Source organism: Nocardia nova, assembly GCF_002933465.1.
In the GTDB taxonomy this organism is placed as follows: domain Bacteria; phylum Actinomycetota; class Actinomycetes; order Mycobacteriales; family Mycobacteriaceae; genus Nocardia; species Nocardia nova_B.
In genome coordinates, this window is sequence record NZ_PSZE01000011.1 from 115,344 (window position 1) to 208,160 (window position 92,817).

At 68.3% G+C, this 92,817-nt stretch carries 89 protein-coding genes and 2 pseudogenes (1 of these 91 cut by a window edge); 56 read left to right on the forward strand and 35 right to left on the reverse strand.

Going from position 1 to position 92,817, the window contains the following annotated elements; all coding sequences use genetic code 11:
- From C5E41_RS15770 to C5E41_RS34480, 12 genes are all read left to right on the forward strand, one after another.
- Positions 1–523: the 3' end of a dihydroorotase gene (locus tag C5E41_RS15770; protein WP_104376586.1), read on the forward strand. Its footprint begins 818 nt before the window's first position; the window shows 523 of its 1,341 coding nt (coding positions 819–1,341); its start codon lies off the left edge, out of view; the stop codon is at positions 521–523.
- The gene (locus tag C5E41_RS15775; protein ID WP_104376587.1) at positions 523–1,044 is read left to right on the forward strand and encodes a PH-like domain-containing protein; all 522 of its coding nucleotides are present in this window, start codon (positions 523–525) and stop codon (positions 1,042–1,044) included. The genes C5E41_RS15770 and C5E41_RS15775 overlap by 1 nt, the downstream gene beginning before the upstream one ends.
- A gap of 106 nt (positions 1,045–1,150) precedes the next feature.
- On the forward strand, positions 1,151–2,269 hold the full coding sequence (carA, locus tag C5E41_RS15780) for a glutamine-hydrolyzing carbamoyl-phosphate synthase small subunit (protein WP_104376588.1): 1,119 nt from the start codon (positions 1,151–1,153) through the stop codon (positions 2,267–2,269).
- Positions 2,269–5,595, forward strand: a complete 3,327-nt coding sequence (gene carB / locus C5E41_RS15785; protein WP_104376589.1) for a carbamoyl-phosphate synthase large subunit — start codon at positions 2,269–2,271, stop codon at positions 5,593–5,595. Before carA ends, carB begins: the two co-directional genes overlap by 1 nt.
- 14 nt (positions 5,596–5,609) lie before the next feature.
- Positions 5,610–5,999, forward strand: a complete 390-nt coding sequence (locus C5E41_RS15790) for a hypothetical protein (RefSeq protein ID WP_104376590.1) — start codon at positions 5,610–5,612, stop codon at positions 5,997–5,999.
- Positions 5,996–6,820, forward strand: coding sequence for an orotidine-5'-phosphate decarboxylase (gene pyrF / locus C5E41_RS15795; protein WP_104376591.1), 825 nt, complete (start codon positions 5,996–5,998; stop codon positions 6,818–6,820). Before C5E41_RS15790 ends, pyrF begins: the two co-directional genes overlap by 4 nt.
- Positions 6,821–7,441: 621 nt before the next feature.
- Entirely contained in the window at positions 7,442–7,762 is a 321-nt protein-coding gene (mihF, locus tag C5E41_RS15800; RefSeq protein WP_030513994.1) for an integration host factor, actinobacterial type, read from the forward strand.
- A gap of 7 nt (positions 7,763–7,769) precedes the next feature.
- Positions 7,770–8,351, forward strand: coding sequence for a guanylate kinase (gene gmk, locus C5E41_RS15805; protein WP_063013381.1), 582 nt, complete (start codon positions 7,770–7,772; stop codon positions 8,349–8,351).
- Positions 8,352–8,415: 64 nt separating this feature from the next.
- Positions 8,416–8,691 carry a DNA-directed RNA polymerase subunit omega gene (rpoZ, locus tag C5E41_RS15810; RefSeq protein ID WP_025350704.1) on the forward strand — a complete coding sequence of 92 codons (276 nt, stop codon included), beginning with the start codon at positions 8,416–8,418 and terminating at the stop codon, positions 8,689–8,691.
- A 53-nt stretch (positions 8,692–8,744) separates the two neighbouring features.
- Positions 8,745–9,962, forward strand: a complete 1,218-nt coding sequence (coaBC, locus tag C5E41_RS15815; RefSeq protein ID WP_104376592.1) for a bifunctional phosphopantothenoylcysteine decarboxylase/phosphopantothenate--cysteine ligase CoaBC — start codon at positions 8,745–8,747, stop codon at positions 9,960–9,962.
- A gap of 200 nt (positions 9,963–10,162) precedes the next feature.
- Positions 10,163–11,377, forward strand: coding sequence for a methionine adenosyltransferase (gene metK / locus C5E41_RS15820; protein ID WP_064902668.1), 1,215 nt, complete (start codon positions 10,163–10,165; stop codon positions 11,375–11,377).
- Between the two features lie 260 nt (positions 11,378–11,637).
- On the forward strand, positions 11,638–13,824 hold the full coding sequence (locus tag C5E41_RS34480) for a primosomal protein N' (protein WP_258081014.1): 2,187 nt from the start codon (positions 11,638–11,640) through the stop codon (positions 13,822–13,824).
- A gap of 49 nt (positions 13,825–13,873) precedes the next feature.
- On the opposite strand, the gene C5E41_RS15835 is transcribed toward C5E41_RS34480, so the two are convergent.
- Positions 13,874–14,713, reverse strand: coding sequence for an NAD(P)H-binding protein (locus C5E41_RS15835; protein ID WP_104376593.1), 840 nt, complete (start codon positions 14,711–14,713; stop codon positions 13,874–13,876).
- 73 nt (positions 14,714–14,786) lie between these two features.
- Between C5E41_RS15835 and C5E41_RS15840 the strand changes: the two genes are divergently transcribed.
- The 6 genes from C5E41_RS15840 to C5E41_RS15860 all read left to right on the forward strand — a co-directional run bounded on the left by C5E41_RS15840 (position 14,787) and on the right by C5E41_RS15860 (position 19,625).
- On the forward strand, positions 14,787–15,368 hold the full coding sequence (locus C5E41_RS15840; RefSeq protein WP_104376594.1) for a TetR/AcrR family transcriptional regulator: 582 nt from the start codon (positions 14,787–14,789) through the stop codon (positions 15,366–15,368).
- A gap of 99 nt (positions 15,369–15,467) precedes the next feature.
- Complete coding sequence (locus C5E41_RS15845; protein ID WP_439956404.1) at positions 15,468–16,124, forward strand: PadR family transcriptional regulator; 657 nt, start codon at positions 15,468–15,470, stop codon at positions 16,122–16,124.
- Positions 16,125–16,178: 54 nt separating this feature from the next.
- Positions 16,179–16,379, forward strand: coding sequence for a hypothetical protein (locus C5E41_RS33315; protein ID WP_146097571.1), 201 nt, complete (start codon positions 16,179–16,181; stop codon positions 16,377–16,379).
- 67 nt (positions 16,380–16,446) lie between these two features.
- Positions 16,447–17,007, forward strand: a complete 561-nt coding sequence (gene def, locus C5E41_RS15850; RefSeq protein ID WP_104376595.1) for a peptide deformylase — start codon at positions 16,447–16,449, stop codon at positions 17,005–17,007.
- Positions 17,008–17,931, forward strand: a complete 924-nt coding sequence (gene fmt / locus C5E41_RS15855) for a methionyl-tRNA formyltransferase (protein WP_104376596.1) — start codon at positions 17,008–17,010, stop codon at positions 17,929–17,931.
- A 362-nt stretch (positions 17,932–18,293) separates the two neighbouring features.
- Entirely contained in the window at positions 18,294–19,625 is a 1,332-nt protein-coding gene (locus tag C5E41_RS15860; protein WP_308706128.1) for an RsmB/NOP family class I SAM-dependent RNA methyltransferase, read from the forward strand.
- A gap of 13 nt (positions 19,626–19,638) precedes the next feature.
- Here C5E41_RS15860 and C5E41_RS15865 read toward each other — a convergent pair whose 3' ends face one another.
- Positions 19,639–20,844, reverse strand: coding sequence for a YeiH family protein (locus C5E41_RS15865; RefSeq protein WP_104376598.1), 1,206 nt, complete (start codon positions 20,842–20,844; stop codon positions 19,639–19,641).
- Positions 20,845–20,947: 103 nt separating this feature from the next.
- On the opposite strand from C5E41_RS15865, the gene C5E41_RS15870 reads away from it, so the two are divergent.
- Positions 20,948–21,877: a LysR family transcriptional regulator gene (locus C5E41_RS15870; RefSeq protein ID WP_104376599.1), complete on the forward strand. Its 930-nt coding sequence runs from the start codon at positions 20,948–20,950 to the stop codon at positions 21,875–21,877.
- A 9-nt stretch (positions 21,878–21,886) separates the two neighbouring features.
- Here C5E41_RS15870 and C5E41_RS15875 read toward each other — a convergent pair whose 3' ends face one another.
- Positions 21,887–22,618: an RNA polymerase sigma factor SigF gene (locus C5E41_RS15875; RefSeq protein WP_258081015.1), complete on the reverse strand. Its 732-nt coding sequence runs from the start codon at positions 22,616–22,618 to the stop codon at positions 21,887–21,889.
- 194 nt (positions 22,619–22,812) lie between these two features.
- Positions 22,813–23,226: an ATP-binding protein gene (locus C5E41_RS15880; RefSeq protein WP_227462764.1), complete on the reverse strand. Its 414-nt coding sequence runs from the start codon at positions 23,224–23,226 to the stop codon at positions 22,813–22,815.
- A 132-nt stretch (positions 23,227–23,358) separates the two neighbouring features.
- Here C5E41_RS15880 and rpe point away from each other — a divergent pair, with 132 nt between their 5' ends.
- Positions 23,359–24,024, forward strand: coding sequence for a ribulose-phosphate 3-epimerase (gene rpe / locus C5E41_RS15885; protein ID WP_104376671.1), 666 nt, complete (start codon positions 23,359–23,361; stop codon positions 24,022–24,024).
- Here rpe and C5E41_RS15890 read toward each other — a convergent pair.
- On the reverse strand, positions 23,993–24,463 hold the full coding sequence (locus tag C5E41_RS15890) for a hypothetical protein (protein WP_258081008.1): 471 nt from the start codon (positions 24,461–24,463) through the stop codon (positions 23,993–23,995). The two genes, rpe and C5E41_RS15890, sit on opposite strands and share 32 nt — an antisense overlap.
- Before the next feature lie 489 nt (positions 24,464–24,952).
- On the opposite strand from C5E41_RS15890, the gene C5E41_RS15895 reads away from it, so the two are divergent.
- The 4 genes from C5E41_RS15895 to C5E41_RS15910 all read left to right on the forward strand — a co-directional run bounded on the left by C5E41_RS15895 (position 24,953) and on the right by C5E41_RS15910 (position 27,922).
- Positions 24,953–25,573, forward strand: coding sequence for a riboflavin synthase (locus tag C5E41_RS15895; protein ID WP_104376601.1), 621 nt, complete (start codon positions 24,953–24,955; stop codon positions 25,571–25,573).
- A gap of 81 nt (positions 25,574–25,654) precedes the next feature.
- Positions 25,655–26,905 (forward strand): bifunctional 3,4-dihydroxy-2-butanone-4-phosphate synthase/GTP cyclohydrolase II, encoded by a 1,251-nt coding sequence (locus C5E41_RS15900; protein WP_104376602.1) that lies wholly within the window; start codon positions 25,655–25,657, stop codon positions 26,903–26,905.
- Between the two features lie 29 nt (positions 26,906–26,934).
- Positions 26,935–27,414: a 6,7-dimethyl-8-ribityllumazine synthase gene (gene ribH, locus C5E41_RS15905; protein ID WP_104376603.1), complete on the forward strand. Its 480-nt coding sequence runs from the start codon at positions 26,935–26,937 to the stop codon at positions 27,412–27,414.
- 4 nt (positions 27,415–27,418) lie between these two features.
- On the forward strand, positions 27,419–27,922 hold the full coding sequence (locus C5E41_RS15910; RefSeq protein ID WP_181063265.1) for a PH domain-containing protein: 504 nt from the start codon (positions 27,419–27,421) through the stop codon (positions 27,920–27,922).
- A gap of 4 nt (positions 27,923–27,926) precedes the next feature.
- Here C5E41_RS15910 and ggt read toward each other — a convergent pair whose 3' ends face one another.
- Positions 27,927–29,867: a gamma-glutamyltransferase gene (gene ggt / locus C5E41_RS15915; RefSeq protein ID WP_104376604.1), complete on the reverse strand. Its 1,941-nt coding sequence runs from the start codon at positions 29,865–29,867 to the stop codon at positions 27,927–27,929.
- A 100-nt stretch (positions 29,868–29,967) separates the two neighbouring features.
- Here ggt and C5E41_RS15920 point away from each other — a divergent pair, with 100 nt between their 5' ends.
- Positions 29,968–31,437 (forward strand): amino acid permease, encoded by a 1,470-nt coding sequence (locus C5E41_RS15920; RefSeq protein ID WP_104376605.1) that lies wholly within the window; start codon positions 29,968–29,970, stop codon positions 31,435–31,437.
- A 40-nt stretch (positions 31,438–31,477) separates the two neighbouring features.
- Here C5E41_RS15920 and C5E41_RS15925 read toward each other — a convergent pair whose 3' ends face one another.
- Both C5E41_RS15925 and C5E41_RS15930 read right to left on the reverse strand, forming a co-directional pair.
- Complete coding sequence (locus C5E41_RS15925; protein ID WP_104376606.1) at positions 31,478–31,891, reverse strand: DUF3291 domain-containing protein; 414 nt, start codon at positions 31,889–31,891, stop codon at positions 31,478–31,480.
- Positions 31,892–31,990: 99 nt separating this feature from the next.
- Positions 31,991–32,794, reverse strand: coding sequence for an ABC transporter ATP-binding protein (locus C5E41_RS15930; RefSeq protein ID WP_064902662.1), 804 nt, complete (start codon positions 32,792–32,794; stop codon positions 31,991–31,993).
- A gap of 608 nt (positions 32,795–33,402) precedes the next feature.
- Between C5E41_RS15930 and C5E41_RS15935 the strand changes: the two genes are divergently transcribed.
- Entirely contained in the window at positions 33,403–33,993 is a 591-nt protein-coding gene (locus tag C5E41_RS15935; RefSeq protein WP_104376607.1) for a DUF6069 family protein, read from the forward strand.
- Here the strand turns inward: C5E41_RS15935 and C5E41_RS15940 are convergent.
- Positions 33,990–35,660, reverse strand: a complete 1,671-nt coding sequence (locus C5E41_RS15940) for an FAD-binding dehydrogenase (protein WP_258081009.1) — start codon at positions 35,658–35,660, stop codon at positions 33,990–33,992. The two genes, C5E41_RS15935 and C5E41_RS15940, sit on opposite strands and share 4 nt — an antisense overlap.
- Positions 35,661–35,786: 126 nt before the next feature.
- Here C5E41_RS15940 and C5E41_RS15945 point away from each other — a divergent pair, with 126 nt between their 5' ends.
- Complete coding sequence (locus C5E41_RS15945; RefSeq protein WP_104376609.1) at positions 35,787–37,073, forward strand: winged helix-turn-helix domain-containing protein; 1,287 nt, start codon at positions 35,787–35,789, stop codon at positions 37,071–37,073.
- On the opposite strand, the gene C5E41_RS15950 is transcribed toward C5E41_RS15945, so the two are convergent.
- On the reverse strand, positions 37,051–38,091 hold the full coding sequence (locus C5E41_RS15950) for a bile acid:sodium symporter family protein (RefSeq protein WP_104376610.1): 1,041 nt from the start codon (positions 38,089–38,091) through the stop codon (positions 37,051–37,053). The two genes, C5E41_RS15945 and C5E41_RS15950, sit on opposite strands and share 23 nt — an antisense overlap.
- A gap of 71 nt (positions 38,092–38,162) precedes the next feature.
- Between C5E41_RS15950 and C5E41_RS15955 the strand changes: the two genes are divergently transcribed.
- The 8 genes from C5E41_RS15955 to tpiA all read left to right on the forward strand — a co-directional run bounded on the left by C5E41_RS15955 (position 38,163) and on the right by tpiA (position 47,824).
- A complete protein-coding gene (locus C5E41_RS15955) occupies positions 38,163–39,017 on the forward strand; it encodes a LysR family transcriptional regulator (RefSeq protein ID WP_181063266.1) in 855 nt (284 codons plus the stop codon).
- Between the two features lie 86 nt (positions 39,018–39,103).
- On the forward strand, positions 39,104–41,221 hold the full coding sequence (gene uvrC / locus C5E41_RS15960; protein ID WP_104376611.1) for an excinuclease ABC subunit UvrC: 2,118 nt from the start codon (positions 39,104–39,106) through the stop codon (positions 41,219–41,221).
- A gap of 104 nt (positions 41,222–41,325) precedes the next feature.
- Positions 41,326–42,267 (forward strand): RNase adapter RapZ, encoded by a 942-nt coding sequence (rapZ, locus tag C5E41_RS15965; protein WP_030514029.1) that lies wholly within the window; start codon positions 41,326–41,328, stop codon positions 42,265–42,267.
- On the forward strand, positions 42,264–43,352 hold the full coding sequence (locus C5E41_RS15970; protein ID WP_104376612.1) for a gluconeogenesis factor YvcK family protein: 1,089 nt from the start codon (positions 42,264–42,266) through the stop codon (positions 43,350–43,352). The genes rapZ and C5E41_RS15970 overlap by 4 nt, the downstream gene beginning before the upstream one ends.
- Positions 43,343–44,326, forward strand: coding sequence for a DNA-binding protein WhiA (whiA, locus tag C5E41_RS15975; protein WP_030514031.1), 984 nt, complete (start codon positions 43,343–43,345; stop codon positions 44,324–44,326). The genes C5E41_RS15970 and whiA overlap by 10 nt, the downstream gene beginning before the upstream one ends.
- A 465-nt stretch (positions 44,327–44,791) precedes the next feature.
- Positions 44,792–45,811, forward strand: a complete 1,020-nt coding sequence (gap, locus tag C5E41_RS15980) for a type I glyceraldehyde-3-phosphate dehydrogenase (protein WP_104376613.1) — start codon at positions 44,792–44,794, stop codon at positions 45,809–45,811.
- Between the two features lie 4 nt (positions 45,812–45,815).
- Positions 45,816–47,036 (forward strand): phosphoglycerate kinase, encoded by a 1,221-nt coding sequence (locus C5E41_RS15985; protein WP_104376614.1) that lies wholly within the window; start codon positions 45,816–45,818, stop codon positions 47,034–47,036.
- Positions 47,037–47,038: 2 nt separating this feature from the next.
- Positions 47,039–47,824 carry a triose-phosphate isomerase gene (tpiA, locus tag C5E41_RS15990; protein ID WP_063009029.1) on the forward strand — a complete coding sequence of 262 codons (786 nt, stop codon included), beginning with the start codon at positions 47,039–47,041 and terminating at the stop codon, positions 47,822–47,824.
- A 94-nt stretch (positions 47,825–47,918) separates the two neighbouring features.
- On the opposite strand, the gene C5E41_RS15995 is transcribed toward tpiA, so the two are convergent.
- Positions 47,919–48,761 (reverse strand): SAM-dependent methyltransferase, encoded by an 843-nt coding sequence (locus C5E41_RS15995; protein WP_104376615.1) that lies wholly within the window; start codon positions 48,759–48,761, stop codon positions 47,919–47,921.
- Positions 48,762–48,871: 110 nt separating this feature from the next.
- Between C5E41_RS15995 and C5E41_RS16000 the strand changes: the two genes are divergently transcribed.
- The gene (locus tag C5E41_RS16000; RefSeq protein ID WP_104376616.1) at positions 48,872–50,047 is read left to right on the forward strand and encodes a cytochrome P450; all 1,176 of its coding nucleotides are present in this window, start codon (positions 48,872–48,874) and stop codon (positions 50,045–50,047) included.
- 13 nt (positions 50,048–50,060) lie between these two features.
- Here C5E41_RS16000 and C5E41_RS16005 read toward each other — a convergent pair whose 3' ends face one another.
- The 3 genes from C5E41_RS16005 to C5E41_RS16015 form a co-directional block, all read right to left on the reverse strand.
- Positions 50,061–52,409, reverse strand: coding sequence for a thiamine pyrophosphate-dependent enzyme (locus C5E41_RS16005; RefSeq protein ID WP_104376617.1), 2,349 nt, complete (start codon positions 52,407–52,409; stop codon positions 50,061–50,063).
- Positions 52,410–52,608: 199 nt separating this feature from the next.
- Positions 52,609–53,289, reverse strand: a complete 681-nt coding sequence (locus C5E41_RS16010; protein ID WP_104376618.1) for an FMN reductase — start codon at positions 53,287–53,289, stop codon at positions 52,609–52,611.
- Between the two features lie 51 nt (positions 53,290–53,340).
- Entirely contained in the window at positions 53,341–54,480 is a 1,140-nt protein-coding gene (locus tag C5E41_RS16015) for an LLM class flavin-dependent oxidoreductase (protein WP_104376619.1), read from the reverse strand.
- Between the two features lie 166 nt (positions 54,481–54,646).
- On the opposite strand from C5E41_RS16015, the gene C5E41_RS16020 reads away from it, so the two are divergent.
- The 4 genes and pseudogenes from C5E41_RS16020 (at position 54,647) to secG (ending at position 57,491) form a co-directional block, all read left to right on the forward strand.
- The gene (locus C5E41_RS16020; protein WP_104376620.1) at positions 54,647–55,276 is read left to right on the forward strand and encodes a TetR/AcrR family transcriptional regulator; all 630 of its coding nucleotides are present in this window, start codon (positions 54,647–54,649) and stop codon (positions 55,274–55,276) included.
- A gap of 2 nt (positions 55,277–55,278) precedes the next feature.
- Positions 55,279–56,496 carry an NADH:flavin oxidoreductase gene (locus tag C5E41_RS16025; protein WP_104376621.1) on the forward strand — a complete coding sequence of 406 codons (1,218 nt, stop codon included), beginning with the start codon at positions 55,279–55,281 and terminating at the stop codon, positions 56,494–56,496.
- Positions 56,493–57,237: pseudogene (locus tag C5E41_RS16030) on the forward strand (SDR family oxidoreductase). The gene C5E41_RS16025 and the pseudogene C5E41_RS16030 overlap by 4 nt, the downstream one beginning before the upstream one ends.
- Before the next feature lie 20 nt (positions 57,238–57,257).
- Complete coding sequence (gene secG / locus C5E41_RS16035) at positions 57,258–57,491, forward strand: preprotein translocase subunit SecG (protein ID WP_030518417.1); 234 nt, start codon at positions 57,258–57,260, stop codon at positions 57,489–57,491.
- Between the two features lie 39 nt (positions 57,492–57,530).
- Here the strand turns inward: secG and C5E41_RS16040 are convergent.
- Positions 57,531–58,535 (reverse strand): annotated as a pseudogene (locus C5E41_RS16040) (YbfB/YjiJ family MFS transporter); the annotation flags it as partial.
- Between the two features lie 142 nt (positions 58,536–58,677).
- On the opposite strand from C5E41_RS16040, the gene C5E41_RS16045 reads away from it, so the two are divergent.
- Positions 58,678–59,520, forward strand: coding sequence for a LysR family transcriptional regulator (locus C5E41_RS16045; protein ID WP_104376622.1), 843 nt, complete (start codon positions 58,678–58,680; stop codon positions 59,518–59,520).
- Positions 59,521–59,593: 73 nt separating this feature from the next.
- Here C5E41_RS16045 and C5E41_RS16050 read toward each other — a convergent pair whose 3' ends face one another.
- Together C5E41_RS16050 and C5E41_RS16055 are read right to left on the reverse strand one after the other, a co-directional pair.
- Positions 59,594–60,085: a flavin reductase family protein gene (locus C5E41_RS16050; RefSeq protein ID WP_181063267.1), complete on the reverse strand. Its 492-nt coding sequence runs from the start codon at positions 60,083–60,085 to the stop codon at positions 59,594–59,596.
- Between the two features lie 65 nt (positions 60,086–60,150).
- On the reverse strand, positions 60,151–60,987 hold the full coding sequence (locus tag C5E41_RS16055; protein ID WP_104376623.1) for an SDR family NAD(P)-dependent oxidoreductase: 837 nt from the start codon (positions 60,985–60,987) through the stop codon (positions 60,151–60,153).
- A gap of 75 nt (positions 60,988–61,062) precedes the next feature.
- Here C5E41_RS16055 and C5E41_RS16060 point away from each other — a divergent pair, with 75 nt between their 5' ends.
- Entirely contained in the window at positions 61,063–62,034 is a 972-nt protein-coding gene (locus C5E41_RS16060; protein ID WP_258081010.1) for an alpha/beta fold hydrolase, read from the forward strand.
- Between the two features lie 78 nt (positions 62,035–62,112).
- Entirely contained in the window at positions 62,113–62,472 is a 360-nt protein-coding gene (locus C5E41_RS16065; RefSeq protein WP_104376625.1) for a hypothetical protein, read from the forward strand.
- 18 nt (positions 62,473–62,490) lie between these two features.
- Here C5E41_RS16065 and pgl read toward each other — a convergent pair whose 3' ends face one another.
- Genes pgl through tkt form a run of 5 tightly spaced genes read right to left on the reverse strand, consistent with a single transcriptional unit; the run spans position 62,491 to position 68,966 of the window.
- Complete coding sequence (gene pgl, locus C5E41_RS16070; protein ID WP_104376626.1) at positions 62,491–63,222, reverse strand: 6-phosphogluconolactonase; 732 nt, start codon at positions 63,220–63,222, stop codon at positions 62,491–62,493.
- Positions 63,215–64,123: a glucose-6-phosphate dehydrogenase assembly protein OpcA gene (opcA, locus tag C5E41_RS16075; protein ID WP_181063268.1), complete on the reverse strand. Its 909-nt coding sequence runs from the start codon at positions 64,121–64,123 to the stop codon at positions 63,215–63,217. The genes pgl and opcA overlap by 8 nt, the downstream gene beginning before the upstream one ends.
- The gene (gene zwf, locus C5E41_RS16080) at positions 64,120–65,682 is read right to left on the reverse strand and encodes a glucose-6-phosphate dehydrogenase (protein WP_104376628.1); all 1,563 of its coding nucleotides are present in this window, start codon (positions 65,680–65,682) and stop codon (positions 64,120–64,122) included. The genes opcA and zwf overlap by 4 nt, the downstream gene beginning before the upstream one ends.
- Before the next feature lie 5 nt (positions 65,683–65,687).
- Positions 65,688–66,818 carry a transaldolase gene (tal, locus tag C5E41_RS16085; protein ID WP_104376629.1) on the reverse strand — a complete coding sequence of 377 codons (1,131 nt, stop codon included), beginning with the start codon at positions 66,816–66,818 and terminating at the stop codon, positions 65,688–65,690.
- A 3-nt stretch (positions 66,819–66,821) separates the two neighbouring features.
- A complete protein-coding gene (gene tkt / locus C5E41_RS16090) occupies positions 66,822–68,966 on the reverse strand; it encodes a transketolase (RefSeq protein WP_104376630.1) in 2,145 nt (714 codons plus the stop codon).
- Between the two features lie 438 nt (positions 68,967–69,404).
- Here tkt and C5E41_RS16095 point away from each other — a divergent pair, with 438 nt between their 5' ends.
- Positions 69,405–70,391 (forward strand): heme o synthase, encoded by a 987-nt coding sequence (locus C5E41_RS16095; RefSeq protein WP_030518428.1) that lies wholly within the window; start codon positions 69,405–69,407, stop codon positions 70,389–70,391.
- A 174-nt stretch (positions 70,392–70,565) separates the two neighbouring features.
- Here C5E41_RS16095 and C5E41_RS16100 read toward each other — a convergent pair whose 3' ends face one another.
- The 4 genes from C5E41_RS16100 to C5E41_RS16115 all read right to left on the reverse strand — a co-directional run bounded on the left by C5E41_RS16100 (position 70,566) and on the right by C5E41_RS16115 (position 73,975).
- Positions 70,566–71,720, reverse strand: coding sequence for a hypothetical protein (locus C5E41_RS16100; protein WP_104376631.1), 1,155 nt, complete (start codon positions 71,718–71,720; stop codon positions 70,566–70,568).
- Between the two features lie 145 nt (positions 71,721–71,865).
- Positions 71,866–72,450, reverse strand: a complete 585-nt coding sequence (locus C5E41_RS16105; protein ID WP_104376632.1) for an FAD-dependent monooxygenase — start codon at positions 72,448–72,450, stop codon at positions 71,866–71,868.
- A 97-nt stretch (positions 72,451–72,547) separates the two neighbouring features.
- Positions 72,548–72,817 carry a hypothetical protein gene (locus C5E41_RS35745; protein WP_308706052.1) on the reverse strand — a complete coding sequence of 90 codons (270 nt, stop codon included), beginning with the start codon at positions 72,815–72,817 and terminating at the stop codon, positions 72,548–72,550.
- Positions 72,818–73,009: 192 nt separating this feature from the next.
- On the reverse strand, positions 73,010–73,975 hold the full coding sequence (locus tag C5E41_RS16115) for a quinone oxidoreductase family protein (RefSeq protein ID WP_104376633.1): 966 nt from the start codon (positions 73,973–73,975) through the stop codon (positions 73,010–73,012).
- Positions 73,976–74,057: 82 nt separating this feature from the next.
- On the opposite strand from C5E41_RS16115, the gene C5E41_RS16120 reads away from it, so the two are divergent.
- From C5E41_RS16120 to C5E41_RS16130, 3 genes are read left to right on the forward strand one after another with little or no spacing between them, the layout of a single operon-like run.
- Positions 74,058–74,408, forward strand: coding sequence for a hypothetical protein (locus C5E41_RS16120; RefSeq protein WP_104376634.1), 351 nt, complete (start codon positions 74,058–74,060; stop codon positions 74,406–74,408).
- A gap of 1 nt (position 74,409) precedes the next feature.
- Positions 74,410–75,189, forward strand: a complete 780-nt coding sequence (locus C5E41_RS16125; RefSeq protein WP_104376635.1) for a transporter substrate-binding domain-containing protein — start codon at positions 74,410–74,412, stop codon at positions 75,187–75,189.
- A 25-nt stretch (positions 75,190–75,214) separates the two neighbouring features.
- Positions 75,215–76,087, forward strand: a complete 873-nt coding sequence (locus tag C5E41_RS16130; RefSeq protein ID WP_219823174.1) for a class I SAM-dependent methyltransferase — start codon at positions 75,215–75,217, stop codon at positions 76,085–76,087.
- Between the two features lie 7 nt (positions 76,088–76,094).
- Here the strand turns inward: C5E41_RS16130 and C5E41_RS16135 are convergent, their stop codons facing one another.
- The 5 genes from C5E41_RS16135 to mptB form a co-directional block, all read right to left on the reverse strand.
- Positions 76,095–76,313 (reverse strand): FmdB family zinc ribbon protein, encoded by a 219-nt coding sequence (locus C5E41_RS16135; protein WP_104376636.1) that lies wholly within the window; start codon positions 76,311–76,313, stop codon positions 76,095–76,097.
- Between the two features lie 281 nt (positions 76,314–76,594).
- Positions 76,595–77,569: a COX15/CtaA family protein gene (locus C5E41_RS16145; RefSeq protein ID WP_104376638.1), complete on the reverse strand. Its 975-nt coding sequence runs from the start codon at positions 77,567–77,569 to the stop codon at positions 76,595–76,597.
- 89 nt (positions 77,570–77,658) lie between these two features.
- Complete coding sequence (locus C5E41_RS16150) at positions 77,659–78,447, reverse strand: ABC transporter permease (protein ID WP_104376639.1); 789 nt, start codon at positions 78,445–78,447, stop codon at positions 77,659–77,661.
- Positions 78,444–79,376: an ABC transporter ATP-binding protein gene (locus C5E41_RS16155; protein ID WP_063013291.1), complete on the reverse strand. Its 933-nt coding sequence runs from the start codon at positions 79,374–79,376 to the stop codon at positions 78,444–78,446. The genes C5E41_RS16150 and C5E41_RS16155 overlap by 4 nt, the downstream gene beginning before the upstream one ends.
- On the reverse strand, positions 79,373–81,070 hold the full coding sequence (gene mptB / locus C5E41_RS16160) for a polyprenol phosphomannose-dependent alpha 1,6 mannosyltransferase MptB (RefSeq protein ID WP_104376640.1): 1,698 nt from the start codon (positions 81,068–81,070) through the stop codon (positions 79,373–79,375). Before mptB ends, C5E41_RS16155 begins: the two co-directional genes overlap by 4 nt.
- A gap of 193 nt (positions 81,071–81,263) precedes the next feature.
- Here mptB and C5E41_RS16165 point away from each other — a divergent pair, with 193 nt between their 5' ends.
- The 9 genes from C5E41_RS16165 to C5E41_RS16205 all read left to right on the forward strand — a co-directional run bounded on the left by C5E41_RS16165 (position 81,264) and on the right by C5E41_RS16205 (position 89,668).
- Complete coding sequence (locus C5E41_RS16165; protein ID WP_258081016.1) at positions 81,264–82,058, forward strand: helix-turn-helix transcriptional regulator; 795 nt, start codon at positions 81,264–81,266, stop codon at positions 82,056–82,058.
- Positions 82,055–83,515: a Fe-S cluster assembly protein SufB gene (sufB, locus tag C5E41_RS16170; protein WP_104376642.1), complete on the forward strand. Its 1,461-nt coding sequence runs from the start codon at positions 82,055–82,057 to the stop codon at positions 83,513–83,515. The genes C5E41_RS16165 and sufB overlap by 4 nt, the downstream gene beginning before the upstream one ends.
- A gap of 44 nt (positions 83,516–83,559) precedes the next feature.
- Positions 83,560–84,747 (forward strand): Fe-S cluster assembly protein SufD, encoded by a 1,188-nt coding sequence (gene sufD, locus C5E41_RS16175; RefSeq protein ID WP_104376676.1) that lies wholly within the window; start codon positions 83,560–83,562, stop codon positions 84,745–84,747.
- A 51-nt stretch (positions 84,748–84,798) separates the two neighbouring features.
- Positions 84,799–85,575 (forward strand): Fe-S cluster assembly ATPase SufC, encoded by a 777-nt coding sequence (sufC, locus tag C5E41_RS16180; RefSeq protein WP_062963710.1) that lies wholly within the window; start codon positions 84,799–84,801, stop codon positions 85,573–85,575.
- Position 85,576: 1 nt separating this feature from the next.
- Positions 85,577–86,836 carry a cysteine desulfurase gene (locus C5E41_RS16185; RefSeq protein ID WP_104376643.1) on the forward strand — a complete coding sequence of 420 codons (1,260 nt, stop codon included), beginning with the start codon at positions 85,577–85,579 and terminating at the stop codon, positions 86,834–86,836.
- Positions 86,837–86,883: 47 nt separating this feature from the next.
- Positions 86,884–87,381, forward strand: a complete 498-nt coding sequence (sufU, locus tag C5E41_RS16190; protein WP_104376644.1) for a Fe-S cluster assembly sulfur transfer protein SufU — start codon at positions 86,884–86,886, stop codon at positions 87,379–87,381.
- Entirely contained in the window at positions 87,374–87,745 is a 372-nt protein-coding gene (locus C5E41_RS16195) for a metal-sulfur cluster assembly factor (protein ID WP_104376645.1), read from the forward strand. The genes sufU and C5E41_RS16195 overlap by 8 nt, the downstream gene beginning before the upstream one ends.
- 98 nt (positions 87,746–87,843) lie before the next feature.
- Positions 87,844–88,281, forward strand: coding sequence for a DUF4189 domain-containing protein (locus tag C5E41_RS16200; RefSeq protein ID WP_104376646.1), 438 nt, complete (start codon positions 87,844–87,846; stop codon positions 88,279–88,281).
- 124 nt (positions 88,282–88,405) lie between these two features.
- A complete protein-coding gene (locus C5E41_RS16205; protein ID WP_104376647.1) occupies positions 88,406–89,668 on the forward strand; it encodes an acyl-CoA dehydrogenase family protein in 1,263 nt (420 codons plus the stop codon).
- Positions 89,669–89,778: 110 nt separating this feature from the next.
- Here the strand turns inward: C5E41_RS16205 and C5E41_RS16210 are convergent, their stop codons facing one another.
- From C5E41_RS16210 to C5E41_RS33320, 4 genes are all read right to left on the reverse strand, one after another.
- On the reverse strand, positions 89,779–90,564 hold the full coding sequence (locus C5E41_RS16210) for an RDD family protein (RefSeq protein WP_104376648.1): 786 nt from the start codon (positions 90,562–90,564) through the stop codon (positions 89,779–89,781).
- A gap of 194 nt (positions 90,565–90,758) precedes the next feature.
- Positions 90,759–91,718, reverse strand: a complete 960-nt coding sequence (gene ku / locus C5E41_RS16215) for a non-homologous end joining protein Ku (RefSeq protein WP_104376649.1) — start codon at positions 91,716–91,718, stop codon at positions 90,759–90,761.
- Positions 91,676–92,434, reverse strand: a complete 759-nt coding sequence (locus C5E41_RS16220) for an IS3 family transposase (RefSeq protein ID WP_104376650.1) — start codon at positions 92,432–92,434, stop codon at positions 91,676–91,678. The genes ku and C5E41_RS16220 overlap by 43 nt, the downstream gene beginning before the upstream one ends.
- The gene (locus C5E41_RS33320; RefSeq protein ID WP_146097572.1) at positions 92,434–92,700 is read right to left on the reverse strand and encodes a transposase; all 267 of its coding nucleotides are present in this window, start codon (positions 92,698–92,700) and stop codon (positions 92,434–92,436) included. The genes C5E41_RS16220 and C5E41_RS33320 overlap by 1 nt, the downstream gene beginning before the upstream one ends.
- Positions 92,701–92,817: the final 117 nt, after the last annotated feature.

Below are 92,817 nucleotides of genomic sequence, written 5' to 3' on the forward strand. Positions count from 1 at the left end.
GCGGCTGGAGACCTACGACGCGGTGAACAAGGTCAATCCACCGCTGCGTGAGGCCTCCGACGCCCAGGCGCTGCGCAAGGCCCTGGCCGACGGTGTGATCGACTGTGTGGCCACCGACCACGCCCCCCACGCCGAACAGGAGAAGTGCTGCGAATTCGCCGCCGCCCGTCCCGGCATGTTGGGGCTGGAGACCGCGCTGTCGATCATCGTCGAGACCCTGGTGGCTCCGGGCCTGCTCGACTGGCGTGGCGTGGCGAAGGTGATGAGCGAGAATGCGGCCCGCATCGCCGGACTCGACGATCAGGGCCGCCCGATCGCGGTCGGTGAACCGGCCAACCTGACCCTGATCGACCCGGACGCGTCGTGGACCGTGCGGGCGCGGGAGCTGGCGAGCATTTCCGCCAACACGCCGTACGAGGCGATGACGCTGCCCGCCAAGGTCGCCGCCACCATGCTGCGCGGGCGGATCACCGCCCGCGACGGAGTGGTGACGACCGCCCTGGCGGGGAGAGTGGGGCAATAATGGAGCGAACACTGTGGGTGATCGGGCTGGCCGCCCTTTTCGTCCTGTTCCTGTGGTTGATGTATCGCTCCTGGCTCGTGCGGGCCCGGAAGCAAGCCTCCTCGGTCGGGGAGCTGCCCACGGTGCCGGCGGATCTGGGCGCGCAGGTGCTCGAGCCGACGACCGGGCTGTACACGGGGACCACGCTGGCTCCGAGCTGGCAGAACCGCATCGTGGTCGGAGATCTGGGTTTCCGGGCCACGGCAGAGCTGACCCGCTTCGAACGCGGGATCCTGCTGGAACGCGACGGCGCGGAGGTGATCTGGATTCCGCAGGAGTCCATCACCGCGGTCCGCACCGAACGCGGCCACGCGGGCAAGGTGATGACCGACAATGGTGTGCTGGTTATTCGCTGGAAACTGCCGACGGGAACCGAAGTCGATACCGGGTTCCGCGGCGACGACAAGACGGTGTATCCGGCCTGGACGGCCATATCCGCGACGGGACAGACCGGCGCGGCGACGGGAGACGAGACGCCATGAGCGGACGAGGGCCGGAGGCGGCAGCTTGCGTAACCACGCAGGCCCCCGCTCATGGCGTGAGAAGGCAGAGCGTGAAGGCTGGATTTTTCGTGAACGAGGTGAGCGAATGAGCGACCGCGCCGCGGTGATGGTGCTCGAGGACGGACGGGTATTCCGGGGCCGGCGGTTCGGCGCCGAGGGCGAGACGCTGGGCGAAGCGGTGTTTTGCACCGCGATGACCGGCTATCAGGAGACCCTGACCGACCCCAGCTACCACCGCCAGATCGTGGTGGCCACCGCCCCGCAGATCGGCAACACCGGCTGGAACGACGAGGACGACGAGTCGAATCGGATCTGGGTGGCCGGATACGCGGTGCGCGACCCCGCGAAGCGGGCCTCGAACTGGCGCGCCACCACCACTCTGCAGGAGGAGCTGGAACGCCAGCACATCGTCGGGATCGCGGGCATCGACACCCGCGCACTGGTGCGTCACCTGCGCACCCGCGGGTCGATGAAGGCGGGCATTTTCAGCGGCGACGCCGCCGCGGCCTCGACCGAGGAGTTGCTGAGCCGGGTCACCGGTCAGGCCTCGATGCTCGGCGCCGATCTGGCCGGTGAGGTCTCCACGGACGGCGTGTACACCATCGAGCCCGCCGGTGAGCATCGGTTCACCGTGGTCGCCGTCGACCTCGGTATCAAGACCAACACTCCGCGCATGTTCGCCGAGCGCGGCATCCGGGTGCACGTGGTGCCCTCCGGCGTCACGCTGGACCAGATCGAGGAGCTGAAGCCGGACGGCGTCTTCCTGTCCAACGGTCCCGGCGATCCGGCGACCCAGGACGACGCCGTCGAGCTGACCAAAGCCGTTCTGGGCGAAGGGCTTCCGCTGTTCGGAATCTGCTTCGGCAACCAGATCCTGGGCCGTGCGCTGGGCTTGGGCACGTACAAGATGAAGTTCGGCCACCGCGGCATCAATGTGCCGGTGATCGATCACGCCACCGGCGCGGTCTCGATCACCGCGCAGAACCACGGTTTTGCGCTCGAAGGAGAGGCCGGGCAGCGCTTCGACACCCCGTTCGGGACCGCCGAGGTCAGCCACACCTGCGCCAACGACGGCACCGTCGAAGGAGTGCGCCTGGTGGACGGTCGCGCGTTCTCGGTGCAATACCACCCGGAGGCCGCCGCGGGGCCGCACGATGCCGCCTACCTGTTCGACCGCTTCGCGGGTTTGATGGAGGAAGCCTGATGCCACGTCGTAACGACCTGCACCACATCCTGGTCATCGGCTCCGGGCCGATCGTCATCGGCCAGGCCTGCGAATTCGACTACTCCGGCACCCAGGCGTGCCGGGTGCTGCGGTCCGAGGGCCTGCGGGTGTCGCTGGTGAACTCCAACCCGGCCACGATCATGACCGACCCGGAATTCGCCGACTCCACCTACGTCGAGCCGATCACCCCGGAATTCGTCGAGAAGGTCATCGCCAAGGAGCGCCCCGATGCCATCCTCGCTACCCTGGGCGGCCAGACCGCGCTCAACACCGCGGTGGCGCTGCACGAGAACGGGGTGCTGGAGAAGTACAACGTCGAATTGATCGGCGCCGACTTCGAAGCCATCCAGCGCGGTGAGGACCGGCAGAAGTTCAAGGACATCGTCGCCAAGGTCGGCGGCGAGTCGGCCCGGTCCAAGGTCTGCTACACCATGGACGAGGTGCGCGAAACCGTTGCCGAGCTGGGCTTCCCGGTGGTCGTGCGGCCGTCGTTCACCATGGGCGGTCTGGGCTCGGGCATGGCCTACAACGACGAGGATCTCGACCGCATCGCCGGCGGCGGCCTGGCCGCCTCGCCCACCGCCAATGTCCTCATCGAGGAATCGATCCTCGGCTGGAAGGAATACGAACTCGAGCTGATGCGCGACGGCCGCGACAACGTGGTCATCGTCTGCTCGATCGAGAACGTGGACCCGATGGGCGTCCACACCGGCGATTCGGTGACCGTCGCCCCGGCCATGACCCTCACCGACCGCGAATATCAGAAGATGCGCGATCTGGGTATCGCGATTCTGCGCGAGGTCGGCGTCGACACCGGCGGCTGCAACATCCAGTTCGCGGTGGATCCGCGCGACGGACGCCTGATCGTCATCGAGATGAATCCGCGCGTCTCGCGCTCGTCCGCACTGGCCTCCAAGGCCACGGGTTTCCCGATCGCCAAGATCGCGGCGAAACTGGCCATCGGCTACACGCTCGACGAGATCGTCAACGACATCACCAAGGAAACCCCGGCCTGTTTCGAGCCCACGCTCGACTACGTGGTCGTCAAGGCGCCGCGGTTCGCGTTCGAGAAGTTCCCGGGCGCCGACCCGACACTCACCACCACCATGAAATCGGTCGGTGAGGCGATGAGCCTGGGCCGCAACTTCTCCGAGGCGCTCGGTAAGGTGCTGCGCTCGCTGGAGACCAAGGCGGCCGGGTTCTGGACCCAGCCCGACGGCCGCTGGACCGACGCCGCCGAGATCCTCGACGATCTGCGCGTGCCGACCGAGGGCCGGTTGTACCAGGTGGAGCGGGCGCTGCGGCTGGGCGCGAGCATCGAGGACGTCGCGCAGGCCTCGGGGATCGACCCGTGGTTCGTCGCCGAGATCGCCGGACTCGTCGAGCTGCGCGCCGAGATCGCGCAGGCGCCAGTGCTGGACGAGCCGCTGCTGCGCTACGCCAAGCACAACGGCCTGTCCGATCGCCAGATCTCGATGCTGCGACCGGAACTGGCCGGCGAGAACGGGGTGCGCGAACTGCGTCACCGCCTCGGCATCCGGCCGGTGTACAAGACGGTCGACACCTGTGCGGCCGAATTCGAGGCCAAGACGCCGTATCACTACTCGAGCTACGAACTCGATCCGGCCGCCGAGTCGGAGGTGGCGCCGCAGCCCGAGCGGGAGAAGGTGATCATCCTCGGTTCCGGGCCCAACCGCATCGGCCAGGGCATCGAATTCGACTACTCCTGCGTGCACGCCGCGCAGACCCTGTCGCAAGCCGGGTATGAGACCGTCATGGTCAACTGCAACCCCGAGACCGTCTCGACCGACTACGACACCGCCGACCGACTGTACTTCGAGCCGCTGACCTTCGAGGACGTGCTCGAGGTGTACCACGCCGAATCGGAATCGGGCCGGGTGGCCGGAGTGATCGTGCAGCTCGGCGGCCAGACCCCGCTGGGTCTGGCACAGCGGCTCACCGATGCCGGGGTGCCCGTGGTCGGCACCTCCGCGGCGGCGATCGACCTGGCCGAGGACCGCGGCGAATTCGGTCACGTGCTGGTCGCGGCCGGACTGCCGGCGCCGAAGTACGGCACGGCCACCACGTTCGAGCAGGCCAAGGAGATCGCGGCCGGAATCGGCTATCCGGTGCTGGTCCGCCCGTCCTATGTGCTGGGCGGGCGCGGAATGGAAATCGTCTACGACGAGAACTCACTCGAGGGCTATATTTCCCGCGCCACCGAACTCAGCCCGGAACATCCGGTGCTGGTCGACCGCTTCCTGGAAGACGCCATCGAGATCGATGTCGACGCGCTGTGCGACGGCGAGGAGGTCTACCTCGGCGGCGTGATGGAGCACATCGAGGAGGCCGGTATCCACTCCGGCGACTCGGCGTGCGCGCTGCCGCCGATCACCCTGGGCCGCAGCGATATCGAGGCGGTGCGCCGCTCGACCACCGCACTGGCCAAGGGCATCGGGGTCAAGGGCCTGCTCAATGTGCAGTACGCGCTCAAGGACGACGTGCTGTATGTGCTCGAGGCCAATCCGCGCGCCAGCCGGACCGTGCCGTTCGTCTCCAAGGCGACCGGCGTGCAGTTGGCCAAGGCCGCAGCGCGGGTGATGCTGGGCACGAGCATCGCCGAATTGCGCAAGGAGGGCATCCTGCCCGCCGAGGGCGACGGCGGTCACGCGCCGATGGACGCGCCGGTCGCGGTGAAGGAGGCGGTGCTGCCCTTCCACAGGTTCCGCCGTCCGGATGGCACCGGCATCGATTCGCTGCTGTCGCCGGAGATGAAGTCCACCGGTGAGGTGATGGGTATCGACGCCGATTTCGGTACCGCCTTCGCCAAGAGCCAGTCCGCGGCCTACGGTTCGCTGCCTGTCGCGGGCACGGTGTTCGTCTCGATCGCCAATCGTGACAAGCGGGCCATGGTGTTCCCGGTCAAGCGGCTGCATGATCTGGGCTTCCGGATCCTCGCCACCGACGGCACCGCGGAGATGTTGCGGCGCAACGGGATTCCGTGCGAACGGGTGCGCAAACAGTCCGATCCGGTACCCGCGTCCGTCAACGGCGATCCGATCGAACCCTCGATCGTCGATCAGATCAAGGACGGCGAGATCGACATCGTCTTCAACACGCCTTACGGTAACTCCGGGCCCCGCGTGGACGGTTACGAGATTCGTACCGCCGCGGTGGGCGCCAACATTCCGTGCATCACGACGGTTCAGGGTGCGGCTGCAGCCGTACAGGGCATCGAAGCAACCATCAACGGCGGTATCGGGGTGCGCTCGCTGCAGGAGTTGCACGCCGTATTGCGCGGCTAAGAGGAGAGATAACGGTGGGAGCCATCGGTTTCGGCGCGGGAGTCCGGCCCCCGGGGGCCGGGCGGGCGACGACTCGGCGGATTCGGGGATTCGGTGCGGCGGAGGCCGCGCCGCCCGGAGGCGGTGACATTCGCCGGATGCGCAACGTCGGCGGCTACAGCACGGTCGGCTTCCGGGCAATCCCGCCGATGGGCCGCAAGCCGGCGCCCGACGCCGAGGCCGAGGCCGAGGCGGATGCGCTCACCGACGCGGTGCTCGCCCGTGCGGACGAGGTGCTCGCCCAGGCCGACGAACTACTCGCTTACAGCGGCGAGGACGCCTACGCCGAATCCGGGACCGCCGGTGCGCAGACGCCGCCCGCGCATGCCGGGGACGAACTGGCGGGCGCCGGGGCGAGCCGGTGACGCCGTTCGGCCTGCGATTGGCCGACGCGATGGGCCGGCTGGGCCCGCTGTGCGCCGGCATCGACCCCCATCCGCAGCTGCTGCGTGCCTGGGGGCTCAGTGAGGACGTCGAGGGCTTGAAACGGTTCTCCGACATCTGCGTCGAGGTGTTCGCGGGCCGGGTGGCGCTGGTGAAACCCCAGGTAGCGTTCTTCGAGGAGTACGGCTCCGGCGGCATCGTGGTGCTCGAGGACACCATCGCGGCGCTGCGCGCGGCCGGCACGCTGGTGCTGGCCGACGCCAAGCGCGGCGACATCGGCTCCACGATGGCCGCCTACGCGCGGGCCTGGCTCGGCGACGGTCCGCTGGCCAGTGATGCGGTGACGGTATCGCCGTATCTCGGCTTCGGCGCGCTGTCACCCGCCCTGGACGCCGCGCGCTCGGCCGGTCGCGGGGTCTTCGTGCTGGCAGCCACCTCGAATCCGGAGGCCGCCCAGGTGCAACGCATCACCGCGGTCGACGGTCGCAGTGTCGCGCAGATCATGATCGACGAGGCCGCCGGCTGCAACGCCGGGGCGGAATTCGGATCGGTCGGCGTCGTAGTCGGCGCGACCCTCACCGAGCCCGTCGACGTGAGCAAACTCAACGGTCCCGTCCTGATGCCCGGCGTCGGCGCACAGGGCGGGAGAGCGGAGTCGATCCGCGCGCTGATCCCGTCCGACCGGTTCGCGGCGGTGGTACCCAACGTCTCCCGGGAGCTGCTCGACACCGGGCCTTCGGTGGCGGCGATGCGCACCAAGATGCACAAGCTCGCCGACGAATTCGCCTTCCTGCAGGGATGATCTCTTCCGCTCGGGTTCGGTGCGAGCCGTCGCACGCACGGGCGGATTCGCTCGTGTGTCCACCACGCGTCGTCGGGCCGGGGGCCGACCACCTGCTGGAAAAACGACCGGTCTGTTTGGATTTGCGGCCCGTTCGCGCGCATACGTGCTCGCTCCCGAGTGGAAGTTACACGCGCGTGTTTTTCCGGCTCAGCGGCCCTTCCCGGGTGCCTTACGGCCCCGTCTCGCGCGTCGCCGACCGATGCCGAGAGCGCTCGCCACGCCACGCCGCCCCACGACACGCTGGGGTAAAAATCGGCGACACGCGCAGAATTTTCAGAAAGTTCCAGGTCGCGCGATTACGGGTCGGTTACGGTCCGATCCGGCCGGAGGTGAATCCGGCGGGGAAGCCGTCGGAATCGGGATCTGCCCAGGTCACCGGCTTGTTGAAGAAATCCCCCGGGCCGGTGCCAGGACTGGGCGTAATCGGCCGCGCGACCTGCCTGGTAACGGGCTCGCATGCCCGAATCGGGCGCTGACCTGGGGGGTGGGTTCGCAATCGGCGCGCCGCGTGGGTACGGTCGCTGAGACCACCGGGTTACCGGAGGTAGATCTAGCAATGAACGATGAGACGGAGGAACCGTGGCCCTTCCCCAGCTGACTGACGAGCAGCGCGCCGCTGCTTTGGAGAAGGCGGCTGCCGCTCGCCGCGCTCGGGCAGAGCTCAAGGAGCGCTTGAAGCGTGGCGGCACTGACCTGAAGACGGTCCTGAAGGACGCCGAGACCGACGAGGTCCTCGGCAAGATGAAGGTATCCGCGCTGCTGGAGGCCCTGCCCAAGGTCGGCAAGGTCAAGGCGGCCGAGATCATGAGCGAGCTGGAGATCGCGCCGACCCGCCGCCTGCGGGGCCTGGGCGACCGGCAGCGCAAGGCGCTGCTGGCGAAGTTCGACTTCGAAGCCTAATCCGAGGGTGGTCGAACACACACAGAAGGGTCGGCTGGTGGTACTGGTCGGCCCCTCGGCCGTCGGCAAGTCCACCGTGGTCCGTTGCGTCCGGGAACGGCTGCCGGAACTGGTGTTCAGTGTGTCGGCCACCACCCGGGCCCCGCGGCCCGGGGAGGTCGACGGCCGCGACTACCGGTTCGTGACCCGCGCCGACTTCGACGCCATGATCGAAGAAGGCGAACTACTCGAATGGGCCGACATCCACGGCGGCCTGCAACGGTCGGGAACACCGGCCGCTCCGGTGAAGGCGGCACTGGCCGCCGGGAAACCGGTCCTGGTGGAGGTGGACCTCGCCGGCGCCCGCTCGGTCCGAGCGGCGATGCCCGAGGCGCTGCTGGTCTTTCTGGCCCCGCCCAGCTGGGAGGAACTCGTGGCCCGGCTGACCGGCCGCGGCACCGAATCACCCGAGGTGATCGAGCGCCGGCTCGCCACCGCGAAGACCGAACTCGCCGCCTGTGACGAGTTCGACATCGTGATCGTGAACGACGACGTGACCACTGCCTGTGAGCAGTTGGTATCGTTGTTCGTTAGCACAAATTCGAGATGACGGCGGGCGATCCGCGAACTCCTCTCGAACAGCAACTCCCCATCGACCCGCAGGAGCCTCCCTAGTGAGCGACACCAAGACCGTGCCCGCCTACGACACCCCGGTCGGCCTCACCAACCCGCCGATCGACGAGTTGCTCGAGCGCACGTCGTCCAAGTACGCGCTGGTCATCTACGCCGCCAAGCGGGCGCGTCAGATCAATGATTACTACAACCAGCTCGGTGACGGCATCCTCGAGTACGTGGGTCCGCTGGTCGAGCCGGGCCTGCAGGAGAAGCCGCTCTCGGTCGCCATGCGCGAGATCCACTCCGACCTGCTCGAACACACCGAAGGCGAGTGACCCTGCGGTCGTAACCCGCTGTCTCTCCACCGGACCGAAGAGGCTTGATTCAGATGCGAATCGTTGTCGGCGTGGGCGGCGGGATCGCCGCCTACAAGGCGTGCTCGCTGGTGCGCAAGTTCACCGAGACCGGGCACGACGTCCGAGTCATTCCCACCGAGTCCGCACTGCAGTTCGTCGGTAAGGCCACCTTCGAGGCACTGTCGGGCAATCCGGTGCAGACCGGGGTTTTCGCCGACGTGCCCGAGGTGCCGCATGTGCGCATCGGCCAGGAGGCCGATCTGGTGGTCATCGCCCCGGCCACCGCCGATCTGATGGCGCGTGCCGCCTCCGGCCGCGCCGACGATCTGCTCACCGCCACATTGCTCACCGCCCGATGTCCGGTGCTGTTCGCTCCCGCCATGCATACCGAGATGTGGGAGCATCCGGCCACGATCGCGAATGTCGCCGCGCTGCGCGCCCACGGCTCGACCGTGATGGAACCGGCTTCCGGGCGGCTCACCGGCGCCGACACCGGTCCGGGTCGGCTGCCCGAGCCGGAGGAGATCTTCGCGCTGGCCTCGCTGCTGCTCGAGCGCTCCGACGCGCTGCCGCGCGATCTGGAGGGCCGCCGCGTCGTCGTCTCCGCGGGTGGCACTCGCGAACCGATGGATCCGGTCCGATTCCTCGGCAACCGTAGTTCCGGCAAACAGGGCTATGCGATGGCCCGGGTGGCCGCTCAGCGCGGCGCCCAGGTCACCCTGATCGCCGGCAACACCATCGGCCTGGAGCCGCCCGCCGCGGTCGAGGTCGTGCACGTGACGACCGCCGAGCAGATGGGTACCGCCGTCGACAAGCACTCCGTGGGCGCCGACGCGGTCATCATGGCCGCTGCGGTCGCCGATTTCCGGCCGGTGAATGTCGCTGCCGCGAAAATCAAAAAGGGTGCGCACGAGCCGAATTCGATCGAACTGACCAAGAATCGCGACATCCTGGCCGGGCTGGTGCAGGCGCGCCGCGACGGGCAGCTCGGCGGCCTGACGATCGTCGGTTTCGCCGCCGAAACCGGCGACGAACACGGCGACGTCCTGACTCACGCGCGGGCGAAACTGGCCCGCAAGGGCTGTGACTTGTTGGTGGTCAATGCCGTCGGCGAGGGTAAGGCGTTCGAGGTCGACAACAACGACGGCTGGCTGCTCGGCGCCGATGGCACCGAACAGTCGCTGGACCACGGTTCCAAGGCGCTGCTCGCCAGCCGGGTACTCGATGCGCTGGGCCCGCTGTTGCGTTGAGCCCCAAGTGATTCGGCCGTGCCGCCGTCGTGGCGACGCGGTCCGCACAGCGGTGGCGGCCGCCGCGCAGGCCCGAACGCCGGTGCTCCGCCCGGCCGTGGCAAGTTTGGAATAGTCTGAGGTAAAGGGTTGTGCGGTGACGCGATGCCGCTACTGTCGCATCCCGACATGAGAAACCCGTTGAGGGAGAGGGAACAACTGTGCGCACGTCCGGTAGCCGGCTATTCACGAGTGAGTCCGTCACAGAGGGTCACCCGGACAAGATCTGTGACGCGATCAGCGATTCCATCCTCGACGCGCTGCTCACCGAGGACCCGCACAGCCGGGTGGCGGTCGAGACCCTGGTAACCACCGGTCAGGTGCACGTCGCCGGTGAGGTCACCACCGAGGCCTACGCCGATATTCCGACCATCGTGCGCGAGAAGGTGCTCGAGATCGGCTACGACTCCTCGGCGAAGGGCTTCGACGGCGCCTCCTGCGGCGTGAACGTCGCCATCGGCGCGCAGTCGCCCGATATCGCCCAGGGTGTCGACCACTCGCACGAGGCGCGTGTCGGCGGCTCCGACGACGAGATCGAACGCCAAGGCGCCGGTGACCAGGGCCTGATGTTCGGGTACGCCACCAAGGAAACCCCCGAGTTGATGCCGCTGCCGATCGCGCTGGCGCACCGGCTCTCGCGGCGGCTGACCGAGGTCCGCAAGTCCGGTGTGCTGCCCTACCTGCGCCCGGACGGCAAGACCCAGGTCACCATCGAATACGAGGGCGACCGTCCGGTCCGGCTGGACACGGTCGTGCTCTCGACCCAGCATGCGGCCGATATCGACCTGGACAACCTGCTGGCGCCCGATATTCGCGAGAAGGTCGTCGACGCGGTCCTGGCCGATCTGGAACTGCCCAACCCGCTCGACACCTCCGATATCCGGCTGCTGGTCAACCCCACAGGCAAGTTCGTCCTCGGCGGACCGATGGGCGATGCCGGCCTGACCGGCCGCAAGATCATCGTCGACACCTACGGCGGTATGGCCCGTCACGGTGGTGGCGCCTTCTCCGGTAAGGACCCGTCGAAGGTGGACCGCTCGGCGGCCTACGCCATGCGCTGGGTGGCCAAGAACGTCGTCGCCGCCGGACTGTCCGACCGGGTCGAGGTCCAGGTGGCCTACGCGATCGGCAAGGCCGCCCCGGTGGGCCTGTTCGTCGAGACCTTCGGCACCGAGCAGGTCGACCCGGCGCAGATCTCGAAGGCGATCAGCGAGGTCTTCGACCTGCGTCCGGGTGCGATCATCCGTGATCTGGATCTGCTGCGGCCGATCTACGCGCCGACCGCCGCCTACGGCCACTTCGGCCGCACCGACATCGACCTGCCATGGGAGCGCACCGACCGCGCCGACAAGCTGCGCGCGGCCGCCGGTCTCTGATCGGGTCCGCGCCTGCCGTGGCGGAAGCGGTAGAACCGACGGCGCCCTCCGTTCCGACGGAGGGCGCCGTTTGCGTGCCCGGCTCATCGTCCGTGGCGCCGAAACCCGTTGCGGCAAAGGAGATAGCGCCGCATTCCGAACACAACACATCGGACCCCGCGCCGCTCGAAGAACACGACTCGGATGCGGTGGACCACGCGGATCCGCGGAACCCGGCGAAGGGGGCCGGTGAAACCCGGCTCGACAAACCGATCGCCCGGGTGCTGCCGTTGCTCGAACCCGCCCACCTGGACCGCGATTTCGACTACTCGGTACCGCCGGAGATGGATGAGCTAGCCCAGCCCGGCGTACGCGTGCGGGTGCGATTCTCCGGCCGCCTGGTCGACGGATACATCCTCGAAAGGCTCACGCGCACCGAACATTCCGGAAAGATCCAGCCGTTGCAGCGGGTGGTGTCCGGCGAGCGCGTCCTCACACCGGAGATCCTTCGCCTGGTATCGGCCGTGGCCGCCCGTTACGCGGGAACACGGGCCGATGTGCTGCGGCTGGCGATTCCGCCGCGGCATGCGCGCACCGAGGCGGCCGAACCGAAACCCGTGGAGCTGCCGGAGATTCCGCCCGATTTCCCGGCCTGGTCGCACTACGTGCACGGTGGTTCGTTCCTGTCCGCGCTGCGTCGGGGCAGCGGCCCGCGTGCGGCCTGGCAGGCGATGTCCGGGGAGCAGTGGCCGCGCCGGCTCGCGGAATTGGCGGCCACCGCGGTCGCGAGCGGGCGCAGTGCGATCGTGATGGTGCCGGATCAGCGCGATCTGGACCGGGTCGTCACGGAATGTGTTGCCCTGGTGGGCGATTCGGTGGTCGGACTGTCGGCCGGGCTGGGGCCGGCCGCCCGGTACCGGCGCTGGCTCGCGGTGTTGCGTGGCACGGCACGGGTCGTGGTCGGAACGCGCAGCGCGGTTTTCGCGCCGGCGCAGAAACTGGGCTTGATCGTGGTGTGGGACGACGGCGACGACACTTATGCCGAACCGCGTGCGCCCTATCCGCACACCCGCGAGGTCGCGATGCTGCGCGCCCACGAAACCGGCGCGGCCTTCATGGTAGCCGGGTTCGCGCGGACCGCGGAGGCGCAGGCCATCGTCGAATCCGGATGGGCGCACGACCTGATCGCCGACCGGAAGACACTGCGCGCCAACACTCCTCGCATCTACGCGCCTGGGGACAGTGATATCGCCCTGGAGCGGGACCCGATGGCGCGCGCGATCCGCATCCCCGGCACCGCCTTCGCCGCGGCGCGCCGAGCACTCGCCGCGGGCGACCCGGTGCTGGTACAGGTGCCGCGGCGCGGGTACGTCCCCGCCCTGGCCTGCGCGAAATGTCGCACCCCGGCCCGCTGCCGCCACTGCAACGGGCCGCTGTCGCTGCCGGAGAGTGGTACCTGGGGCGGGCGAGACGCCCGGCCGGCCGCCGATTCCCGGGGCGGGGCACCGTCCCGGAACGGGTCGGTGCGATCGGCAGGTGATGCGACGGCCGCAAGCCGAGCCGGCGAACCATCCGCCGGGGATCACCGAGCGGGACATGCCGGCCCGCGGCATCCGGATCCCGCACGTTTGGACACGGCCCCGGACGAACGCCGTCCGGCGGCAGTTCCCCTGGGCAGCAAGGGGTCCGGGGATATCGCCCAGAGCCCGAGCTGTCGCTGGTGCGGCAAGGCGGAACCGGCCTTCCGGTGCGGTGCGTGCGGTTCGCGGGTGCTGCGGGCGGTGGTGATCGGTGCCCAGCGCACCGCGGAGGAACTGGGCCGTGCCTTTCCCGGTGTGCCGATCCGGGGTTCGGGCGGGGCCGCCGTGCTGGATTCGGTGCCCGACGGCCCGCAGGTGGTGGTCGCGACCATCGGCGCTGAACCCGCCGTGCCGGGTGGGTACGCGGTCGCGCTGCTGCTCGACGGCTGGGCGCTGCTCGGCCGCGCGGACCTGCGTGCCGCCGAGGACGCACTGCGGCGCTGGATGTCGGCGGCCGCCCTGGTCCGCCCCGCGGGTGAGGTGCTCGTGATGGCCGAACCGTCGCTGCCGACCGTGCAGGCGCTGGTGCGCTGGGATCCGGTCGGCCACGCCCGTCACGAACTCGCCGCTCGCACCGAGGTCCGCTTCCCGCCCGCGGTGCGCCTGGCCGCTGTCGACGGCACGACCACCACTATCGGCGAACTCCTCGGTGGGACGGCACTACCGGATGGCGTCGAGGTCCTGGGCCCGGTGCCGCTGCCGCCCGGTGCCCGCATACCGTTCTCCGGCGACGCCGCGCCCGCCGAGGTCGAACGGATGATTCTCCGGGTCGACCGGCGAGCGGGCTCGGCGCTGTCGCGCTCGCTGGCCGCCGCCCTCGCAGTGCGCAGCAGTCATCGCTCGGACGGTCCGTTGCGCGTGCAGATCGATCCGGTCGACATCGGCTGACGCACAAGCGAATTCGGCGTGCCGGAGCAGGGGCGGCGCGGGGCGATGTTCAGCGGAACATGTCGATATTGCGTCGTGCCCACGCCGAGAAGGGGCGCGGTGCACGGCCGAGGACCGCCTCGACATCGCCGCTGACCCGCAGTTCCTCGGCAGTCGGCGCACCGATGATCGCCAGGGTCGTGTCGGCGGTGTCGGCGGGCATCACGGTGAGCAGTTCCGCGCGCGCCCGCTCGGCTGTCTGCTCGACGAAACGCACCGGCTCGCCGAGCGTTTCGGCCAGGTCCCGCACCCGATCACGCGGCGATTCGGGTGCGGGACCGGTCAGCACGTAGGTCCGGCCGGCGTGACCGGGCTCGCGCAGAGCGGTGGCGGCCACGGCGGCGATATCGTCGGGGTCCACGAAGGGGATCGCGACATCACCGAACGGCGCGGTGACCGTTCGCTGCGTGCGCACCGCGTCCGCCCACATCGCTACGTTCGATTGAAAACCGCTCGGCCGCAATATGGTCCATTCCAGTCCCGAGTTCTGGACGACAACTTCGACCTGCTTTCCGAACTGTCCGTGCGAGGCGCTGTCGGGCCGGGTTCCGACGCCCTGTGACGACAAGAGGACGACTCGCCGCACTCCCGCATCGCGTGCCGCGGCCAGCACTCCCGGCACATCTGCGGCCAGCGATCCCGGCGCGAGCAGCAGAAACAGCTGTTCCGCACCATCGAGGGCCGCCGTGACGTCACGCGTATTCGTCAGATCGGCCGCAACGTGCCGCACGCCGTGGGGGAGGTCGTCGGGACGGCGGCGGGATACGGCGGTCACCTTCTCGCCGGCGTCGGCGAGCATCCGCACCAACGGTCGTCCGACGTTGCCGGTCGCTCCGGTTACCACGATCATTTTCACTCCTAAGTTAGTTAACTGACTCACCGCACCGTACGGCATCGTCTCCGATGTGTCTATAGTCAGTTGTATGACTAACTCAGTCGACAGCAAGCGGGCCGGTGGTAAGCGGGAACGGCTCGCCGCCGCGGCCGCCGAGGTCTTCCATCGACAGGGGGTGGAGAAGACGACGATCGCCGACATCGCCCGGACTGCCGAGGTGCCGGTCGGCAACGTGTACTACTACTTCAAGACCAAGGATCAGCTGATCCAGGCCGCGATCGGGGCTCACGCCCACAGCCTGGAGGGCTTCCTCGCCGAACTCGACCGGGAACCTCGGCCGGTCGATCGGCTGCGGGCGTTGATCCGGTCCTGGGTCGACCAGCGTGATCTCGCGGCCCGATACGGATGCCCGTCCGGCACCCTGGCCACCGAACTCGACAAACGCTCCGACGGAATGGAGCGGGAGCTGGCCGAGGTGATGGGCGTCCTGCTGGACTGGGTGCAGCGGCAATTCGAGCAGATGGGCCGCGCCGACGCGCGTGAACTGGCCGTCGCGCTCATCGCCTCCTATCAAGGAATCTCTCTGCTCACCAACACTTTTCGAGATCCAGAACTGATGCGGACGGAGGGCGACCGGCTGGAGCGCTGGATCTGTTCGCTCGCCGCCTGAGTCACTGCGCCCGCTGTGGCGCGCTCCATACTTGTCAAAGATGCATTGCCGATATATCGTTGATCGGGTCAACGTAAGACGATGCCCGAGGAGGCAATCATGGAACGCATGGAGAACATGGACGGGTTCGGTCGCGGCCGTCGTCGCGGCCCCCGGCCGGACCCGCAGGAACACGGCGGACACGAACAGTTCCGTCGCCACCCGCGCGGACACGGCTTCGGGCCCTTCGGCCCGGATTTCGGACCCGGATTCGGTCCGGGCGGCCATGTCGGTCGCGGCCGCGGCCGCGGTGGACGCGGACGGCGCGGAGATGTCCGCGCGGCGATTCTGCTGCTCGTGCAGGAACGTCCGATGCACGGCTACGAGCTGATTCAGCAGATCCGCGAGCGAAGCGACGACATCTGGCGGCCCAGTCCCGGCTCGATCTACCCGGCACTGTCCCAGCTCGAGGACGAGGGCCTGGTGATCATCGAGAAGGTGGCCGGTCGCAAAACCGCCAAACTCACCGACGCGGGCGCCGAGTACGTCACCGAACACCGCGACGAACTGGGTGATCCCTGGCAGGACGTCCGCGAGGGCGTCGGGGACCAGGCACTGGACCTGCGCGAACTGGTCGGCCAGCTGATGGGTGCGGTCGGGCAGGTCGCCCGCGCCGGCACTCCCGAACAGGCCGGTAAGGCGGCCGAGGTCCTCACCGAGGCCCGGCGCTCGATCTACCGGATCCTCGCCGACGACGACACCACCGCGGCCGAGTGAGACGAATGCCGTGGCCCGTCACACGTACCGGTCCGCGCGGCGCGCACTCGGAATATGCGACGAAGTCGGGAACGCCGCGACGGGGGCCTCGCCTGGTGTGGGGACCTGACCGGGCATTTCCACATGGTGTACGACCCGTTCGTGCAGCAGTTCCCGCTCACCCTGCTCGTCCCCGAGCACGCGCCGCTGCCGCAGTGCGCCTACGTCCCGCTGGGCACCGGAATCGGTGGGGTGATCGTGGGCGCGCATTCCTGACGAAGCGGATTTCCGGCCGCCCGTAAAATGGGGCGACCGCAATGTCGTCTCGCCCGGGAGTGTGCCTGTGACAATCCAGCCCGTTCGCCTGTTCGGCGATCCCGTCCTGCGTGCCCGCGCGGACGAGGTGGACGCCTTCGACAGGGAACTCGAGCAGCTGGTCACCGACCTCACCGACACCATGCACGCCAGTGGCGGCGTCGGTATGGCCGCGCCGCAGATCGGGGTCGGCCTGCGGGTGTTCGTCTACGACACCGGCGATGCCGCCGGACACGTGGTGAATCCGGTCTTCGAGGTTCTCGGGACGGACGAGCAGACCGGCCCGGAGGGCTGCCTGTCGATTCCGGGGCTGCGCTACGACGTGACCCGTGCCCACCGCGTGGTGGCGCGGGGGGTCGACAGGCACGGTGAGCCGGTGAAATTCGAGGCGGAGGGGCTGCTCGCCCGCTGCGTGCAGCACGAAACCGATCATCTCGACGGTGTGCTGTATCTGCAGCGGCTGGAACCGGCCACCCGCAAACAGGCCATGCGCGCGGTGCGGGAATCGGAGTGGTTCGCCGCCGGCAAGACGGTGATGTCGGCGGCCGAGGTCGCCGGCAGCCGTCCCGCGTCCGGGCGGGTCGAGTAGATGCGCGTGGTGTTCGCGGGGACTCCCGAACCGGCCGTTCCGTCGCTGCGGCGGCTCATCGAATCCGAGCGCCACGAGGTGGTGGCGGTGGTGACGAGGCCGGACGCGGTGGCCGGGCGCGGTCGCAAGGTGACGCGCTCGCCGATCGGGCGGCTGGCCGACGAATTCGGCATTCCGGTGCTGACCCCGCGCAAACCCTCGGAGCCGGAATTCGTTGCGGCACTGACTGATCTGTCGCCCGACTGCTGTCCGGTGGTGGCCTACGGCGCGCTGCTGCCGCCGGTGGTTCTCGACATCCCGCGGCACGGCTGGGTCAATCTGCATTTCTCGCTGCTGCCCGCGTGGCGTGGCGCGGCGCCGGTGCAGGCGGCGGTCCTGGCCGGCGACGAAATCACCGGCGCCTCGACCTTCCGTATCGAGGAGGGCTTGGACACGGGGCCGGTCTACGGCGTGGTCACCGAACGCATCGGCATCACCGATACCGCCGGCTCCCTGTTGGAGCGATTGTCGATCTCCGGTGCGCAGCTGCTCGAATCGACCCTCGACGGAATCGAGGACGGCACCGTACAGGCCGTACCGCAGCCCAGTGAGGGCATCTCCTATGCGCCCAAGGTAGAGGCCGACGAAGGCCACATCCGCTGGGATCAACCGGCGCTGGCGGTCGGCCGCCGGATTCGCGCCGTCACGCCGGCGCCGGGCGCGTGGACCGAGATCGATGGTAAGCGACTGAAACTCGGGCCGGTCGAGTTGGTCGAGGATCAGCTGCCCGAGCGGGTGATCGAGGTGCGCAAATCCGGTGTCTACATCGGCACCGCCACCACCGCCGTGCGCTTGGATCAGGTCCAACCGCAGGGCAAACGGATGATGCCTGCCCTGGACTGGGCCCGCGGCGCCCGCCTGCAGCCCGGTGCGGTGGTCGAGTGAGCGGCCCACGTCGAGGAGGCGAACGACCCGACCACGACGGCCGGAGAACCGGCGCTGCGAGCCGAGGAAAAGGACGGGCGGACAACGACTCTCGGCATCACGGCGACGCGGGGAGAGGTTCGGGCAGCGGCGGCGGTGATGCTGGTCGGGCCCGTCGGGGAGAGGGGCGTGATTCGTCGGACGACCGCGGTCGGCGCTCCGGCGCGAGTGGTGCTCGCGGTGCCGGGCGCGTCGATCGCGGATCGGGGCGAGCCTACGATGCCGCACCCGGAAGGGCCGGCGGTGAGGTGTCGAAACGGGCCTCCGGTGACGGGCGGCGGACCGGTCGTTCCGCAGCCCGGCCACAGGGACGCCGTGGTGTGGTGGGTGACGCTCCCAGGCTCGTCGCGCGCGACGTGCTCCGGGCGGTTCGTGAGCGGGACGCGTACGCGAATCTCGTGTTACCCGTCTTGCTGCGGGAATACGGATTGTCCGGGCGCGATGCGGCTTTCGCGACCGAGCTCGCCTACGGCTCCTGCCGCGCGATGGGGGTCCTCGACGCCGTGATCGCCGACTGCGCGGGACGTCCGGTCATGGAGATCGACGGCCCGCTGCTCGACGTCCTGCGCTTGGGCGTCTATCAACTGCTGCGGACCCGAGTGGGATCGCACGCCGCGGTGGATACGTCGGTCGATCTCGTGCGCACCGAATCCGGCAGCGGCAAAGCCGGTTTCGTGAACGCGGTGCTGCGGCGAGCCGCGGCGCGGACACCGGAGCAGTGGGTCGAGGAGCTGGCGCCCGAGGATCCGATCGGCCGCATGGCATTCGAATTCGGGCATCCGGTCTGGATCGCGCAGGCCTTCGCCGACGCACTCGGTGCGCGGGCAGGGGAGCTGCGCGATCTGCTCGCCGCCGACGACCAACGGCCGATCGTGCACCTGGTGGCCCGGCCCGGCGATATCACCGCCGAGGAATTGGCGCTGGTCAGTGGCGGTGAGGAGGGGCGTTGGTCACCGTATGCGGTGTACCTGGACAGTGGCGATCCGGGGCAGCTGGAAGCCGTGCGTGAGGGAATGGCCGCGGTGCAGGACGAGGGCAGCCAGCTGGTCGCGTTGTCGCTGACCCGGGCGCCGCTGCTGGGCGAGGACGGTGGACGCTGGCTCGATCTGTGCGCCGGCCCGGGCGGTAAGACCGCGCTGCTCGGTGCCCTGGCCGATATCGATCGGTATCGGGTGGATGCTGTCGAACCCGCCGAACACCGAGCCGACCTGGTGCGCAAGGCGACTCGTGGCCTTCCGGTCACCGTGCATGTGGTCGACGGGCGCGACTCCGGGCTGGAACCCGGCTACGACCGCATCCTGGTCGACGCACCGTGCACCGGACTGGGCGCGCTGCGCAGGCGGCCGGAGGCGAGGTGGCGGCGCACCCCGGCCGATGTGCGCGACCTGACCACCCTACAGAGCCAATTGCTCACCGCCGCATGGGATCTGCTGCGACCGGGCGGTGTGGTGGTGTATTCCACATGTTCACCGCACCTGCCCGAAACCGTCTCCGTCGTTTCCGATTTCGTCCGTCGCTCGGACGCCGAACAACTCGACACCCGAACGCTGCTGCCGGGCGTCGCAGATATCGGCGACGGTCCCGCCGCCCAGCTCTGGCCGCACCGCCACGGCACCGATGCCATGTTCATGGCCGCGCTGCGCAAACCGTCCTGACACCGCGGGCCGCTCAGCCGGCGACAACCGCACCGGCGAGGGCGATGCCGGCCACCCAGGCGGTCGACAGCAGCGCCAGGATCAGCGGGCGCGGCCCGACTCGGCGCAGGGCGGCCAGGCGTACGCCCGCGCCCAGGGCGAACATGGCGGCGGTGAGCAGAGCGGTCTGGAGCAGTTTGGCCGTCGCGAGTGCCGATTCCGGCAGCAGCCCGGTGGTGCGCAGTGCGGCGCAGCCCAGGAAGGCGACGACGAACAGCGGAATCAGGGGCGGCCTGCGGGTTCCGGGCGCGGTGTCCTCGCGCAGCCGGACCTGCCAGCCGATCACCGCCAGTACCGGTGCCAGCAGTACCACGCGCGCGAGTTTGACCACGACCGCGACGGTCAGTGCGGCACCGCCGATGGCGCCTCCGGTCGCGACGACCTGGGCCACCTCGTGCACGGCGCCTCCGGCCCAGATTCCGGCGGTGCGATCGTCGAGGCCCAGCACGCTCGACAGCAGGGGCAGCGCGCCGATCATGATCGTGCCGAACACGACCACGAGTGCGATCGCGGTCAGCACTTCCTCGTCTTCGGCGTCGACCACGCCGTCCACCGCGGCGGCCGCGGCCGCACCGCAGATGGAGAATCCGCACGCGATCAGCAGTCGCTGCGTCCAGCTCAACCCCAGCAGCCGGCCCATGAACATCGTGCCGCCGATTCCGAGGGCGACGATCGCGACGACCACCGCGATCACCGTGGGCCCGAGCCCGAGGATGTCGGCGAATGTCAGCTGCAGGCCGAGCAGTGCGACGCCGATGCGCAGCAGCCGTTTCGCCGAGAACTGCAGCCCCGGCTGCACCCGCTGCGGCAACGGGACGCAATTGGCGAGTGCCGCCCCGACGACGATGGCGAGCAGGAGCGGACTGACCGTCGGCGTGAATGGGGCGATGCCCAGCACGAGAGCCGTGATCGCGACTGTCAGGGCCAGTCCGGGGACGATGTCGGCCCCGACCGCTGCACCCGACTGCCCGGCTCGCGCGGCGAATCCGCTTCGTCCGAGCCGCGCTCGCAAGCGGCGTCGGGGCGTGCGGGCCGAGGTCTGCGTGCCGGAGGATCCGATATCGCGCTGCGGGGCGGCCGCGCTGTCGGCATCACCGGTTCGGTCCGGCGTGCCCGGCTCGGTGGTATCAGGCGCTTCGTCGGCGGCCCCGGCCGCCCGCGAGGAATCCAGACTTGTCATGAAGACAACGGTCTCGTGAATCGGTGGGGTCCGGTAGCGGCCGAAACCGCATCAGACTCATATCATGCTGATATGAGTTGTGCTCGATGCATATGATTGCGGTATGGCCGATGCCCGTCCCGACCTGGGTTTCCTGGAGCTGCTGGTCGCCATCGACGACCACGGCAGTCTCGGTGCGGCCGCACGTTCGATCGGCATGGCACAGCCGAACGCCAGCCGTGCGGTGCGGCAATGGGAGCATCGGCTGGGCCTCGCGCTGCTGCGCCGCTCACCGCGCGGCTCCACGCTCACCCCGGCGGGCACCGTCGTCGTGCACTGGGCGCGAGAGGTGCTGGCGGATGTGGACCGGCTACTCGATGCCGCCGCCGCGCTGCGCACCGATCAGGAGGCCGAACTCACCGTCGCCGCCAGCATGACGGTCGCGGAATGTCTGCTGCCGGGGTGGCTCGGCGCGTTCCGCCGCGGCCGTCCGGATGTGAAAGTCCATCTGCAGGTGCATAATTCGCGCCACGTGTGCGATCGGCTGGTGGCGGGGGAATGCGATCTGGGATTCGTCGAATCGCCCGCCGTGCCCGAGGGATTGCCGCATGTGACTGTCGCGCACGATCGCCTGCTCGTCGTGGTCGATCCCGGGCATCCGTGGGCGCGGCGCCGCACCCCGCTCACGGTCGCCGAATTGGCCGCGACACCGCTGGTAGCACGCGAACCGGGTTCCGGTACCCGGAGCACCCTCGATGTCGCGTTGGCCGAATATCCGCGTGCCGAACCGCTTCTGGAGCTCGGTAGCGCCGCGGCCATTCGCACCAGTGTGCTCGGCGGTGTGGGGCCCGCGGTCCTCAGCACACTCGCGGTCGGCGACCAGCTCGAGCGCGGCGAACTGCGCGCGGTTGCCGTCGAGGGCCTGGACCTGCGGCGCACCCTGCGCGCGGTGTGGCGTCCACCGCGCAAACTCGGCGGCCCGGCCGGGCAATTGGTGTCGGCCATCGTGCACGCCCAACGCGCCGCGACACCGCGAACGCCCGCTCCGGCGTAACCGCCGGCCTCATTCGCGGGCGCTCTGTTCCCGCAGCCGCGCAAGGGTTTTCGCGAGAATCCGGGATACATGCATCTGCGATATCCCCATCCGCTGCGCGATCTGGGTCTGGGTCATCGATTCGAAGAACCGCATGGTGAGAATGCGTCGTTCCCGTTCGGGCAGCCCGGCGAGCAGTGGCCGGATCGCCACATATTCCTCGACCCGGTCGAACTGCGACTCCTCCTCGCCGAGGGTGTCCAGCAGCGAGGCCTCGGTATCGCGGCCCACCGATACCGCGTCGATGGAACTGGGCTGATACGCGTTGCCCGCGATGACGGCCTGGGTCACCTCGTCGGGATGGATGTCGAGTTCGGCGGCGATTTCCTTGGCGGTCGGAGAGCGGCCCAGCGACTGCGAGAGCGAATCGATCGCCGAGCCGATGCGCAGATGGGTCTCCTTGACTCGCCGCGGGACTCGCATCGCCCAGGTGTTGTCGCGGAAGTAGCGCCGCACCTCGCCCATGATGGTGGGTACCGCGAAGGACAGGAAGTTCGAGCCGCGCGAGACGTCGAACCGATCGACCGCGTGGACCAGCCCGACGCGGGCCACCTGCGTCAGATCGTCGAACGGTTCGCCGCGGCCACTGAATTTGCGGGCGATATGGTCCGCCAACGGAATACAGCGGTTGATCAACTCGTCGCGCAATTCGGCGCGTCGGTCCTCACCGGCCCCCGACAGTGCCTGGAACAGCAGGTTCACATCGTCGTATCCGGAGACCGAACCGGTGACCTCGGCGACCTCGTCGCCGTCCTCGTCATCGTCCGGCGTGGTCTCACCGCCGTCCGCGCGGCTGGCGCCGTTTTCGGCGCCGGTGTCGTCAGGGGATCCGCTCGCGGCCGTACCCGCGGTGTCCTCGGCGTCGTCGGCCTCGAACACGCTCTCGTGCTCGGCCACTACGCTTTCCCCCGGACCCGGCGAAATTCCACCACCGTCGGGTATCCGGAAATCGCCGAATCGAAGGGCTCCTGCGCGACCTCGATCCCGTCGGTGAGGGTCCGCAGCACATGCCAGCCGAAGCTGCGCTGGTCGGGCAGTTTCGAGGTGGCCGCGATTCCGGCCACCCGGACGAGGAGATCGGTGTCGCCGACGGTAAAGCGGCACTGCAGGGTGCTGCCGGGGACGGCGAGTTCGATCAGCGTCGAGCACGCCTCGTCGACGGCCAGCCGGATGTCGGCGACCTCGTCGAGTGTGAAATCGCTCAGCAGGACCAGTGTTTCGGCCAATCCGCGCACGATGGGCAATTGCGACACGGTGGCCGCCACTCCGATTTCGACGGGTGTGCTGCGCAGTCCCTCTTCAGCCGACATGTTGATCACCCTACGAAGGCTACCCAACTTCGCGTCGCGCAATCGTCGACAGTGCCGAAAACCGGTGTGATCGACCCAGTACACTCACGCGCTGTGTCCACCTCGAATTCCCACTTTCATCGGCCGTCGCCGATGATCGCACCGTCCATCCTGTCCGCTGATTTCGCTCGTCTGGCGGAGGAGGTACGCGCCGTCGAGGGAGCGGACTGGCTGCACGTCGATGTGATGGACAATCACTTCGTACCGAACCTGACCCTGGGTCTGCCCGTGGTGCAGAGTCTTTTGAAGACCACTGACATCCCGCTGGACTGCCATCTGATGATCGAGGATCCGGCTCGCTGGGCGCCCCCGTACGCGGAGGCCGGTGCCTACAACGTGACCTTTCACGCCGAGGCGACCGACGATCCGGTCGCGGTGGCCCGGGATATTCACGCCGCCGGCGCCAAGGCCGGATTGTCGGTGAAACCGAATACGCCCATCGAGCCGTATCTGGAAATCCTGCGCAACTTCGACACCCTGCTGGTGATGAGCGTCGAGCCCGGCTTCGGTGGACAGTCGTTCATTCCGCACGTGTTGGAGAAGGCGCGCGCGGTCCGCCGGCTCGTCGACAGCGGTGAATTGCGTCTGGTCGTCGAAATCGACGGCGGCATCAATATGGACACCATCGAAGCCGCCGCCGAGGCCGGGGTGGACTGCTTCGTCGCCGGTTCCGCGGTCTACGGCACGGACGATCCGGCCGCGACCGTGGAAGCCTTGCGCGAGAAGGTCATCGCGACGGAGCGGGCGGCACGGCGCTGAGCCGCGCGGCCTCCACGACCGCGGCCATGGGGACGACCGCGTCGAGATGGTCGGGCGTCTGCACCCAGATCCGATAGCCGGTCCGTTCGTCCTCGGCCGAGGGCAGCACGACGTGACTGCCCGTGCACGCGACCGTCGTGTACAGCCGGAACAGTTCCGCCGCAACGGATGTGCTGACGCCGGCGGAGCACGACGGGCCGGTGATGAAGGTCCAGCGCCGCGCGCGCGGATGGTGGACCACGGGAGTGACGAGTCCGGACTGGGTGAGCTGGCGCAGAACCCGCTCGCCCAGCTCGGCCGGCATGGTGACCGCGCCGAATTGCTGCCCGACTTCGAGCACGATGTGCCGGGCCGCGTCGTCCACCGTCGCGGGGAGATGAAAGATGCGGCGATACCGCTCGCAACGATCCGTGAGAGACGTATCGATCACTGTGGTCACGCCGCACCCCCATGAGGTTGTTGTCCAATGAACTGTTGGAATCAACTGCATAACAATATTGCTACCGAATTCGCCCTGGTGCAAGCGCTGGGGTTGAATTCGCGGTCACGTGGGTAACAAATCGAATTCAGTCGCGATCGGGGCCGGTAGAAGCCGGATATTCGACCGGTGAAAACGTGAATTGAATTCCCTTCTCTCAGAAATTGCCGACTATTCCTTTTCGGTATCCGGAGTACGACCGAATCGCGGGGGCGCCGATCGGGCTGCTCGGCGCGCCGCCGAAGTGGCGCCCGGTTCAGTGGATATTTCCGGTCCGAAAGTCTCGAATGCCCGGTCGCGACCGGTCGGTGGGACAGCCGGATGTGTGCTGCTACAGCGCGTCGTTACTCTGAAGACACTGCGGCCCACGGGGGAATACCCCGGGCCGCCGGCACCGTTTGCGCTAGCGACGCCCCGACGCGGTGGGCGCCGGGCTGACAGGAGATACGGATGTTCACAGGCATCGTCGAGGAGTTGGGTGAGATCGTCGCAGCCGAGCGGTCCGCGGACGCGGCCAGGCTCACCATTCGCGGCGCGACCGTCACCTCCGATGCCCGCCACGGTGACTCCATCGCGGTCAACGGCGTCTGCCTGACCGTGGTCGACGTGGTCGACGGTGACAGCTTCACCACCGATGTGATGGGGGAGACGCTCAACCGCTCCGGCATCGGCAAACTCGACATCGGCTCGAAGGTGAACCTGGAGCGTGCCGCGGCGGTGAACAGCCGGCTGGGTGGCCACATCGTGCAGGGTCACGTCGACGGCACCGGGGTCATCCTGTCGCGCACCCCCTGCGACAACTGGGAGGTGGTGCGAATCTCGTTGCCCGACAACCTCGCTCGCTATGTGGTCGAGAAGGGGTCCATCACCGTCGACGGCATCTCGCTGACCGTCTCGGGACTCGGCGTGGACGACGCCGGCGAGCCCGGCCACCGCGACTGGTTCGAGGTCTCGCTGATTCCCACCACCCGCGAACTCACCACCCTCGGGTCGGCGCCCGCCGGCACCACCGTGAATCTGGAGGTCGACGTCATCGCCAAATATGTCGAGCGACTCCAGCAGCGTGGCTAGCCGGAGCAACCGCGACGTCGTATCGGCGACCCGACCCAGTAGGCTCGAGTCGCACCTATTCCGAAGTGGAGCACAGCAGACGTGACCAGGTTCGACACCATCGAGCGCGCAGTCGCCGATATCGCCGCCGGTAAGGCGGTAGTCGTCGTCGACGACGAGGGCCGGGAGAACGAGGGCGACCTCATCTTCGCCGCGGAGAAGGCGACCCCCGAGCTGGTGGCTTTCATGATCCGATACACCTCCGGCTACATCTGTGTGCCGTTGACCGGTGCGGACTGCGATCGGCTGGGCCTGCCGCCCATGTACTCGATGAACCAGGACAAGCACGGCACCGCGTACACGGTCTCGGTGGACGCGCGAGAAGGCATCAGCACCGGAATCTCCGCCGCCGACCGTGCGACGACCATGCGCCTGCTGGCCGATCCGGCCTCCCGCGCCGACGAGTTCACCCGGCCGGGCCACGTCGTGCCGCTGCGCGCCAAGGACGGCGGAGTGTTGCGCCGCCCGGGCCACACCGAGGCGGCCGTGGATCTGGCCCGGATGGCCGGTCTGAGCCCGGCGGGTGTGATCTGCGAGATCGTCAGCCAGAAGAACGAGGGCGATATGGCCCGCACCGAAGAGTTGCGGATCTTCGCCGACGAGCACGAGCTCGCGCTGATCTCGATCGCCGACATGATCGCGTGGCGCCGCAAGCACGAGAAGCAGGTGGAGCGGATCGCCGAGGCACGCATCCCCACCAAGTACGGCGAATTCAAGGCCGTCGGCTACAAGAGCATCTACGACAATGTCGAACATGTGGCGCTGGTCCACGGCGATCTGAGCGTCGACGCCGGTGACGACGTCCTGGTGCGCGTGCACTCGGAATGCCTGACCGGTGACGTGTTCGGCTCGCTGCGCTGTGACTGCGGCCCGCAGCTGGATGCGGCGATGCAGATGGTCGCCGCCGAGGGGCGCGGTGTGGTGCTCTACATGCGCGGGCACGAGGGCCGCGGCATCGGCCTGATGCACAAGCTGCAGGCCTATCAGCTGCAGGATTCCGGCCACGACACCGTGGACGCGAATATCGAACTCGGCCTGCCCGCCGATGCCCGCGACTACGGCACGGGCGCGCAGATCCTGGTCGATCTCGGGATCAAGTCGATGCGGCTGCTCACCAACAATCCGGCCAAGCGGGTCGGTCTGGACGGCTACGGCCTGAGCATCACCGAGCGGGTGCCGATGCCGGTGCGCGCCAATGCCGAGAATCTGCGGTATCTGCGTACCAAGCGCGACCGGATGGGCCACGACCTGGTCGGCTTGGACGACCTGGATCTCGGCGAGACCGCGCAGTAGTCGGAATTCATGAGAAGGGGTATCGGTCGATGAGCGGTACGGGCGTACCGGAGTTCGCGCTGTCGGACGCGAAGGAGCTGACGGTCGGCATCGTCGCCTCGCGCTGGCACACCACCATCTGCGATACGTTGCTCGCCAACGCCGAGCGGGTGGCCCGGGAAGCGGGCGTCGAGCAGATCACGGTCGTGCGCTGTGCCGGGGCGATGGAGTTGCCGGTGGTCGCGCAGGCGCTGGCCCGCACGCACGACGCGGTCGTGGCGCTGGGTGTCGTGATCCGCGGGGAGACACCGCATTTCGAATACGTCTGCGACGCGGTCACTGCCGGTTTGACGCGAGTGTCCCTGGACGAGGGCACACCGGTCACCAACGGAGTGCTCACGGTGAACACCGAGGAGCAGGCCCTCGACCGCGCGGGCCTGCCGGATTCGGCCGAGAACAAGGGTGAGCAGGCGGGCGCGGCGGCCCTGGACGCCGCGCTGACCCTGCGTGCACTGCGCCGAGAAGTCTGAGCCGATGCCGCCGGTCGTTCGTCTGTTCAAACGCGGTCCGCAGCCCCCGGCCGAGGACGCGCCGCAGTGGGATCTCGAGGTGCGCCCGCGCCGGGCGATGCGCACCGCGCGCATCGTGGCGGCCGTGATCGCTGTTCTGTTCATCCTGGCCGGGGTGTTGTCGAGTAATTCGGCGACCGGGGTGAACTTCCGCGGGGCCGACCAGGTCGCCATTATCTGCTTCGGATTGCTGCTGGCCGGTGCCGTGCTGCTGCTGACCCGTCCGCGGGTGCGCGTCGGGCCGCAAGGCGTGGTGGTTCGCAACATCCTGGGTGACAACGAATTCCGCTGGTCCGATATTCGCGGCGTCGCGATACCGGACAAGAAGGCCTGGGCGCGATTGGAGTTGGCCGGCGACGAATACGTCCCGATGCTGGCGATCCGCGTCAACGACAAGGATCACGCCGCCCGCGCGATGGACCGATTCCGCGAACTCGGCGCGAAATACACCGCCGCACAGCGGGACTGAGCCGTCAGCGGGTGTCGCCCAGGACGATGCCCTCCCGCCGCGGATCCGCCCCGCCGATCCAGCCGCCATTCTCGCGCTGCAGCGCGCTGAGTCCGCTGGACTGTGGGTCGACCGAGACCTGATGACCCATCTCGCGCAGCTTCTGCACAAGCGGATCGTGGGCGCCGTTGTCGGTGGCGTCGATCGCGGGATGTTCCCCGCCGACGCCGGTCACCGGTGCGTTCGCCGCGCCGAAGGCCACCTGGGATACCGCCTGCTGCGGGTCGAGATGCCAATCCAGCAGGCCCACCAGCGCTTTCACCACGAACTGGATGATCACCGCACCGCCGGGCGAACCGGTGACGCCCACCAGCTGTCCGCGTGACCTGTCCGGCGCCCGATCGAACACCAGCGTGGGGCTCATCGAACTGCGCGGTCGTTTCCCCGGCTGCACCCGGTTGGCCAGCGGTGTACCGGTCGCATCGTCCGGTTCGGCGCTGAAGTCGGTGAGCTGGTTGTTCAGGACGAATCCGTCGACCAGATGGAACGATCCGAACGCCGATTCGACGGTGGTGGTCATGGTCGCGGCGTTGCCGTACCGGTCTACGACGGAGATGTGGCTGGTGCCGTGTTCGGGTTGCTGCACGTCGGTGCCGAGTGGGACCGGACCGAAGTCACCCGGCTGCGCGGTGCCCACGGAATGGTTCGGATCGATGAGGGCGGCCCGCTGCTTCAGATAATCCTTGTTCACCAGCGCGGCGGGTGAGCCGCCGGGCAGCGGAACGAAATCGGGGTCGGCGACGTACTTGTCGCGGTCGGCGTAGGCCAGCCGCTCGGCCTCCGAGATCAGATGCACCGCTGCGGCTTTCGGAGTGCCGCCGTTGCGGTCGAGACGGTCCGGGGGCAGGCTGCCGAGATCGAAGTTCTCCAGAATCCCGAGGGTCGCGGCGACGGTGATACCGCCCGAGGACGGATTGGGCATCCCGCAGATCCGGTGGGTGCGGTAGTCGGTGCACAGGGCGGTGCGCTTCTTCGCCTGATACCGCGCGAGATCATCGAGCGAGATCTGCCCCGGGGTACGGCCACCGCTGGTGGTCGCGGTGGCGTCGACGATGTCGCGGGCAACCGCGCCGGTGTAGAAGGCATCGGGACCGTCGGACGCGATGGCGCTCAACGTCTTCGCCATGGCCGGATTCGCGAGGTGGAAGCCTCGCGGTTTGGGGGAGCCGTCGGGCTGCAGGAAGTACTGCCTGGAATTCGCGTCCCGGGCGAGGTCCGGCGCCGACTGCGCGATCTGGCTCGCCATCCGGGCGCTGATGTCGAAACCGTTGTCCGCCAACGAGATCGCTGGATCGAACAGGTCGCGCCAGGACTGCTTGCCGTGGTCGCGATGGGCCGCCTCGAGCAGTCGCAGCACGCCCGGCACGCCGATCGATCGTCCGCTGGCGCGCGTGTTCGGTTGCGGCACCGAGTGATCGGTGTCGCTGATCCAGCGCAGATAATTCTCGGTCGCGGCGGCCGGTGCGACCTCGCGCCCGTCGTAGGCGTCGACCGATCCGGACGCGGCGTCGTAATAGAGCAGGAATGCGCCGCCGCCGATGCCGGAGGCCTGGGGTTCGACCAATCCCAGTACCGCCTGCGCGGTGATCAGCGCATCGGCCGCGGTGCCGCCGTCGGCCAGGACCTCGCAGGCGGCGTGAGTGGCCAGCGGGTTCGCGGTGGAGACCGCGAAGGTGTGGGTGCGCACCGGGGTCATACCGCTGCGATAGCCGGTGGCGATCTCGGGATTGGTGGCCAGATTCGTCGCACCCGCCGGTCCCGCCGCCGCAGAGATCAGGGTGCCGTCCGGACCTTCGACGCAGCTCCGGCCGGCCCCGGAGGTGGTGGCCGAACAGCCCGTGAGCAGTCCGGTGATCAGCAGCAGGACGGCGCTCGCGCCGCCCAGAATCGCTCGCGTGCGCCTCATGCAGGCACTTTAGCGCGCACCGGCCCCACGACGCCGGGCATCATCCCCACACCGGGTAACGTCGAGCCGCCCCGACCTCGACCAAGGGATCACCCGACCGATGAGCGAGATACCAGCACAGACGCACCTGTCCGCGGAGGACAGCGGCTACCACAAGAGCCTCGAGCCGCGACAGTTGCAGATGATCGCCATCGGTGGCGCCATCGGCACCGGTCTGTTCCTCGGCGCCGGCGGGCGGCTGGCCCACGCGGGGCCGGGACTGTTTCTCGTGTACGCGGTATGTGGTGTCTTCGTCTTCTTCATCCTGCGGGCGCTGGGCGAATTGGTCCTGCACCGGCCCTCGTCGGGGTCGTTCGTCTCCTACGCGCGCGAGTTCTACGGGGAGAAGGCGGCTTTCGTCGCCGGCTGGACCTATTTCCTGAACTGGTCGATGACCGGCATCGTCGACACCACCGCGATCGCTACGTATCTGCATTACTGGGGTGCGTTCGGCGCGATCCCGCAGTGGGTGCTGGCGCTGATCGCCTTGTGCCTGGTGCTGAGCGTGAATCTGATCTCGGTCAAATGGTTCGGCGAATTCGAGTTCTGGGCGGCGCTGATCAAGGTTGTCGCCCTGGTGTCGTTCCTGATCATCGGCATCGTCTTCCTCGGCGGGCGATTCCGGGTCGACGGAGCCGAGACGGGGCTCGGGTTGGTCGCGCACTCCGGCGGCTGGTTCCCGACCGGGGTGCTGCCGCTGGTGACGGTCGCCTCGGGTGTGGTGTTCGCCTATGCCGCGGTGGAGATGGTCGGCACCGCGGCGGGGGAGACCGAGAATCCGCAACAGATCATGCCGCGCGCCATCAACTCGGTGATCCTGCGTATCGCGGTGTTCTATGTCGGCTCGCTGATCCTGCTGGCGCTGCTGCTGCCTTACACCGCCTATCACGCCGACGAGAGCCCGTTCGTCACCTTCTTCGCCAAACTGGGTGTCCCGCATGCCGGTTCGGTGATGAACCTGGTCGTGCTCACCGCGGCGTTCTCCAGTCTCAACGCCGGTCTGTACTCGACCGGCCGCATTCTGCGCTCGATGGCGGTCAACGGCAGCGCCCCGCGATTCACCGCGCGGATGAACAGTCGCGGTGTGCCCTACGGGGGCATCGTGCTGACCAGTCTGATCGCCCTGGTCGGCATCTGGCTCAACTACATCGTGCCGGCGCGCGCCTTCGAGATCGTGCTCAACATCGCGTCGCTGGGCATCCTGTCCTCCTGGGCGACGATCGTGCTGTGCCAGCTGGCGCTGTGGCGGCGCTGGCGGCGTGGCGAGCTGGAACGGCCCGCGTTCCGTATGTTCGGCGCCCCCTATACCGGCATCGCGACCCTGGCGTTCCTGGCCGCGATGCTGGTGCTGATGGCCTTCGACCACCCCGTCGGCACCTGGACGGTGGCGAGTCTGGTGATCCTGATCCCGGCGCTGATCATCGGCTGGTTCGCCGCCCGCTCGCGGGTACTGGAGGTGGCGCGGCTGCGGGAACCGCCCGAGGACGAGCAGCCTGCCAGGCGCTCGGAATCGGTCCCGGGCGACGACTGACCGGCCTCTCGGGCCGTGCCGCCGGCCGAGGCCCGGAAGGTCACAACGAGGTTGTGCTGCTTCGCTTTTCGCGTTCCTCGGCGATGCGGCGCTGCGCCTCGGTCCATTCGATCGGCAGGTCGGTGGCCGGGGCGGACCAGAAAACGAACGTCGATTCGCGCATCACCTCGCGGGCGCGCACGATGGCCGAGGCGTGCGGATCGGTTTGGGCGTAGGCCCTGATCGCCGCCTGGTCCGTCCAGGCCGACAGGGTCCAGAACGTGCGGCGGGTGAGATCGGCCTTCAGGGCGATGCCGAGTGCGCCGGGGGAGCGGCGGGCCTGGCGTCGCAGCACGATCGAGGTCGCGAGGAATCCGGGGACGTGCCGCAGTGACCGGACTTCGAGCCGCGAGGCCATGATCTGGACGGTATCGGTGGTGGGCCGATCGACGGTGACCCAGGGCAGTGTGGGCATGGTGGTGGACTTTCGGCGAGTCGAGTGTGGTGCTGTCGCCTGCCCAACATCGCACGCCCTCGCAATCTTGTCAATGACAAGATTGCGAGGTGGGCCGAATCAGGCGCGCACGCTGCGCTCCGCGCGCACGTGCCAGCGTCCGTCCTCGGTGCGGGTCAGCCGGATGGGATGGTCGAAACACGTGCTGATATTGCTGCTGGTCAGCACCTCGTCCACCGGTCCGCTCGCGACGCAGCGTCCCGCGCGCAGCAACAGCACGTGGGTGGTGGCCGGGGGCAACTCCTCGAGGTGATGGGTGACCAGAACCGAGGCCAGCTCGGGATGGGTGGCCTGCAGCAGATCGATGCGGTCGATGAGCTGTTCCCTGCCGCCGACGTCGAGTCCGGTGGCGGGTTCGTCGAGCAGGAGCAGTCGCGGTTCGGCGATCAGTGCCCGGGCGATGAGCGCGCGGCCGCGCTCGCCTTGGGAGAGGGTGGGCCAGCGGGCGTCGCGGCGGTGGGTCAGTCCCATCAGTTCGATGAGCCGATCCGCCTCGGCCTCCTGTTCCGGCGTCGGTGACCAGCGCTGCTTGATGTCGGCGGTATTGGTCAGGCCGGTTACGACCACCTCGTGCGCGGTGAGCGGGTAAGGCGGATTGTGCCGGGGGTCGACATGGCCGATGGCGGTACGCAATTCGCGCATATCCACCCGTCCCAGCCGATGACCGAGGACGTGCACACTCCCGTGGGTGGGATGTTCGAACGCGCCCAGCATCTTCAGCAGTGTGGTCTTACCGGCGCCATTGGGGCCCAGCAGTGCCCAATGCTCGCCGGCGCGCACGGTCAGTGACACCGCGGACAGGATCGGATTGCGGTTACGCACGAAATCTACGGCGTCCACCTGCAGGATGGGGGAGTCGACCATGTGCTCCACGATAGCAAACTCCTCAGACAAGCTGATAGGTCGCGGAGCGGGCACACGGCTCTGCGAATATCGGGCAACCGTCGACCGGTCGGTTTGTGCCCACAATCGGAACGGTCGGTTCGATCAAGTTGTCGGAGAAGTGATGTGGATCACGATCGGCCGCTACCCTTTTCCCGCCCGGTGCTCGTAAGGAATCAGAAGAGATCGTCCCGCGACGAGATGCCGTGGCCAGAAAGGCATTCGGCGCGGCCTTCGGCGTCGCGGCCTCGGTGGCGGCGGGCCTGCTCGACCGCTGGGGACGAGCCATCGCGCCGGCGGAAACCGAGGCCGGGAAGGAGACCTCGGGATCGGATTCGGCAGAGCCGGTGGCGGCGCCGAAAGCGCTTGCGGTGCAATCCAATCGCCGGGGACGGCGCCGCGGCCTTGCGGGCATTGGCCGCGGACTACGAGAGACGCTTGCTTCCAGCATGATAGGTGCCACGCCGGGTCGGGGCGACCCGAGGCCGCGGCCGGGTGTACGCGGTCGCGACATCGGGTATGCCGAAGGCGCGCCGAGCGGCGGGTGTGGCCCTAGACTCGGCACACACACTCGACGGAGGTGATCGGCGGTGCATCCCCAGGATCCGCGTGAGCAGCACACCATGCGGTACGAAAGCGGTTATCAGCCGGGCGGCTATCAGGACCCCGCCTACCGGCAGGATCCCGCTTACTACCAGCAGGATCCCGCGTATCAGCCCTATCGGGCGCCGGGCGGACAGCAGCCCGCGCCGCGGCGGCGGCCCGAAGTCAACGTGGGCATGTTCGCGGGCGGGGTGCTCGCCACCGCGGTCGTCACCGCGCTGGCGGCGTGGCTGTGCGCGTGGATCATCGACGTCATCGCCACCCGCGCGACCGAGAGCGGCAAGTTCGGGGTTTGGAACCCGATGGCCGAGCAGGGCTACTGGTTCGCGGTGGTCGCCTTCTTCTGCGCCCTGCTCGCCGGCGTGCTCTGGTATCTGCTGCATCTGGGCACGCCGTCGCCGGACATGTTCTTCGCCTGGATCGTCGGGATTCTCATCGCCGCGGCGGTGGTCATCCCGCTGACGCTGTCCAGCGACATCTGGGTGGGAGTGACCACCGCCATCGAACACCTGGTGATCGGCCTGCCGATCTTCAGCCTGACCCGCACAGTCGGCGCGAAGAGCCTGGAACGGCCCTAACGGGGCAGCCGGGCCATCGCGAGCCCGGCCGCGCGGCCGGAGAAGATGCACCCGCCGAGGAAGGTGCCTTCCAGGGCGTTGTAGCCGTGAACGCCACCGCCGCCGAAGCCGGCGACCTCACCCGCGGCGTACAAGCCGGGGAAGGGGGAGCCGTCGGAGCGGATCACCTGCGCGTCCAGATTGGTCTGCACACCGCCCAGCGTCTTGCGGGTCAGCACGTTCAGCCGTACCGCGATCAGCGGACCGTGTGCGGGATCGAGAATCCGATGCGGCGACGCGACCCGGCCGAGTTTGTCGCCGAGTGAGCGCCGCGCGTTGGCGATCGCCATCAGTTGCGCGTCCTTGCTGTATTTGTTGTCCAGTTCGCGGTCGCGGGCGACGATCTGGTGTTCGAGCACGGCGACGTCCAATTGCGGGCCGCGCGCGATCTCGTTCATGCCGCGCACGAGTTCGGGCAGGGTGTCGGCGACGACGAAGTCCACGCCATGCCGCTTGAACGCCTCGACCGGGCCGGGCGCGCCCTTGGCGGCGCGGCTCTTGAGTGTGAGTTTGAGGTCCTTACCGGTGATGTCGGGATTCTGCTCGGAGCCGGAGAGCGCGAATTCCTTCTCGATGATCGACTGGGTGAGCACGAACCACGAGTAGTCGTAGCCGGTGTCCAGGATCGCCTTCATCGTGGCATTGGTGTCGAAGCCGGGGAAACACGGTGCGGGTAAACGCTTTCCGTTCGCGTCGAACCACAGCGACGACGGGCCCGGAATGATCCGGATGGCGTGATCGGGCCAGATCGGATCCCAGTTGTGAATGCCCTCGGTGTAATGCCACATCCGGTCGCGGTTCACGATCCGGGCGCCGGCCGATTCGGAGATCGCGAGCATGCGGCCGTCGACATGGGCGGGCACGCCGGAGATCATGGTTTGCGGGCAGGGGCCGAGCCGTTCGGTGGGCCAGTTCTTCCGGATCAGGTCGTGGTTGTGGCCGATGCCGCCGGAGGACACCAGTACTGCCGGTGCGCGGAATTCGAACTCGCCCACCGTCGTTCGCGACGAGGCCATGCCGCGATCGAGGTCGCTCGGTTCCAGGACGCTACCTCGAACGCCCACGACCGCGTCGTCCTCCACGATCAGATCGTCGACCCGGTGCCGGAACGCGAATTCGACCAGCCCGCGCTGCTCGGCGGCCAGTACCGGCTCCAGGAAGACGCGCAGCACCTCCGGGCCGGTACCCCAGGTGAGGTGGAAGCGCGGCACCGAGTTGCCGTGCCCGTCGGCGGTGGCGCCGCCGCGCTCGGCCCAGCCGACCAGGGGAGTGATCCGCAACCCCAGATCGTGCAGGTACTGACGCTTGTCTCCGGCGGCGAACTCGACGTAGGCGCGCGCCCACTGGCGCGCCCAGTGGTCTTCGTCGTCGCGATCGAATCCGGCCGAACCCAGCCAGTCCTGCCAGGCCAGCGCGAAGGAATCCTTGATGCCGAGGCGCCGCTGTTCGGGGCTGTCGACGAGGAACAGTCCACCCAGCGACCAGAAGGCCTGCCCGCCGAGGTTGTTGCGATTCTCCTGGTCGAGAACCAGTACCCGCCGTCCCGCCCGGGTCAGTTCGTAGGTGGCCACCAGTCCGGCCAGCCCGGCTCCGACGACGATGACATCCGGCTGTTGTGACGGCGCCACGGGCACTCCTCCGCGTTCGGGCGATTTGGATACATTCATGTATCGAACGTGTTCAAGGTAGCAGATTCGAACCGTCGCGAGCCCGGCTCCGGCATATCTGTCGGTGGGACATGGCAGATTCGGTGCGTGCGCACCATCACCTCCGCCGCGGCCCGCCGGGCCGCACTCGCCGCCCAGGGATTCGCCACCACCGCTCGCGATCGGACGGACGGCTCGGGTTCGTCGACGCGCCGCGCGGTCCTCGGAGTCGTCCGCAATACCAAACTGCTGCAACTGGATTCGGTCGCCGCGGTGGTCCGCGCGCACTACGCGCCGGTGTTCGCCCGGATCGGCGCCTACGATCGTTCGCTGCTCGACGAGGCGATATGGGATCACAGTGCGCGGCGGCCGCGGCGGCTCGTGGAGTACTGGGCACACGAGGCGGCGCTGATTCCGGTGGAGGATTGGCCGCTGCTGCGATGGCGGATGGCCGGTTACGCCCACGGCCGTTGGGGTGGGGCGCGCCGGGTGCTCGACGAGAATCCCGACCTGCCCGGGCGGGTGCTGAGCGTGATCGACCAGGTCGGCGCGTGCACCGCGGCGGAGGTGGAACGCCAGCTCGAGCTGAATCGCCCTCGGCGCAAGGATCATTGGGGCTGGAACCACAGCGACACCAAGGTGGTGTGCGAGATGTTGTTCGCCACCGGGGAGCTCTCGGTGGACAAGCGCGTGGGCTTTCAGCGGCACTACGACCTCACCGAGCGGGTGCTGCCGCCCGAGGTCGCCGGCCGCCGCGTCGACGAACCGGATGCGGTGCGCGAACTGGTCCTACGGGCCGCCGACGCCTTGGGGGTGGCCACCGAGACCGATCTGCGCGACTACTACCGGCTGCATCGGCGGCAGTGTGAACCCGCGTTGGGCGAGCTGGTCGATGCGGGAGAGCTCGAACCGGTGCGGGTGGAGGGCTGGGACAAGCCGGCCTATCTGCGTGCCGGGGTACGGATCCCGCGGCGGGTCGAGGGCGCCGCGCTGCTGTGCCCGTTCGACCCGCTGATCTTCTTCCGGCCGCGCACCGAGCGACTGTTCGATTTCCACTACCGGATCGAGATCTACACCCCGGAACACAAGCGCGTGCACGGCTATTACGTGTTCCCGTTCCTGCTCGACGGCGAGCTGGTCGCCCGGGTGGATCTGCGCGCGGACCGTGCTACCGGCGGGCTGCACGTGCTCGGGGCCTTCGCCGAACCCGGTCTCCCCCAGGCACGCGTCGCGCATGAACTGGCAAGGCAGCTGCAGGCGATGGCCCGGTGGCTCGAGCTCGAGACCGTGGTGGTCGGCGAGCGCGGCGATCTGGCTGCGGCGCTGGCCGTCGAGGTGGCTGCCCGCGAACGGGTTTCGGTGCCGGCCGGGGTCAGGTTCGCGGAGCCGGGGTGATGCCGGGGACCGCCGCATCGGGGGAGATGGTCGCGGTCCGAGCCGCCTCGGCCTCGTCCGCCGCGCGCCCCCACCGCCCGGCCAGCGCGGCACAGGTGATCAGCTGAATCTGGTGGAAGATCATGAGCGGCAACACGATCAGGCCCACGGGATGTCCCGCGAACAGCACCGTCGCCATCGGCAGGCCGGTGGCCAGACTCTTCTTGGACCCGCAGAAGATCACCACGATGCGATCGGCCCGGTCGAATCCGAACAGCCGCGCCACTCCCGCCGTCACGCCCAGCACCACAGCCAGCAGGACGATCGCCACACCTACGACCGCCAGCAGACGGCCGACGGCCAGCCCCTGCCACACGTGTTCGACCATGCCGGCGCTGAAGGCCGCGTAGACCACCAGATACACCGAACCGCGGTCGACGATCTTGGTGAGGGTGGTGTGCGCCAGTAAGCGATGCAGCTTCGGCCGGAGCAGCTGACCGGCGAGGAACGGCAGCAGCAACTGCACCACGATCTGCACGATCGACATCGGTGAGACGGTGGCGTCGCCGGTGGTCTGCATCAGCAGCATCACCAGCAGCGGTGTCAGGAACACGCCCAGCAGGTTCGACACCGACGCGCTGACCACCGCGGCCGCGACGTTGCCCCGCGCGATGGCGGTGAACGCGATCGAGGACTGCACGGTCGAGGGCAGCAGGCACAAATAGAGCATTCCCGTGTAGAGCTCGTCGCTGAGCACCGACGGGACCAGCAGCCGCATCGCCAGGCCGAGCAGCGGGAACAGGATGTAGGTCGCGCTGAGCACCGTCGTGTGCAGCCGCCAGTGCCGCAGGCCCGCGAGCGCCTCGCGCGGTTCGAGCCGGGTGCCGTACAGCAGGAACAACACCGCGATCGCTATCTTGGTGCCCCACTCCAGAACCTCGGCCGCGCCGCCTCGGGCGGGCAGGATCAGGCCGATCGCCATCGCCGCGAACAAGCCCAGCAGGAAGCCGTCGATACGGAGTTTGGCCAGCAACGTCACCTCGTCACGGTACGGCGCACACCACTGATCGCCAAAGTCGATCGAAGCGATATCTATGAACGAGTAATGTGATGAGTGTGTTCGATCCGGACTTGTTGCGCACCTTCCTGGCGGTCGAACGCGCCGGCGGGTTCACCGCGGCGGGCCGCATCCTCGGCCTGCGCCAGTCCACGGTCAGCGGGCATATCGCCCGGCTCGAGCAGGCCGCGGGCCGCGAACTGATCCGCCGCGACACCCGCAATCTGGCGTTGACCGCCGACGGTGCCGCGATGGTCGGTTTCGCCCGCAACATCCTCGACGCACAGGCCCAGGCCGACCGCTACTTCTCCGATTCCCGGCTCACGGGACTGATCCGGCTGGGCGCCTCCGACGATCTGGTCGCGCGGGAACTGCCCGACGTCCTGCTGGAATTCCAGCGGTCGCATCCGGGCGTGGATCTGGAACTGATCGTCGGGCTCAGCGAGAACCTCAAGACGCGGATGGCGGCGGGCGAACTGGACCTGATGGTGGCCAAGCGGCTGCCGGGGGAGCGGCACGGAGAACTGCTGTGGCGCGACCGGCTGGTGTGGGCCGGGAGCTCGGGCGTCGGCGACATCGTCGATCCGGTGCCCGTGGTGACCTATCCGCCGCCGAGCCTGACCCGGCACGTGGCACTGCGCGCACTCGAGCGGGAGGGCCGGACCTGGCGGATCGCCTGCGTCAGCGACAGCCAGCTGGGCCTGCGGGCCGCGGTGCTGGCCGGACTGGGGGTCGTGGCGCACGCCGAAACCCTGCTTCCACCAGGGCTTTTCGCGGTCGACGACGAGAAGCTGCCGGAATTGGGCGAGCTGGAGTTCGTGCTGCTGCGCCGGCACAGCCGGCTCTCCGAACCCGAACAGGCGCTCTGCGACGCGATCATCGCCGGCGCCCACCGGATGCACCGATGACCACGGCGTGCCGTATGTCACCCGCCGCACACGGTTCCCGGTCACGGCGCGTATCCGCTGTCGGTGCCGGTCGTTAACCTGGTCCCGTGGCAGATCCCGCGACCTATCGGCCCGCACCGGGCACCATTCCCGTCGAACCCGGCGTCTACAAATTCCGGGATTCCTACGGGCAGGTGATCTATGTCGGCAAGGCCAAGAGTCTGCGCAGCCGCCTGAATTCCTACTTCGCCGATGTGTCCTCGCTGCATCCGCGCACCCGGCAGATGGTGACCACTGCCGCGAGCGTCGAGTGGACGGTGGTATCGACCGAGGTCGAGGCGTTGCAGCTGGAGTACAACTGGATCAAGGAATTCGATCCGCGCTTCAACGTGCGCTACCGCGACGACAAGACCTACCCCATGCTCGCGGTGAGTATGAACGAGGAATATCCGCGGGTGTTCGTCTATCGGGGCGCTCGCAAGAAAGGCGTGCGGTATTTCGGGCCGTACGCCCACGCCTGGGCCATCCGCGAGACGGTGGATCTGCTGCTGCGCGTGTTCCCCGTGCGGACGTGTTCGACCGGAGTGTTCAAGCGCCACAGGCAGATCGGGCGTCCCTGCCTGCTCGGTTACATCGACAAATGTTCGGCGCCCTGTATCGGCCGGGTCGACGCCGACGAGCACCGCCGCATCGTCGAGGACTTCTGCGACTTCCTGTCCGGCCGCACCGATCGCATGGTGCGGGAGCTGGAACGCCGAATGCAGTCCGCCGCAGCGGATCTGGACTTCGAGACCGCAGCGCGGCTGCGCGACGACGTCGCCGCGCTCAAACGCGCACTGGAAAAGCAGGCGGTCGTGCTGGGCACCGGCACCGACGCGGACGTGATCGCCTTCGCCGCCGACGAACTCGAGGTCGCGGTGCAGATCTTCCACGTGCGCGACGGGCGGGTGCGCGGCCAGCGCGGCTGGGTCGTCGACAAATCGGGCGACGCCGTCGACCTGAACTGGGCCGGTACCGAAGACGCCGTGGGCGCCGCGCCGATCGACCAGGGTGCCCAGGGGTCGAGTGAACTGGCCGCGCTGGTGGAACAGTTCGTCACCCAGTTCTACGGCGAACAGGCCGCCTTCGCCGAGCACACCGATACCGAAACCCCCGCCACCGCCGTGCCGCGCGAGGTTCTGGTGCCGGAATTGCCCGGTGATCCGGAGCAGGTGCAGGGCTGGCTGTCGGGACTGCGCGGCTCGGCCGTGGCGCTGCGGGTGCCGCAGCGCGGCGACAAGAAGGCGCTGATGGAGACCGTGCAGCGCAATGCGCAGGAGGCGCTGGCCCAGCACAAACTCAAGCGCGCCGGCGATCTGACCGCGAGATCGGCCGCGCTGCAAGGTATTCAGGACGCTCTCGATCTCGACAGCGCTCCGCTGCGCATCGAATGTGTCGACATCAGCCACGTGCAGGGCACCGATGTCGTGGCCTCGCTGGTGGTGTTCGAGGACGGGCTGCCGCGCAAATCGGAATACCGGCACTACACGATCAAGGAGGCCGCGGGCGAGGGCCGCTCCGACGACGTGGCCAGCATCGCCGAGGTTACTCGGCGCCGGTTCTATCGGTTGCGCAAGGAACTCGACGACATGAGTGCGGCGGCGAGGGCGGAGGCCGGTTCGGCGGGGCACGCGGACGGAACCGGGGTTCCGCATCCGCAGGGGGCCGCGGCGATCGCCACCGCCGAGGCCGAGCCCGCGGATCTGCCGCCCCGCATCGATCCGGCCACCGGGCGACCCCGCAAATTCTCCTATCCGCCGAACCTGTACGTCGTCGACGGCGGCGCCCCGCAGGTGGCGGCCGCGGCCGAGGTGCTCGACGAACTCGGCATCACCGACGTTGCCGTGATCGGGCTGGCCAAACGCCTGGAGGAGGTCTGGGTGCCGGGCGAGTCCGACCCGGTGATCATGCCGCGAACCAGCGAATCGCTGTTCCTGCTGCAGCGCGTGCGTGACGAGGCGCACCGATTCGCCATCACCTTCCATCGCAGTAAACGTTCGCGCCGGATGACCGCCTCGGCCCTGGATTCGGTGCGGGGGCTGGGCGAGGCCCGCCGCACCGCATTGGTGACCCACTTCGGATCGGTAGCCAAACTCAAGCAGGCTACGGTGGAGGAAATCACGGAGGTGCCCGGTATCGGGGTGGCGACGGCCAAGGCCGTGCTCGCGGCCCTCAACTCCGAATGACGTCTCGGTCACGGCTCGGTTTCGCCGGCGGTGCGCGCTCCGCCGCGGCCGGTCGGGGCGGGCAGGATGATCGAATGGCAGCCACGGACGGAACCCGATAGGACATGACGAGCGTCGAATCGAACCCCAACGCGAGTACCGGCATCCGGCCGCGGCCCGATGCGCATCCGGTCGAGGTCGTCATCGTCACCGGCCTGTCCGGTGCCGGGCGAGGCACCGCCGCCCGAGTCCTCGAAGACCTCGGCTGGTACGTCGCGGACAATCTGCCGCCGGAACTGATCGGCCGGCTGATCGAACTCGGTGCCGCCGCCGATCCGCCGATCACCAAACTCGCGCTGGTCATGGACGTGCGCAGCCGCTTCTTCACCGGCGACCTGTCCGGGGTGACCGATCAGCTGCGGGCCAACGGGGTCGGCACCCGCCTGTTGTTCCTCGAGGCCTCCGACGATGTACTGATCCGGCGCTTCGGCTTCGCCCGCCGCCGCCACCCGCTGCAGAGCGAGAGTGCCGACGGCACCCTCTCGGCCGGGATCGCCGCGGAACGCCGGGCCCTGTCGAAGGTCAAGACCGCCGCCGACCTGGTGATCGACACGACCGCGCTGTCGGTCCACCAGTTGCACCGCAAATTGGAGGAGGCCTACGGCGGCGGCGCACCCGCGGCCCTGCAGGTGACGATTCAATCGTTCGGATTCAAATACGGTGTCCCGCTGGACGCGGACATGGTTTTCGACGTCCGATTTCTGCCGAACCCGCATTGGATTCCGGAATTGCGGGAACATACCGGGCAGGACGCCGTGGTCAGCGAGTACGTATTGTCACGGCCCGGCGCCGACGACTATGTGAATACGTGCCGCCATCTGGTCGACCTGACCACCAGCGGCTACCGCCAGGAGGGGAAGCGATATATGACCGTGGCAGTGGGGTGTACCGGTGGTAAGCACCGCAGCGTGGCGATCGCCGAGGAGCTGGGTGAACTGCTGGGCCGGCCCGACAGTGCCTCGACCGATGTCGTCCGCGTGGTCCACCGGGATCTGGGGCGCGAATGAGCGACGCGGACCATAGCGGCGACACCTCCGCGTCGGGAAAATCCGGCGATTCTCCCGACCCCACTCTGGTGGCGCTGGGCGGCGGGCACGGTCTCTACGCCACCCTGACCGCCGCTCGCCGGCTCACCGAGCGCATCACCGCGGTCGTGACCGTCGCCGACGACGGCGGATCGTCCGGGCGGCTGCGTGCCGAACTGGGCATGCTGCCGCCGGGTGATCTGCGCATGGCGCTGGCTGCCCTGGCCGAGGATCCCGACGGGGTCTGGGCGCGCACGGCGCAGCACCGCTTCGGCGGCACCGGTGCGCTGGCCGGGCATTCGGTCGGCAACCTCGTGCTGGCCGGGCTGGCCGAAATGCTCGGCGATCCGGTCGCGGCGCTCGACGAGATGGCCGCGATCCTGCGCTGTGTAGGCCGGGTGCTGCCGATGTCGCCGACCGCGCTGACCATCGAAGCCGACGTCTCCGGCCTCGAGGTCGACCCGCGGGTCAGCCGGTGTATCCGTGGCCAGGTCGCGGTGGCCACCACGCCGGGCAAGGTACGCCGGGTCCGGCTGATCCCGTCCGACCCGCCGGCCAGCCCCGAGGCCACCTCGGCGATCGAGCACGCCGACGTGGTGGTGCTGGGTCCCGGATCGTGGTTCACCAGCGTCATTCCGCACATGCTCGTGCCGGATCTGCGGGAGGCGCTGATGCATACCCGCGCGGTGAAAGTGCTGGTCCTGAACCTGGCGGCGGAGCCCGGAGAGACCACGGGATTCTCCGCCGAACGGCACCTGCATGTATTGTCCCAGCACGCACCGGATTTCGCTGTCGACCATGTGCTCGTGGACTCCGGCTCCGTACCCGAGGGTAGGGAGCGCGAACATGTGGCAAGAGCTGCCGAACAGCTGCGTGCACGAGTAACCTTCGCTGATGTCGCCGAGGCGGGGACGGACCGGCACCACCCTGGAAAGCTAGCCGCCGCACTGGATCAGGTGATCCGCCAACCTCGGCCGGAATTGGCAGGGCTTCGAGTCGAAGGACGGCATCCGGTCCAGCAGGTGCGGTCCGTGTTGGGTGGAAAGGAGCGGGTCTCGTGGCGATGACAGCCGAGGTGAAAGACGAGTTGAGCCGTCTGTCCGTCTCGCAGGTGAGTGCACGCAAGGCGGAACTGTCGGCCCTACTCCGGTTCGCCGGTGGCCTGCACATCGTCGGCGGTCGGGTGATCGTCGAGGCCGAGGTCGATATGGGCTCGATCGCGCGGCGACTGCGGCGCGAGATCTTCGAGCTCTACGGCTACGGATCGGATGTGCACGTGCTGGGCGCGGGTGGTTTGCGCAAGACCTCCCGATATGTCGTGCGCGTGTCCAAGGAGGGCGAGGCGCTGGCCCGCCAGACCGGATTGCTCGATGTGCGCGGCCGCCCGGTGCGTGGACTGCCGGCGCAGGTCGTCGGCGGCAGCATCGGCGATTCGGAAGCGGCCTGGCGCGGTGCCTTCCTGGCCCACGGTTCGCTCACCGAGCCCGGGCGTTCCTCGGCGCTCGAGGTGAGCTGCCCCGGCCCCGAGGCGGCACTGGCCCTGGTTGGCGCGGCCCGCCGGATGGGCATCTCGGCCAAGGCTCGCGAGGTGCGTGGTACCGATCGCGTCGTGGTGCGCGACGGGGAGGCCATCGGCGCCCTGCTGACCCGGATGGGCGCTCAGGACACGCGGCTGACCTGGGAGGAACGCCGGATGCGGCGGGAGGTCCGCGCGACCGCGAACCGCCTGGCCAACTTCGACGACGCCAACCTGCGCCGCTCGGCCCGGGCCGCCGTTGCCGCCGCGGCCCGCGTGGAGCGCGCCCTCGAGATCCTCGGCGAGGACGTGCCCGATCATCTGGCCGCCGCGGGCCGGTTGCGCGTGCAGCACCGCCAGGCGTCGCTGGAAGAACTCGGACAGCTGGCCGACCCGCCGATGACCAAGGACGCCGTCGCCGGGCGTATTCGCCGCCTGTTGTCCATGGCCGACCGCCGCGCCAAGGAATTGGGCATTCCCGATACCGAATCGGCCGTCACCGCCGAACTGCTCGAAGACGCGTGAGCGGACCGGTCCCGAATTGTCGGCATCGGCCCGGGACCGTCCTCGCGGTAGCTGTCCATCGGCCGGTTGCGCGACCCGAGGCTGAATCGAGCGGAGTTGTGGCCGCGAATCCCCTTGCGCCGCACGAGCGATGGTTTGTCCACAGGTTCGTGGTTGTCCACAACCTGCGTTCGTGGCGCCTTTTCGGTGAGCACGGTGCGATAGGCTCTTGCTACCGAACCCACCGGCACCGAAATAGAGGAGCCGGGACAGGTCAAAACCCTGGCAGAGGGGTATCCCCGCCGCGAATGGGCAGGGCCGGTAGCCGCGGCCGCGACGGTTCGGTGCGAGAGGCGTGAACTCACGCTCACCGGCGCAGCGTCGGGTCGGTGAGGTCGCGGCAGGGGTGTGTCCGTGATGTTATGGCCGGGCATTAGGGTGGTCTGGCATCGGAATGAATCCGCTTGAAAGCTGAGGAGCGATAACGTGACTGTCCGGGTAGGCATCAACGGCTTCGGTCGTATCGGACGTAACTTCTTCCGGGCGGTGGAGGCGCAGAAAGCGCTCGGCACCACCGATATCGAGATCGTCGCGGTCAACGACCTCACCGACAACGCGACCCTGGCCACGCTGCTGAAGTACGACTCGATCCTCGGCCGGCTGCCGCAGGACGTCTCGCTCGACGGCGACGACACCATCGTGGTCGGCGACCAGCGGATCAAGGCACTGGCCATCAAGGAGGGCCCGTCCGCGCTGCCGTGGGGCGATCTGGGTGTCGACGTGGTCGTCGAGTCGACCGGCATCTTCACCGACGCCACCAAGGCCAAGGGACATCTGGCCGCCGGCGCCAAGAAGGTCATCATCTCCGCGCCCGCCAAGGGTGAGGACCTGACCGTGGTCATGGGTGTCAACGACAGCCAGTACGACGGCAGCCAGAACATCATCTCCAACGCGTCGTGCACTACCAACTGCCTCGGCCCGCTGGCCAAGGTTCTCAACGACGAATTCGGCATCGAGCGTGGCCTGATGACCACGATTCACGCCTACACGCAGGACCAGAACCTGCAGGACGGCCCGCACAGCGACCTGCGTCGCGCCCGCGCCGCCGCCCTGAACATCGTCCCCACCGGCACCGGCGCCGCCAAGGCCATCGGCCTGGTGCTTCCGGAGCTGCAGGGCAAGCTGGACGGCTACGCGCTGCGTGTGCCGGTGCCGACCGGTTCGGTCACCGACCTGACGGCGACGCTGCGCAAGTCGGCGACCATCGACGAGATCAACGCCGCCTACAAGGCCGCCGCCGAAGGGCCGCTGAAGGGCATCCTGAAGTACAACGTCGCCCCGATCGTCTCCAGCGACATCGTGACCGACCCGCACTCCTCGATCTACGACGCGCCGCTGACCAAGGTCATCGACGACCAGGTCAAGGTCGTGTCGTGGTACGACAACGAGTGGGGTTACTCCAACCGTCTCGCCGACCTGATCGGCCTCGTCGGCAAGTCGCTGTAAACCCATGGCAGTCAAGACTCTTCAGGATCTCCTTGCCGAGGGCGTGGAGGGGCGGGGCGTACTCGTGCGCTCCGACCTGAACGTTCCCCTCGACAACGGCGTGATCACCGATCCGGGCCGGATCATCGCCTCGGTGCCCACGATCAAGACGCTGGCCGAGGCCGGCGCCAAGGTCATCGTCACCGCCCACCTGGGCCGCCCCAAGGGCGAACCCGATCCGAAGCTGTCGCTGGCGCCCGTCGCCGCGAAGCTGGGCGAGGAGCTGGGCCGCAACGTGCAGCTCGCCGGTGATGTGGTGGGCCAGGACGCGCTCGCGCGGTCCGAGGGCCTCACCGACGGTGATGTGTTGCTGCTCGAGAACATCCGCTTCGATCCGCGCGAAACCAGCAAGGACGACGCCCAGCGCCGGAAGCTGGCCCAGGCGCTGGTGGAATTGGTCGGCGACGACGGCGCGTTCGTCTCCGACGGCTTCGGGGTGGTGCACCGCAAGCAGGCCTCGGTCTACGATGTGGCGCAACTGCTGCCGCACTACGCGGGCACCCTGGTGGCCGCGGAGGTCGACGTGCTGCGCAAGCTCACCACCGACACCGAGCGCCCGTACGCGGTCGTGCTCGGCGGTTCCAAGGTGTCGGACAAGCTCGCCGTGATCGAGGCGCTGGCCCCCAAGGTCGACACCCTCGTCATCGGTGGCGGAATGTGCTTCACTTTCCTTGCCGCTCAAGGTCTTTCGGTCGGCTCCTCGTTGCTGCAGGAGGAGATGGTCGATACCTGCAAGGATCTGCTGGAACGTTTCGCCGACGTTATCCACCTGCCGGTGGACATCGTGGTCGCGGACACGTTCGCCGCGGACGCGGAGTCGAAGACGGTGGCCGCCAACGAAATTCCCGCGGGCTGGATGGGCCTGGACATCGGGCCCGAGTCGGCCAAGCGCTTCGCTGCGCTTCTGACCGAGGCCCGGACGGTGTTCTGGAACGGTCCGATGGGTGTGTTCGAATTCGAGGCCTTTGCCGCGGGGACGCGCGCGGTGGCCGAGGCGCTGGTGAGCGCGACCGGTAAGGGCGCGTTCACCGTGGTCGGCGGAGGCGATTCGGCCGCCGCCGTGCGCACGCTCGGCCTGCCGGAGGACGGGTTCTCCCACATCTCCACCGGCGGCGGCGCCTCGCTGGAATACCTGGAGGGCAAACAGCTTCCGGGTATCAGCGTGCTCGAGGACGGGGAGGGCTGACAATGGCACGCAAACCGTTGATCGCCGGCAACTGGAAGATGAACCTCAATCACCTCGAGGCCATCGCCCTGGTGCAGAAGATCGCGTTCGCCCTGCCGGACAAGTACTTCGACAAGGTCGACGTCACGGTCATCCCGCCGTTCACCGACATCCGCAGCATCCAGACCCTCATCGAGGGCGACCGGCTGCGGCTCACCTTCGGTGCCCAGGATGTGTCGGTGCACGAATCCGGTGCCTACACCGGTGAGATCAGTGCGGCGATGCTGGCGAAGCTGTCGTGCAGCTACGTGGTGGTCGGCCACTCGGAGCGGCGGCAGTACCACAACGAGGACGACGCCACGGTGCTGGCGAAGGCCAAGAAGGTGCTGCAGTACGACATGACGCCGATCGTCTGCATCGGCGAGGGACTGGGCGTGCGCGAGGCGCAGACCCACGTCCAGTACAACCTCGAGCAGTTGCGGGGTTCGCTCAAGGGGCTGACGCCGGAGCAGATCGCGAAGGTCGTCATCGCCTACGAGCCGGTCTGGGCGATCGGCACCGGCCGCGTCGCCACCCCGGCCGACGCGCAGGAGGTGTGCGGTGCGTTGCGCGCCGAACTGGCGGAGCTGGCCGGCCAGGAGGTCGCTGCGGGCGTGCGCATCCTCTACGGCGGGTCGGTGAACGCCAAGAACGTCGGTGAGCTCATCGCGGCCGCCGATATCGACGGCGCGCTCGTCGGCGGCGCCTCGCTCAAGGGCGACGAATTCGCGACCCTGTCGGCGATCGCCGCGGGCGGTCCGCTGCCCTGATTGCGACGGGCGAGTAATCGCCTGCGGCACAGAACGATTCGGCCCCGGCTTCCGCGTACTGCGGAAGCGGGGCCGATGTCGTGGTGTAACCGGATCAGGGTTTGCGCGCCACCGCACCGAGCATCGACACCGCCTCCGGCCGGGGATGGGCACGCCGGGATTCGGTGGGCCAGTGGATGATCGATCCGATCCCGGGTTCGACGAGGTCGAGCCCGGCGAAGAATCGGCTGAACTCGGCGGTCGAGCGCAGCCGGAACGGGATACCGCTGCGCTTGTTGGCCTGTTCGCTGTCGGCGAGGTCCTCCTCGGACAGGTGATCGCTGGTGGCATGCGACATCACCAGATAGCTGCCGGGCGGCAGCGCGTCGACCCACTGCCGCACCATGTCGTACGGACGGTCCTCGTCGGTGAAGAAATGCACCACCGCGAGCATCATCAGAGCCACGGGTTGCGACAGATCCAAGGTGGCGAGCAGGTCCGGATGAGTGAGGATGCGGTCGCGGTCGCGCGCGTCGGCTTCCAAATACGCGATCGCCCCCTCGGGGGCGCTGTCGAGCAGGCTGCGGGCGTGCAGGGCGACGATCGGATCGTTGTCGACGTAGACGATGCGGGATTCGGGCGCGGCGGCCTGTGCGATCTCGTGCACGTTTCCGGCGGTCGGCAGGCCGGCGCCGAGGTCCAGGAATTGCCGGATGCCGACCTGGGCCGACAGATAGCTGACCACTCGATGCAGGAATGCCCGATTCTCCAACGCGGAGATCTGCACGCTGGGAAAAGCCTCGGCGACCGCTTCCGCGGAGGCGCGGTCGGCCTCGAAGTTGTCCTTGCCGCCGAGCCAGTAGTCGTAACGCCGGGCCGGATGCGGGGTGGTGACATCGATGCCGGGCGGCGCCACAGGATCCCCATGCGGGCCGTGTGATCCGGTCACTGGTTCCATGACACCTCTTCCTTCTGGCGACGGCGACGAACCATTATCGACTACTGTCATCCTGTCAGCTCGGATGGTGAACCGGCGCGGCCCCTGCCGTGCGGTCGGGGAGGTCGAAGATGTCAGTGCAATTCAGTCCGTACGATTTCGGCATTCACGACGATCCGTATCCGGTCTACGCGCAGTTGCGGGAGCGGGCGCCGGTGTTCCGCAACCCCGGCGACGACTTCTGGGCCCTCTCGCGCTACGCCGATGTGCTTGCCGCACTGCGTGATTCGGATCGATTCTCGAGCGCCAACGGGCTGCGGATGGAACCGGCCTTCTGGGGCCCGCAGGCCGAGCAGTTCTTCTCCTTCGTGGCGATGGACCCGCCGAAACACACTCGTATGCGTGGCCTGGTCACGCGCGCGTTCACTGCGCGCCGGGTGCAGGCGCTGGCGCCGCGGCTGCGCGAGATCGCCACCGGCCTGCTGGAGCCGCTGCTCGAACGCGGCAGTTTCGACCTGATGACCGACTTCGCGGGTCCGTATCCGACCGAGGTCATCTCCGAACTGGTCGGCGTGCCGCGCGCTGATCGAGATCTGGTGCGCAAACTCGGCATGGAGATCATGTACACCGAGGAGGAGTCGACCGATCTGCGGCCGGAGGCCATGCAGGCGATCGGCGCCCTGGTCGGCTACTACACCGAACTGACCATCGAACGCAGCAAGCACCGCACCGACGATCTGCTGTCCGGTCTGCTCGATGCCGCCGACGGGGACGACCGGCTCACCCCGGAGGAAATCGTGGGCGTGTTGATCCTGCTGGTCGGTGCAGGGATCGAGACGACCATGCTCACGCTGGGCAATATCTGGTACGCCGGGTGGGCGCATCCGGACCAGCGGGCCGCGGCGCTCGGGCGCGTCGACGACTGGATCGCCGAGGGCATGCGCTACGACCCGGCGACCCAGTCGCAGTTGCGCACCACCACCGAGGCCGTCGAACTGCACGGCGTCACGATTCCGGCGGGTGCGCGGATGCTGCTGCTGACCGGTTCGGCGAACCGCGATCCCGAGGTCTTCGACCGGCCCGACGTCTTCGATCTCGACCGCGACACCTCTGATGCGCTGGTCTTCGGCAGCGGGCGCCACCACTGCCTCGGGTCGAATCTCGGCCTGCTGGAGTTGCGGACCGCGCTCGGGGAGATCACCGCCCGCATCGCCGACTACGACATCGACCCGTCCGGGCTGCGTCGCATCCACTCCTCCAACAATCGCGGTTTCGCCGCGCTGCCGACAACGGTCATTCCGCGCTGATCGTCCGCGGGCGTCAAACCCGGTGGCGCGAGCCGGATTTCAGTAACCGATGCGCCGCGGCCTCGATCGCCGCCTCGCTCAGCAGCACCAGTTCGGCGGCGGGCCCGAGTGGGACGAAGCTGTCGGCGCTGGTGACGCGGGCGAGGTGGCCGTCGAAACCGCCGTCGAGCAGCGCGGTGCACACCGATTCCGAGACCCCGCCGCTGCGGCGGGTCTCATCGGCGACGAGAACGGCGCCGGTGGCGCGGGCGTGGTGCAGCAGATCGCCGACGGGAAGCGGTGTGAGCCAGCGCAGGTCGAGTACGCGCGCATGAATGCCGTTGTCCGCCAGGCGCTGTGCGACGCGCAGGCTCATCGGCACGCCGTTGGCGAAGGTGACGATCGTGAGATCCGTGCCGTCACCGTGGATTCGGGCCCGCCCGAGCGATGCCGGATCGTCGGCGGGGATGGCGAGCCAGCCCCCGTCGCCGGGGCGGTGCAGGTCGCGGGTGTGGTACAGGGCGATCGGTTCGAGGTAGAGACACACCCGGCCCTCGCTGCGAGCGGCCTCGACGCACCGGCGCAGCATCGCGGCGGCGTCGTCGGCCCGGGACGGCGCCGCGACTACCACGCCGGGGATATCACGCAGCGCCGCAACGGAATTGTCGTTGTGGAAATGCCCGCCGAAGCCGCGCTGATAGGCGAACGAGGCGATCCGTGCCACCATGGGGTTGTGGTACTGCCCCGCGGAGAAGTACGACAGGGTCGCCGCCTCCCCTCGGATCTGGTCCAGCGCATTGTGCACGTAGGCCAGATACTGGATCTCCGGAATCGGTACGAATCCGGCGAGTCCGGCGCCCAGCGCGGTGCCGAGCACGCTCTGCTCGTCCAGCAGGCTGTCGAACACCCGCCGCGCCCCGAACTCCCGCTGCAGCCCCTTGGTCACGCCGTAGACGCCACCCTTGCGCCCGACGTCCTCGCCGAAGACCAGCACATCGGGGTCATGGCCGAGCAACGATGCCAGCGTGTGGTTGATCGCCTGCGCCAGCGTCATCGGCCCGGTGCGATCGGCGGTGTGCTGTGAGGCCCCGGCATTCGACCGCTCCGCCGGACTCGTCTCGCCGTCCGTCGAGGTGTCGGTGGAATCCGCGGGCACCGCGGCCGGGGAGGCACCAGGATCGGTGCGGTCTCCTGGTTCGGCGGCCGCCGCGGACCCGGTTCCCGACCCCGGATGCTCCACAGTGTCTGTCCGCAGCGGACTCTCGGGCGGCATGCGGTCTCCGGCGCGAGGGCCGGGCGTCGGGGCCGGCGAAGGCTGTCCGGCCCGTCCGAACTCCAAGGGCGCCCGGATCGCTTCGGCCGAGTCGAGGTGCGGTTCCCCGGCCACCTGTGCCGCCATCGCCGCCACGCGGGCGCCGATCGCGTCGTAGCGGGCGATAACCTCCGCGGCGGTCGCGGCGCCGATCTCGACGAGCAGCCGGGCCGTCGCGGCCACCGGATCGCGGCGGCGGTCGGCCTCGATGTCCTCGGGCCGCCGGTATGCCGACTCCACGTCGGACCCGGCGTGCCCGAGCAGCCGCACCGTGCGCAGTCGCAACAGTGCGGGACGCCGCCGGACACGCACGGATTCCGCGGCCGCGGACGCCACCGACAGAGCCTGCCGGAGGTCGGATCCGTCGGCGTCGAAATACCGCAGCCCCGGCCGCGATCCGAAGGCCGCTTCGATCCAGCCCGGGGGAGTGGGCACGCTGATGCCGAGCCCGTTGTCCTCGCAGACGAACAGCAGCGGCATCGGAATACCTTGGTGTGCGGTATGGATCGCGGCGTTGATCGCACCGGTCGCGGTGGAGTGATTGGCCGAGGCATCGCCGAATGTGCACAGCACCACCGCATCTCGTGGCCACGGCGTGTCCCGGCCCAGCCGGCGGGCCCGATCGAGCGCGAAGGCGAGCCCCATCGCGCGAGGGAGATGGGAGGCGATGGTCGAGGTCTGCGGTATCACCGACGCGGGCGCACTGCCGAACACCTTGTGTCGCCCGCCGGAGATCGGATCAGCGGCCGCCGCGACGACACCCAGCAGCACGTCACGGATCGGGTCCAGCCCCGGGATCTGCCGGCAGCGGTGCACGAAGAACGCACCGGACCGGTAGTGCAGCAGCGCCGGATCGGTGCTGCGCAACGCCTGCGCCAGCACCACATTGCCCTCGTGCCCGCTGGAACCGATGCTGTAGTACCCGCGCTTGCCCGCACCGAGCCGCCGCGCCGCGAAATCCAGATGCCGGCTCGTGGCCTGAGCGTCGAACAAGTCCAGACACGTCCCGACGGTGATCGGACTCCCGCTGCCGATCGGATCGGTGGCGGCGCGCCGCGGTCCCGGCCGCATCTCTCGCAGGGATACACGCAACCAGTCGTCGAGAAGCTCTTCCGGGCCCGCAGTCACCCCTCCATCATGTCGCGCGCGACCGCCCGCACACCGGATTGGTGCGCGGGCGGTCGAAGCCAACCTGCCGACCTGCTCGCCGGCCTGCCCGAGCGGGTCGATCAGAGCGGGGACTGACTTGGCAGGGCAGAAGCGCGGAGTCCTACCGCTGTTCGGCCGGGCGGTGGGGATGTTCGGTATGGCCCGTGTGGCCCGCGAGCAGCTTGGCGAACGGCGTCACCTCACCGACATGGTTGCCCGACTGCCGGGTCCGAGCCGGTTCGGGGAGGAACCCGTCCACGCCGGTCGGTACCGCGACCACCAGGGTGGCGAGTTCGGCCGCGGCGCGGTGGATCCGCTCGCCCAGTCCGGCCGAGCCGAAATCCTCGGTCGCGGCGAACACGCCGGTCGGAACGACGACGGCGCGCAGGTAGGTGAACAACGGCCGCATCGCATGCTCGAGCACCAGCGCGTGCCGGGCGGTTCCGGCCGTGGCGGCGATGAGCACCGGCATGGCGTTGAGCGCCTCGGTGTCGAGCACGTCGACGAACATCTTGAACAACCCGGAGTAGCTCGCGGCGAACACCGGGGTGACGGCGATGAGACCGTCCGCCGCGGACACCTTCTCGCGCGCCGCCGCCACCGCGGGCGTCGGCAGGCCGCCGGAGACCGTTGTGGCGGCGAGTTCGCTTGCCAGATCCCGCAATTCGATGACCTCGATGGTCACGGCCTCACCGCGGGCGCCGACGGCCGAGGCCACCGCATCGGCGAGTTGATCGGCGAGCAGGCGGGTGCTCGACGGTTGCGACAACCCGGCGGTGAGTACGACAACGGTGTGCGACATGGGTTTTCGTCCCTCGTTCGATGCGGTCGGATGACTGCGCGGTTGGATGAATCAGGCCTGCTCGGCGGCGGTCAGCAGCCGCTCGCGGGCCGGCTCGACCAGATGATGCGGCGCGTCGGGCCCGGCCGCCACCAGCGACGCGTGGGTCGGCGGATCGCTGGGAACGTGTGCGGGACGGCGCAATTCGAATTCCTTGCGCAGCACCGGCACCACCTCGCGGCCCAGGATCTCGACCTGTTCCAGGGCGACGTCGATCGGCAGGCCGGCATGGTCGATCAGGAACAGCTGGCGCTGATAGTCACCGGCGTAGTCGGCGAAGCCGAGGGTGCGCTCGATGACCTGCTCGGGAGTACCGACGGTCAGCGGCGTCATCTCGGTGAAATCCTCCAGCGACGGACCGTGCCCGTAGACGGGCGCGTTGTCGAAGTACGGCCGGAAGAACTTCTTGGCCTCCGCCTCGGTCTCGGCCATGAAGACCTGCCCGCCCAGACCGACGATCGCCTGGTCGGCCGAACCGTGACCGTAGTGCTCGAACCGCTGCCGGTACAGCCGCACCATCTCCTCGGTGTGTTCCTTGTTCCAGAAGATGTTGTTGTGGAAGAAGCCGTCGCCGTAATAGGCGGCCTGCTCGGCGATCTCCGGCGAACGGATCGAGCCGTGCCACACGAACGGCGGCGTGCCGTCCAGTGGTGCGGGAGTCGCGGTGAATCCCTGCAACGGCGTGCGGAACTGGCCCTGCCAGTCGACCACCGGTTCGCGCCACAGCCGGCGCAGCAGGTGGTAGTTCTCGATCGCGAGCTCGACGCCCTTGCGGATGTCCTTGCCGAACCACGGATAGACCGGCCCGGTGTTGCCGCGGCCCATCATCAGGTCGATCCGGCCGCCCGACAGATGCTGCAGCATCGCGTAGTCCTCGGCGATCTTCACCGGGTCGTTGGTGGTGATGAGCGTGGTCGAGGTCGACAACTGCAATTTCTCGGTGCGCGCCGCGACCCAGCCGAGCATGGTGGTCGGCGAGGACGGCACGAACGGCGGATTGTGGTGCTCACCGGTGGCGAACACGTCCAGCCCGACCTCCTCGGCCTTCAGGGCCAGGCGCATCATCGCGTCGATGCGCTCGCCCTCCGTGGGCGCGATGCCGGTGGTCGGATCGACGGTGACGTCGCCGACGGTGAAGATGCCGAACTGCATGGCCGCCTCCTGAGATCTGATCAAAAGTTCAATCACCTGAACGGGGGCAGGTGCTCCAGTATTCCTTGACATGTCCACTACCGCGGAAATGGCCGATGCGCAGCGCTTTATCGCAATGATTCAATCAGTGATTGAAACCTGTTCTGTGCCGTGGTTCACTAACGGCATGGGCGAGAAGGTGGCAGCGGGTACCCGGGCCAAACTGCTGGCGGCAGCGGAGCGGTTACTGCTGACCGAGCGCTACGAGGACGTCTCGGTCCGGGCGGTCTGCGTGGCCGCGGGTGCCAACCCGGCCGCGGTGCACTACCACTTCGGCTCCAAGGAGGCGCTGATCGCCGCCCTCATCGAGGATCGGCTCGGTCCGCTGTGGGCCGAGGGGCTGGCGGCGGCCACCGCCGCCGAGCCGAGCTCGGTCCCGACGGTGGTCGACGCGGTGCTCGCACCGTTCGTCGAGCTCGCCGCCGATCCGATGGGCCGGTTGCATCTGCGGCTGCTGGCCGGATTGATCCTGCGCCGGCGGCCGATGTCCTGGCAGCATCAGTGGTTCCGGATGGAGTCGTGGTCACAGCTGCTACCGGAGCTGACCTCCGGTGAGGCGCGCCGGCGCTGGCAGCTGGCCTTCGACCTGATCATCATGCGCTTCGGCAGCACCGAGGACTACGACATCGCGCCGTCCGCGGTGGCGACGCTGCGCGAATTCGTCATCGCCGGGTTGAGCGCACCGCCGCCCGATACCGGTGCTCCGCATCCCGCCGTCCCGGCGTCCACCGCTTCGCATCCCGCCGTTCAGGAGTAGTAGTGAACGATATTTTCGACCCCGTCGATCTGGGCCCGATCACGTTGCGTAACCGGGTGATCAAGGCCGCCACCTTCGAAGGACGGACCCCCGACGCGCTGGTCACCGACGAACTGATCGAGTTCCATCGGGAGATCGCGGCCGGCGGCGTGGGGATGAGCACCATCGCCTACTGCGCCGTCGCACCAGGCGGGCGCACCGACCGCCACCAGATCTGGATGCGCCCCGAGGCGCTACCGGGATTGCGGCGGCTCACCGATGCCATCCACGCCGAAGGGGCCAAGGTCAGCGCTCAGATCGGCCATGCGGGACCGGTCGCCAATGCGGCGTCGAACCGGGCGCCGGCGCTGGCGCCCACGCGGCTGTGGTCGCCGTTGAGCATGAAGATGACGCAGTCGCCGTCGGTGGCCGAGATCCAGGATCTGGTCGCCGCGCACGTGCAGGCGGTATTGCTGGCCGAGGAGGCCGGATTCGATGCCGTGGAACTGCATTTCGGCCACAACTATCTGGTCAGCTCGTTCCTCAGTCCGCTGCTGAACCGCCGGAAGGACGCCTACGGCGGGACGTTGGACCATCGCGCCCGGATGGCCCGCGAGGTCGCGCTCGCGGTGCGCGAAGCGGTCGGCGGCCGGCTGGCGATTCTGGCCAAGCTGAATATGGAAGACGGTGTGCGTGGCGGATTTTCGCTGGCCGAATCACTCCGGGTGGCCTCTTGGCTGGAATCCGACGGCGGACTCGACGCCCTCGAACTGACCGCCGGAAGTTCGCTGCTCAACCCGATGCTGCTGTTCCACGGCGATGCGCCACGGCAGGCCTTCGCCAAGACGCTGCCCGGCCCGACCCGCCTGGGCTTCAAGGTCGTCGGCAAGGCGTTCCTGCGTGAGTACCCGTATCACGGCACGTACCTGATCGAACGGGCCCGCCAGTTCCGCCGCGAGCTGTCCATGCCGTTGGTGCTGCTGGGCGGAATCACCGATATCGACGATATGCGGCGGGCGCGGCGCGAAGGCTTCGAATTCATGGCGATGGGCCGCGCCCTGCTGCGCGAACCGGATCTGCTGCGGCGCATCCGCTCCGACGCCGCGACCCGTTCGGCCTGCATCCACTGCAACGAATGCATGCCCACCATCTACACCGGCACCCGGTGCGTGCTGCGCCTGGACGGCCCGCCCATTCCGCCCCCTGACCCCGATCGACGAGAGATGCGAGACGATTCATGAGTGGACGTTTGATGGGCCGGGTCGCCCTCATCAGCGGCGGCGCCTCCGGTATGGGCGCCTCGCACGCGCGGGCCTTCGTCGCCGAGGGCGCGCGGGTGATGCTCGGCGACATCGCCGACGACGCGGGGCGGGCGCTGGCCGCGGATCTGGGTGAGCAGGCCGGTTACGTGCACCTCGACGTCACCGAGGCCGCTGACTGGCATGCCGCCGTCGCCACCACCGTCGAACGATTCGGGCTGCTGAACGTGCTGGTCAACAATGCGGGTGTGCTCGACGGCGGCCCGCTGGGCACCTACACCGAGAAGCAGTGGCAGCGGGTGATCGACATCAATCTGACCGGTCCCTTCCTGGGGTTGAGCGCCGCGCGCGACGCCCTGGTCGCCGCCCGCCCGGCCGCGGTGATCAATATTTCCTCCGCGGCCGGCATCCAGGGCGTGGGCGGCATGCACGCCTACACCGCCTCGAAGTTCGGAGTGCGGGGGCTGACCAAGTCGGCCGCGCTGGAACTCGCGCCCGAGGGTGTGCGGGTCAACTCGGTGCATCCCGGCGGAATTCTGACGCCGATGATCGGCGCCACCGAGGAGATCGCGGTCGATCGCGGCGAGAACGTGCGCGCGGCTCGGCCTGCCCGCCGAGGTGTCGGATCTGGTGGTCTTTCTGGCGAGCGCCGAATCCAGCTATTGCACCGGCGCGGAATTCGTCGTAGACGGCGGGATGACGGCCGGTTCGGTGGTGGGCTGAGCATCCCATAAACTGTCGCCATGCAAATGTTCCTGGATATCCTCCTCGTCATCACCAGCGTCTTGCTGGTGTTGCTGGTGTTGCTGCACCGCGCGAAGGGTGGAGGCTTGTCCAGCCTGTTCGGTGGTGGTGTGCAGTCGAGTCTGTCCGGATCCACGGTGGTCGAGAAGAACCTCGATCGCATCACCATCTTCGTCGGCCTGATCTGGTTCATCGCCATTCTTGGCATCGGTTTCGAGATCAAGTTCGCCTGATCGGCGCGAGCAGATCGTGATCGCCGACACCGCGGCGACGGCCAGGATCATTGCCGCGATTGTGAACGCGGCGTCGTAGCTGTTGCCGAGCACCGGCGCCACCGCGAGAGGTCCGAGCATTTGGCCGAGTCCGTATCCGGCGGTCAACGTCGCCGCCGCTCCCGGACCGGCCAGATCATCGCCGATCTCGAGGGCGAGCAGGGTGATTCCCATGAAGGTCGCGCCGAACAAGGCGGCCGACGCCACCGCCGGCCAGACACCCGCCGACAGCGTCGGCAACAGGGCCGACAGACATTGCAGCACCAGGGCGGCCACCAGCGCGGTCACCGGAGTGGCCCGCGGGGCGATCAGACCCCACACCACGGTCGCGGGGGCGGCCGCCACTCCCACGACGATCCAGATCGCGGTTCCCGCGGTCCGATGACCGGTGGCGTCCACGGCGGCGACCAGGAACGTTCCCAGGACGATATAGCCCAGCCCCTCCAGGAAATACGTCACCTGGAGTAACCGCCATGAGCGTCGCGACCGCACCGTCGCCGCGCCGGTACGGCTACCGGCGACGATTTCCAGCCGTAGGGCCGGCCACAGCAGCAGCGCGGTCAGCGCGGCCGCGGCGAGCCACAGTGCCTGCCACGACAGCACCGATTGCGCGATCAGTACCAGCGCACCCGTTGCCGCGATCCCCGTGCCCACTCCGGCGAAGGCGATACCGGCTGCGCGCCTTCTGTTTTCGTGCCGGGCGGCGATCTGCGCGCAGCCGATGAACAGCACCGCGCCGGCGACGCCGGACACCGTCCGCAGGCTGATCGGCAGGATCGCCGGCGCGGGGATCGCCATGGCCGCCTCACTGACCACCAGCGCGGCGGCCGACAGCCGAAATGCCGTGCGGCCGTTGTATTCCGGAAACCGCGCCAGCGCGACCGCGCCCAGCAGATAGCCTGTGTAGTTGGCCGCGGCCACGACCGCGCCGGTAGGTGCGCCGAAGCGGCCGGCGTCGATCATCACCGGAAGCAGCGGCGTGTAGACGAAGCGACCGATGCCCATGGCGGCGGCCAATCCGGCCGAGGCGCGCAGCGCGGGCGCGAGGGATGCCTCTCGAGGAACTGCGATGGTCACGTCGATCAACGCTACGGATCCGTCACGGCCTCGTGAAATGCTTCCTGTGCACGATGTATACGCTGAGCGTATGGATCTGGAAGTGCGGCATCTGCGCGCGTTCCTGGTGCTGTGCGAGGAAGCCAACTACACCCGCGCCGCGGCGCGGCTGCACACCACCCAGCCTTCGCTGACTCGCACCGTGCAACAGGCCGAACGGATTCTGGACTGCCGGCTGGTCGAGCGCAGTGCGCGACGCTTCGTCCTCACTGCGGAAGGGGAGTATCTGCTGGCGGCCGCGACCCGGATCGTCGCCGATCTCGATGCCGTCACCGCCGATCTGCGGCTGCGAGCCCGGGTATCGGTGGGGTTTTCCTGGCTGCTGCCCGACGACTGGTTCACCGAGGTCCGCACCCGCTTCGAGGCGCGCGGCGGGCGGGTCGGCATCCACCGTATCGACGATCCGGTGGCCGCCGTCGCGGCGGGAAGTATCGATATCGCCCTGTATCGCAAGGATATTCGGCTGCCTGCCGCCATGACCGGACGGATCATCGGCACCGAGCGGCGGGTAGCGGCGGTGTCCATCCGCTCGCCACTGGCGAACGCGGCGGCGCTGCGGTGGCAGGATCTGGCCGCCTATCCGCTGGTGGTCAACACCGTCTCCGGCACCACCGACGAAACCAGTTGGCCCGCGGCAGAACCCGGCCGCGAGATCGTCACCTGCACGAATTTCGACGAGTGGATCGAGTTGATCGCCGCCGACCGGGGCATCGGGGCCGTTCCCGAACTGGCACGCACCCGAGCGCCGCATCCCGGCGTGGCCTACCTCGATATCCCGGACGCACCGCCGTCGGCCCTGCGGCTGGCCTGGCGGACCAGGCCCGCGCCGGGCAGGTCGGTGCGTAGCTTCCTCGACATCGCCTCGAACGGCTGAAGGGCCTCGAACGCTGGGGCCTCGAACACTGGGCGCCTCGAACACTGGGGGCCTCGAACACTGGTGCAAGCGTTCAGGCGGGGTGGCCGGGGGTGAGACCGGTGAGGTCGCTGTAGCGGAGTCCGGTGGTGCCCTCCGGCGGGGGCGGGCCGCCCAGTGGCTCCAGCAACAGGCCCACGTGGTCGCCGAAATCGTGGCGCTCGAGGATCCGGCCGGAAAACCAGGCCGCCGCCTCGTCGAGCACCACCACTCCGTCGGGGCCGTGATGCCACCGGCACCAGGTGAACTTGTCGACATCGTCGCCGGTCTCCGCGCCGAACAGCTGGGCCAGTGCTCGCGACCCGGAATCGACGAGATGCACCGCGACGTGGGTAGCGCCGGCGGCCACCCGGTAGGTGTAGTTGAGTTCGGACAGGCACACCAGGAATCGACGTGGTTCGATACCGACCTGGGACGCGAAGCCGACCACACACCCGGCGCGCTCGAATTCGGTCGCCACCGTCACCACGTAGATCGGAGCGTCCGCCGCCGCTACCAGCGCGTCGAAATTCGCGATCGCGTCCATCCACCCTCCTTCACTGCCGGCGTCGCGGGAAGACCCGCCGCCTCAGGCTAAGGGAACGACGGCCATCACGTGCGCGGCACGCGGCCGTCGATATCGGTGAAGCCGTAGGCTTCGGCCAGATCGGCCACCCGCCACGCCCGGCCGGTGCGTGAGCGCCGGCCCGGATCCGCCGCGAGCGCGACCACCGCGCGCCCGGCGAAATGTGGAGTCTCGGCCTCGTTCAGATCGATGGTGCCTTCACCGGGCAGCGTGATCAGGCGCCGGCCCTGCGCATCGGCCGGAACCAGTTGCAGCAGTTCGGTATTGACGATTCCCGGCCACAGCGACACCACCGTGACCTCGGTGCCGGCCAGATCATGCGCCAGATCGGCGGTCAGCCGGTCGACGGCGGCCTTGCCCACGCCGTAGACGACGTTGTGGGTGAAATGTTCGGCGCCCGGTGAGGAGATGTCGACGATCAGCCCTCCCGATTCGATCAGCAGCGGAGCCGCGAAATGGGCGGCGGCGTAATGCGAGCGCACTCCGATGTCGAAGCCCTCGTCCCAGGCCTTCGGCGGCACCTCCCAGAACGGTTTGCCGAGCCAGCGCGCCGAGGCGGGGGAGTTGTAGACGTTGTTGACCAGAACATCCAACCGGCCGTGGTCGGCGCGCACGGACTCGAACAACCGCGCCACCGCCTCGTCGTCGCGGTGATCGCAGACGAACGGCACCCCCCGCCCGCCGAGCTCGTCGATCTCGCCCGCGGTCGCGGCCACGGTGCCCGGCAGCTGCCCGGGACGTTGGGAGCGCCCGGTCACGTACACCGTGGCGCCGGCCGCACCCAGCTCGAGCGCGATGCCCTTGCCGATGCCGCGGCTCGCACCGGTGACGACGGCGACTCGATCGGTCAGTATTCCGTTCACAACTCCGGGACACTACCGTGAAACGAGAACGTGTTCTAGTACCTGGGAGGCGCAGTGGGGCCGACGCATCGGTTCGTGGAGACCAACGGGATTCGGCTGCATATCGCCGAAGCGGGGCGCGGGTATCCGGTGATCTTCTGCCACGGATTTCCGCACGGCTGGTACGTGTGGCATCGGCAGCTGTCGGCGCTGGCGGCGGCCGGATATCACGCCCTCGCCCCGGATCTGCGTGGCTACGGCCGTACCGAGGCGCCCGGCGGGGTGGAGGCGACCACCAATCGGGCCGTGATCGGCGATCTGCTCGGGCTGCTCGACGAGATCGGTGCCGAGCGGGCGGTTTTCGTCGGCCTGGACTTCGGCGCCCAGCTGGTGTGGGAGCTGGCACTGCGGGCGCCGGCGCGGGTAGCGGCGATCATGGTGCTGAACAATCCGTACGCGCCCCGGCCGCCGACGGCGCCGTCGCAGTTCTGGACGCGCGCCGCGCAGCGCCATTTCCTGCATCTGTCCTATTTTCAGGAGCCCGGCGTCGCCGACGCCGAACTCGCCGCTCGCCCCCGCGAATTCCTGGCCCGCGTGTACTACGCGCTCAGTGGCGAGTTCCACTACCTCGACACCTGGAAGAATCCGCCCGGCATCGGTTACCTCGACGCGCTGCCGCCGGCGCCGGCGCTGCCCTGGCCTTGGCTCTCGGAATCCGAATTCGACACCCTCGCAGCCGAATTCGAACGGACCGGCTTCACCGGCGGGCTGACCTGGTACCGGGCGCTGGACCGCAACTGGGAGCTGACCGAAGGGCTGCCGACGACGGTGTCGGTGCCGACCTGTTTCCTCTACGGCGAAAACGACCCGGATATGGAGGGTTTCAGTGGCCGAGACCCGCTGGCGGTGCTGCGCGCGCACGTACCGGATCTGCGGGCGATCGAAAAGGTTGCCGGCGCGGGACATCTCGTCCAACTCGAGCGCACCGGTGCGGTGAACGACTTTCTGCTGCGTCACCTCTCCGAACTGGTCGCGAGCGATTCCGCGTGGAACTCCGCGCTGCGATAAGGGATTCGCGTACGCCCCCCGGGTGCGACCGGAGCTCCATGTGCGCGGGGTGCCGATGGGCTCTGGCATGCTGGCCGGGTGCCCCTCATCGACATCACCTGCGCGCCCCGAGTCTCCGACGATTCGAAGCGTCGGCTCGTCGAGGAGTTGCCGCATATCGTCTCCGTGGCGGTGGCCTGTGCGGCGGAACCGTACGACGGCCGCCTGCAACCCGGTGACGTCCTTATACGCTGCCGATCCGCTGAGCCGGGCCACCGGTTCGATATCGACGTGCTGATCGAAGTGAAGTCGAAGTGGTTCGAGGACCGCGCCGCCGACCGTGACCGCCGGGTGGCCCACATCCACGACGAGGTGGCCCGCATCCTGCCCGCGGGCCACCTCGTCGGTGTGTATCTGAGCCTGCCTGTCGCCGCGTGGGCGCAGACGGAGGATGACTAGCCGGAATACCGCCCCGGTTCAGGGCAGTTTCGCGGCCGCGGCCTCGTCCACCATCCAGGTCGTGGTTTCGCTGCCGTGCGCCCCGGCCGCCGGGATCTCCAGCGCGGGGGCGCCGCCCACCGCCTGGGCCACAGCGTCGGCCTTGGCCTCGCCGCCGACCACCAGAACCACGTGCCGCGCGCGGGCGACCGCGGGCAGGGTCAGGGTGACGCGCACCGGCGGCGGCTTCGGTGAATCGGTCACGGCGAGAACGAGTTCGTGTTCCTCCGCCACGGCCGCGGAATGCGGGAACAGCGAGTTCACATGCGCGTCGCCACCCATGCCGAGCAGATGCAGGTCGAATGCGCCGTGCTCGGCCAGATGGGCGTGCACCGCCGCCGAATACTCCGCGGCGGCCTCGACCGGATCCGGGTACTCCCCGTCGGAGGTCGCGACCGGATGCACCCGCGCCGGGTCGACCGGCACGTGATCCAGCAACGCCTCGCGTGCCTGCAATTCGTTGCGTTCGGCATCGCCCGCGGGGACGAACCGCTCGTCGCCCCAGAACACGTCCAGGCGACCGAAGTCGATCGCGCCGGGTGCGTGCCGCACCTGCTCCAGCAGGGCGATCCCGGTGCCACCGCCGGTGAGAACCACCGATGCCGAACCACGCTCGGCCTGAGCCCTGGTAACCACCTGCACGAACCGCACGGCTGCTGCCCGCACCAGTTCGTCGTGATCGGCAAAGACCGCGATCTCCGGCTTACTCATAGATCACCTTCCCGATTCCGGCCAGTGCCTCGGCGTAGACCTCGTCGGCGTCGAGCCGCCGCAGCTCCTCCGCCAGGCAGTCCTTGGTCTCGCGACGGGCGAGCGCGAACCGCTGGTCGGGCTCGCCGGTGCGCGTCAGGGTCGCCGTGCGGCCCGTCTGCGGACGTTCGATGCCGACCGATACCGACGCCCGGTGCAGCACGACCTTCAACTCTCCAGTCTGCCGCCGGATCGGGCAGTCCAGTTTCGCCGCCAGCCATCCCGCCAGAATGTCGAGTGCGGGTTCTTCGGCCAGGCCCGACACGGTGACCGATTGGATCGGCTCATATGGCGGCACGTCGAGCGCGGAGGCCAGCAGCGCCCGCCAGAACGTGATCCGGCTCCACGCCAGATCGGTGTCGCCCGGCGCGTAGGAGTCCAGCCGCCGGGTGATCGCCGCACGCGGGTCGGGAGCATAGGTCGAATCGGTGATCCGGCGAATCGCCAAGCGCCCCACCGAATCCCGAGATGGAAACTCCGGCGCACCGCGCGGCCACCACGCCACCACCGGAGTGTCGGGTAGCAGGAACGGGATGACCACGCTGCTCTCGTTGTTGACCAGCTCGCCCTGCAGCCGCAGCACTATCACCTCGGCCGCCCCGGCGTCGCCGCCGACCCGGATCTGGGCGTCGAGTTTGGTATCGGCGAACCGGTCGCCGCGCGCGAGCACGATCACGCGACAGGGGTGTTCGCGGCTGGCGTCGTTGGCGGCGTCGATGGCGTCCTCGGCCTCCGAGGAGTCCAGCGTGCACACCACCAGCGTGAGCACCCGGCCCATGGCGATCACACCGTTGGACTCGCGCAGGCTGACCAGGCGTTTGGTCACGTCGCGGGTGCTGGTGTCGGGCATGTCCACGATCATGGCCGCCGCCATTCCCGCCCGGTGCGGGCGAGCATCTCGTCGGCCGAGGCCGGACCCCAGGTGCCTGACTCGTAGCACTCGGGTTTACCGCCCTCGGCCCAATGATCGAGTACGGGATCGAGGATGCGCCACGCCAATTCGACCTCCTCGTTGACCGGGAACAGCGATGGCTCGCCCAGCAGCACATCCAGGATGAGCCGCTCGTAGGCCTCGGGCGAGGATTCGGTGAAGGATTCGCCGTAGCTGAAATCCATGTTGACGTCGCGGACTTCCATACTCGATCCGGGCACCTTCGACCCGAACCGCATGGTGATGCCCTCATCCGGCTGCACCCGGATGACGAGCGCGTTCTGGCCCAGCTCCTCGGTCATGGTCTGATCGAAGGGCAGATGCGGGGCCCGCTTGAACATGACCGCGATCTCGGTGACCCTGCGCCCCAGACGCTTTCCGGTGCGCAGGTAGAACGGCACGCCTGCCCAGCGGCGCGTGTCGACGTTCAGCGTGATGGCGGCGTAGGTCTCGGTGCGCGAATGCGGATCGAAACCCTCCTCCTCGGCCAGCCCCACCACGCGTTCGCTGCCCTGCCAGCCGGCCGCGTACTGGCCGCGGGCGGTGGTCTCCTCCAGCGGTTCGACCAGCTTCGTCGCCGAGAGCACCTTGATCTTCTCGATCTGCAGCTGCCGCGGCTGGAAGTTGACCGGATCCTCCATCGCCGTCAGCGCCAGCAGCTGCAGCAGATGGTTCTGGATGACGTCGCGGGCGGCGCCGATGCCGTCGTAATAGCCTGCGCGCCCGCCCAATCCGATGTCCTCGGCCATCGTGATCTGCACATGGTCGACGAAGTTGGCGTTCCAGATCGGCTCGAACAGTTCGTTCGCGAACCGCAGCGCCAGCAGGTTCTGCACCGTCTCCTTGCCGAGGTAGTGGTCGATACGGAAGACCGTCTCCTCGGGGAACACCCGGTTGACCAGGGCATTGAGCTCCTGGGCGCTCTGCAGGTCGTGACCGAAGGGCTTTTCGATCACCACCCGCCGCCACGGCTGCCGTTTGCCCTGACCCGGGTCCGGCGGCTTCGCCAGCCCGGTGCGCGAAAGCTGTTCCAGCACAACCGGAAACGCGTTCGGCGGAATCGACAGGTAGAAGGCGTGGTTGCCGCCGGTGCCGCGTTCGGCGTCCAGCTTCTTCAGCGTCTGCGCGAGCGTGCCGAAGGCGTCGTCGTCGTCGAAGGTGCCCTGCACGAAGCGGATACCTTCCGACAGCTGTTCCCACACCTCCTGCCGGAACGGGGTGCGCGCATTCTCCTTGACCGCCTGGAGGACAACCTGAGCGAAATCCTCGTCGGCGTAATCGCGCCGAGCGAACCCGACCAGCGCGAAACCGGGTGGCAGCAGCCCCCGGTTCGCGAGGTCGTAGATGGCCGGCATCAGTTTCTTGCGTGACAGGTCACCTGTGACCCCGAAGATCACCATGCTGCACGGGCCGGCGATCCGGGGAAGCCGCTTGTCGCGCTCCTCGCGCAGCGGATTCCCCGGGGCGGCCGTCTTCTTCTGGCCGGCCATCGCGGTCAGTTGCTTCCGGTGCTCTTCAACTCGGCGGTGGTCGCGGTGAGCAACTCGTCCCACGACTTCTCGAACTTCTCGACACCTTCGCGCTCGAGGACGGCGAACACGTCGTCGAGGTCGATTCCGACACCGGTGAGCGCGTCGAACACGCCCTGCGCGTCGGCCGCCGTGCCCGACACCGTGTCCCCGCGCAGTTCGCCGTGGTCGGCGAACGCCTCGAGGGTCTTCTCCGGCAGCGTGTTGACCGTATTCGGCGCCACCAGTTCGGTGATGTACATGGTGTCGGGGTAGTCCGGGTTCTTCACGCCCGTCGACGCCCACAGCGGCCGCTGCCGGTTACCCCCGGACGAGGCCAGATTCGAGTAGGTCGAGGTGTGATTACCTCCGTCGAACACGTCCTGGTAGGCGGCATAGGCCAAGCGCGCGTTGGCGATCCCGGCCTTACCGCGCAAGGCCAGCGCCTCGTCGGAACCGATCTGCTCGAGCCGCTTGTCGATCTCGGTGTCCACGCGGGAGACGAAGAACGACGCGACCGAATGGATGCGGGCCAGGTCGTGGCCGGCGATGCGCGCCTTGCGCAGGCCGTCCAGATAGGCGCCCATCACGCTGAGGTAGCGCTGCACCGAGAAGATCAGCGTGACGTTGACGCTGATCCCTTCGGCGATCACGCGCGTGATCGCGGGCAGGCCCTCCTCGGTGGCCGGAATCTTGATGAACAGATTCGGCCGGTCGACGATCTTCCACAGCTCGACCGCCTGCGCGACGGTCTTGTCGGTGTCGAAGGCCAGCCGCGGGTCGACCTCGATCGAGACCCGCCCGTCCACGCCGCCGGTCGCTTCGAAGACCTCGGCCAGCACGTCGCAGGCCGAGCGGACGTCGTCGGTGGTGATCGTGCGGATCGCGGCGTCGGCATCGGCCCCCTGGGCGGCCAGGTCCTTGACCTGGTCGTCGTAGGCGTGGCCTTCGCTCAGCGCGGCCTGGAAGATGGTCGGGTTGGTGGTCACGCCGACGATGCTGCGGGTGGCGACGAGGTCGGCGAGATTGCCCGAGCGGATCCGGTTGCGTGACAGGTCGTCGAGCCACACCGACACGCCGGCTTGCGACAGTGCGGCGAGATTCTCGTTCTGTGCCATTGGTTATCCCTTCACCTTGTCGAGTGAGCGCTTCGCGGCGTCGACGACGGCTTCGGCGGTGATGCCGAATTCGCGGAACAGGGTCTTGAAGTCGGCCGAGGCACCGAAGTGCTCGATCGAAACGTTCTCACCGTCGCTGCCGGTGAAGCGGTGCCACGGCATCGCGACACCGGCCTCGACCGTGACGCGGGCGGTGATCTGCGGCGGCAGCACCTCGTCGCGGTAGGACTGTTCCTGCGCGTCGAACCATTCCACGCACGGCATGGACACCACGCGGGTGCCGATGCCCTGCTCCTCCAGCGTAGTGCGCGCGGCGACGGCGAGCTGAAGTTCGGAACCGGTGGCGATCAGAATCACCTGCGGTGTGCCGGTGGAGGATTCGGCGAGGATGTAGCCGCCGCGAGAGACGCCCTCGTAGCTGGTGCCCTCCAGCGTGGGCACGTCCTGGCGGGTCAGCGCCAGCGCCGACGGGCCGTCGGTGTGCGGGTGGTCGGCGGGCACGAAATGCGAATGCTGCTCGGCGCTTTCGAGCTCCAGGATGGTACGCCACGCGTACACGGTCTCGTTGGCGTCGCCGGGGCGGACGACGTTCAGGCCGGGAATGGCGCGCAGGGCGGCGACGTGCTCGATCGGCTGGTGGGTGGGGCCGTCCTCACCCAGGCCGATGGAGTCGTGGGTCCAGACGTAGATGGCCGGCACCCGCATGAGCGCGGCCAGCCGGACCGCCGGGCGCATGTAGTCGGAGAACACCAGGAAGGTGCCGCCGTAGGGCCGGGTCGGGCCGTGCAGGGCGATGCCGTTGAGAATCGACCCCATCGCGTGCTCACGCACACCGAAGTGCAGGGTGCGGCCGTAGGGCTCGGCCTTCCACATACCCGTCGAGATCGACGCCGGGCCGAAGCTCGGCACGCCCGGCATGGTGGTGTTGTTCGACTCGGCCAGGTCGGCCGAACCGCCCCACAGCTCCGGGAGCACCGGCGCCAGCGCGGCCAGGACCTTGCCCGAGGCCTTACGGGTGGCCATGCCCTTGGCGTCGGGCTCGAACGAGGGCAGGCCCTCGGTCCAGCCCTTCGGCAGCCGGCGCTCGCGCAGGCGGTCGAACAGCTCCTTGTTCTCCGGGTTGGCCTGCGCCCACGCGTCGAACTGCTCCTGCCAGGCGGCGCGGGCGGCCTTGGCGCGTTCGGCGGCGTTGCCGCGGGTGTGGGCGATGACCTCGTCGTCGACGACGAAGCTCTGGCCCGGATCGAAGCCCAGGATCTCCTTGGTGGCGGCCACCTCGTCGGCGCCCAGGGCGGCGCCGTGCGCGGCGCCGGTGTTCATCTTGTTCGGCGCCGGATAGCCGATGATCGTGCGCAGCAGGATGAACGACGGCTTGTCTGTGACGGCCTTGGCGGCCTCGACCGCCTCCAGGATGCCGGTGACGTTCTCACCGCCCTCGACGACCTGCACATGCCAGCCGTAGGCGCGGTAGCGCTCGGCGGTGTCCTCGGTCAGCGCGATGGACGTGTCGTCCTCGATGGAGATCCGGTTGTCGTCGTAGAAGACGATCAGATTGCCCAGCTGCTGCGTGCCGGCCAGCGAGGAGGCCTCCGAGGTGACGCCCTCTTCGATATCGCCGTCGGAGGCGATGACGTAGACGAAGTGGTCGAACGGGCTGGCGCCGGTCGCGGCGGACGGGTCGTAGAGACCGCGCTCGCGCCGGGCGGCCATCGCCATGCCGACCGCCGAGGCCAGGCCCTGGCCGAGCGGGCCGGTGGTGATCTCCACGCCTTTGGTGTGGCGGAACTCCGGGTGGCCCGGGGTCAGCGATCCCCACTTGCGCAGGTGCTTCAGGTCGTCGAGTTCCAGGCCCAGCCCGGACAGGTACAGCTGGATGTACTGGGTCAGGCTGGAATGTCCGCAGGAGAGGATGAACCGGTCGCGGCCGGTCCAATCCGGATCGCTCGGGTCGTAGCGCAGGACCCGCTGGTAGAGGGTGTAGGCCAGCGGTGCCAGGCTCATCGCGGTGCCGGGGTGACCGTTGCCGGCGGCCTGCACCGCGTCGGCGGCCAGGACACGGACGGTGTCGACGGCTCTGGTGTCCAGTTCGGTCCAGTCGGCCGGATGTGCGGGCTGGGTGAGGGCGCGGATGTCGTCTGTGACTGACACGACCGAGGTTCTCCTGACCTTCTCGTGTGTGTACAACGGCGGCTTGCGGGCTGTACCCACCACCCTAGAGGTCGCCTGATCGCCGTGAGTGGGGACCCTTCGCCCGCACCCCATGCTGGTGCGCGGGGTTACGGTGAACGATCACAGCCGCCGCCGTGACCGGCCGCGGCGATTCCACACAGCGGCCGACGGCGGATATGTGACGTGGCGCTCGCGTCCGGGTCGTGCCGGGGCCGATCGCCTGCGGCACGGGCGGTTTGGCGGCGGGTGGGTGCCGGAGCACACCACGCGGGGGTCTACCATCGTCTGTAGTAGAGGCTGCGCCGCCCGCGCCGCGCTCTGCGGTGACAGCGGAAACGGCTGCGCGCGGGAGGCCCGCCACGCCGCCGAAACCGTTGCTTCCCTACCGGATCGATGCACCACCTGCGAGGAGAGACAGTGCGGATTGGGCAACAGCCGGGTGATGCGCATGGCTCCTCCGCGACGGCGCTCGCCGACCGTGTCCAGGGCAGCGGCCCGCTGTCGAAGCTGACCCGCCGGGTGCTCGCCTACATCGCGCTGACCAAACCGCGGGTCATCGAGCTACTGCTGGTAGCCACCATCCCGACGATGCTGCTGGCCGACCGCGGCCATGTCGACATCCGGCTGATCGTGGCCACCCTGTTCGGCGGCTGGATGGGTGCGGCCAGTGCCAACACCCTCAACTGTGTTGCCGACGCCGATATCGACAAGGTCATGAAGCGCACGTCGAAGCGTCCGCTGGCGCGCGAGGCGGTGCCGACCCGCAACGCGTTCGTCTTCGGTGTGGCTCTCGGTGCCGGCTCGTTCGCGTGGTTGTGGTGGCAGGCGAATCTGCTCTCGGGCCTGCTCGTGGTCGCGACGATCCTGTTCTACGTTTTCGTCTATACCCTCGGCCTCAAGCGCCGGACCTCGCAGAACGTGGTGTGGGGCGGCGCGGCGGGCTGTATGCCCGCACTGGTCGGCTGGTCGGCGGTCACCGGAACCATCGGCTGGCCCGCGGTCGCTCTGTTCGCGGTGATCTTCTTCTGGACGCCGCCGCACACCTGGGCGCTGGCCATGCGCTACAAGGACGACTACCGCGCGGCCGGTGTGCCGATGCTGCCGGTGGTGGCGACCGAGCGCGCCGTCACCAAGCAGATCGTGATCTACACCTGGCTGACTGTGCTCGCCACCCTGGCCCTGATTCCGGCGACGGGTGTCGTGTACGCGGCGGTCGCCATCGTCGCCGGCGCCTGGTTCCTGCTGATGGCGCATCAGCTGTACTCCGGCGTGCGCCGAGGGGCGTCGGTCAAGCCGCTGCGGCTGTTCCTGCAGTCCAACAACTACCTCGCCGTGGTGTTCTGCGGTCTGGCCGTGGACTCGGTCCTCGGTTGGCACACCATCGGCTCGACGCTGTTCGGCTGATATCGCTTCGGGCCCGGCCCTGAGCCCATGATCCGCCACATCGAATAGGCGCGTATCGCTCGTAGTTCGAGGCGGTACGCGGTCACGATGCGCCGCGTTCCCAGGGCACAACCGGGGAGCCGAGCTGTTGGATCACCTGTCGCCGTAGAACCTGGCAGCCCGTAGGTTCGCGGCTCAGGGGCAGCCGGGCTGGAACGGGTAGCACGCGTGCCCGGGTGTCGAGGGCGGCACGGTGCGTTCCGGCGCCGGGGTGTAGTGCGAGGTGGTCGTCGTGGTGGGGTGACCGGTGGCGGGTGCGTGGCTGGGGCCGGACCCGGAACCGCCGCCCGCGGTGCACATGGCCGCCAAGGCCAGCACCACGACGAGAACGCCCAGCAGAACCAGTGGTACCAGGCTGCGGTTGCGGCTGCGCCGGGGCGGGGCGGCGGGTGGGCGCGGATCGAAGGGCACCGAATAGGGTTGCTGGTTCTGCCCATAGGCCGGCGCGGGCCCTCCGGGGCCCGAAACGGCTGCGGCCACGGGCTGGGGGACGGGGCCGGGCGCGGGCTGCGGCGCCGGATTCGGGCGAGCCATCGATACCGGCCCACCACCCGGCGACATCGGCGCGGCGGCGGCGACCGGGGCACCGGCCGGGCGCGGCCCGGGAATGGGCGCCCCCGCCGGTGGTTTCGGGCCGCGGGTCGGTACGGGGTTCGGCGGCGGGGGAGTGCGGTCCAGCCGCGCGGGAAAGCCCTCCGCGGTGAGATCGGAATGCGTTGCGGCCGCGGCGAATCCGAGCGCGGCCAGTGCCTGGCCGACCTGCGTCGCATCCCAGGTGTCGGGTGCGTCCGCGGTGATCCGGCTGAAATAGGTGCGCAACGCCGCGGGACCATCGCCGAGGACGACATCGATACCGTCTGGGAGATCACCCTTTTCCAGTGCGACCCGGCTGCTCAATTGCGGCATGACCAGCACCATGCCGGTCACCCCGACCCGCTCCCGGCCGGGGGCGCCGCGCAACAGTTCGGCGATCTCACCGGTGCGGGCGCGGATCTCGGTCATCGGTTCGGTTCCGGCCTCGGTTCCGGCCAGCGGCGCGATGCGGTCGTCGATGGTCCAGGGCCGGTACCCGGAGACGGTGAGCGTGCCGCTCGCCCGTTCGGTGAAGTCCTTGATCACGACGACCACGCAGGTCTTGGGCGTCCAGACGATCGCGTCGGCGGCGCCGGCCGCGACCACCGCGATACCGGGTAACGCGTGTGTGCCGGTCCAGGTTTTCAGCCAGTTCGCCACCGTCCGTTCGGAATTGGACAGCCGCGACGGGTCGTCGTTGCGAACCTTCACCAACATCTGGATCAACCCCTGACCGATGCCTGTTCTGCCGGCCGCCCCGAGCGACCGCCCGACCACCGTACGACGGTACGGCGAAGCGGGCGAATCGGCTTGGGCGGCAGCACAGATCATCCACCATGGGCCGGCCCGGGTCCGCGGCGGGTCACCCCTGCCGATGCCAGGCGAGGTATCCGTCCGGGCGCACCTGTACCTGCGTGCCTGCGGTGGCCGCGTAGTCGGTGAAGGCGTGGCCGTCGACGGCGATCAGCTGATCGGGTTCGGGCCGATGGCCGGGCGTGACGATCGAATACGCCCGCACCCCGGCGTCTTCTGTGGCCGAGGCGGGCGCGCCGAAGGTCAGGTGGGTCGCGTGCGGGCCCCGGAACAGGTCGAACAGGCGCAGCGCGCTGCCGTCGCCGCGCCGCAGCGGAGCGTCGGGCGCACGGTCGCCGGCGCTGAGCCGGGCGGTGTCGGCCGCATCGCGGTAGCTGATGTCGAGCTGGTGGGTGTCGGTGCCACGGTGCATCGCGTCCTCGTGTCCCTCCAGATGTTTATCGAGCAGTGCCGTGCTGATGCCGAGTACCCGCTGTGCGACGCCCCGGCGTTCGGGCTCGTAGGTTTCGAGCGGGCCGAGGTCGCCGTCGAGCGCGGCGGCCAGTTTCCAGCCCAGGTGGTAGGCGTCTTGGATACTGGTGTTCATCCCCTGCCCACCGGTGGGCGGATGGACGTGCGCGGCATCGCCGGCCAGGAAAACCCGCCGCGCGCCGGCTGTTCGCCGAACGCGGCTATCTGAACACCAAGATCACCGACATCACCGCGGCGGCCGGACGGTCGGCCGGATCGTTCTACAACCACTTCGACGGGAAGGAACAACTACTGCAGGCGCTGCTGGAGACTTTGCCGCCGAAGGGGATACGTCGGCCGAGGCGAGTGCGCACGATCCCGATTTCACCAAGCCGGCGGCCGTGGAATTCCATATCGAGCAGTACTGGCGCTTCGCCCGCCGCCATTGGCCGGTACTGCGGGCGGTGACGCAGGCGGCACTGGTCGACGAAGAGTTCGCGCGGCTGGCCAACCGGTTCACGGCCGGTCAACTCGAGGAGGTCGTCGACCACGTCGACGGTTTCGACGCGGCCGGGCTCTGCCTGCCGAGCACCCCGGACATCAGCGTGGCGATGAGGTTCCTGCTGATCCGGGCACTGCTGGAGGCGGTCGAGGAGGGTGTTCTCGCGATCGGCGACGAGCAGGCGGTGGCCGGGCTGACCCGATTCGTCTACCGGGGCTCACCGGCCGCGACTACTGAGCGTTCAGGGCACGAGCACGATCGACCCGGTGGTCTTGCGGGCCTGCAGATCGCGATGTGCCTGCGCGGCGTCGGCGAGCCGATACTCGGCGCCGATCCGCACCCGGAGTGTCCCGCCGGCGACGGCGTCGAGGACATCGCCGGCGCGCCAGGTCAATTCGGCGCGATCGCGCGTGTAGTGGGCGAGGGTCGGGCGCGTGACGAACAGTGAGCCGGCCGGATTGAGCCGCTGCAGATCGAACGGCGGCACCTGACCGCTGGCGGCGCCGAACAGCGCCAGCATGCCGCGGATGCGCAGTGCCGCCAGGCTCGCCTCGAACGTCGCCGCGCCCACCCCGTCGTACACCGCGGCCACCCCGACGCCGTCGGTGAGATCGCGCACGCGCTGAGCGAGGTCGTCGCCGTAGCGCAGCACATGTGCGGCGCCGGCCTCGCGGGACAACTCCTCCTTCGCGTCGGTGGACACCGTGGTGATCACCCGGATATCGCGGGCGGCGGCCAGCTGGGTCAGCAGGAGCCCGACGCCGCCGGCACCGGCGTGGACCAGAATCGTCTCGCCCGGCTGCGGCTTGTACACCGATTCGATCAGGTAGTGCGCGGTCATGCCCTGCAGCAGTGCCGAGGCCGCCACCGCCGGCGGCACGCCGTCCGGCACGGCCACCGCCACCGCCGCGTTCACCGCGACCTTCTCCGCATAACTTCCGGGGGCGGCGGCCCACGCGACCCGATCGCCGACGGTGAAATCGGTCACCGCGGAACCGACTTCGGCAACCACACCCGTGCCCTCGGAACCCGGGATGTAAGGCACCTCCTGCGGGTAGGTGCCGGTGCGGATATAGGTGTCGATGAAATTGACACCGGCCGCGTCGGTATCGACGAGCAGCTGATTCGGCCCGATGACCGGGTCGTCGACCTCGGTCGCGACGAGAACTTCGGGACCGCCGTGTTCGCTGACCTGAATGGCGCGCATGGCTTTCAGTTCTACACCCCCTCGCGCCACGAACACCGGTAGGGCGGTCGGGTGATCCCTACCGGACGGTAAACTCCACGCCATGAGCGAAACCGCCACCGCGGCCCCGGTCACGCCGTCGTCCGCCGTCATCGAGTCGGTCAAGAAGTTCGTCGCCGCCCACGGTGGTTCGGGTACGGCCGTGCTGCAGCCGATCGGGCGCATCGGGGTCCGCATCACCCTCGTCGGCGCCGACGGTGTGCTCGGCGATCGAGTCGTCGCGGACCTGGCCACAGCCAAGGCCGTGGTCGAGGCCGTCGACGGCCTCGCCGAAACCGAGCACTGGGATCGCGATCTGAGCTCGGCCGCCAACCCTGCGAAGGGACATTGGGCGCGGATGGCCGGCTGGGTCGCCCACCAGACCCGGTTCCCGAAGGCGCGCAACGAGAACTGAGATGGTTCTGCGGCATCGGCTGATCGCCGCCGCGGCAGCCGGTGCGGCCGCGGTCCTGACGATGATCGCTCCGGCGCGCGCGGAGGACCCTGCGGCGGTGCGGGTCTGCACCACCGGTGATTACCCGCCCTATTCGGTGACCGACGGGCACGGCGGCTACCGCGGCATCGACATCGACCTGGTCCGCGACATGGCGCAGCTGCTGGGACGCCCGCTGCGATTCGTGCCGACCAGCTGGGCGTCGATGGGCAGCGATTTCTCCGCGCACGCCTGCGATCTCGCGGTAGGCGGAATATCCGATGCTGCGGCCCGGCGCTCTTACGCCGACTTCTCGCTGAGCTATGGCACCGACGGCAAGACCCCGATCGTGCGTGCCGCCGACGCCGGGAAGTACGCGACGATCGAGCAGATCGATCAGCCGCAGGTTCGGGTGATCGTCAACCGCGGCGGCACCAACGAACAGTTCGCGCGCGCGCATTTCCCGGATGCGCAGCTGACGGTATGGCCCGACAACGTCACCATTTTCGATCAGATCACCGCCGGTCGCGCGGACGTATTCGTGACCGATTCGGTGGAGGGCCGCTACCGCGTGCGGCAGCATCCCGACCTGCGGGTCCTGCATCCGGAGACACCGTTCGACTCCTTCGGCAAGGTGTTCCTGCTGCCGAAGAACGATGTGCCGACCGCGCTGATGGTGAACTCCTGGCTGGCGAGTCAGCTGGCCACCGGGGGAGTCGACCGGCGTGTCGCGGAATGGATCGGGCCGAACGCCACTGCCTGAGCGGCGCCCGACCATAATCGATGGCGTGACGGATAAAGCGGCGAGCCGGACCGCGGTACTGGTCTGTCAGGGCCGGGCGGTGGCCGACGGGCGACTGGCGGTCGGGCGATTCTCGGATCCCATCGCAGCGCGGCTACTTCATGACGACGAACGGGCGGCGGTGCGGCGCGCACGAGCCGAGCAGCCCCCCGGCGGCTGGCGGGAGCGGCTCGAATACGAGATGCTCACCGCCACGGCCGCCGTACTCGCGACCCGCACCGTCGTCATCGACGAGGCGATTCGCGAGGCGTCCGCCGCGCAACTGGTGCTTCTCGGCGCCGGACTCGACGGGCGGGCCTGGCGGACGGACGAACCCGCCGCCGACGTCTTCGAGGTGGATCATCCTGCCTCGCAACGGGATAAACGTGCACGGGTGGGCACGCTGGTTCCGGTTGCGAAGTCGCTGACCTATGTGCCGGTGGAATTCGGGCGCGACGACCTGAGGGCGCGACTGACCGAGGCGGGCCATCGCGCGGATGCGACGACCACGTGGGTCTGGGAGGGCGTCCTGCCGTATCTGACGCAGCCGCAGGTCGAATCGACGCTGGCCGTCGTCGCCGCCCGCAGCGCGCCCGGCAGTCGGCTGATCGCGACCTATCCCACCCCGAACCGCCTCGCCGGACTCGGCCGTGCCGGTATGCGCCTGTTCAGCAAGCTGTCCGGTGGGCGGGATCCGCTCGCGGACGAACCGCACGTATCGGCGTGGTCGCCGGCGGAAATGGCCGCGCTGACAACGCGGTACGAGCTTACGGTCACCGCGGACGTGGAGCTGATCGAGGTGGCGCGCCAACTCGGCGTGCCGGCCCGCCAGTCCCGCGTCTACGGAATGGGACGCGCGCTGATCGCCGACCGCGTCTGACCGGCGATCAGCCGCAGCAGCCGCCCCCGCAGCAATCGCCGCCGGCCGGGGCGGGCGTTGCGGCGGCCGACCCCGCGGCTTTACCGGTCACGGCGACCGTGGTGAGCAGTTTGACGGTGTCGCTGTGGCCACCCGGGCAGACAGCCGGGTCGCCGGATTCGCTCATCGGCCGGTTCAGTTCGAACGATTCCGTACATTCCCGGCAGCGGTAGGCGTAGGTCGGCATGAGGAAATTATGTCGCATCCGCGGCGGACCGAGATCGCACCCACCGTCTCGGTGCGGGTGCCCACCTGTCATTTCGCCGAATTCGCCGGTGCCGGAGCGGAATTCACCCAGCTGCTCGACGATCTCGCGCCGGCGCGGCAGGGCGAGCAGATCGCGGATGCCCGGTGCGCAGGCGAATGCGGCGGTCCACGTCGATTACCGCTTGGACAACCTGATGTTCTCCGATGACAGCGGCGAGGTCGAGTTGCCGGGACGTGAAGATGGCAGCGAGCACGCCCGGTTCAGGCGGCGTGGGCGGCCGCTTCGGGGGCAGGCGCGGTGACCTGTTCGCGGGTGCGCATCGAGGCCCACAACGCGGCCGTCGCGACGATGCACGCGGTGGCGCCGCCGACGTGGACGACGACCAGCGCCGCGGGAACGTGGGTGAAGTACTGGACGATACCGACCAGTGCCTGGGCGCAGACCGTGGCGATCACCACGATCAGACGCACCCGGATCGCGCGGGTCATCCCCACCGCGGCCAGGCCGAAGCCGAGGCCGACGAGCAGCGCCAGATAGGCCACGAGCAATTCGGCGTGGGCGTGCACCAGAGTGACGATCTCGATCTGCAGGCGAGCCACCGGCCGTTCGGTGCTCTTGTCCCCGGCGTGCGGTCCGGCGCCGGTGACCAGGGTGCCCGCGATGAGTGTGCCGGTCATCGCGACCGCGCTCAGCGCGGTCAGCCAGCGCAAGGGTGCCGGGACCTGCACGACGTCGACCCCGGCGTCGGGTTCGCCGACCTTCGCGAACAACAGCGTCGCCAGCCACACCATCAGCATCGAGGCCAGCAGGTGGACCGACACCGTCCACCACAGCAATCCGCTGCGCACGGTGATACCGCCGATCACGGCCTGCAGGACGGTGCCACCGGGCATCAGCCAGGCATAGACGACGACCTCGCGCCGCCGCCGGGCGCGCACCACGGCGAGCACGATCAGCGCCGCGCACAGCGTCACCGCGAAGGTGAGCATGCGATTGGAGAATTCGACCGCCTGGTGGATCGCCGGAACTTCGGCATGGGCGGTGGGTGTGAAACTGCCGGGGAAGCATTGCGGCCAGGTCGGGCAGCCCAGGCCGGAAGAGGTGACGCGCACGATTGCGCCGGTCACGGAGATGCCCGCCTGGGACAGGATCACCGCCAACGCGATGATGCGCTGCACCCGCAGGGAGGGCAGCGGCAGGAAGTCGACGAGTCGCACAAACGCGCGTGACAGCACGAAACGATCGTAGACGCAGCCGAATCCGCGCCCGCACGGGGGCTACTACGTTGTGTCGTTGCCGTCACATCCGGGTCGGGCCCGGTGCTTCAGTCGAAGCGGAACCAGCGCGTGGCCAGCCAGCCTGTCATCGCGCCCCACACCACGAGCACCGCGATGCCGTACCAGTCCACGCTGGTGTGCAACGCCTGGTCCAGTGCCTCGGCCAGCGCTCCGGAAGGGATCAATCGCGCGATCAGCGTCACCGCGTGCGGGAGGTTGTCGGAGGCGAAGACAAGGCTCGCGACTCCCAGCATCACGAACCACAGGATGTTGGCGAGCGCGAGCACGATCTCGGCCTTGAGAGTACCGCCCAGCAGCAGTCCCATCGCGACGAAGGTGGCGGTGCCCAGCGCGATCACGAGCGCGCCCAGCAGCAGGCCGCCGATCGAGGGCCGCCAGCCCAGCGCGACACCGATCAGCCCGAGCAGAACCGATTGCAGGACCACCACGATCAGCACCGCCGCGCATTTGCCGCCGACGATGCCCCAGCGCGGTAATGCCGTGGCGCCCAACCGTTTCAGTGCACCGTAGCGGCGGTCGAAGCCGACCGCGATGGCCTGGCCGGTGAACGCGGTGGACATGATCGCCACCATCATCACCGCCGGCACGATCCGGTCGACCTTGTGGTGCTCGCCGAGGCTCGAGCCCAGCGGCAGCAGGGTCAGCCCGATCAGCAGCGTGATCGGGATGAACATGGTGAGCAGGAGCTGCTCGCCGTTGCGCAGCAACAGGATCAGTTCCATGCGGGTCTGCGCGGTCAGCATCGCCAGGCGCGGGGCCGGCCGCGGCGCGGGGCTGAAGGTGCCGGGGGGGAAACGAGGGGCAGTCCGGGTCATCCGCGCAGCTCCCGTCCGGTCAGTTCGAGGAACACATCCTCCAGGCGACGCTGGTCGATGCGAATATCGGTGGGCAGCACGTCGATTCGCGCGCACCAGGCGGTCACGGTGGCCAGCACCTGTGGGGTGATGTCGCCGCACAGCAGATAGGAGCCGGGCGCGGTCTCGCTGGGTGCGAACCCCTCCGGCAGTGCGCTCTCCAGCAGAGACAGGTCGAGTTTCGGCGGCGCGCTGAAACGTAGCTGTCCCTCGGCGCCGGCAGAGGTCACCTCGGCCGGGGTACCGGCGGCGACGATACGGCCGTGATCGATGATCACCAGCCGGTCCGCCAGCTGTTCGGCCTCGTCCATCATGTGCGTGGTGAGCAGAATGCCGACGCCGTCGCGGCGCAGCGCATCGATCAGCTCCCACACCAGATGCCGGGCCTGCGCGTCCATCCCGGCCGTGGGCTCGTCGAGGAAGACCAACTCGGGACGCCCCACCAGCGCGCACGCCAGCGCGAGCCGCTGCTGCTGACCACCGGAGAGTCGCCGATACGGGGTGCGGCGAGCGTCGTGCAGACCTAGGGTGTCGAGCAGCCATTGCGGATCGAGCGGATCGGCGGCGTAGGAGGCGACCAGATCGAGCATCTCGCCGGCCCGCGAGCCCGGATAGGCCCCGCCGCCCTGCAGCATCACACCGATGCGCGGGCGCAGGCGATCCGAATCGGCGACCGGATCCAGCCCGAGCACCCGCACCGAACCGGCGTCGGGGGAGAGGAACCCCTCGCACATCTCGACGGTGGTGGTCTTCCCGGCGCCGTTGGGCCCCAGTAGCGCCAGCACCTCCGCGCGCCCGACCTCGAAAGCGATACCGTCCACGGCGGTGGTGTCGCCGTAGCGTTTCACGACACCGTCGATACAGACAGCGGGTTCCGAGGCTGCGCTCACGATGTGACACCGTATGCCGGGCCCGGCTGTGACGGAGCAGACACCCCTGTCCGGTTACGCCACGGCAGCAGGTTCCGGGTCACCACGATAAATCCGAGCGCGACGACGACCACGGCGACCGCCGCCTCGATGATCTGGAACACCCCGAAATCGGCGCCGCGCGGCATCAGCATCACGCTCACGACCGCGGAGAACGTCACGGCCGGTACCCGGAACGCGGGAGTGGTGGCCCACGCGGCGAGCGGCACGATCGCCCACAGCAGATACCACGGCTGGACCACGGGGAACAGCAGCACGACGGCCGCCAAGGAGACACCCATCGCCCCGACCGGCTGCAATCGTCCGGTCCAGGTCGCGATGAGCATCCGCAGGACGATGAACGCCATGATCACGCCCGCGATCGGCCGGGTGATGCTCAATAGGGCGGTCGTATGATCACCAAGACCCAATAGCACTCCTCCGAATCCAGTGACAATTCCGATGGCAGTTGGCAGCGACATCCAGCTGCGAACCGTGCTGGCGGCGTTGAGGGTGTGGATCCAGCCGAACCCGAGATCGGAGACGTAACCCACGAAAAGCGTGGTCACGATGGCGATCGCGCCGAGCAGGCTTGCTGAGGCCAGTAGCTGTCGCCATCCGCTACCCCAACGCCGGGCCAGTGCCATGCCGACGAATCCGAGCGCGATGATCGAGGGGAGCTTCACCGACGACGACAGCGCGATGACCACGGTTCCGAAGATCAGCATCAGCCAGCCGCGCTGATCGAATCCGCCCAGCCCGGGCGCGTGGTCGGTGGCCAGCGCGCGCAGGCAGAACTCGACACCGGCCAGCATCAGACCGAGCATCAGCGCGTCGTTGTGCACGCCGCCGACCAGGTGGAACAGCACCAGCGGATTGGCCGCGCCCAGCCACAGCGCGCTGACCGGCGCGACTCCGCAGCGCCGCGACAGCCGCGGCAGCGCCCAGACGATCAGAGCCACCCCAGCCAGGGCCAGCAACCGATGTGCCCACACGCCGACGATGATGTTGTCGCCGGTCACATGTGCGATTCCGCGGCCCATCCAGACGAACAGCGGCCCGTACGGGGCGGGAGTGTCGCGCCAGATGTTGGGCACGTTGTAGGTCAGCACATTGTGCAAGCCCAGGCCGGTGGCCGGGCCGACCGCGTACGGATCGAGGCCGCGAGCCGCGATCTCGCCCTGTGCCAGATACGAATAGACGTCGTTGGAGAACAGTGGCGGCGCCACCGACAGCGGGATGATCCACAGCAGCAGCGTGCGATCCAGCTGCGAGCGACTGAGCCGATGAACGGGGGAGCCGCCGAAACCGCCGACGGCGAAACGGCCGAGCAGCAGCCACGCCATCACCACGAAGACCGTGCCGATCATGCACAGCGCCAGCGACGAGGTCTGCCAGCGTGCGAACACGCCGATCACCCGGACTCCGGACACCGGATTCTGCAGTACCGGCTGGGCGGCGACGCCCAGCGCGCTGATCGCCATGAGCACCGAGCCGGTGGCGCCGAGCAGCCGGATGCGCTTGAACTGCGCGGTTTCCCGGCTGTCCAGACCTGGCGCGTCGGCCTCGACGGTGTGTAGCACGGCGATGGTGTGATCGGCGGGCGGGACGTCCAGGCCCAGGGCCCGGCGTCCGATCTCGATGCTCTTACGCCATACGCCTTCCACAACCGCCACGGAGGTCAAGCGTAGCCGGGGTGAGCGCGGGGCCGATCGCAACGTCGCGGCGCAGGCCGTGACATATTGCACTGAGGTTCGATGCCCAGGTCGGAGCCGTATTCGGGAGAGATTCAGGGCACCCTTACTAGAATGCGGGAAATAATTCCGTCACACTGATGTTGTGAAAACCGTGGGTTTGCGGGAGAACGAGGTGAATACCGAGCGTCAGCAGGGCGCCCGGCCTTCCACCGCGCCCGCGGCCGCCGCCGGTGAGGGGCATACCCGCGCGGCCGTCGTCCAGCTGCTGCTGGAAGAGGGTCCGATCACCGCGACCGCCATCGGGCGTCGGCTGGGCCTGAGCCCGGCCGGTGTGCGCCGTCATCTCGACGCGCTCATCGAATCCGGCGAGGCCCGGGCCATGCGGTCGGCGCCGTGGCAACAGCAGGGCCGCGGCCGTCCCGCCAAGCAGTTCCAGCTGACCGCCGCCGGTCGCGGCCGGCTCGGCCACGCCTACGACGATCTGGCCGGAGCCGCGATGCGGCAGCTGCGCGAGATCGGCGGCGACAACGCGATCATGGATTTCGCCCGGCGCCGCGTGGGGGTGATCGTCGCCGGAATCGATCGCCTGGCTCAGCACACCCCGGCCGCCACCTCGGAGAAGGCAGAGGAGATCGCCGAGGCGTTCAGCGATGCCGGATTCGCCGCCACCACCCGCAAGGTCGGCTCCGGCGTGCAGATATGCCAGCATCACTGCCCGGTCTCGCACGTGGCCGAGGAGTTCCCGGAACTGTGCGCCGCCGAACTCGAGGCGTTTCGCGAGCTGCTCGGAACCCACGTGCAGCGGCTCGCGACCATCGCCAACGGCGACTGCGCCTGCACCACCCACGTACCCCTGTCCGTTCCCCCGACGAGCAATTCCCCGACGAGCAATGCTCAGCCCGCCACCCGCGCCGTTGCACAGCCCGCAACGGCAGCTCGAAACGACTCCGGAAGGAGTGCCGAATGACGTCGACCACCGCGGCGAGCCGTGAATCCGATGCGCCCCAGAACCAGGCCCTGACCCAAGAGGAGACCATCGCCTCGCTGGGTACCTACGGCTACGGCTGGGCGGATTCGGATATCGCCGGCGCCAGCGCCAAGCGCGGCCTGTCCGAGGACGTCGTCCGCGACATCTCGGCGAAGAAGAACGAGCCCGAGTGGATGCTGGACATCCGCCTCAAGGCGCTGCGCATCTTCGACCGCAAGCCGATGCCGAACTGGGGCTCCAACCTCGAGGGCATCGACTTCGACAACATCAAGTACTTTGTGCGCTCGACCGAGAAGCAGGCCGAGAGCTGGGAAGATCTTCCCGAGGACATCAAGAACACCTACGACAAGCTGGGCATCCCGGAGGCGGAGAAGCAGCGGCTGGTGGCCGGTGTGGCCGCGCAGTACGAGTCGGAGGTCGTTTACCACCAGATCCGCGAGGACCTGGAGTCGCAGGGCGTGATCTTCCTCGACACCGACACCGGCCTGCGCGAGCACCCGGAGATCTTCCAGCAGTACTTCGGATCGGTGATTCCGGCCGGTGACAACAAGTTCTCCGCGCTGAACACCGCGGTGTGGTCGGGCGGCTCCTTCATCTACGTGCCGCCGGGTGTGCACGTCGACATCCCGCTGCAGGCCTACTTCCGGATCAACACCGAGAACATGGGCCAGTTCGAGCGGACGCTGATCATCGTCGACGAGGGCGCCTACGTGCACTACGTCGAGGGTTGTACCGCGCCGATCTACAAGTCGGACTCGCTGCACTCCGCGGTCGTGGAGATCATCGTCAAGGAGGGTGGCCGCTGCCGCTACACCACGATTCAGAACTGGTCGAACAACGTCTACAACCTGGTCACCAAGCGGGCCAAGGCGGGCGCGGGCGCGACCATGGAGTGGATCGACGGCAATATCGGCTCCAAGGTCACCATGAAGTACCCCGCGGTGTGGATGACCGGTGAGCACGCCAAGGGTGAGGTGCTCTCGGTGGCGTTCGCCGGTGAGGGCCAGCACCAGGACACCGGTGCCAAGATGCTGCACCTGGCGCCGCACACCTCGTCGACCATCGTGTCGAAGTCGGTGGCGCGTGGTGGCGGCCGGGCCTCCTACCGTGGCCTGGTTCAGGTCAACAAGGGTGCGCACGGTTCCAAGTCGACCGTGAAATGCGATGCGCTGCTGGTGGATACGGTCAGCCGGTCCGACACCTACCCCTACGTCGACATCCGTGAGGACGACGTGACGATGGGCCACGAGGCCACCGTCTCGAAGGTGTCCGAGGATCAGTTGTTCTACCTGATGAGCCGCGGCATGACCGAGGACGAGGCGATGGCGATGGTGGTGCGCGGCTTCGTCGAGCCCATCGCCAAGGAACTGCCGATGGAATACGCGCTGGAACTGAACCGGCTCATCGAGCTGCAGATGGAAGGAGCGGTCGGCTAGTGAGTGAGTTTGCGAACGAGCAAATCAACACTGCCGGTATTCCCATGAACAATGTTGCTGTCGCGGGTGAGGCCCGCGTCCCGGCTGTCAACAAGGGTGAGCTGTTCGCGTCGTTCGACGTGGCCGCATTCGAGGTGCCTTCGGCGCACGACGAGGTGTGGCGGTTCACTCCGCTGCGCCGGCTGCGTGGCCTGCACGACGGCACCGCGACGCGTGACGGCCGGGCCGGGATCGAGGTCGCCGCTGTCGACGGCTCGGCCATCGACGGCGTGACCGTCGAGACCGTCGGCCGTGACGACAAGCGTCTCGGCGAAGGCGGCGTGCCCACCGATCGTGTTGCCGCCCAGGCCTATTCGGGTTTCGAGCAGGCGACTGTGGTGTCGGTCGGCGCCGAAACCGAGGTTGACCGTCCGGTCGTCGTCCGGGTCACCGGCCCCGGCGCGGACAAGACCGCCTTCGGCCACCTGCAGATCCGGCTCGGCAACTTCGCGGCTGCGACCGTGGTGATCGATCAGCGGGGCAGCGGAACCTACGCGGAGAACGTCGAATTCGTGCTCGGCGACAGCGCCAAGCTGACCGTGGTGGCCGTTCAGGATTGGGCCGACGACGCCGTGCACGTCACGGCCCATCACGCCAAGCTGGGCCGTGACGCCGTCCTGCGGCACACCGATGTCACCCTCGGTGGCGACCTGGTTCGCCTGACCGCGACCGTGCGCTACGACGGTCCGGGTGGCGACGCCGAACTGCTCGGCCTGTACTTCGCCGACGACGGACAGCATTTCGAGCAGCGCCTGCTGGTCGACCACGCGCAGCCGCACTGCAAGTCGAATGTGCTGTACAAGGGTGCGCTGCAGGGCGATCCGAGGTCGGCCAAGCCCGACGCGCACACCGTCTGGGTCGGCGATGTGCTGATCCGCGCGGAGGCCGAGGGCACCGACACCTATGAGGCCAACCGTAATCTGGTTCTCACCGACGGCGCTCGTGCCGATTCGGTGCCCAATCTCGAGATCGAGACCGGCGAGATCCTGGGCGCCGGACACGCCTCGGCGACGGGCCGATTCGATGACGAGCAGCTGTTCTACCTGCGTGCTCGCGGTATTCCGGAGGAGGCCGCCCGCCGTCTGGTGGTTCGTGGCTTCTTCCACGAGATCATCCAGAAGATCGCGGTCGTCGAGATCCGGGAGCGGCTGGAGTCGGCCATCGAGGCCGAACTCGCCGCCATCGGTGCCTAGCGCCGGCGCGTCCTGGCAGCCCGAAACCTCCACCAGCCCAGAAGGAATGCAATGACCACCCTCGAAATCAAGGACCTGCACGCCGAAGTCGCCAATCCCGACGAGAACGGCGAGCCCATCAAGATCCTCAAGGGCGTGAACCTCACCGTGAACTCGGGCGAGACCCACGCCATCATGGGTCCGAACGGCTCGGGCAAGTCCACTCTGTCCTACGCTATCGCCGGGCACCCGAAGTACACGGTGACGCAGGGTTCGATCACCCTCGACGGCGAGGACGTGCTGGCCATGTCCGTCGATGAGCGTGCCCGCGCCGGCCTGTTCCTGGCGATGCAGTACCCGGTGGAGGTGCCGGGTGTGTCCATGTCGAACTTCTTACGCACCGCCGCCACCGCCGTGCGCGGCGAGGCCCCGAAGCTGCGCCACTGGGTCAAGGAAGTCAAGGAGTCGATGGGCGAGCTGGAGATCGACGCCGCATTCGCCGACCGCAGTGTCAATGAGGGCTTCTCCGGTGGTGAGAAGAAGCGCCACGAAATCCTGCAGCTGGGCCTGCTCAAGCCTAAGATCGCCATCCTCGACGAGACCGACTCGGGTCTGGACGTCGATGCGCTGCGCATCGTCTCCGAGGGCGTCAACCGCTACAAGGAGCGCGAGAACGGCGGCATCCTGCTGATCACCCACTACACCCGGATCCTGCGCTACATCCAGCCGCAGTTCGTGCACGTGTTCGTGGGCGGCCGCATCGTGGCCGAGGGTGGCTCCGAGCTGGCCGACGAACTCGACGCCAACGGCTACGTCCGCTTCACACAGACCGCGACCGCGGGAGCCTGATATGACCGCTGTGACACGCACACTCGACGTCGCCAGGATCCGGGCCGATTTCCCGATCCTGAACCGGACGGTGCGTGACGGAAAACCGTTGGTGTACCTGGATTCCGGGGCCACCTCGCAGCGACCGCTGGCCGTCCTGGACGCCGAACGCGAATTCCTCACCCACTCCAATGCCGCCGTGCACCGCGGCGCGCATCAGCTCGCCGAGGAGGCGACCGACGCCTACGAGGGCGCTCGGGCCGACATCGCGCGCTTCGTGGGGGTGGAGGCGAACGAGATCGTCTTCACCAAGAACGCCACCGAATCGCTGAACCTGGTGACGTATTCGTTCTCCGACGACCGCTTCCCGTACCACGTGGGACCGGGCGACGAGATCGTGATCACCGAACTGGAGCATCACGCGAACCTCGTTCCGTGGCAGGAACTCGCGCGTCGCACCGGCGCCACCCTGAAGTGGTATGGCATCACCGACGACGGGCGCATCGATCTGGATTCACTGGAGCTGACGCCCGCGACCAAGGTCGTCGCGTTCACGCATCAGTCGAATGTGACCGGTGCGGTCGCCGACGTGCACGAGATGGTGCGCCGGGCCAAGGCGGTCGGCGCTCTGGTGGTGCTCGACGCCTGCCAATCCGTCCCGCATATGCCGGTGAACTTCCGTGAGCTCGGCGTCGATTTCGCCGCGTTCTCCGGGCACAAGATGCTGGGTCCGTCCGGTGTTGGTGTGCTCTACGGCCGGTACGCCTTGCTCGAGGAGACCCCGCCGTTCATCACCGGCGGATCCATGATCGAGACGGTCACCATGGAGGCGACCACCTACGCGGCACCGCCGCAGCGGTTCGAGGCCGGCGTGCCGATGACCTCGCAGGTGGTCGGATTGGGCGCGGCCGTGCGATATCTCGACGCGATCGGGATGGATGCCGTTGCCGCGCACGAACATACGCTGGTCGGCGCCGCCCTGGAGGGACTCGGCGCGATCGACGGCGTAGCCATCGTGGGGCCGGCCGAGAACGTGGACCGCGGTGGCGCGGTGTCGTTCGTGGTCGACGGAATCCACCCGCACGACGTGGGTCAGATCCTGGACGACGAGGGCGTCGCCATCCGGGTCGGGCACCATTGCGCCTGGCCGCTGATGCGCCGGCTCGGCGTACCCGCCACCGCCCGGGCCTCCTTCGCGGTCTACAACACCCTGGACGAGGTGGAGGCGCTGGTGGCCGCGGTCCGTAAGGCACAGAAATTCTTCGGGGTGGCCGACCGTTGAATTCAGGTGAGCGCGAGCGACCAGTGAACGGGGCGTGAGATTTCGCAATGCGTATGGAACAGATGTACCAGGAAGTGATCCTGGACCACTACAAGCATCCGCACCACCGCGGGCTGCGGGAGCCGTTCGGCGCCGAGGTGCATCACGTCAACCCGACCTGCGGGGACGAGGTGACCCTGCGGGTGCACATCGACGACAACGGTGACGTCGCCGATGTGTCCTACGACGGGCAAGGCTGCTCGATCAGCCAGGCCGCCACGTCGATCCTCACCGATCAGGTCATCGGCCAGCCCGTGCAGCAGGCGCTGAAGGTGGTCGACTCCTACAGCGAGATGATCTCGAGCCGCGGCACGGTCGAGGGCGACGAGGATGTGATCGGCGACGGTATCGCGCTGGCCGGGGTGGCGAAATATCCGGCCCGGGTGAAATGTGCCCTGCTGGGCTGGATGGCGTTCAAGGACGCCGTGGTGCGGATAACCTCGGCCGAAGAGACCAAGCGGACCATGGACAACGGGTCCGCCGGAAATGGGGAACGTCATGACTGAGACGCCGGCAACCGAACAGCCGAACACCGAGGCCGAACTCTCCCAGGAACAGATCGCGCTGCTCGAGGATATGGAGGAGGCGATGCGTGACGTCGTCGACCCCGAACTCGGCATTAACGTGGTCGATCTGGGACTGGTCTACGGGATGCGGGTCGAGGAGGACGTGGCCGTTCTCGACATGACCCTCACCTCCGCGGCTTGCCCGCTCACCGACGTCATCGAGGATCAGTCGCGAAACGCGCTGGTGCGCAGCGGTTTGGTGGAGGATCTGAAGATCAACTGGGTCTGGATGCCGCCGTGGGGGCCGGACAAGATCACCGACGACGGGCGCGAACAGCTGCGCGCACTGGGCTTCACGGTCTGATTCTCGCCACCGGGTAGGGGGGAAGTGGACATTCGGGGTCGCCGAGGAGCAGGATCGCCTGCGTCCGGTACGCAGACTTGAACGGGGTGGATTCACGGATGTCCCATATGTTTACGCGGCGCGTCCGCTCGGCGGTCGTCGCGGCCGTCGCCGGTGCGGGTTTCGCGGTGGCCGGTGCCGCCGGTTCGGCTCAGGCCGACGGTGACCTGCATGGTGCGATCGCCTACTCCGACAGCAGCGGAGTGGTGGCCGCGGCCACCAACTTCGCCGACGCGCCCAGCGCGGATGCTGCGGCTCGGGCGCACTGTGGTCGTGGTGATTGCCGCGTCATCTTGGATTTCAGCAACGGCTGCGGTGCTGTCGCCCAGGGAGCGGACGGCCGGATCGCAGTCGGCTGGGGTCCGACCCAGGTCGAGGCGGAGAAGCAGGCGAGGGATTTCCTGGGGCCGAGCGCCCCGCCGTTCCCCGACCTGGGGAGCGCGAGCCCGCGCCCGGCGAACATCGCCTTGAGCAGTTGCACCGCGAACGCGCACTGATCGTTTCACACCAACGGCGGCCGCCCTGGATCGCAGGGCGGCCGCCATTGTTTCCCCGAGAAGGCCAGCTGCGCGATATCGTGAGTGCCGAATTGCCGGACCGGCCGAAACGGTAGGAGCAGCAGTGGATTTCGACATCCCCTCCGAGCTCAGCGACTATCTGGCCGAACTGGATGCCTTCATCGACCGCGAGATCGTGCCGCTCGAGCGTGAGAACGACAACATCCGCTTCTTCGACCACCGCCGTGAAGACGCGCGCACCGACTGGGATCGCGGCGGGCTGCCCAGTGCCGAGTGGGAGGATCTGCTCGCCGAGACCCGCCGCCGCGCCGATGCCGCCGGGCACTACCGCTACGCCTTTCCACCCGAATTCGGCGGCCGCGGCGGCACCAACCTCGATATGGCCGTCATCCGCGAACACCTCGCCCGCCGGGGTCTCGGCCTGCACTGCGATCTGCAGAACGAACATGCCGTGGTCGCCAACAACGTGGGCCTGCTGCTGATGCTGGAATACGGTTCGCCGCGACAGCAGGCGGAGTGGGTGGAGGGCCTGGCGGCGGGTACGAAATTCTTCGCCTTCGGCATCACCGAACCCGAACACGGTTCCGACGCCACCCATATGGACACCCGGGCGGTGCGCGACGGCGACGGCTGGGTGATCAACGGCGAGAAGACCTGGAATACCGGCATTCACACCGCCGACGCCGATTTGATCTTCGCGCGCACCGCCGGCGAGGCGGGTGACGGCACCGGTATCACCGCGTTCCTGGTGCCGCCCAATACCCGCGGGTTCACGGTCGAGGAATACCTGTGGACCTTCAACATGCCCACCGATCACGGGCGGGTCACCCTGCGCGACGTGCGCGTCGGCGCCGACGCCGTCTTCGGACCCGAGGGCCGCGGGCTGGCGGTTGTCCAGCATTTCTTCAACGAGAACCGGGTTCGCCAGGCGGCGTCGAGCCTCGGGGCGGCGCAATACTGCATCGACCGGGCGGTGGCGTATGCCAAGGAGCGCAAGCCCTTCGGTAAAGCGCTCGCCGACAATCAGGCGATCCAGTTCCCGCTGGTCGAATTGCACACCCAGTGCGAGATGTTGCGCACGCTGATCCACAAGACCGCCTGGACCATGGATCGTCACGGCACGTTCGCCGCTTCCGAACAGGTGTCGATGTGCAATTACTGGGCCAACCGTTTGTGCTGTGAGGCAGCCGATCGTGCCATGCAGGTGTACGGCGGCCTCGGCTATTCCCGCCACCAGCCGTTCGAACACATCTACCGCCACCACCGCCGCTATCGAATCACCGAGGGAGCGGAGGAGATTCAGATGCGGCGAGTAGCGGGCTACCTGTTCGGATTCATGTCCTCCCGTGCGCCCAAAGGCGTGTGAGGCTGCGGCCTCGAAGGAGTTCGGAGAAGATCGGGGCTTTCCACGTGCACGGAAACGGCCCCGCGTCCGGTGAGGGGACCGCGGGGCCGTGACAGCGCTGGGTGGCGACGTTACTGCTGAGCCTGCACCACGATGGTGCCGACGATCTTGTCGGCGAAGGTCTGGTTCTTCTCGTCCCACAGCGGCCACAGATAGCCGAGGCCGCACAGGGCGTTGTCGAGAATGTGGCAGAGCTTGCGCACGAAGGCCATACCGAAACCGAGCACCTGGCCGTCGGCTTCCTTGATCACGCGGATGCCGACCAGTTTCTTACCCGGAGTCTGCCCGGTGGTGCCTTCCAGATAGATCAGGTACAGCGCCGCCGCGGCCATGACCAGGAACGCCAGCAACATCAGAATGATGCCGACCGCCGTCATGCCGCCGCCCGTGCAGGTGCTGGAGTAGGAGTACGTGGAGCCGTAGGAGTCGTCGCTACTCGAGCAGTCGAGGTCCTTGGTGCCCAGGCCGATTGCCAGCCCGTACAGAATGCCGAACGGCACGCCGATGATCAGCCCGTCGACGAGGTAACCGCCGACCCGTGCGATCCAGCTCGCGTAGGGCGCCGGCGGACCGTAACCGGGTTGCGGATAGCCGTATCCCGATCCAGCGGGAGGATAGCCGGCGCCGGGCGGGGGAGCGCCGTAATTCGGTTGCGCCGCAGCGTATCCCGGAGCAGCGGTGCCGTATCCCTGTTGCGGAGCCCCGTATCCGGGCGGCGGGGTGCCGTAGCCCGGTGCCGGCGCGCCGTAGCCCGGCGGGGGTGCGCCGTAGCCCGGCTGCTGGCCGGCGGGCGGATACCCGTAGCCCGGTTGCCCCGGCTGGCCGTACGGGCCGTTCGGGTCCGACGGGTTGGTCATATGTGGTTCCTCCGGAAGCTGGTGGTACGGGGACGATCCGGGCCCCGACCGGGTCGAACTGTGATTGCACCGTACGGTAACCGCCAGGCCCCGCCAAAGTATGGCCGACCCGCGCGAAATGGGCGCGCTGAACAGTCGGATATCTCACGATTGCCCGATTCGGCGAATACCTCGGAATCGGCGCGGACGCGCGTCTACGCCCCCTTGCGCGTCTGTTTGGTGGCCTTGGGCGCCGCCTTCTTCGCCGTCGACTTGCTCGCCGATTTGGTGCCGCTCGATTTCGCCGCGGCCCGCTTCGTGGTCGCCTTCGCGGTCGACTTGGCCGCGGACTTCGAGGCGCGGCTCCGGCTCGGCTTTCCGGATTCCCCACCGCGGCCGGTGGCTTCGAGGCTGCGCTGCAGCGCGGCCACCAGATCGACCACCTCGGCATCCATCTGCGCGGGTTCGGCTTCTTCGTGGCGGGTGACGCGGTCGGACCCGGATTCGATGGCCTCGTCGAGCAGCTTCTTCAGCTCGATCTGATATTCGTCGGTGTACTGATCGGGATCGAAATCCTCCGACATGCTGTCGACCAGCGTCTGCGCCATCGCGACCTCCTGCGAGCGCGGCGCGGCGGCATCATCGAGCGATTCGAATTCGGCGGCCCGCACCTCGTCCGGCCACAGCAGTGTCTGCAACACCAGCACCCCGTCACGCACCCGCAGCGCCGCCAGCCGCGTCTTCTGCCGCAGCGTGAAATGCACCAGAGCGACCCGATCCACCTGATCGAGCGTCTTCGCGAGCAATACGTACGCCTTGGGTGTCGTGGAGTCCGGCTCGAGGTAGTAACTGCGGTCGAACAGGATCGGATCGATCTGCTCGGAGGGCACGAACTGCAGCACCGGTATCTCGTGCTTCTCGGCCACCGGCAACTTCGCGAAATCCTCGTCGGTGAGAATCACCTTGTCGCCCTCGGGCGACTCGTACGCCTTGTCGATATCCGCGAAGGCCACCGACTGCCCGCACACCGTGCAGACACGGTCGTATTTGATCCGTCCGCCGTCCTTGGCATGGACCTGATGAAACCTGATGTCATGGTCCTCGGTCGCGGTATAAACCTTCACCGGGACATTCACCAGCCCGAACGCGATGGAACCCTTCCAGATCGATCGCATTCTTCGATGCTACTGATGACCGGTTGGTTTTGTCCGGCGAAGCGGCGCGACCTGCGGGTTCGTGGTTGTTGGTCAGTGTTGCTGGTTGCTGTTTGTTGCTGTTTGTGGATCTGTGACGTCCTGTGGACGTCCTGTAGGTGGGCGATGGCGTCGGTGACCATGTCGGCGCCGATATGATCGGCCAGAGTGTAGGCGAGGACTTTGCGGGTGTGGCCGTCGCGGATCGCGCAGAGGAACATGTCGCCTTCACCACAGGTCAGATAGGTGATATCGGTCGTCCAGACAGCGTCGGGCCGGCCCCGGTCGAAGCGGCGTTCCACCAGGTCCGGCGGGAACGATGCCGCGGGATCTGCCACGGTGGTGCGCACTTTGAACGTGCGGGGACTGATCCCTTCGAGCCCGGCCGACGCCATAATCTTGGCGACGGTCTTGGCCGAGACTCGCTCGCCCCGATCACGTAACTCGCCGGTTATCCGCGGTGATCCGTAGGTGCCGTGCGATTCGCGATGAACGGTGACGATCTTCGTTTCCAGGTCCGCCCGCCGCTGCTGGCGGTCGGTGAGAACCGTTGCCGCCCTGCGCTTCACATATGCGTAGTAGCCCGATTTCGACACCTGCAGCAGTCGTGCCATTCGGCGGATCGAAAACCGGTGCCCTGCAGGCTGTTCAGTACCGGCAACGCCGGTGACAGTGTCGGGGCCGGCGTACTCGGCCATCAGATCGAACCGGGCCGGTTCGTCTGCATCGCGGCAAAGTACGCCGACGCTTTTTTCAGGAACGCGATGTCTTTGTCCTGCTCAGCGACCTGCCTTCGCAGTCGCTGCAACTCGGCTCGCTCAGCGGCATCCAGGGGCTTTTCGCCGTGGATCTCGGCGGCGGCGATCCTGCGCCGCTCGTCTTTGACCCACGTCCCCAGCAAACTCTCGTGAATACCCAGCTCACGGGCAACGGGACTGCTGCACGGATAGGTGACAACCGACATGGCTGGCCAACCGGCGGGCCTGGAAGGATGTCATCGTGCCCAAGCCCTACCCGAAAGAGTTCCGCGACGATGTCGTGCGCGTGGCCCGTCAGCGTGAGGACGGGGTGACTCTGGAAC

What these genes read in the sequence shown, in the direction of transcription:
- C5E41_RS16200 (WP_104376646.1), top strand. Translation starts at nt 87,844, where the DNA reads ATGTCCCATATGTTTACGCGGCGCGTCCGCTCGGCGGTCGTCGCGGCC.
- C5E41_RS16100 (WP_104376631.1), bottom strand. Translation starts at nt 71,720, where the DNA reads ATGTTGGTGAAGGTTCGCAACGACGACCCGTCGCGGCTGTCCAATTCC.
- C5E41_RS15835 (WP_104376593.1), bottom strand. Translation starts at nt 14,713, where the DNA reads ATGATCGTGGTAACCGGAGCGACCGGCAACGTCGGACGACCGTTGGTG.
- C5E41_RS15920 (WP_104376605.1), top strand. Translation starts at nt 29,968, where the DNA reads ATGAGCGAGATACCAGCACAGACGCACCTGTCCGCGGAGGACAGCGGC.
- rapZ (WP_030514029.1), top strand. Translation starts at nt 41,326, where the DNA reads ATGACGAGCGTCGAATCGAACCCCAACGCGAGTACCGGCATCCGGCCG.
- tpiA (WP_063009029.1), top strand. Translation starts at nt 47,039, where the DNA reads ATGGCACGCAAACCGTTGATCGCCGGCAACTGGAAGATGAACCTCAAT.
- C5E41_RS16120 (WP_104376634.1), top strand. Translation starts at nt 74,058, where the DNA reads ATGAGCGAAACCGCCACCGCGGCCCCGGTCACGCCGTCGTCCGCCGTC.
- C5E41_RS16000 (WP_104376616.1), top strand. Translation starts at nt 48,872, where the DNA reads ATGTCAGTGCAATTCAGTCCGTACGATTTCGGCATTCACGACGATCCG.
- fmt (WP_104376596.1), top strand. Translation starts at nt 17,008, where the DNA reads ATGCGCGTGGTGTTCGCGGGGACTCCCGAACCGGCCGTTCCGTCGCTG.
- C5E41_RS16185 (WP_104376643.1), top strand. Translation starts at nt 85,577, where the DNA reads ATGACCGCTGTGACACGCACACTCGACGTCGCCAGGATCCGGGCCGAT.
- ribH (WP_104376603.1), top strand. Translation starts at nt 26,935, where the DNA reads ATGAGCGGTACGGGCGTACCGGAGTTCGCGCTGTCGGACGCGAAGGAG.
- C5E41_RS15775 (WP_104376587.1), top strand. Translation starts at nt 523, where the DNA reads ATGGAGCGAACACTGTGGGTGATCGGGCTGGCCGCCCTTTTCGTCCTG.
- opcA (WP_181063268.1), bottom strand. Translation starts at nt 64,123, where the DNA reads ATGATCGTGGACATGCCCGACACCAGCACCCGCGACGTGACCAAACGC.
- C5E41_RS15845 (WP_439956404.1), top strand. Translation starts at nt 15,468, where the DNA reads ATGGAACGCATGGAGAACATGGACGGGTTCGGTCGCGGCCGTCGTCGC.
- C5E41_RS16050 (WP_181063267.1), bottom strand. Translation starts at nt 60,085, where the DNA reads ATGGACGCGATCGCGAATTTCGACGCGCTGGTAGCGGCGGCGGACGCT.
- C5E41_RS15880 (WP_227462764.1), bottom strand. Translation starts at nt 23,226, where the DNA reads ATGTCGGCTGAAGAGGGACTGCGCAGCACACCCGTCGAAATCGGAGTG.
- C5E41_RS15970 (WP_104376612.1), top strand. Translation starts at nt 42,264, where the DNA reads ATGAGCGACGCGGACCATAGCGGCGACACCTCCGCGTCGGGAAAATCC.
- C5E41_RS16020 (WP_104376620.1), top strand. Translation starts at nt 54,647, where the DNA reads ATGGGCGAGAAGGTGGCAGCGGGTACCCGGGCCAAACTGCTGGCGGCA.
- C5E41_RS16210 (WP_104376648.1), bottom strand. Translation starts at nt 90,564, where the DNA reads ATGACCAACCCGTCGGACCCGAACGGCCCGTACGGCCAGCCGGGGCAA.
- C5E41_RS15925 (WP_104376606.1), bottom strand. Translation starts at nt 31,891, where the DNA reads ATGCCCACACTGCCCTGGGTCACCGTCGATCGGCCCACCACCGATACC.
- tal (WP_104376629.1), bottom strand. Translation starts at nt 66,818, where the DNA reads ATGGCACAGAACGAGAATCTCGCCGCACTGTCGCAAGCCGGCGTGTCG.
- C5E41_RS15910 (WP_181063265.1), top strand. Translation starts at nt 27,419, where the DNA reads ATGCCGCCGGTCGTTCGTCTGTTCAAACGCGGTCCGCAGCCCCCGGCC.
- C5E41_RS33320 (WP_146097572.1), bottom strand. Translation starts at nt 92,700, where the DNA reads ATGTCGGTTGTCACCTATCCGTGCAGCAGTCCCGTTGCCCGTGAGCTG.
- C5E41_RS15930 (WP_064902662.1), bottom strand. Translation starts at nt 32,794, where the DNA reads ATGGTCGACTCCCCCATCCTGCAGGTGGACGCCGTAGATTTCGTGCGT.
- C5E41_RS16115 (WP_104376633.1), bottom strand. Translation starts at nt 73,975, where the DNA reads ATGCGCGCCATTCAGGTCAGCGAACACGGCGGTCCCGAAGTTCTCGTC.
- secG (WP_030518417.1), top strand. Translation starts at nt 57,258, where the DNA reads ATGCAAATGTTCCTGGATATCCTCCTCGTCATCACCAGCGTCTTGCTG.
- C5E41_RS16045 (WP_104376622.1), top strand. Translation starts at nt 58,678, where the DNA reads ATGGATCTGGAAGTGCGGCATCTGCGCGCGTTCCTGGTGCTGTGCGAG.
- pgl (WP_104376626.1), bottom strand. Translation starts at nt 63,222, where the DNA reads ATGAGTAAGCCGGAGATCGCGGTCTTTGCCGATCACGACGAACTGGTG.
- C5E41_RS16135 (WP_104376636.1), bottom strand. Translation starts at nt 76,313, where the DNA reads ATGCCGACCTACGCCTACCGCTGCCGGGAATGTACGGAATCGTTCGAA.
- sufU (WP_104376644.1), top strand. Translation starts at nt 86,884, where the DNA reads ATGCGTATGGAACAGATGTACCAGGAAGTGATCCTGGACCACTACAAG.
- C5E41_RS16010 (WP_104376618.1), bottom strand. Translation starts at nt 53,289, where the DNA reads ATGTCGCACACCGTTGTCGTACTCACCGCCGGGTTGTCGCAACCGTCG.
- C5E41_RS15870 (WP_104376599.1), top strand. Translation starts at nt 20,948, where the DNA reads ATGGCCGATGCCCGTCCCGACCTGGGTTTCCTGGAGCTGCTGGTCGCC.
- carB (WP_104376589.1), top strand. Translation starts at nt 2,269, where the DNA reads ATGCCACGTCGTAACGACCTGCACCACATCCTGGTCATCGGCTCCGGG.
- C5E41_RS15840 (WP_104376594.1), top strand. Translation starts at nt 14,787, where the DNA reads ATGACTAACTCAGTCGACAGCAAGCGGGCCGGTGGTAAGCGGGAACGG.
- C5E41_RS15865 (WP_104376598.1), bottom strand. Translation starts at nt 20,844, where the DNA reads ATGACAAGTCTGGATTCCTCGCGGGCGGCCGGGGCCGCCGACGAAGCG.
- C5E41_RS15985 (WP_104376614.1), top strand. Translation starts at nt 45,816, where the DNA reads ATGGCAGTCAAGACTCTTCAGGATCTCCTTGCCGAGGGCGTGGAGGGG.
- C5E41_RS16150 (WP_104376639.1), bottom strand. Translation starts at nt 78,447, where the DNA reads ATGACCCGGACTGCCCCTCGTTTCCCCCCCGGCACCTTCAGCCCCGCG.
- C5E41_RS33315 (WP_146097571.1), top strand. Translation starts at nt 16,179, where the DNA reads ATGCGACGAAGTCGGGAACGCCGCGACGGGGGCCTCGCCTGGTGTGGG.
- C5E41_RS16015 (WP_104376619.1), bottom strand. Translation starts at nt 54,480, where the DNA reads ATGCAGTTCGGCATCTTCACCGTCGGCGACGTCACCGTCGATCCGACC.
- C5E41_RS15895 (WP_104376601.1), top strand. Translation starts at nt 24,953, where the DNA reads ATGTTCACAGGCATCGTCGAGGAGTTGGGTGAGATCGTCGCAGCCGAG.
- ggt (WP_104376604.1), bottom strand. Translation starts at nt 29,867, where the DNA reads ATGAGGCGCACGCGAGCGATTCTGGGCGGCGCGAGCGCCGTCCTGCTG.
- coaBC (WP_104376592.1), top strand. Translation starts at nt 8,745, where the DNA reads ATGCGAATCGTTGTCGGCGTGGGCGGCGGGATCGCCGCCTACAAGGCG.
- zwf (WP_104376628.1), bottom strand. Translation starts at nt 65,682, where the DNA reads ATGGCCGGCCAGAAGAAGACGGCCGCCCCGGGGAATCCGCTGCGCGAG.
- C5E41_RS15995 (WP_104376615.1), bottom strand. Translation starts at nt 48,761, where the DNA reads ATGGAACCAGTGACCGGATCACACGGCCCGCATGGGGATCCTGTGGCG.
- ku (WP_104376649.1), bottom strand. Translation starts at nt 91,718, where the DNA reads ATGCGATCGATCTGGAAGGGTTCCATCGCGTTCGGGCTGGTGAATGTC.
- C5E41_RS16125 (WP_104376635.1), top strand. Translation starts at nt 74,410, where the DNA reads ATGGTTCTGCGGCATCGGCTGATCGCCGCCGCGGCAGCCGGTGCGGCC.
- C5E41_RS15955 (WP_181063266.1), top strand. Translation starts at nt 38,163, where the DNA reads ATGAGTGTGTTCGATCCGGACTTGTTGCGCACCTTCCTGGCGGTCGAA.
- sufC (WP_062963710.1), top strand. Translation starts at nt 84,799, where the DNA reads ATGACCACCCTCGAAATCAAGGACCTGCACGCCGAAGTCGCCAATCCC.
- rpe (WP_104376671.1), top strand. Translation starts at nt 23,359, where the DNA reads ATGATCGCACCGTCCATCCTGTCCGCTGATTTCGCTCGTCTGGCGGAG.
- C5E41_RS16005 (WP_104376617.1), bottom strand. Translation starts at nt 52,409, where the DNA reads ATGCGGCCGGGACCGCGGCGCGCCGCCACCGATCCGATCGGCAGCGGG.
- carA (WP_104376588.1), top strand. Translation starts at nt 1,151, where the DNA reads ATGAGCGACCGCGCCGCGGTGATGGTGCTCGAGGACGGACGGGTATTC.
- C5E41_RS16220 (WP_104376650.1), bottom strand. Translation starts at nt 92,434, where the DNA reads ATGGCCGAGTACGCCGGCCCCGACACTGTCACCGGCGTTGCCGGTACT.
- C5E41_RS16195 (WP_104376645.1), top strand. Translation starts at nt 87,374, where the DNA reads ATGACTGAGACGCCGGCAACCGAACAGCCGAACACCGAGGCCGAACTC.
- sufD (WP_104376676.1), top strand. Translation starts at nt 83,560, where the DNA reads ATGAACAATGTTGCTGTCGCGGGTGAGGCCCGCGTCCCGGCTGTCAAC.
- sufB (WP_104376642.1), top strand. Translation starts at nt 82,055, where the DNA reads ATGACGTCGACCACCGCGGCGAGCCGTGAATCCGATGCGCCCCAGAAC.